The organism is Streptomyces silvisoli, from assembly GCF_029269905.1.
Classification (GTDB): Bacteria; Actinomycetota; Actinomycetes; order Streptomycetales; family Streptomycetaceae; genus Streptantibioticus_A; species Streptantibioticus_A silvisoli_A.
The window spans coordinates 1-115,343 of the sequence record NZ_JARJBC010000024.1; the positions used below are offsets into that span (position 1 = coordinate 1).

General features: G+C 70.4%; 68 protein-coding genes and 9 pseudogenes (1 of these 77 running past the window's edge). 28 read left to right on the forward strand and 49 right to left on the reverse strand.

All coding sequences use genetic code 11. The annotated features are described in order from the left end of the window. Positions 1-4,615: beta strand repeat-containing protein (locus tag P3G67_RS29210; protein WP_276096160.1), on the reverse strand; the 4,615-nt coding region annotated here is incomplete at its 3' end. Positions 4,616-5,411: 796 nt separating this feature from the next. Here P3G67_RS29210 and P3G67_RS29215 point away from each other — a divergent pair. The 4 genes and pseudogenes from P3G67_RS29215 to P3G67_RS29230 form a co-directional block, all read left to right on the forward strand. Next, on the forward strand, positions 5,412-7,151 hold the full coding sequence (locus P3G67_RS29215) for an Ig-like domain repeat protein (protein WP_276096161.1): 1,740 nt from the start codon (positions 5,412-5,414) through the stop codon (positions 7,149-7,151). 301 nt (positions 7,152-7,452) lie between these two features. Then, positions 7,453-7,587 (forward strand): annotated as a pseudogene (locus tag P3G67_RS29220) (integrase); the annotation flags it as partial. Between the two features lie 128 nt (positions 7,588-7,715). Then, positions 7,716-9,467 (forward strand): penicillin-binding transpeptidase domain-containing protein, encoded by a 1,752-nt coding sequence (locus P3G67_RS29225; protein WP_276096162.1) that lies wholly within the window; start codon positions 7,716-7,718, stop codon positions 9,465-9,467. 294 nt (positions 9,468-9,761) lie between these two features. Then, positions 9,762-10,247, forward strand: a pseudogene (locus tag P3G67_RS29230) (integrase); the annotation flags it as partial. A gap of 185 nt (positions 10,248-10,432) precedes the next feature. Here the strand turns inward: P3G67_RS29230 and P3G67_RS29235 are convergent. The 6 genes from P3G67_RS29235 to P3G67_RS29260 all read right to left on the reverse strand — a co-directional run bounded on the left by P3G67_RS29235 (position 10,433) and on the right by P3G67_RS29260 (position 16,199). Next, positions 10,433-11,674, reverse strand: a complete 1,242-nt coding sequence (locus tag P3G67_RS29235; RefSeq protein WP_276096163.1) for an ABC transporter permease — start codon at positions 11,672-11,674, stop codon at positions 10,433-10,435. Next, the gene (locus P3G67_RS29240; protein ID WP_276096164.1) at positions 11,671-12,375 is read right to left on the reverse strand and encodes an ABC transporter ATP-binding protein; all 705 of its coding nucleotides are present in this window, start codon (positions 12,373-12,375) and stop codon (positions 11,671-11,673) included. Before P3G67_RS29240 ends, P3G67_RS29235 begins: the two co-directional genes overlap by 4 nt. Beyond that, on the reverse strand, positions 12,372-13,583 hold the full coding sequence (locus P3G67_RS29245) for a peptidoglycan-binding protein (RefSeq protein WP_276096165.1): 1,212 nt from the start codon (positions 13,581-13,583) through the stop codon (positions 12,372-12,374). Before P3G67_RS29245 ends, P3G67_RS29240 begins: the two co-directional genes overlap by 4 nt. Beyond that, on the reverse strand, positions 13,580-14,149 hold the full coding sequence (locus P3G67_RS29250; RefSeq protein ID WP_276096166.1) for a hypothetical protein: 570 nt from the start codon (positions 14,147-14,149) through the stop codon (positions 13,580-13,582). The genes P3G67_RS29245 and P3G67_RS29250 overlap by 4 nt, the downstream gene beginning before the upstream one ends. Positions 14,150-14,490: 341 nt before the next feature. Next, complete coding sequence (locus P3G67_RS29255; RefSeq protein WP_276096167.1) at positions 14,491-15,510, reverse strand: sensor histidine kinase; 1,020 nt, start codon at positions 15,508-15,510, stop codon at positions 14,491-14,493. Between the two features lie 32 nt (positions 15,511-15,542). Continuing rightward, the gene (locus P3G67_RS29260; protein ID WP_276096168.1) at positions 15,543-16,199 is read right to left on the reverse strand and encodes a response regulator transcription factor; all 657 of its coding nucleotides are present in this window, start codon (positions 16,197-16,199) and stop codon (positions 15,543-15,545) included. A 661-nt stretch (positions 16,200-16,860) separates the two neighbouring features. Between P3G67_RS29260 and P3G67_RS29265 the strand changes: the two genes are divergently transcribed. Next, entirely contained in the window at positions 16,861-17,346 is a 486-nt protein-coding gene (locus tag P3G67_RS29265) for a helix-turn-helix domain-containing protein (protein WP_276096169.1), read from the forward strand. 73 nt (positions 17,347-17,419) lie between these two features. On the opposite strand, the gene P3G67_RS29270 is transcribed toward P3G67_RS29265, so the two are convergent. The 12 genes and pseudogenes from P3G67_RS29270 to P3G67_RS29325 all read right to left on the reverse strand — a co-directional run bounded on the left by P3G67_RS29270 (position 17,420) and on the right by P3G67_RS29325 (position 25,413). After that, positions 17,420-17,710 (reverse strand): putative quinol monooxygenase, encoded by a 291-nt coding sequence (locus tag P3G67_RS29270; RefSeq protein WP_276096170.1) that lies wholly within the window; start codon positions 17,708-17,710, stop codon positions 17,420-17,422. Positions 17,711-17,733: 23 nt separating this feature from the next. Further along, positions 17,734-18,105 carry a metal-sulfur cluster assembly factor gene (locus tag P3G67_RS36365; protein WP_449343262.1) on the reverse strand — a complete coding sequence of 124 codons (372 nt, stop codon included), beginning with the start codon at positions 18,103-18,105 and terminating at the stop codon, positions 17,734-17,736. Positions 18,106-18,177: 72 nt separating this feature from the next. Beyond that, positions 18,178-18,495 (reverse strand): annotated as a pseudogene (locus tag P3G67_RS36370) (uL22 family ribosomal protein); the annotation flags it as partial. Positions 18,496-18,516: 21 nt separating this feature from the next. Continuing rightward, positions 18,517-19,773 (reverse strand): NAD(P)/FAD-dependent oxidoreductase, encoded by a 1,257-nt coding sequence (locus P3G67_RS29285; RefSeq protein WP_276096171.1) that lies wholly within the window; start codon positions 19,771-19,773, stop codon positions 18,517-18,519. Further along, complete coding sequence (locus P3G67_RS29290; protein WP_276096173.1) at positions 19,770-20,096, reverse strand: Rieske 2Fe-2S domain-containing protein; 327 nt, start codon at positions 20,094-20,096, stop codon at positions 19,770-19,772. The genes P3G67_RS29285 and P3G67_RS29290 overlap by 4 nt, the downstream gene beginning before the upstream one ends. After that, on the reverse strand, positions 20,096-21,154 hold the full coding sequence (locus P3G67_RS29295; protein WP_276096174.1) for a hypothetical protein: 1,059 nt from the start codon (positions 21,152-21,154) through the stop codon (positions 20,096-20,098). The genes P3G67_RS29290 and P3G67_RS29295 overlap by 1 nt, the downstream gene beginning before the upstream one ends. After that, on the reverse strand, positions 21,151-21,465 hold the full coding sequence (locus P3G67_RS29300; RefSeq protein WP_276096175.1) for an MmoB/DmpM family protein: 315 nt from the start codon (positions 21,463-21,465) through the stop codon (positions 21,151-21,153). The genes P3G67_RS29295 and P3G67_RS29300 overlap by 4 nt, the downstream gene beginning before the upstream one ends. Then, positions 21,462-21,764, reverse strand: coding sequence for a toluene-4-monooxygenase system B family protein (locus P3G67_RS29305; protein WP_276096176.1), 303 nt, complete (start codon positions 21,762-21,764; stop codon positions 21,462-21,464). The genes P3G67_RS29300 and P3G67_RS29305 overlap by 4 nt, the downstream gene beginning before the upstream one ends. Then, positions 21,761-23,293 (reverse strand): toluene monooxygenase, encoded by a 1,533-nt coding sequence (locus P3G67_RS29310; RefSeq protein ID WP_276096177.1) that lies wholly within the window; start codon positions 23,291-23,293, stop codon positions 21,761-21,763. The genes P3G67_RS29305 and P3G67_RS29310 overlap by 4 nt, the downstream gene beginning before the upstream one ends. Positions 23,294-23,348: 55 nt before the next feature. Next, complete coding sequence (locus P3G67_RS29315) at positions 23,349-23,867, reverse strand: nuclear transport factor 2 family protein (protein WP_276096178.1); 519 nt, start codon at positions 23,865-23,867, stop codon at positions 23,349-23,351. After that, a complete protein-coding gene (locus P3G67_RS29320; protein WP_276096179.1) occupies positions 23,864-24,307 on the reverse strand; it encodes a nuclear transport factor 2 family protein in 444 nt (147 codons plus the stop codon). The genes P3G67_RS29315 and P3G67_RS29320 overlap by 4 nt, the downstream gene beginning before the upstream one ends. A gap of 89 nt (positions 24,308-24,396) precedes the next feature. Then, on the reverse strand, positions 24,397-25,413 hold the full coding sequence (locus tag P3G67_RS29325; protein WP_276096180.1) for a DJ-1/PfpI family protein: 1,017 nt from the start codon (positions 25,411-25,413) through the stop codon (positions 24,397-24,399). 249 nt (positions 25,414-25,662) lie between these two features. Here P3G67_RS29325 and P3G67_RS29330 point away from each other — a divergent pair, with 249 nt between their 5' ends. Continuing rightward, positions 25,663-26,394: a type 1 glutamine amidotransferase domain-containing protein gene (locus P3G67_RS29330; RefSeq protein ID WP_276096181.1), complete on the forward strand. Its 732-nt coding sequence runs from the start codon at positions 25,663-25,665 to the stop codon at positions 26,392-26,394. A gap of 84 nt (positions 26,395-26,478) precedes the next feature. Here the strand turns inward: P3G67_RS29330 and P3G67_RS29335 are convergent, their stop codons facing one another. The 3 genes from P3G67_RS29335 to P3G67_RS29345 form a co-directional block, all read right to left on the reverse strand. Further along, entirely contained in the window at positions 26,479-27,435 is a 957-nt protein-coding gene (locus P3G67_RS29335) for an AraC family transcriptional regulator (RefSeq protein ID WP_276096182.1), read from the reverse strand. A 1,153-nt stretch (positions 27,436-28,588) separates the two neighbouring features. After that, positions 28,589-30,421: an AMP-dependent synthetase/ligase gene (locus tag P3G67_RS29340; RefSeq protein ID WP_276096183.1), complete on the reverse strand. Its 1,833-nt coding sequence runs from the start codon at positions 30,419-30,421 to the stop codon at positions 28,589-28,591. A 514-nt stretch (positions 30,422-30,935) separates the two neighbouring features. Continuing rightward, a complete protein-coding gene (locus P3G67_RS29345) occupies positions 30,936-33,737 on the reverse strand; it encodes a SpoIIE family protein phosphatase (RefSeq protein WP_276096184.1) in 2,802 nt (933 codons plus the stop codon). 359 nt (positions 33,738-34,096) lie between these two features. Between P3G67_RS29345 and P3G67_RS29350 the strand changes: the two genes are divergently transcribed. Together P3G67_RS29350 and P3G67_RS29360 are read left to right on the forward strand one after the other, a co-directional pair. After that, complete coding sequence (locus P3G67_RS29350; RefSeq protein WP_276096185.1) at positions 34,097-34,690, forward strand: DUF4142 domain-containing protein; 594 nt, start codon at positions 34,097-34,099, stop codon at positions 34,688-34,690. 212 nt (positions 34,691-34,902) lie between these two features. Further along, positions 34,903-35,975: pseudogene (locus P3G67_RS29360) on the forward strand (IS630 family transposase). Here the strand turns inward: P3G67_RS29360 and P3G67_RS29365 are convergent. Together P3G67_RS29365 and P3G67_RS29370 are read right to left on the reverse strand one after the other, a co-directional pair. Further along, positions 35,972-36,370, reverse strand: a pseudogene (locus P3G67_RS29365) (hypothetical protein); the annotation flags it as partial. The pseudogenes P3G67_RS29360 and P3G67_RS29365 overlap by 4 nt on opposite strands. 247 nt (positions 36,371-36,617) lie before the next feature. Beyond that, positions 36,618-37,238, reverse strand: coding sequence for a TetR/AcrR family transcriptional regulator C-terminal domain-containing protein (locus P3G67_RS29370; RefSeq protein WP_276096186.1), 621 nt, complete (start codon positions 37,236-37,238; stop codon positions 36,618-36,620). A 117-nt stretch (positions 37,239-37,355) separates the two neighbouring features. Between P3G67_RS29370 and P3G67_RS29375 the strand changes: the two genes are divergently transcribed. Next, positions 37,356-38,828, forward strand: a complete 1,473-nt coding sequence (locus tag P3G67_RS29375; RefSeq protein ID WP_276096187.1) for an FAD-dependent monooxygenase — start codon at positions 37,356-37,358, stop codon at positions 38,826-38,828. 303 nt (positions 38,829-39,131) lie between these two features. Here the strand turns inward: P3G67_RS29375 and P3G67_RS29380 are convergent, their stop codons facing one another. The 4 genes and pseudogenes from P3G67_RS29380 to P3G67_RS29395 all read right to left on the reverse strand — a co-directional run bounded on the left by P3G67_RS29380 (position 39,132) and on the right by P3G67_RS29395 (position 41,952). Further along, on the reverse strand, positions 39,132-39,845 hold the full coding sequence (locus tag P3G67_RS29380; RefSeq protein WP_276096188.1) for a GntR family transcriptional regulator: 714 nt from the start codon (positions 39,843-39,845) through the stop codon (positions 39,132-39,134). Positions 39,846-40,076: 231 nt separating this feature from the next. Further along, a pseudogene (locus tag P3G67_RS36185) lies at positions 40,077-40,280 on the reverse strand (IS5/IS1182 family transposase); the annotation flags it as partial. Positions 40,281-40,291: 11 nt separating this feature from the next. Next, complete coding sequence (locus P3G67_RS29390; protein WP_276096189.1) at positions 40,292-41,125, reverse strand: alpha/beta fold hydrolase; 834 nt, start codon at positions 41,123-41,125, stop codon at positions 40,292-40,294. A 434-nt stretch (positions 41,126-41,559) separates the two neighbouring features. After that, positions 41,560-41,952 (reverse strand): nuclear transport factor 2 family protein, encoded by a 393-nt coding sequence (locus P3G67_RS29395; RefSeq protein ID WP_276096190.1) that lies wholly within the window; start codon positions 41,950-41,952, stop codon positions 41,560-41,562. 105 nt (positions 41,953-42,057) lie between these two features. Here P3G67_RS29395 and P3G67_RS29400 point away from each other — a divergent pair, with 105 nt between their 5' ends. Both P3G67_RS29400 and P3G67_RS29405 read left to right on the forward strand, forming a co-directional pair. Continuing rightward, positions 42,058-42,501 (forward strand): MarR family winged helix-turn-helix transcriptional regulator, encoded by a 444-nt coding sequence (locus P3G67_RS29400; protein WP_276096191.1) that lies wholly within the window; start codon positions 42,058-42,060, stop codon positions 42,499-42,501. A gap of 694 nt (positions 42,502-43,195) precedes the next feature. Further along, positions 43,196-43,564, forward strand: a complete 369-nt coding sequence (locus tag P3G67_RS29405; RefSeq protein WP_276096192.1) for a DUF5684 domain-containing protein — start codon at positions 43,196-43,198, stop codon at positions 43,562-43,564. A gap of 401 nt (positions 43,565-43,965) precedes the next feature. Here the strand turns inward: P3G67_RS29405 and P3G67_RS29410 are convergent, their stop codons facing one another. Next, the gene (locus P3G67_RS29410; protein ID WP_276096193.1) at positions 43,966-44,625 is read right to left on the reverse strand and encodes a response regulator transcription factor; all 660 of its coding nucleotides are present in this window, start codon (positions 44,623-44,625) and stop codon (positions 43,966-43,968) included. A gap of 17 nt (positions 44,626-44,642) precedes the next feature. After that, entirely contained in the window at positions 44,643-45,809 is a 1,167-nt protein-coding gene (locus P3G67_RS29415) for a sensor histidine kinase (protein ID WP_276096194.1), read from the reverse strand. 174 nt (positions 45,810-45,983) lie between these two features. On the opposite strand from P3G67_RS29415, the gene P3G67_RS29420 reads away from it, so the two are divergent. The 3 genes from P3G67_RS29420 to P3G67_RS29430 are packed head-to-tail and all read left to right on the forward strand — an operon-like array spanning position 45,984 to position 49,655. Beyond that, positions 45,984-46,355 (forward strand): MmpS family transport accessory protein, encoded by a 372-nt coding sequence (locus P3G67_RS29420; RefSeq protein ID WP_276096195.1) that lies wholly within the window; start codon positions 45,984-45,986, stop codon positions 46,353-46,355. A 4-nt stretch (positions 46,356-46,359) separates the two neighbouring features. Then, positions 46,360-47,127, forward strand: coding sequence for an ABC transporter ATP-binding protein (locus P3G67_RS29425; protein ID WP_276096196.1), 768 nt, complete (start codon positions 46,360-46,362; stop codon positions 47,125-47,127). A gap of 5 nt (positions 47,128-47,132) precedes the next feature. After that, the gene (locus P3G67_RS29430; protein WP_276096197.1) at positions 47,133-49,655 is read left to right on the forward strand and encodes an FtsX-like permease family protein; all 2,523 of its coding nucleotides are present in this window, start codon (positions 47,133-47,135) and stop codon (positions 49,653-49,655) included. A 40-nt stretch (positions 49,656-49,695) separates the two neighbouring features. Here P3G67_RS29430 and P3G67_RS29435 read toward each other — a convergent pair whose 3' ends face one another. Together P3G67_RS29435 and P3G67_RS29440 are read right to left on the reverse strand one after the other, a co-directional pair. After that, positions 49,696-49,956 (reverse strand): hypothetical protein, encoded by a 261-nt coding sequence (locus tag P3G67_RS29435; protein WP_276096198.1) that lies wholly within the window; start codon positions 49,954-49,956, stop codon positions 49,696-49,698. 58 nt (positions 49,957-50,014) lie between these two features. Then, positions 50,015-50,488 (reverse strand): hypothetical protein, encoded by a 474-nt coding sequence (locus P3G67_RS29440; RefSeq protein ID WP_276096199.1) that lies wholly within the window; start codon positions 50,486-50,488, stop codon positions 50,015-50,017. A 298-nt stretch (positions 50,489-50,786) separates the two neighbouring features. On the opposite strand from P3G67_RS29440, the gene P3G67_RS29445 reads away from it, so the two are divergent. Then, positions 50,787-51,044 (forward strand): hypothetical protein, encoded by a 258-nt coding sequence (locus P3G67_RS29445; RefSeq protein WP_276096200.1) that lies wholly within the window; start codon positions 50,787-50,789, stop codon positions 51,042-51,044. Between the two features lie 4 nt (positions 51,045-51,048). Here the strand turns inward: P3G67_RS29445 and P3G67_RS29450 are convergent, their stop codons facing one another. After that, entirely contained in the window at positions 51,049-51,216 is a 168-nt protein-coding gene (locus P3G67_RS29450) for a hypothetical protein (RefSeq protein ID WP_276096201.1), read from the reverse strand. 419 nt (positions 51,217-51,635) lie between these two features. Here P3G67_RS29450 and P3G67_RS29455 point away from each other — a divergent pair, with 419 nt between their 5' ends. Further along, a complete protein-coding gene (locus P3G67_RS29455) occupies positions 51,636-52,751 on the forward strand; it encodes a GNAT family N-acetyltransferase (protein ID WP_276096202.1) in 1,116 nt (371 codons plus the stop codon). Between the two features lie 18 nt (positions 52,752-52,769). Continuing rightward, complete coding sequence (locus P3G67_RS29460; protein WP_276096203.1) at positions 52,770-53,891, forward strand: GNAT family N-acetyltransferase; 1,122 nt, start codon at positions 52,770-52,772, stop codon at positions 53,889-53,891. 2 nt (positions 53,892-53,893) lie between these two features. Here the strand turns inward: P3G67_RS29460 and P3G67_RS29465 are convergent, their stop codons facing one another. Then, positions 53,894-54,031 carry a hypothetical protein gene (locus P3G67_RS29465; RefSeq protein WP_276096235.1) on the reverse strand — a complete coding sequence of 46 codons (138 nt, stop codon included), beginning with the start codon at positions 54,029-54,031 and terminating at the stop codon, positions 53,894-53,896. Positions 54,032-54,180: 149 nt separating this feature from the next. Next, positions 54,181-54,672: pseudogene (locus P3G67_RS29470) on the reverse strand (phytanoyl-CoA dioxygenase family protein); the annotation flags it as partial. A 72-nt stretch (positions 54,673-54,744) separates the two neighbouring features. Between P3G67_RS29470 and P3G67_RS29475 the strand changes: the two are divergent. The 5 genes from P3G67_RS29475 to P3G67_RS29490 all read left to right on the forward strand — a co-directional run bounded on the left by P3G67_RS29475 (position 54,745) and on the right by P3G67_RS29490 (position 58,234). Beyond that, positions 54,745-56,103, forward strand: a complete 1,359-nt coding sequence (locus P3G67_RS29475; protein ID WP_276096204.1) for an MFS transporter — start codon at positions 54,745-54,747, stop codon at positions 56,101-56,103. A 103-nt stretch (positions 56,104-56,206) separates the two neighbouring features. Beyond that, complete coding sequence (locus P3G67_RS36190; RefSeq protein WP_391858377.1) at positions 56,207-56,479, forward strand: hypothetical protein; 273 nt, start codon at positions 56,207-56,209, stop codon at positions 56,477-56,479. Further along, positions 56,476-56,676: a hypothetical protein gene (locus P3G67_RS36195; RefSeq protein ID WP_391858378.1), complete on the forward strand. Its 201-nt coding sequence runs from the start codon at positions 56,476-56,478 to the stop codon at positions 56,674-56,676. Before P3G67_RS36190 ends, P3G67_RS36195 begins: the two co-directional genes overlap by 4 nt. A 131-nt stretch (positions 56,677-56,807) precedes the next feature. Further along, positions 56,808-57,368 carry a SigE family RNA polymerase sigma factor gene (locus P3G67_RS29485; protein WP_276096205.1) on the forward strand — a complete coding sequence of 187 codons (561 nt, stop codon included), beginning with the start codon at positions 56,808-56,810 and terminating at the stop codon, positions 57,366-57,368. Further along, entirely contained in the window at positions 57,365-58,234 is an 870-nt protein-coding gene (locus P3G67_RS29490; protein WP_276096206.1) for a hypothetical protein, read from the forward strand. The genes P3G67_RS29485 and P3G67_RS29490 overlap by 4 nt, the downstream gene beginning before the upstream one ends. A gap of 27 nt (positions 58,235-58,261) precedes the next feature. Here the strand turns inward: P3G67_RS29490 and P3G67_RS29495 are convergent, their stop codons facing one another. Next, positions 58,262-60,220, reverse strand: a complete 1,959-nt coding sequence (locus P3G67_RS29495; RefSeq protein ID WP_276096207.1) for a transglycosylase domain-containing protein — start codon at positions 60,218-60,220, stop codon at positions 58,262-58,264. A gap of 429 nt (positions 60,221-60,649) precedes the next feature. Here P3G67_RS29495 and P3G67_RS36200 point away from each other — a divergent pair. Further along, positions 60,650-60,811 (forward strand): annotated as a pseudogene (locus tag P3G67_RS36200) (transposase); the annotation flags it as partial. Between the two features lie 282 nt (positions 60,812-61,093). On the opposite strand, the gene P3G67_RS29500 reads toward P3G67_RS36200, so the two are convergent. Together P3G67_RS29500 and P3G67_RS29505 are read right to left on the reverse strand one after the other, a co-directional pair. Next, positions 61,094-62,689 carry a solute symporter family protein gene (locus P3G67_RS29500; protein WP_276096208.1) on the reverse strand — a complete coding sequence of 532 codons (1,596 nt, stop codon included), beginning with the start codon at positions 62,687-62,689 and terminating at the stop codon, positions 61,094-61,096. Continuing rightward, complete coding sequence (locus P3G67_RS29505; protein WP_276096209.1) at positions 62,686-63,087, reverse strand: DUF485 domain-containing protein; 402 nt, start codon at positions 63,085-63,087, stop codon at positions 62,686-62,688. The genes P3G67_RS29500 and P3G67_RS29505 overlap by 4 nt, the downstream gene beginning before the upstream one ends. 630 nt (positions 63,088-63,717) lie before the next feature. Here P3G67_RS29505 and P3G67_RS29510 point away from each other — a divergent pair. The 5 genes from P3G67_RS29510 (at position 63,718) to P3G67_RS29525 (ending at position 69,273) form a co-directional block, all read left to right on the forward strand. Beyond that, positions 63,718-65,094: an L-lactate MFS transporter gene (locus P3G67_RS29510; RefSeq protein WP_276096210.1), complete on the forward strand. Its 1,377-nt coding sequence runs from the start codon at positions 63,718-63,720 to the stop codon at positions 65,092-65,094. Continuing rightward, positions 65,091-65,237 (forward strand): MFS transporter small subunit, encoded by a 147-nt coding sequence (locus tag P3G67_RS36375; RefSeq protein WP_449343261.1) that lies wholly within the window; start codon positions 65,091-65,093, stop codon positions 65,235-65,237. The genes P3G67_RS29510 and P3G67_RS36375 overlap by 4 nt, the downstream gene beginning before the upstream one ends. 78 nt (positions 65,238-65,315) lie before the next feature. Further along, the gene (locus tag P3G67_RS29515) at positions 65,316-68,177 is read left to right on the forward strand and encodes a sensor histidine kinase (RefSeq protein WP_276096211.1); all 2,862 of its coding nucleotides are present in this window, start codon (positions 65,316-65,318) and stop codon (positions 68,175-68,177) included. Positions 68,178-68,207: 30 nt separating this feature from the next. Beyond that, positions 68,208-68,642: a roadblock/LC7 domain-containing protein gene (locus tag P3G67_RS29520; protein WP_276096212.1), complete on the forward strand. Its 435-nt coding sequence runs from the start codon at positions 68,208-68,210 to the stop codon at positions 68,640-68,642. Between the two features lie 16 nt (positions 68,643-68,658). Beyond that, positions 68,659-69,273, forward strand: a complete 615-nt coding sequence (locus P3G67_RS29525) for a DUF742 domain-containing protein (protein ID WP_276096213.1) — start codon at positions 68,659-68,661, stop codon at positions 69,271-69,273. Positions 69,274-70,536: 1,263 nt separating this feature from the next. On the opposite strand, the gene P3G67_RS29530 is transcribed toward P3G67_RS29525, so the two are convergent. The 11 genes and pseudogenes from P3G67_RS29530 to P3G67_RS29575 all read right to left on the reverse strand — a co-directional run. Further along, positions 70,537-70,908 carry a DUF6086 family protein gene (locus P3G67_RS29530; RefSeq protein ID WP_276096214.1) on the reverse strand — a complete coding sequence of 124 codons (372 nt, stop codon included), beginning with the start codon at positions 70,906-70,908 and terminating at the stop codon, positions 70,537-70,539. Positions 70,909-70,918: 10 nt separating this feature from the next. Continuing rightward, positions 70,919-71,635 (reverse strand): hypothetical protein, encoded by a 717-nt coding sequence (locus P3G67_RS29535; protein WP_276096215.1) that lies wholly within the window; start codon positions 71,633-71,635, stop codon positions 70,919-70,921. A 71-nt stretch (positions 71,636-71,706) separates the two neighbouring features. Further along, on the reverse strand, positions 71,707-71,895 hold the full coding sequence (locus P3G67_RS29540) for a hypothetical protein (RefSeq protein ID WP_276096216.1): 189 nt from the start codon (positions 71,893-71,895) through the stop codon (positions 71,707-71,709). Positions 71,896-72,078: 183 nt separating this feature from the next. After that, positions 72,079-73,329 (reverse strand): MFS transporter, encoded by a 1,251-nt coding sequence (locus tag P3G67_RS29545; RefSeq protein ID WP_276096217.1) that lies wholly within the window; start codon positions 73,327-73,329, stop codon positions 72,079-72,081. A 46-nt stretch (positions 73,330-73,375) separates the two neighbouring features. Then, the gene (locus P3G67_RS29550) at positions 73,376-73,888 is read right to left on the reverse strand and encodes a GNAT family N-acetyltransferase (protein WP_276096218.1); all 513 of its coding nucleotides are present in this window, start codon (positions 73,886-73,888) and stop codon (positions 73,376-73,378) included. Positions 73,889-73,982: 94 nt separating this feature from the next. After that, positions 73,983-74,186, reverse strand: coding sequence for an MbtH family protein (locus P3G67_RS29555; RefSeq protein ID WP_276096219.1), 204 nt, complete (start codon positions 74,184-74,186; stop codon positions 73,983-73,985). A 188-nt stretch (positions 74,187-74,374) separates the two neighbouring features. Beyond that, complete coding sequence (locus tag P3G67_RS36205; protein WP_391858379.1) at positions 74,375-80,599, reverse strand: amino acid adenylation domain-containing protein; 6,225 nt, start codon at positions 80,597-80,599, stop codon at positions 74,375-74,377. Between the two features lie 9 nt (positions 80,600-80,608). Then, positions 80,609-94,360: pseudogene (locus P3G67_RS29560) on the reverse strand (amino acid adenylation domain-containing protein); the annotation flags it as partial. Between the two features lie 13 nt (positions 94,361-94,373). Further along, a complete protein-coding gene (locus P3G67_RS29565) occupies positions 94,374-113,027 on the reverse strand; it encodes a non-ribosomal peptide synthetase (RefSeq protein ID WP_276096221.1) in 18,654 nt (6,217 codons plus the stop codon). A 126-nt stretch (positions 113,028-113,153) separates the two neighbouring features. Further along, on the reverse strand, positions 113,154-114,506 hold the full coding sequence (locus P3G67_RS29570) for a serine hydrolase domain-containing protein (protein ID WP_276096222.1): 1,353 nt from the start codon (positions 114,504-114,506) through the stop codon (positions 113,154-113,156). Between the two features lie 97 nt (positions 114,507-114,603). Beyond that, a protein-coding gene (locus tag P3G67_RS29575) for a cytochrome P450 (protein ID WP_276096223.1) crosses the window boundary here: on the reverse strand, positions 114,604-115,343 show its 3' portion. The gene runs 472 nt beyond the window's last position; only the last 740 of its 1,212 coding nucleotides appear in the window; its start codon lies off the right edge, out of view — the gene reads right to left on this strand; the stop codon is at positions 114,604-114,606.

Below are 115,343 nucleotides of genomic sequence, written 5' to 3' on the forward strand. Positions count from 1 at the left end.
GCGAAGACGTCGTGAGCGTCGCCACACCACCGCTCAGCGTGCCCGTACCCAGAAGGGTCGCACCGTCGAAGAAGCTCACAGTCCCCGTCGGAGTGCCGGTCCCAGGGGCGACGACAGTGACGGTGGCGGTGAGCGCCTTCGCCTGCCCGAACACCGACGGGTCCGGCGACGAGCTCAACACCGTTGATGTAGCCGACCGGTTGACCGTCTGGGTGTCCACCGGAGACGTCGAGCCACTGAAGTTGGAGTCACCGCCGTACACGGCGGTCAGGGAATGCGATCCCACCGACAGCGAAGACGTCGTGAGCGTCGCCACACCACCGCTCAGCGTGCCCGTACCCACAAGGGTCGCACCGTCGAAGAAACCGACGCTCCCGGTAGGCGTGCCGCCGCCCGGTGCCACGGCGGTGACGGTGGCAGTCAGGGTTTTGGCCTGCCCGAACACCGACGGGTCCGGCGACGAGCTCAACACCGTTGATGTAGCTGCCTGGTTGACCGTCTGGGTGTCCACCGGAGACGTCGAACCGCTGAAGTTGGAGTCACCGCCGTACACGGCGGTCAGGGAATGCGATCCCACCGACAGCGAAGACGTCGTGAGCGTCGCCACACCACCGCTCAGCGTGCCCGTACCCACAAGGGTCGCACCGTCGAAGAAACCGACGCTCCCGGTAGGCGTGCCGCCGCCCGGTGCCACGGCGGTGACGGTGGCAGTCAGGGTTTTGGCCTGCCCGAACACCGACGGGTCCGGCGACGAGCTCAACACCGTTGATGTAGCTGCCTGGTTGACCGTCTGGGTGTCCACCGGAGACGTCGAACCGCTGAAGTTGGAGTCACCGCCGTACACGGCGGTCACGGAATGCGATCCCACCGACAGCGAAGACGTCGTGAGCGTCGCCACACCACCGCTCAGCGTGCCCGTACCCAGAAGGGTCGCACCGTCGAAGAAACCGACGCTCCCGGTAGGCGTGCCGCCGCCCGGTGCCACGACGGTGACGGTGGCAGTCAGCGTCTTCGGCTCACCGAAGACCGACGGATCCGGCGACGACGTCAACGCCGTTGTGGTTGCCGCTTGGGTGACCGTCTGGGTGTCCACCGGGGAGGTCGAGCCGGCGAAGTTGGAGTCACCGCCGTAGACAGCGGTCAGGGAGTGTGATCCGACGCCAAGGCCGGAGACGGTGAGTGTTGCGACGCCGCCGCTGAGGGTCCCCGTGCCGATCAGGGTGGCGCCGTCGAAGAAGCTGACGGTCCCCGTGGGGGTCCCGGCCCCTGGTGCCACGACGGTGACGGTGGCGGTCAGCGTCTTCGGCTCACCGAAGACCGACGGATCCGGCGACGACGTCATCGCCGTTGTAGTTGGCGCCTGGTTGACCGTCTGGGTGTCCACCGGAGACGTCGAGCCAGCGAAATCGGTGTCGCCACTGTAGACAGCGGTCAGTGCATGCGAGCCAGCACCGAGGCTGGAAACGGTGAGCGTCGCCACGCCGCCGACGAGCGCGCTGCTACCGAGGAGGGTGGCGCCGTCGAAGAAGCTGACGGTCCCCGTGGGAGTGCCTGCCCCTGGCGCCACCGCGGTGACGGTGGCGGTCAACGTCTTCGGCTCACCGAAGACTGATGGGTCAGGGGCGGATACCAACGCCGTTGATGTGGCTGCCTGGTTGACTGTCTGGGTGTCGACGGGCGAGGTGGAGCCGGTGAAATCGGCGTCGCCACTGTAGACAGCGCTCAGGGAGTGTGATCCCACCGACAACGAAGACGTGCTGAGCGTCGCCACACCACCGCTCAGCGTCCCCGTACCCACAAGGGTCGCGCCATCGAAGAAGTCGACGGCCCCGGTCGGTGTGCCAGCTCCAGGTGCGGTGGCGGTGACAGTGGCAGTGAGGGTCTTCGACTCGCCGAACACCGACGGATCCGGAGCAGACACCAACGCCGTCATGGTCGCCGCCTGGTTGACCGTCTGGGTATCGACGGACGAGGTGGAGCCAGCGAAGTTGACGTCGCCGCCATAGACAGCGGTCAGCGCATGCGATCCCACCGACAACGAAGACGTGCTGAGCGTCGCCACACCACCGCTCAGCGTCCCCGTACCCACAAGGGTCGCACCGTCGAAGAAGTCGACGGTCCCCGTGGGAGTCCCGGCCCCTGGTGCCACGACGGCGACGGTAGCGGTCAACGTCTTCGGCTCACCGAACACCGACGGATCCGGAGCAGACACCAACGCCGTTGTAGTTGCCGCCTGGTTGACCGTCTGGGCGTCCACCGGAGACGTCGAGCCAGCGAAATCGGCGTCGCCACTGTAGACAGCGGTCAGTGCATGCGAGCCAGCACCGAGGCTGGAAACGGTGAGCGTCGCCACGCCGCCGACGAGCGCGCTGCTACCGAGGAGGGTGGCGCCGTCGAAGAAGCTGACGCTTCCGGTAGGCGTGCCGCCGCCTGGTGCCACGACGGCGACGGTAGCGGTCAACGTCTTCGGCTCACCGAAGACTGATGGGTCAGGGGCGGATACCAACGCCGTTGATGTGGCTGCCCGGTTGACTGTCTGGGTATCGACGGGCGAGGTGGAGCCGGTGAAACCGGCGTCGCCACTGTAGACAGCGGTCAGTGCGTGCGATCCCACCGACAACGAAGACGTGCTGAGCGTCGCCACACCACCGCTCAGCGTCCCCGTACCCACAAGGGTCGCACCGTCGAAGAAGCTGACGGTCCCCGTGGGGGTCCCGGCCCCTGGTGCCACGACGGCGACGGTGGCGGTCAGCGTCTTCGGCTCACCGAAGACCGACGGATCCGGCGACGACGTCATCGCCGTTGTAGTTGCCGCCTGGTTGACCGTCTGGGCGTCCACCGGAGACGTCGAGCCAGCGAAATCGGTGCCGCCACTGTAGACAGCGGTCAGTGCATGCGAGCCAGCACCGAGGCTGGAAACGGTGAGCGTCGCCACGCCGCCGACGAGCGCGCTGCTACCGAGGAGGGTGGCGCCGTCGAAGAAGCTGACGGTCCCCGTGGGAGTGCCTGCCCCTGGCGCCACCGCGGTGACGGTGGCGGTCAACGTCTTCGGCTCACCGAAGACTGATGGGTCAGGGGCGGATACCAACGCCGTTGATGTGGCTGCCTGGTTGACTGTCTGGGTGTCGACGGGCGAGGTGGAGCCGGTGAAATCGGCGTCGCCACTGTAGACAGCGCTCAGGGAGTGTGATCCCACCGACAGCGAAGACGTGCTGAGCGTCGCCACACCACCGCTCAGCGTCCCCGTACCCACAAGGGTCGCGCCATCGAAGAAGTCGACGGCCCCGGTCGGTGTACCGGCTCCAGGTGCGGTGGCGGTGACAGTGGCAGTGAGGGTCTTCGACTCGCCGAACACCGACGGATCCGGAGCAGACACCAACGCCGTCATGGTCGCCGCCTGGTTGACCGTCTGGGTATCGACGGACGAGGTGGAGCCAGCGAAGTTGACGTCGCCGCCATAGACAGCGGTCAGCGCATGCGATCCCACCGACAACGAAGACGTGCTGAGCGTCGCCACACCACCGCTCAGCGACCCCGTACCCACAAGGGTCGCACCGTCGAAGAAGCTCACGCTTCCGGTGGGCGTGCCCACGGGAGACGTAACGGTGGCGGTGAGTGTTTTCGCTTGGCCGAACACCGAGGGATCGGGAACCGACGTCAGCGCCGTCGTGGTGGGGAAGGGAACGGTGTTGGTGACGGTCACGCTGTTGTCGGAGTTCTCCGTGATGTAGAGGGTCGAACCGTCGGGCGTGGTTGCCACCCCGAAGGGGCCGGGCCCAGCCGGGATCGCGAAGGTGACCGTGTTGGTGGCGGTGTCGATGACGCTGACCGTGTCGTCACCGTTGTTGGCCACGTAAGCGTGGGTCCCCGCCGTTGCCACACCGACGGGTGCGGCCCCGACGGTCACCGTGGCACTCACCGCATTTGTAAGGGTGTCGATGACGCTGACCGTGCCGTCACCGCCGTTGGCCACGTACGCGTTCGTCCCCGCGATCACCACACCGAGCGGTTCGGTCCCGACGGTCAGGGTGGCAGTCACCAAGTTGGTCAACGTGTTGATGACGCTCACTGTGCCGTCACCGGCATTGGTGACGTACGCGTGGGTCCCCGCGATCGCCACACCGAAGGGGACGGTTCCGACGGTCACGGTGGCAGTCACCAAGTTGGTCAACGTGTTGATGACGCTGACCGTGCCGTCACCGCCGTTGGCCACGTACACGTTCGTCCCCGCGACCGCCACACCGAGCGGGTCGGTCCCGACGGTCACGGTGGCAGCTACCGTGTTGGTCACGGTGTCGACGACGCTGACCGTGCCGTCCGTCGAGTTGGTCACGTACGCCCGGAGACTGTCGGGTGTGATGGCTACCCAGAAGGGGGCTGTACCGACAGGGACAGTAGCGGTGACGGCAAGGGTGCCCGTGTTGATGACGCTGACGGTGTTGCTGCCGTCGTTGACCACGTATGCCTGTAACCCGTCGGGCGTGATCGCTACTCCGGTCGGAGCGATGCCCACCGTCACGGTCGGGTCTGATGACACCTCGACACGCGCGCGGCGGTTCCCGCCCCGTAGCAGTCCGACCAGTTGCCGCCACCTCGGGTGAAATCCGTTGGCCATGATGCGTCCTTCGAGATCGTAGGTCTGACCGATCCGGATGGACTGCTGGGGACTGCGTGCATAGGGGGTTGCAGCCAGTGCGCCGCAGGCAAAGGTCACTTGCCGAAGTCCGTGAGCCCATCCACGCTTCCGCCGACGTTTCACCAAGTCGACGGGAACAGTCCCCCGAGAAGGATGGGCGACCCCCGGAGATGACTAACACAAGTAACCCACCACGATCAGAACTGGAATAGCCGATAGAATGCAACTTCACCCGAAGAGCCTATAAATGCAATAGTATTACCGTTGTTAGGGCCAGAGGTAGGGATACATCGCTCCCTGTGGCAGCTCATCGGATAGCCGTGGGCGCCCCTACCGCTGGGGATGAGGCAGAACATCCCGCCCCTACTCCGGGGTCGTTCCCACCGCAGGCGATCCCTTCCTCTGTGACGCAACGAGTTCTCCAGCATGCGGCCGTTGGGTCATCTGGGTGATGTTTACTCCTATGGGCTTTTCCTATCGCGCTCGTGGTGGGTTACTTGTGCTACTGAAGCCCGGTGGGTCGCCCATCCCCCTCGTGGCTGTGGCCGTCTGTCTGGCGACAGGCGACGGATAAGCGGATGGGCAGTCCCTGAAGCTGGCGCGTCGGCCCCCTGCTCGAGGCCCAGGCAGTTCGCCATGGCAGCCCCATCCAGATCAGACGGATATCTATCTCTGGGGGTGCATCATGTCCTTGGCACTTCAGTCGGTTTGGCGGCAGCGCGCTGCCCTGCACCGCGTTAGGAGCCTCCTCGCTGCGGGGCAGTCGGATCCGACCGTGGTGGTGGGCAACTTCCCCACCGGAGTGGCGATCACTCCGGACGGCCTGCACGCCTATGTGGCCAATGAGGGCAGCAACAACGTCAGCGTCATCGCCACGGCCACCAACACCGTCACAGCGACCGTACCCGTCGGAACGACTCCCTTCGGGGTGGCGATCACACCAGACGGCCTGCACGCTTACGTCACCAACAGCGGTGACAACACGGTCAGCGTCATCGCCACGGCCACCAACACCGTCACAGCGACCGTACCCGTCGGAACGACTCCCCTCGGGGTGGCGATCACACCAGACGGCCTGCACGCCTATGTGGCCAATGAGGGCAGCAACAACGTCAGCGTCATCGCCACGGCCACCAACACCGTCACAGCGACCGTACCCGTCGGAACGACTCCCCTCGGGGTGGCGATCACACCAGACGGCCTGCACGCCTATGTCACCAACAGCGGTGACAACACGGTCAGCGTCATCGCCACGGCCACCAACACCGTCACAGCGACCGTAGCGGTAGGGGCCACTCCCCTCGGTGCCGCGATCGCGGGGACCAACGCGTACGTGGCCAACAACGGCGACAACACCGTCAGCGTCATCTCCACGGCGACCAACACCGTGACGCACACCCCCGCCGTGGGAACGGCTCCCGTCGGGGTGGCCACCTCCCCGAACGGACTGCGCGCCTACGTGGCGAACAACACCGACAACACCGTCAGTGTCATCACCACCGCCACCAACACCGTGACGGGCACCATTCCGACCGGTCCTGGACCGTTCGAGTTGGCGGTCACTCCCGACAACTTGACCCTCTACGTCACCGACAACGCTGACAACAGCGTGACCGTGACCCCAGCCGTACCCGCTTCCACGGCGACCGTGCTGACCTCCCTGCCCGACCCGTCGGTCTTCGGCCAGGTGAAAACCCTGACCGCCACGGTCACCGCCTCATCCGGCATCCCAACCGGCACGGTCAGCTTCTTCGACGGCGCCACCCTCCTGAGCACCACTGCCCTCAACGCAAGCGGCGTAGCGACGTTGCCGGTCTCAACCCTCGCTTTCGGCTCGCACGCGCTGACCGCCACCTACAACGGAGGCGGTGGTTTCAGCGGCTCGACCTCGCTGGTGGACACCCAGACGGTCAACAAGGCGAGCACCACCACCACTCTCACGGCGGTGCCCAACCCCGCCGCGCCGGGCCAGGCGGTACTCATGACCGCGACGGTCACCGCGAACCCCCCGGGGGCGGGCATTCCGACCGGCACGGTCAGCTTCTTCGACGGCGCCACCCTCCTGGGCACCGGCCCCGTCAACGCAAGCGGCGTCGCGACGTTCACGACCACGGCTCTCAGCGCCGGTTCGCACACCCTCACCGCCACCTACAGCGGCAACAACAACTTCAACGGGTCCTCCGGCACCTACACCCTTCAGCTCCTCACGCTCATCCCGACCTCGCTGACCGCCACCCCCGCGATCGTCAGAATCATCCCGCCCCAGCCCTACGTGGGGATTCTGACCGCGACCCTCACCAACGCACTCACCGGACAACCCATTGCGGGGCAACCCATCACGTTCAGCACCGGCAACAATCAACTGGGCACCTCAACCACCGACGCCCGAGGAACCGCCATCTGGAACGCCCTCCTGCAGCTGCCGCTGATCGTCCTCAACGGCGGATACACCGCCACCTACCCGGGCACTCCCACCTTCCAACCCGCCACCGCCCACGCCGGAATCATCACCTGAGGAGCGAACCCCAGCACCATGGGGCACCATCCCCGCGCACCACAAGCCCCAGCCGTGATCAGGCCCCCTCCCGCCGCCTCACCTCACCGGCGAGGCGGCGACCGGTTGATGTGAACCGTCGTGCTCGAGCATGTCTGAAAGATCGCGTAAGTCCGTGATGTGACAGGCTGGCCGAGGCCCAGCTCTGGGGCCTTGGCCAGCCGGGACGGAAACCCAAAGGCGGCCCAGGTCTGATGCTCGTGTTCGGGCGCGGGCTTGCGTTCCAAGCCCCGGCGGAGCACGCGCTGACCTGTACACCTGAGCGTTCGATGCTGTCTTCGCCGCCGAGGGCATCGAGGTTGTCACCACGGGCATCCGCGTTCCCCGGATGAACTCGGTCATGGAACGTTGGGTGCAGACCCGCAGACATGAGCTCCTCGACCGCACCTTGATCTGGAAACCAGGCCCGCCTTTCTGGATCTGACGCTGCGTTTTTGTTCGACATCGGTGTCGTCGGGAACCATGTGCCGCTAGAGGGACGTCGTCGTCCCGGGTGCGAAGCCGTCTGCCCGAGGAGCTGGAAGCATGAGCGAGCACCGGCGCAAGCCGCCGCGGCCGATCGGTCGCGGCCGATCGGCATGGCGCGCAGCCATGGGAAGGAACGCGCGTTACACGACGAACGCGGGCATACCGCGAGGCGTCAAGGGCGCCCTCATAGGCGGGACCTGCGCAGCCGCGTTCGGCGCGGCCTGCTACGGCGGCTACGCCCTGCTGCAGGGCACGCCGAACGGCGGTTCCGCAGGCCACGACGCTCCCGCCCTGGCACAGGCGCGCACGTCGAAGACGATCGCCGCCTTGTCGGCCGGCGACGTGGCGAACACCGCGCACGACTTCCTCGCAGCGTGGTCGTCCGGCGACACAGCGAAGGCGGCCGGTCTCACGGACGACGCGTCGCAAGCCTCCAGCCAGCTCGCAGCGTTCCGCACCCAGCTGCACGCCACCTCGGTGACGTTCACCGGAAAGCCCGCGACCGGCACCAGCGTCCCGTTCTCCGCCGAGGCGCGCTTCGATCAAGGAGGCCGGTCATCGAGCTGGAGCTACGACTCCACGCTGACCGTCACGCGTGACACCGCGACCGGACGCCCAGTGGTCAAGTGGGCTCCCACCGTGGTGTATCCGAAGCTGAGCGCCGGGCAGACCCTGCAGACGGACCGCTCGGCCCCACCCCCGCCCCAGGTCGTCGACCGCAACGGGAGCGTGCTCACGGCCTCCCGATACCCCTCGCTCGGCTCCATACTGAGCCAGTTGCAGCAGGCCTACGACACCGCGACGGGCGGCACCCCGGGAACCGAGATCCGCGTCAGGCGCGCAGACGGTACGCCGGGCCAGGTCCTGCGCGTCCTGTCGCAGGGGGCGCCGGGCAAGCCCCTCACCACGACGATCGACGCCCACATCCAGGCCGCCGCCGAGAAGGCGATCACGACCAAGGGACCGGACGCCTCAACGGTGGTCATCCAGCCGAGCACCGGCGCGATCCTGGCCGTCGCCAATCAGCCAGCCGTCGGCTTCGACAAGGCGATGTCGGGCAACTACGCGCCAGGCTCGACCTTCAAGCTGATCACCGCGTCAACGGCGCTGGAGACCGGCAAGGTCGCCCCGGACAAGCCGCTACCCTGCCCGAAGTACCTGCAGTACGGCGGCCAGACCTTTCACAACGTGGACAACTTCTCCCGCCAGAACCCCACCATGGCATTGGACTTCGCCGACTCCTGCAACACGGCCTTCATCTCCACGGCGAACTTCCTGCCCGACGACGCCGTGGCCAACGAAGCGCGCGACGTCTTCGGGATCGGGATGAACTGGAACGTCGGCGTTCCCAGCAACGACGGCAGCGTCCCCGCCGCGACCGGCGCGATGAAAGCCATGTCATACATCGGACAGGGCAATGACGTGATGAGCCCGCTGACCATGGCCTCGGTGGTCTCGACCGTCAAGGCCGGTTCCTTCCATCAGCCCTACATCGTCCCGCAGTCACTCGACGGCCGCACGTTCGCACAGGCTTCCCGGTCGCTGCCCGCATCAGTGGCGGCCGACGTCCGCTCCATGATGCAGCTGACCGCGCGGTCCGGTACAGCGGCTCCGGCGATGACCCAACTCAGCGGCGACGTCGGCGCGAAGACCGGCACCGCCGAGGTCGACGGGCAGACCAAGCCCAACAGCTGGTTCATCGCGTACGACGGTGACATCGCCGCCGCCGCAACCGTCCCGAACAGCGGCGAGGGCTACCAGTACGCAGGCCCGATCGTCGCGGCCGTCCTGAAGGCAGCCTCCGGGTAAAAGCGGCCGGGTGGAGCCGGCTGCTTACCCGGGCGGCGACGCCTGGCGGAAGAAGTCTGCTCGATCCGCTCGTTGGCTTGGTCGCGCTTGCCGACCAACACCTTGGCGTAAAAGCGGTAGAGGACAGTCACTCTGCGCCCGGCGTGGCGGGCAGCCTCGACCGGGTCGACGGCCGAGGCGAGCCACCAGCGAGACGCCGGCGTTGCAGGTGCCGAGAAGTTCATCCGTGCAGGTCAGAAAGGAATCGTACCGTTCACCACCGGCTTTCGGCGTTGCCGGGCATGATGATCTATCGTGCTGCTCCGCTTGGCCTACGTGACGATGACGAACACCTTCGCCGCGCTGCGGCTACTGCCGACGAGCGACCGGGACAAGGACATCGAGATCCTGGCGCTGCGGCACCAACTCACCGTGCTGGAGCGCCAGTTCCACGGAACGCGCCCCCGCTTCACGCCCGCAGACCGGGCCTTCCTGGCCGCACTCCTCCACCCCCTCCCCCAGCAAACCCTGCGCAGAATGCGACTGCTGGTGAGACCGGACACCGTGCTGCGCTGGCACCGCAAGCTCCTCGGCCGCCGGCACGCCGAACGCTCACGCCCCAAGCGCATGGGGCAGCCGAGAACAGTCCGGTCCATCCGCCTCCTCGTACTCCTACTGGCGAAGGAGAACCCAACCTGGGGGTGTCGCCGCATCCGCGGCGAGCTAGCCGTACTCGGAATCAAGGTCGCGGCCTCGACCGTCCGGGAGATCCTGCACGCCGCAGGGATCGAGTCGGCGCCGCGCGTTGGGCGTGGCGGAGCCGCTCTTCCTGGGAGGCGAGATCTTCGTCGGCGGATCGTGCTTCCTGTTCGGCGTCGTCTGCTGGGCGTTCGGCTTCGGCGAGTCGTTGGCGTTCCTGCTGCCAATGCTGGCGTTCCTTGCGCTGGGCGGCTCGACGCCAGCATTTGTCCGTCGCTCTCGCGAGGCTACAGAGACCGGAGTGCCTCCGTCGGAGCGAGTCGTGAGGCCCGCAGTGCCGGGTAGAGGCCGGCCATCACGCCGACCGCCATGGCGACGGCCGGTCCGATGACCAGGATGGTCATCGGAATCACCTCGGGCCAGCTCTCCCAGGTGGCGTAGCCGAAGACTCCCAGGGCACCGAGCATCGCCCCGATGATCCCCCCCACCGCGCCCAGGACGGCGGCCTCGATGAGGAACTGGGTGGCGATCTGTCCTGTGCGTGCGCCGAGCGAGCGCCGTAGACCGATCTCGCCACGGCGCTCCATGACACCGACGACCATGGTGTTGGCGATTCCGACACCGCCCACGAGCAGGGCGACCGAGGCCAGGGCGATGACGAGGCTGTTGAGGCCGGAGACGGTTTCGTAGCGGGCCTTGAGCAGGTCGGAGGGACGGGAGACGGCGGCGTTCTGCGGTGCGGCCGGGTTCGCGGTGGCGCCCGCCACACTCTGCACGGCGGATACCTTGTCCGGGTCGGCGCGCAGGTAGACGGTGCTTGCTGTGCCGTTGGACTTGAGATCCTTGACGGCGTTGGTCCAACTCATCAGCACCGAACGGTCGATCTCGGGAGCGAGTTCGTTGGCGCGCAGGATACCTATGACGGCGTACCAGTGCTCGGCGATCCACACGCGAGTGCCCGGCGTGCTCAGGCCAAGGGCTTGCGCGGCGTCGTGGCCGAGGACCACGGTCGGCAGTTTCTCCGAGGAGGCGTCCAGCCAGCGTCCGGCTTGCACTTCGCCGCGCAGCGCCGACAACAGATTGCGCCGGGCGCCCACCACCTGCAGGCCGCCATCTCGGTCCTTGGGCATGTAGGGGGTCCGGTACACCTTGGCGTCGGTCATGGTGATCGCGGTGACCTGCTGGACGGGTCCGATACGGGAGAGCATCTTCTCTGCTTCTGGCGGCAGCGTCGTCCCCATGCCGTTGAGGTCCTTGCCGGGAGAGACGGTGAGCAGGTTGCTGCCGAGTTTGTCGAGCTGCGCCAGCAGGTGGGCCTTGCTGGAGGCCGACACGCCGGTGACGGCGACCAGGGCGGCGATGCCCAGGGCGATACCGAGGGCCGAGAGCATGGCGCGCAGGCGGCGGATGCGCGGTCCCAGCGTTCCCTGCCGGAGGACGTCGCCGGGCCGCAGCCGGGCGGGGCGTGGCAACAGTTCCACCGGCCCGGTCTGCGCGCCGCCGCAGGCGGGAGTGAGTGAAGAGGTCACAGCCACGGCCCTCGCTTGTCGAAGGCGATGCGTCCGTCGCGGATACCGATGCGGCGCGGGAAGGACTCGGCGAGTTCGGCGTCGTGGGTGATGACCACGACGGTCGTCCCCCGGGAGTTGAGTGTGCGCAGCAGTTCGACGACCTCCTCTCCGGAGTGGGTGTCGAGGGCACCGGTGGGTTCGTCCGCGAGCAGCAGCCGCGGTGAGCCGACGACGGCCCGGGCGATGGCCACGCGCTGCTGCTCGCCGCCGGAGAGCTGGTTCGGCTTGTGGTGGAGCCGGTGACCGAGGCCGACGGTTTTGAGCACATTGGTGGCACGACGCCGACGTTCGGCGGGTTCCACGCCCGAGTACAGCAGTCCGGTGGCAACGTTCTCCACCGCGCTGAGTCCGGGCATGAGGAAGAACTGCTGGAAGACGAAGCCGATGTCGCGGGCGCGCAGCACGGCCAGTTGTGCCTCGCTGAGCCGGTCCACCTGGTGGCCGGTGACGGCCAGGGTGCCGGAGCTGGGCCGGTCCAGGGTGCCGAGGAGCGCGAGCAGGGTGGACTTGCCGGAACCGGACGGGCCGACGACGGCGACGAGTTCGCCCTGGTCGATGGTGAGGTTGAGGCCGTGCAGGACGCGCGTCGGCGGGTCGCTGGGGAATTCGCGCACGACGTCGACCAGTTCCAGGACGGGGACGGCGGTTCCGGCGCTCACTCGGGGATCACCACCTTGGTGCCTTCCTTGAGGTCGCCCTTGGTGATCTCGGCTCGGGCGTCGGCGACGAGACCGATCGTCACGGGCACGAGCTTGTGCTGCCCGTCGGGCTGGACGACTTCGACGCCGTAGCCGCCTTCCGCGAGGGCCAGCAGCGCGGTGACCGGGACGGCGAGCACACGGTCGGCCGTGTGGTCGCTCACCGTCAGAGTGGCCGGCCCGAGGCCGCCCGCCTTCACGGTCTTCTGGTCCTGCAGCGAAACGGTCACCTCGGCCTGCTGTTTGGTGTCCCCGCCCTGCCCCTGTCCGCCGCCGTCCTGTTGTTGTTGGGGGGTGATGTCCACCGCGGTGACCTTGCCGCTCATCGTGTTGCCGTTGGGGAGCGCGACCTTGAGGCGGGTGCCTGGTGACAGGCGCGACAGTTGGTCGTAGGAGACCTTGGCGGTGGCCACCAGGTCGGTGCCGGTGACCTTGAGCAGGGCCGTGCCTGTCAGCGAAGACCCCACGACGCCCACCGCCTGTGACACCCGCAGGCGCGGCATGTCGAGCATGACGACCGAGCCGGGATCGACCTGGCCCGTCTGAGGGGCGCCCAGCTGCTTCTGCCACCGCTTCACGGCGGTCTCGGTGGCGTCCGTGAACGTGTCGTCGGCGGTCAGGCCCAGTCCGTCCGCGTAGCCGAGGTCGATCAGGTTCCGCTTCAGGTCACGGACGTCCTCGCCGCGCATTTCCTTACCAGAGGCGTTCTTCTTCAGCACGCGCCACAGCGGGCGGTCGCCCCGGAAGTACGGCACGCGGACCCCGTCGCGCTCCCACAGCCACTCTCCGGGGCGCACGACGTCCCCCACCTGCCGGATGGCGGTCAGGGTGCCGCCGACGCGACCCACGGCATCGGTCTCGTGCCCGTAGCCGATGGTGCCCTTCACGTCCATACCGGTCGACAGGGACGTACGCTCGACGACCGCGGTCGCCTCGGGCTTGGCGGGGCTTTCGCCCTTGCCTCCGTCCCGGCCGCCCAGCCAGCCCTGCTGCTGCGCGGCGAACACCATGGCGGTCACGGCGACGAGGGTCACCACTGCGCCGGTGACACGCCGGGCGCGGCGCCCCCGGCGCCGGCCGTCACGACGACGGCCGGCGGGAGGCGCGTCCTCGAACTCGTTGCTGTCGCCCGGTCGGTCCAGAGGACCGGCCTCGGGAGTCGCGCTCACTTGCCGTTCCCCCCGGGGTTGACCACGCCCATGCCACCGGACATGTACTCCTTGCACTTCTCGAGAACCTTGTTCCAGGTCTCGGGCGGAACGTCGGGCGTCTTCAACTGCGGAGCGCCGTTGACGACGGCCGGGTCGGCCATGTCGGGGATACCGTTCTTGCGGGCGCAGGCGGCGAACTTCCGGGCGTCCTGCACGGCCTTTTCATCGCGCTGGGCTTGCAGTTGCTGCATGCCGGGAACCTTCTTGTTGCACACCTGCATGGCCTTGTCGATGGCCTGCGCGTCGCTCTGCCCGCCAGAGCCCTCGCCGTTCGCGCTGGAGGCGCTGAGCCCCACACCGTTGTCGTCGACCTTCACCCCGGAGATGCCCTGGTCCCGCAGGCAGCTCGCGTACTTGCGGTAGGTCGTCTCCTTGTCGACCGGGGGCGCCGACGTGCCCTTCTTGTCGACGGAAGCCACGTCGTCCTTGCCGCCGCCTCCGTCCGAACCGCTGCCGCAGCCGGCGACCAGCAGGACACCGGACATGACCAGCACCAGGGATGACACCCGCGTTCGCACACGCATCGAAACCTCCGTACGAGAAGGGGGCGGGACGTCCGCCCCGAACACGACAAGAGGTACGGCAGGTGCGGTGTCGGCCCGGTAAGACCACGGCTCACCCATGACTCACCGGGCGGTCTCCCGGAGACCGCAGCCGTGGTGACGCTTTCTCACCTCACCCATGGCTCACCGACAGGTCCCTAGGGTGACGCCGAGGGTGGCAGTCGGGTCAGGGCCACCCGACCGGCACCCGTCGCTCGCCCGGCTCCTGCATCCCCGCGCGCGGGCGGCGGGCCGGACCCCGAGGTATGCGCACAGGTAACCAACACCTGCCGGCCCTGCGCTTCCAGCGACTCCGGTCGTAATCAGGCAGAGGTGAGCCGGTCGGGGAGGCGCACCCGGATCTCCAGGCCGCCGCCCTTCCGGCACCGTGCGTCGACCGACCCACGGTGGGCCTCCGCCACGGCCTTGACCACGGACAGGCCCAGTCCGCTGCCTCGTGGCCCGCCCGAGCGAGGTGTGCCCCGGCGGAACGGCATGAACAGATCCGCCGTCGTGGCCTGGTCAAGCACTGTGCCGGTGTTGGAGACGATGAGTTGGCTGCGCCCCTCGACACGATCGTGGCGGCTTGCGATGTGCAGTTCTCCGTGCGGCACGTTGTGGCGGACGGCGTTGGTGACGACATTGCTGACCAGCTGGGCGAGCAACGGGGCGTCGCCCTCCACGGGTGCGGGACCCAGTTCCGTGCGGACTTGGAGGGAGAGCGCTTGGATTTCCGGGCTGACGTCGGTCAGCGCGGCCGCAACGAGATGGCACAAGTCGGTGCGGGTGGGGTGCAGGGTGCCGCTCTCCCCCTTGGCCAGGGCCAGAAGGGATGCGATCAGCTCCTCGCTGCGGCTGGTCGCCGCCAGCGCCTGACGCAGGGCCGGTTGCAGGTGGGCCGGTACCCGGCCCTGCGCGAGCGGCACCTCCAGGGCGGTTCGCTGCAGGGTGAGCGGGGTGCGCAGCTCGTGGGACGCCTGTGCCGTGAACACCCGCTGTGCCGCGTACGCCTTTTCCAGCCGGTCGATCCAGCGGCCGGCGAGTCTGCGGCCCAGGAATGCCGCACAGGCGGTCATCAGCACCAGGGCGATCCCCGAGCGCAGCAGCAGGTCGCCGAGGACGGCGCTTTCAAACGTGTCGAAGTGCGTCGCGGGCACCGGGGCGGTGGCGGCCGGGGAGACGACAGTCGGGGCGGTGTCGACCGGGGGCTTCAGAATGGCGGCGCGTGAGCCGATGGCCTGGCGGACCGAGAGCCAGTTCAGTGTGAGCAGCACCCCGCCAGCCAGGAGCATGGCCCCGCTGTAGAGGAGGGTGAGCCGGTTGCGCAGGGACAGGTGCCGCAAGGTCGCAGCCGCCTTCCAGGTCCGGGCGGCCTTCACAGCCGGTATCCGAAGCGGGGCACGGTCTCGATCAGCGGAGGGTCGCCCAGCTTCTTGCGCAGCTGGTAGACCGCGACCTTGACCGCCGTGGTCTCGGGCGTCACGTACGGATCCCACACCTGCTCCAGCAGTTCTCGGGCGGTGACGATGCCGCCGTCCGCCGCGAGCAGCACCTCCAGGACGCTGAGTTCCTTGCGGGTGAGCCCCAGCGGTCGGCCGTCGCGCTCGGCGAGCCGCCGAGCCGTGTCCAGCCTGACTCCACGCCGTTCCAGCACCGTGGGCGGCCCCGGCGCGCCGCGTCGGCGGGCCAGCGCGTGAACGCGCGCCACCAGTTCCACGTAGGCGAAGGGTTTGGCGAGGTAGTCGTCGGCGCCCAGACTCAGGCCCTCCACGCGGTCGGAGATGGTGCCGGCCGCCGTGAGCATGAGGATGCGGGCGGGGTGACCCGAGGCGACCAGGGCACGGCACACGGCGTCGCCGCTGATGCCGGGCAGGTCCCGGTCCAGGACCACCACGTCGAAGTCGCTCGCGGCGGTCAGTTCAAGGGCGCGAGCGCCGTCATGGGCGACACGCACGTTCATGCCTTCGCCGCGCAGCCCGTCGGCGAGCATCTGAGCGAGTTCCACCTCGTCCTCGACAAGCAGTACGTCCATGACCGCCAGTATCCGTTCGCAGGGGTGAGCCTCAGGTGAGTCATGGTCTTACCGATCCGGCACCGGGACTGCCGTACCTCAGGCCAGGCCCGCGATGCTTCGCTGGTTCGGCCGGCGAGGGGGAGAGCGCAAGCCAGACGGCCTTGGTGCCTCCCCGGGCACGCGGAAACCCCACGCTCGCCCCGGCGAACCGCTGGTGGAGTGGTCCACCCACGACCGCTCCGCCGGGAACCTTGTGGGTGCCGAGAAGTCCATCCGCGCAGGTAAGAGGACGGATCGCGCGATCTCGCCACCGGCGGTCGGGGTCGCGGGGCATGATGACCGATTGCGCTGCTCCACTTGGCCTACCTGACGATGACGAACGCCTTCGCCGCGCTGAGTCTGCTGCCGAGAAGCGGTAGGAAGCGCATGGGACAGCCGCGAACCGTCCGGTCCATCCGGCTCCTCGTGCTCCGACTGGCGAAGGACACTCCGACCTGGGGACACCCCGGCGGCCGGGAAGACCTGGACGGTCTCCCCTGCCGACGCCACCGCACGGCATCTGCACGATCCTGCCCGACATGACCTCTACTACCTCACCCCCTGAAGGGTGTCTCTACTGCCGTACAGCGACTGACCAGCGGCTGTGTGTGCGGCCGTGCCCCGGGCATGATCCCGGTTCGTGGGTCTACGACTGCTGTACTTGATCTTCTGCCGACTGCTGGGCTGGCTGACACTGCTGGGGCGCTCCAGCGCCGCGCACAAGGCCGAGATCCTCACCCTGCGCCACGAGGTCTCCGTACTGCGCCGACAGGTCGAGCGACCGCGGATGTCATGGGCCGACCGCGCCATGCTCTCCGCTCTCGCGCGGCACCTTCCGGCCGCCCTGCGTCGGCACCGGATGGTCACCCCGGGCACGCTGCTGACCTGGCACCGGCACCTGGTGCGCTGGAAGTGGCGCCAGCCACCGGCCAGGCCCGGTCGCCCACCACTGTCCGAAGAGATCGTCGCGCTCATTCTGCGCCTGGCCGAGGAGAATCCGACCTGGGGGTACGTCAGGATCCAAGGTGAGCTGCGACGGCTCGGCCACCGACTCGCCGCTGCCACCGTCCGCCGGGTGCTACGCCGTTCCAGGCCGCCGCCCGCACTGCCGGCCAGCGCCAGGTAGCTGGACAGCGAGTTGACGTGCCGCCGAGCGCGCGGGCGCTGCGACGGCAGTGCGGGCGGCGGCAGGCCGGGCGTCAGGTGAGGGACTGGAAGGTGCGCACGCTCCGCTCGGCGAGGGACGGGATCGCCTCGCCCACCACGTACCTGCGGAACGCCTCCGTCGCCTTGTGGTCGTCGTAGCCCGTCGCATCGGTGTACTTCTCGACCAGCACGAACGTGTCCGGGTCGGTCTCGCTGACGAAGGCATCGAAGGAGATCATCTTCTCCTCCGTGCGGTTCAGCGGTGTGACCGTCTCCAGGATGGCGCGGATGTGGTCCGCCTGGCCGGGCTTCGCCTTCCAGGTGGCGATGACGACATGTGCCATGGCACTGCTCCTTGACAGGTTCTCTAGAAGTTGTTGAAACCGATGGCGCGGAGTTGGTCGCGGCCCTCGCTGGTGATGTCCGAGGGGCGCCAGGCAGGCTGCCACACCCATGCGACGCGGTGATCGTTGACGCCGTAGCCTGCGCCGTCGGCCAAGGCCGTGCGGATCTGGTCCTCCATCACCCCGGTCAGGGGGCAGGCGGGCGACGTCAGCGTCATGGTGATCACCGCCGTCCCCTGCTCGACGGCGATGTCCCGCACGAAACCCAGGTCGACGACGTTGACGCCCAGGTCCGGGTCGAGTACGTCGTACAGCGCGTCCCTCACCCGCTGCGAGCGCGCGTCGGGTACGGCCGCGGCGGGCTCGCTTCGCGCCGGGCTGTCGTGGGGACTGATGCCCGGGGGCTCTGCGGCCGCGCCCGCCGTGTGGGCTGACGCCCTCAACCCGGCGGGCTCCAGGCGGATTTCGATGTCCGAGGTCTCGCTGCTGATCCAGTCGGCCTTGCCGTGCGCCTTGCGCCGTACCCGGACGATGTCCTCGGCCCGGCGGGCGCAGCCGCCCGCCACCACGAGTTGGTCGGGCCGGATGCCGGCCACACCGGCCTTCGCCAGTGCGCGGTCGAGGATGCGCGCCACGGGCTCGCAGGTGCGGCCGGGGCCGTACCGCAGTCGCGCCACGGCCGCCGACGCGGGCAGCCCCGTCACCTTCCTCAGCGCGGCCAACGCGTCGGACTGGACCACCCGTGCCTGTTCCTCGCGGACCACAAGTTCCGTCAACGCCGTCATGCGAACACACCTCCGTCACACTTACGACCGCGCGCCGGTCGTTCTGACCGGCCGGGGGGCCAGCCGTTTCAGCGCCACCGACTCGTCGCGCAGTTGCTCCCGGGTGACCTGGTGCTCCTGGAAGACCAGGCGCCGGACGTCCAGGACGTCGCGCGGCCGGTCGAGGGAGACCACGCCGTTCACCCTGCCCTCGGACCAGGCGAACGCGGAGAAGCAATGGTCCTCCACCGATCCGCGCACCACCGGTTCGAACACCTCGGGCAGTCGCCCGGTGCTCTGCACGCTGTGCTCGTACTGGTCGGACCAGAACCAGAACGGCTCGGTGAGCTCCTCGTCCGCGCCGAGCATGTTCCGTGCCACCTGGACGCCCTGCCGGGTGGCGGTGTCGTGGTGTTCGACGCGGATGTGCTCTCCGTAGCGGGGGTGGTACTGCATGGCCACATCGCCGGCGGCGTAGACGCGGGGGCAGCAGGTGCGGCCCATGGCGTCGGTGACGATGCCGTTGTCCACCTCGATCCCGGCCGCGGCCGCCAGTTCCGTGTTGGGCTGCGCGCCGACGCCGACCACGATGACGTCGCACTCCACGCGGTGGCCCGCGGTGGAGGTGACGAGCAGCGTTCCGTTCGTGGTCCGGTCCACCTGCCGCACGCCCTCGCCGAGCCGCACGTCCACGCCGTGCGAGCGGTGGATGCCGATCAGCGCCATGCCGACCAGCGGGCCGAGGCTGCGGCGGAACGGGGTGGTGTCCGGCTCGAACACGGTGACCGTCTTCCCCAGCCCGACCGCGGTCGCGGCCACCTCGCAGCCGATGAAGCCCGCGCCGATGACCACGACGCGCTCGGCGGTGCGCAGGTCCGCACGGAGCGCTCTGGCGTCGTCGACGGTCCGCGGATAGTGGACACGCTCACCGGCCACCCCGGGCAGTCGCCTGGGCCGGACCCCGGTGGCGAGCAGCAGTCCGTCATACCGCAGCGTGGTCGTGCCGCCGCGGGCGGACACGCTGAGCTTCCGCGCGGCCGTGTCGATGGCGGTGGCCCGGGTGCCCAGCAGCAGTTCGACGTCCTGCTCCTGGTACCAGTCGGCCGGCTGCACGTACAGGCCGTCCTCGTCGGCCGCTCCGGCGAGGAACTCCTTGGACAGCGGCGGGCGTTCGTAGGGCTGGTGGGGCTCCTCCCCCACCAGCAGCACCTCTCCGTCGAACCCCGCCTCGCGCAGACCGCGGACGACGGCCGCTCCCGCGACGCCGCCGCCCACGATCACCTGCCGTTCCCGGCTCATCCCACGTCCACCATGATCGTCCCCGTCTCGGTGACCCGGCACGGGTAGGTCGTCAGCCGGCAGGTGCCGGGGTTCACGCCCTGCCCGGTGTCGGCGTCGAACTCCCACAGGTGCCGGCTGCAGGTGATGGTCTGCCCGTCGAAGTCCCCTTCGTCCAGGGCCCACGCCTGGTGCGGACACCGGTTTTGGTACGCGCGCACCTCGCCGTCGACGTTGACGAGCAGCACCTTCGTCCCCGCCACCTCGACGCCTTGCATGTCGCCTTCCCACAGGTCGTCGAGGCGCATGGCCTCCTGCCACTGCCCCGTGGCGGCGCCGCCCATCAGGCCTGCCTCCGTCCCGTTTCGGGGTTGCCGGCGGCGGAGCTCTCGAACAGCCGGTCGTGGAAGGACTCCCGGGCGGCGCGGGCCTCGGCGGCCACCCGTGCGGCGGTCCAACCGGTGGGCCCGAAGCGCTCCAGGAGCGAGCCCAGCGCCTGTGCGGCGTCGTCGGCGGCCGGTGTCCAGCGGTCGATCCAGCGCCGCAGCACGGCCTCGTTCTCCGGCCGCCGGCCCACCGCGAAGGCGACCAGGGCCGCGCTCCAGCGGGCCCGCCGGTCGGCGTCGTCCTGCAGGTACTTCGACAGCAGCCACGACTCCTCGTCGCCGGCCTCCCGCGACGCCTGGCCGAACTGCCGCAGCAGCACATCGTCGAGGGTCGGCGCCAGTATCAGGTCGAGCGCGGTGAACGACTCGGCCCAGTCGTAGGCGATCAGTGCCTTCTCCACGGCCCGGCGTGCGGGCTGCCACGCCTCGTCCTGCTCCCAGACCTGCCGTTCCCGCTCGCCGATCCCCGCGCCGGGTGCGGCCAGTTGCAGTTCGCGGGTGCGGTAGCCGGTCAGGGTGAGCCGGCGCAGCAGGTCGGCGGTGGAGAACGCCGCGGCGTTGGTGATGTACGAGCTGGGCGCCATGTAGCCGATGTATGCCTGGATCTGCTGGAAGCCGTGCACCAGGTAGCGCGACGGGGTGTACAGCGCGCCCAGCAGGGCGACCTGACCGGAGCTCAGCGCGCGGTCGGCGCCGGCCTTGGCGTACTCCTCCAGTACGCCGCCGGTCTTGGCCTCGGCCTCTGCCTGGAGGTTGACGTAGGCGCGGTAGGTCAGGGTGTCGGGGTCGCGGAACTGCTCCCAGTCGTCCACGGCGAGCGGTGACTTGTCGCGGTAGGTGAGGAACCACAGGTTCGGCGGGGAGGACGGGTTCTGCTCGAACGCCGCGTTGCGGTTCTGCCGGGTGGTCCAGTTCTGGCCGTGGGTGACGATCTCGTACTCGCTCGGCATCCTGCGGACGTCGCCGAAGGCGCTGAAGGTCCGCCGCGGACGCGGCTTCCTGGGTGTGGTGCTCACGCCGCTGCTCCTTCCGCCGCCGCCTTGCTCCTGGCGGTGATGTCCTCCCAGGTGATGGAGTCGCTGGTGGTGATGACGCGCCCGACGAAGGAGGACATCATCGTTTCCATCGAGCGGATCTCGAAGTCGGGGCCGAGGTAGCGGCGCAGGGTCTCCAGCGTGACCGTGACGCGCCGCGCGCCGCGTACCCGCACGTAGGCGCCGCGGTCGACGACCTCGATGTCCTGGTCCGGGTTGTCGTCCTCGATGGCCGCGATGACCTGGTCGACGTCGTCTCCCATTCGCAGGACCGGGCCTACCAGCCGGCTCATGCCGCCCCCTCTGGGATGTCGTACTCGACCCGGACGTGGTCGAGCGGTTGCATTCCGGCCTCGGTCACGGTGGTGCCCGGCGCGAGACGGCGGCCGTTGTGGAAGACGACCTTGGGGTACGGCAGTGCCCGCACCCGCTTGCCCTCGACGTGGTGCGCCACGGCCTCGGCCACCTCGGCGGCGGTGTTGTCCGAAGTGACTGCCACCAGGATCTGTACGAAGTCATCGGCGAAGACCGCGTTGAGCGGTACGACGGCCGGTGCGGGCCGGGCGGTGTCCGCGCCCGTCGCGTGGGTCATGATGCGCTCGTCTCCTTGCCGGTGAGGGCCAGGCCGGTGGCCGGGCGGCCGACGTAGTCCTTGGTCCACGCCTCGTAGTCGGGGTCGTCGCCCATGACGTCCGGGGTCATCCCCATGTAGGCGAGGATGCCGCCGACGTCCATGGGCTGGATCTGGCCGGCCAGGAACCGTTCGATCAGTGTCTGGTGGTTGACGTTGTCGCGGTCCTTCCACCAGATCTGCCGGCAGGCGTTGGTACAGAAGTGGTAGGTCCTGCCGTCGTACGTCAGCGACCAGTCCGGCACCCGCCACCGGCCCGACCGGGACTGGACCGCGTTGCAGCACGGCAGGTTGCACATGCTGCACAGCCAGGGCAGCGTCTCGGGGAGAGTGGCCTCCACGTTGTCGGCGTTGACGTTGTCGATCAGCGTGTCCCACTTGCCGCCGTAGACCGCCTCCCAGTTCGGGTACTTCTCGCGCAGCCACTCGCGCTCGTCCTTGGACACGCCGGCCTTCGGCCGCCACCACAGGGTGGGCCGCCAGAACCACAGTCCCATGTGCAGGCCGTGGTGCCAGGTGTCGAGTCCGCGCATGAACTCGTCCCAGAACCAGGGCTTCTTCAGGCCGTAGTCCTCGATGGTGTGGATGAACTGGTCAATGATCCACTCCTCCATGAACTCCCGGTAGGACTGCTTGCGGTGCTCCAGGGGCGTGTAGTAGTCCATGGCCGGGCCGGTCAGCGCGGCGAAGGCGCGAGCCGAGCCCCAGAAGTTGCGGTCGATGACCCACTGGGCCCGCACCGGGTCGTGCTCGACCAGGATCTCCATCGTGGGGCCGCCCTGCTGCGAGTGGCGGGCCTCGTCCGTCTGGATCGAGGAGATCATGTTGGCGAAGTTGACGTCGCCGGCCTCCAGCGCGTCCGCGGACAGCGCCACGAACTGGAGGTTGGTGAAGCCGGTTTCGAAGGTGAACGGCAGGCCGATGGCCAGGTCCACCACGTTCGGCGCGATCATCATGTTGTCGAAGAGGTTGCGCAGCGACACCGGCACCCAGTTGTTCTGGTGGAAGGTCTTCTGCGTCCAGTCGTACTGCGGGTCCTTCTTGATGAACTCGTGCCCGAAGAACGTGGTGATCTGCGAGTGCCGCAGTTCGTCCAGCGCGCCGAAGGTGGCCATGTTGCGCCACGAGCCGTTGAGACCGAACCGGGCCATCTTCAGCTCGCCCAGCACGGCCGCGTACTCGACCAGCGCCACCCCGCCGAAGTGCATCTTGGTCGACGAACGCCAGCCCTCGTCGAGTCGGTCGAAGTTCGAGGAGCGCTGCAACGCTGCCTTCACCGCGTAGGCGGCCGACTCCTTCTCCCGCTGGGTGGCCACGTATTCCGGGTAACTGACCTTGTAGTCCTCCTCCCAGGCGGCCCACGCCTCGCGGGGCACCATTCCGGTGCCGCTGTGCCACTCCGGGAACACCGCGTCGTCGTCGGCGTAGCTGTAGGTCCAGTCCACGTCGCGGACGAAGTGCTGCCATTCCTCACGCTTGAGCAGACTCATCGCTGCCTCCTGCCTCCCGTCCTTCAGTCCTTCAGTCCTTCAGTCCTTCGGCAGCTCAGTCGACCTCGAGGTGACCGAGCTGCCGGTTGATGCCGGCCGCGTCCCAGTAGGCGCGCACCGTGTCGATGAGTCCCTCCTCGTCGATGTGGAGGATGAACAGGTGCGGTTCGCTGAACGATCCGCCCCGGGGCTCGGCGAACCCCCACGCCGTCTGCTGGCAGCCGCCGATGTCGCAGGAGACGACCGCGTCGCCGTGGTCGTTGGAGTCGATGCTGTGGACCGTGTTGAACAGGTCGGGGAAGGAGTGGATCAGTCCCGCCCAGATGGTCTTGCCGACCGTCTTGACCTTGCCGTCGCCGCGCAGCACCCGCTGCTTGCCCCACACCTCGTACGGCACGTAGGAGAACTCGGCGGTGTCGGTGCACATGTCGGTCATGGCTTCGACGTCGTGCCTGCGGTACGCCTCGAAGAGCCGGGCGGCGGTCTCGGTGGCGACGGCCTTGCGTGTCGCCGCCGCGACGGGGGTCGCCGTGCCGTCCTGAGCCGTGGTCATGTCGTCCTGCGCGGTGGTCATGCCGCCCCTCCCACGATCGCGACCTCGTCCAGCCGCTTGACGGCAAGCCGGCGGTAGAGCTGGTTCTGGCACCAGTAGGCGTCGACTCCGGTGATCGCCGCGGTGTCCACCGTGAACCGCCAGGCCTGGTCCACGTCGATGTGCTTCTCCTGGTTGACGACACCGAGGTAGTCGGCTGCCTGGGTGCCCTCCAGCTTCAGCTCCACCACCACGACATCGCCGAGTTCGAGCAGGTTCCTCTCGGTCAGCCGCAGGTCGGGAAACGCGTTCACCGTCGAGGTGACCAGCGCGCGGATGTCATCGGCGCCGCCGTTCCTGACCCGCAGTGGGTGCAGGTTGGCCTCGGCGGACGGGCTGACCAGCGCCATCGCGGCGTCGGTGTCCCGTCGTCGGACGGCGGCCAGGAACGCCCTGACCGTCTCGGTAGGCGTTTCGTTCATGATCTGTGCTCCTTCGGACCCTTTGGCACGGTCACGGCGCCACGGCGCCGACGCCCGGCACGATCGCGGCCGCCACCTCGCGGCGGCCCTCACGCGGCGAGCGCCTTGAGCACCGCGTCGGCGGTGGCTTCGCTGGAGGCGGGGTTCTGCCCGGTGATGAGGTTGCGGTCCACCACGACGTGGGACACCCAGGCGCTCGGCGCGTCGTCGAAGACCGCGCCCGCGTTCTTCAGCGCGGTATCGAGGTACCAGGCCATGCCGAGCCGCCCGGCGACCGTCTGGTCCTCTTCCTCGTCGGTGAAGCACGTCATGCGGTAGCCGTCGAAGAGCCACTGCCCGTCCGCGCGTTCGGGCGCGGAGAGCAGCAGCGCCGGGCCGTGGCACAGCGAGGCGATCGGCGCCTGCTTGTGGTGCAGCACGCGCAGCAGCCGGGAGACGTCGGCGTTGTCGGCGAGGTCGACCATCGGGCCGTGGCCGCCGGGCGCGAACACGGCGTCGAAGCCCGCCAGTTCCTCGTCGCTCAGCGTGGAGAGCGCCACCGGATGCGTGAACCCCTCGATGCTGTCCAGCTTGCGGCGCCGCTCCGCGGACAGCGCCCGGGCCGCCGCGTCGAGCTCGTCGACGGCCTGCTGGATCTCCTGCCTGCTCAGGCCGCCGTCCAGCCCTTCGTCCACCATCACGTCCACCAGCCGGCGGTCCTGGCTCCAGGCGATCTTGGCCGCGCGGCTGACCAGCGCGTGGGCCTCGGAGGGCGCCGTCCCCCGGCTGGTCAGCCGCTCCACGATCCTGCGGGCGGCCACCAGCCCGAGCTCGGTGGTCTGGTGCAGGGTGATGCGGATGTCGTCCGGGTCGTGGTGGAAGGTGCGGGTGACGGAGGCGAAGAAGTCCTGGTCCTCCTCCGGGTAGTGGAAGAAGTGTTCGAGCCCGTACGGGTCGGCGGTCGGCGCCAGCCCGTCGGGCGTGACCACGACGACGTCGTGCCCCGCCGCGCAGAAGCGCTCGTAGGGCTTGAGTGCCTCCTCCGCGAAGTAGCCGGTGGGGTGCCGGGTGCCGTCGGCGAGGGCCAGTTCCTTCGCGCTGGACACGAGGTACGCGATGCGCGCCATGTCAACTCCAGGTGAACAGTTCGTTACCGGGACGCCTTGACGTTAGGGCCGGCCTTCCGGCGGTCGCATCGCAGATTCCTGCGGGACAACTGCGGATTCCGGTACCAGCCCCGCGGCGTCTGCGCATTCCGGTCGAGAAATAGCGGATTCCGGTGGAACCGGGTGGCGGCCGTGGACTTCGTGCCTAACGTTGTCGGCACATTTCAACGAACACCCATACGGAAGCGACCGACGGCAGAGAGGTTTGCGATGACACGCGTACTGTTCGCGGTGTCCGGATCGGACTACTGGACGCTGAAGGACGGCACCAAGCACCCGTGCGGTTTCTGGCCGGAGGAACTGGTGGTCCCACACGAGATCTTCCGCGACGCGGGTTTCGACATTGTCGCGGCCGCCCCGGGAGGGGTCCGTCCCACGGCTGACGAGGCCGGGTTCTCGGCGGCGGTCAACGGCGGTTCGGAGGAACCCGGCAAGCGGTTCCGCGCCTACCTGGAGGGGATCTCCGCGGAGCTCGACTCACCGGTCGACCTGGACGCGGCCGACGCCGCCGACTACGACGCCGTCTTCGTGCCGGGCGGCCACGGCCCGATGGAGGACCTCGCGCGGTCCGAGCCGTTCGGCGCGCTTGTCGCGGCCTTCACGGCGGCCGGCAAGCCGGTGGCGGCCGTCTGCCACGGCCCGGCCGCCTTCCTGCCGGCCCGTGCCGCCACCGGCGAGTGGCTCTTCGCGGGGCGCCGGGTGACGGGCTTCAGCAACGAGGAGGAAGCGGCGATGGGCTTCGCCGACCAGGCCCCGTGGCTGCTGGAGGACCGCCTCACGGACGGCGGCGGCGCGTACGAGCGCAGCGGCGCGGCGTTCGAGGGGCACGTGGTCTCCGACGGCAACCTGCACACCGGCCAGAACCCGGCGTCGTCGGCGCCGCTGGCCGAGCGGCTCGTGGCGCTGCTGTCCGCACCGGCCGCACCGCTCGGCGAAGGCTGACCGGCAGTGCATGGTGGACGGCGGCCGGCCCGCCGTCCACCCGATTGTGCGCGACTTTCCCACCGGCAGAGCGGGGACGCGGGGTCAGCCGCTGTTCCGCGAACCGAGTTCCCGGGAGATCCGCTGGAGATCACAGTAAGCGCGCGGTGTCGCCCCGAACCGGTCACGGAACTCGTTGATGAAATGCGATGTGCTGGCGTACCCGACGGCGCGGGACACCTTGGTGACACTCATCTGCCGATCGATCAGCAGATCGCGCGCCCGATTCAGCCTCATCTCCTTGACGAACTGGTAAGGGGATTTTCCGGTTACCTCACGGAAGAGGTGTGAGAAGGCGGACGGGCTCATGGCGACCTGCTCGGCCATGTCGCTCACGGTCAACGGCTCCGACATGTTCCGCTGCACATAGGAGATGACGTCGCTGACCGGGTTGCTCACCACTTCGGTGGCCGCTATCTCGATAAGCCGCTCGTACTGTTCGGCCTGCAGTACCCGGTACACCATCTCGCGCAGATACAGCGGCGCGAGCACCCTGCGGTCGGCGCCCGTGTGTGTGGCCTGCAGGAACCGGATCGTGGCCGACATCAGGGCGCAGTCGAGCGGCGAGACGAAGACGGGCTCCGGTGTGCCGTGCAGCTTCGGCTGGAAGGGGACCGCCCGCCGGTCGAGGATGTCGGAGGAGACGCGCCGCACCAGGGTGGGATCGATCTGCAGCACCAGCGAGAGGAACGGTTTGTCCTGCGTCGCCTCCAGGATCTCGGCGGTGAAGTGCTGGCTGCTGCTGAGGACGAGGTAGTTGAACGGGTCGTAGTAGTGCGGCCGGCCCGCCGACACGACACACTTGCGGCCCTGCGCGATCACGCACAGCGACAGTGACTTGACCTCCTCCCACTGAGGCGCTGTCGGTTGCGTATAGCGGTAGAGGGTCAGCCCCGGCCAGCCGCCGGGGTTGCCGCCGATGTGAGGAGTGCGCGAGCGGATCTCGGACACGAGGTCGCCGGAGGTCAGCGTCTCCTGGAGGGGCTGGGGTACGGCGGTCATCACGCGGCTCCCGTGGTGTGTCGGCCTTGGCGGCTGCCCGTCGGCGCGGTGTGCTCCTATGTGGGCCTCCCAAGGTGCTGCTGTACGCCGGTTCCACCGAGGAAGGGATGTCCGTCCTCGCGACGTGGTGCCAGATGGTACGGGTGGGCCCGGTAAGGGGGGACCCAAGATTCCGGTAAAGAAGTTGCGCACTTGCGTGCCGGGCTGGCCGCCGCAGGCTGCGGTGGCCGCCGAATCAGGCGGTGGCCATGGCCCGGGCCAGCACAGGAGTGTGCACGGTAGGTGGTGAGGCGTCGAGGGATTTGGTGTGGCTCGGTCTTCACATCTGCCGTGCCGAGGTCAGGTCCGCGGTCCGCTGAAGCGTCTCCCGCGTGAAAATCCGGACCTTGGGCCTGAAGGATGTCGTTACCGCCGTGCAGCGAATGACCGGCGACTTTCCGGGCAGCCGCCTCCCGGGCGTGATCGCTGGTGGTGGCCCTGCGGTCGTTCGGGTAGTCCACGTAGTCCTCGTCTGCTGGGACGGCCCTCTGTCGCGAAGAAGGCCGAGATCCTCGCCCTGCACCGCGAGGTCACCATCCTGCGCTGGCAGGTCGAGCGGCCGCGGATCTCGTGGACAGACCGCGCGGTGCTGTCCGCTCTCGCGCAGCATCTGCCGTCCGCCCTGCGGCAGCACCTGTGGTCACCCCAGGCACGCTGCCGGTCTGGCACCTGCGCCTGGCGCGCTGGAAGTGGCGTCAACCACCGGCCGGTCCCGGCCGACCACCAAACCTGATGGCACGTCAGATCCAAGGTGAGCTGCGGCGCGTAGCGCTTCAAAACTGCTTCACCGCTGCTGACCTGGGCGTTGTCCCCGCAGTCGGGCACGGTCCTTCGTCATGCTCGTACGGATGATCTACTTGATGACCGCGCGGACCTTTGCGTGGCTGGCCTGCTGTGCCGGTCTACCGCGACGAAGAACGCCGAGATACTCATCCTCCGGCACGAGGTCACGGTGCTGCGACGCCAGTTCACCGCGTCCCAGCTCACAGCCGGTGAAGCCATTTTTAAGCGCTACGGGAGATCCCCGGCGTTGTGGCACCATCCCGGGGCCCGCCGCTGCTAATGCCGATGGCGAAGTCCCGGCACAAAAAGCTGGAGGCGTCGAAGACAGCCGCTAGCCGGCGTAGAGCTGGTCGATTTCCGCCGCGTAGACCTTCACGATCGCGCTGCGGCGGAGCTTGAGGGAGGGGGTCAGCAGACCGTCCGCCACGCTGAACTCGTTCGGCAGGATCCTGAACGCTCTGATCGACTCCGCGCGGGACACCGCTGTGTTGGCTCTGGACACCGCCTGTTGTATCTCCGCGTGCAAGGCCTGGTTCGCCGACACCACTCCTCGGCCGTTTAACGCCGATCCGTCGACCATCCGCTGCCAGCGAGTCAACGCCGTGGGCTCCAGGGTGATCAACGCACCGACGTACGGCCGGTTGTCACCCACCACGACGCACTGGGAGATCAGCGGATGCTGACGCAACCGCTCCTCCAGCATCAGTGGGCACACGCTCTTGCCGCCGCTGGTGATGATGACGTCCTTCTTGCGGCCGGTGATGGTCAGATAGCCGTCGCCGTCGAGGTATCCGAGGTCTCCGGTGCGCAGCCAGCCGTCCCGCAGTGCCCCCTCGGTGGCCATCGGGTCACCCAGGTAGCCCGAGAACACCGTACTCCCGCGCACCCACACCTCGCCGTCGTGCGCGATGCGCACCGAGTTTCCCGGCATCGGGCGGCCCACCGTGCCGAACCGCACCCGGCCGAGCGGCTGGGCCGTGACCGCGCCCGTGGTCTCGGTGAGTCCGTAGCCGTCGTACACCGTGATACCCGCACCCGCGAAAAGCAGCCCCAGGGCCCTGCTGAACGGTGAACCACCGGTGACCGCGTACCGCACCCGCCCGCCGAAGACGGCCCGGAGCTTCTTGTACACCATGTGGTCGAAGACCGCGTGCGCCGCCTTGAGGCCCGGTGCCGGACCGCGTCCGGTACCCCAGACGAACTGCTCCATCGCTTCGGCGTAGCGCACGGCCACATCGAGGGCCTTGTCGAAGAGGTATCCCCGACCCGCCTCCTGCGCGGCGCCTCGTGCACATCGCAGGATCCGTTCGAAGACGTACGGCACGGCGAAGACGAACGACGGCCTGAAGGAGGCGAAGGCAGCCAGCAGCGCATCAGCCGTCAGACGCGGCTCATGACCCATCATGATGCCTCCGCGCAGGCAAGCGACCTGTACCACCAGCCCGTAGACGTGCGACAGCGGAAGGAAGGTGAGGATCGACGGCTCCTCGCCGGGCTCGGCGAGCAGTGAACTCCAGCCCGCGAGAAGGGTGTCGCACTGGGCTGCCAGATTGAGATGGGAGATCAGGCATCCCATGGGCCTGCCGGTGGTGCCCGAGGTGTAGGCGATGACTGCGGGGAACTGCGGCTCCACCGACCAGCGCAACTCGTCCACCAGGTCATCGGGCACACCGCGGCCCCGAGCCCACAGCTCCGGCACGCAGTTCCTGTCCATCTGCCAGATCCAGCGCAATGCCGGGAGCCTGTCGCACACGGCTCCGACGGTCATCGCGTGGTCCTCTCCCTCGACGACGACAGCCACCGCCTGCGTGTGTGAGAGCATCCAGCAGACCTGCTCCGCCGAGGACGTCGGGTAGATGGGGACCAGTTGGGCGCCGATCGACCAGAGCGCGTAGCTGAAGAGCGTCCACTCGTACCGCGTCCGCGCCATCAGGGCCACCCTGTCCCCGAAGCCGATGCCATCGGCCAACAGGCCCTTGGCCAGCGCCACGACCTCGTCACGAAAGGCGGTCGCGGTCACCGCGGTCCACTCGTCCGGTCGGGCAGGGCTTCGTTTGGCCAGCAGGACTCGACTCGGTTCACGGGCCGCCACCTCGTACAGCGAGTCGGCCAAGCCACCTGAACGCAACGGTGCCACGAGGAGAGGGAGACTGAACTCGCGCATGGTGCCCCCTTCTTGAGCCAGGGCTCGTCCCCCGTTGACGGTGAGGAGGGAGCGAAAACTACCGGCCAGATGGCTGGCTGCATAGGGCACCGGCCGATTTTGGCGATGGCCGACGCGAAGTCTCCGCACGACCTCCTACTGTTACCCACGGACACCGGGGCAATTCGCCAACTGGCTTGTTGAGCTGCGGAGTTGACAGGCAGTGTGCCCGCCATCCGCGTCGGCTCCCCGTGCCGGGAGGCGGTGGCGGCGGGTCTGCGTACGGACGTTGCTGCCGTACGCAGACATGCGGCACGCCCTACGGCCGACAGAACCGTGGTCGCGGGTGCGGGTGGCACAACCCCAGCGGCGAGTTCTTCCCGCTGCCGCGGTGGCTGCGGCGGCAGACCGCGGCGCTGCCGGGCGGGCTGGTCTGCACCGGCTCCACGAGGACCTGCTACTGCACTGCGGCGGGCTGGACCAGGACATCGCGGGCCCTGGCCGTCCGGCTGCGCGGACCGGCGGGCCGGTCGGGCTAGAGATCGGACTCGTCGAACTGCTCCAGGAGGGCATCGGCCAGGGAGCTGTCCGCAGCGGCGGTCGGCATCTCGCCGGTGAGGGGCTGCTCCGCCCAGATGACCTTGCCGGTCGGGGTGTACCGCGTGCCCCAGCGCTGCGCGAACTGCGCCACCAGGAAGAGTCCACGCCCGCCCTCGTCCGTGGTCGCAGCCCAGCGCAGCCGGGGCGAGGTGCTGCTGCCGTCCGACACCTCGCAGATCAGGCTGTGCTGCCGTAGCAGCCGCACCCGCACCGGCGGCGCGCCGTAGCGGATGGCGTTGGTGACCAGTTCGCTGAGGATCAGCTCGGTGGTGAAGCCGTGCTCCTCCAACTGCCACCGCCGCATGGTCTCGCCGCAGCGGGCTCGCGCCGAGGCCACCGCCGCCGGGTCCAAGGGCACGTCCCACTCGGCCACCCTGGACGGGTCGAGCGTCCGGGTGCGGGCGACCAGCAGGGCGGTGTCGTCGGTGGGGTGGGCGGGCACGAGGGCGCCGATCACGGCCTGGCACGTCTCGTCCGGGGCACGCCCGGCGGCCTGCTGAAGCGCCCGGCGTAGCCCGGCCAGGCCGACGTCGATGTCGCGGGTGCGGTCTTCGATCAGTCCGTCGGTGTAGAGGACCAGTTGCGAGCCCTCCGGCAGGCGCAGCTCGGCGGTCTCGAACGGGCCGCCGAGGCCGAGCGGGGGCGAGGCCGGCACATCGGGGAAGGCGACGCGGCCGTCCGGGTACGCAACGGCCGGTCCGGGGTGGCCGGCGCGGGCGAGCGTGCATGTGCCCGTCGCCAGGTCGTAGATCGCGTACAGGCAGGTGGCGCCGGTCATGCTGTGCGGCCTCTGGCCGTCCGGGCCGTGCCCCTCGCGGGCCTGGTCGGCGGTCTCTTCACTGTCCATGCGCTGGACGAGTTCGTCCAGGTGGCCGAGCACCTCGTCGACCGGGATGTCGAGTGCCGCGAAGTTGTGTACCGCGGTGCGCAGCTGACCCATCGTCACCGCCGCGTGCAGACCGTGTCCGACGACGTCGCCGACGACGAGGGCCACGCGGGCGCCGGGCAGCGGGATGAAGTCGAACCAGTCGCCGCCCACCCCGGATTCGGCGGGCAGGTAGCGCCATGCGACCTCGAGGGCGTCCTGTTCGGGCAGATCGCGCGGCAGCAGGCTGCGCTGCAGCGTTGCCACCATGGTGTGCTCGCGCGCGAAGCGGCGCGCGTTGTCGATGCACACGGCCGCTCGGGCGGCCAGCTCCTCGGCGAGGGAGGCGTCCTCCGGGTCGTACGGCTGCGTGTGGCCGGTCCGGTAGAAGGTCGCCACGCCGAGGACGACGCCTCGGGCCCGCAGTGGCACGGTCACCATCGAGTGCAGGCCGCGCTCCAGCGCCGGTCCGCTGCGCTGCGGATCCTGCTGCCGCCAGCCGGCCGCCTGCCGCAGGTCGGTCTCCAGCACGGCCCGGCCGCGGTCCAGCGCCCGTATCTGGGGGGTGTCGGCCGCGAAGGTGATCAGCTCACCCACCGGGTACAGCGGCAGCGCCTCCCGCTCGCCGCTGACCGCGGTGCGCCGCATCCTGCGGTGCGCCTGCTGCGCGGGTTCGTTCCCGCGCAGGGCGGCGTCGAGCAGGTCGACGGTGACGATGTCGGCGAACCGGGGCACGGCCACCTCGGCCAGCTCCTGCGCGGTGCGGGCCACATCCAGCGTCGTGCCGATGCGCGTGCCCGACTCGTACAGCAGGCTGAGCCGCTCCCGGGCCATCTTGGCCCGGCCGGTGACGGTCGCGAGCTCGGTGGTGTCGCGCAGGGTCACGGCACTGCCGCCCGGGCCGCCGAACGGGAAGGTCAGCCGCTTGTTGATGGCCAACAGGCGGTCCCGGGTCCGGCAGACCTCGTCGGTGACCGGCTTCGCGGAGGCCAGCAGGCCCGCCATGTCGTCGGCCAGCCCCAGCTCGCGCACGTTCCGCCCTTCGGCGTCAGCAGGCAGGGCCAGCAGGCGCCGCGCCTCGTCGTTGGCAAGGAGGAGGCGCCCGGCGGCATCGGTGATCAGGACGCCTTCGCGCACGGCGTGCAAGACGGCGTCGTGGTGCTCGTACATCCGCGTCATCTGCGCCGGGCCCAAGCCGTGCGTCTGCCGACGCAAGCGCCGGGCCGTCAGGGCCGTCCCTGCGGTGGCCAGGGCCAGGGCCGCGGCGCCAGCGCCGAGGACGATGGGCAGCTGCGGTTTCCACAGCCCGGCGACGTCGCTGACGGTGTCGCCGGCCGACACCAGGCCGACGACGGTGCCGCCGGGCGCGGTGACGGGAACGACCGCCTGGATGCCCGCTCCCGCCTTGCCGCCGGGCAGCGGCGGCCCGCCAGCCTGTTCGACGACGGTGTGCCCGTGCAGCGCGGGGACGATCGTCCCGACGAACGGCTTCCCGATCTGCCGCGGGTCGGGATAGGTGTAGCGGATGCCGTGGGTGTTCATCGCCACGATGAAGTCCACGCCGACCGCCTTGCGGGCGGCCTCGGCGCGCGGCTGCAGGGCGGCCGTGGGGTTCGGGCCGCGCAGCGCCTGGACGATGCCGGGGCCGTGGGCGAAGGTCTGGGCAACGGCGACCGCTTCCCCGCGGGCCTGCTGTGTGGCGTCGCGCTGGGCCTGGACGACAAGGTCCGCCGCAGCGGCCGCCACCAGCAGCACGACGATCACGATCTGCAGGACGAAGACCTGCCCGGCGGCGCTGCGCAGGTTGGGCAGGGACTCGCGGCGGCGGGACGGGGTCCGTCCGGTCTGGAACCGCCGCAAACACCCCTTCATGTCCTCATTCAAGCACCGGCCTCCACGCGGCACGCCACAGCTCGGCGGGCTGGACGCGCTGGTCCTCAGCGCCGACGGGACGGAGTGCCGGAGCGGCGTCGATGGCGGGCGACGAACGGCAGCGGAGGGCTCGGGGGGCGGCGAGGGTGCTCGGCACCTGGAGTCGGCTGTGCGGCGCACCGCGCAACGCCTCTGGGACGGCGTCTTTGAACCTCGGTCCGTGGCAGGCCGTATCAACAGAGCAGATTCTCGTCGCCTGGCTGTTGAGGTCGGCGCAAAGGAATTCTCGGGAAAGAGGGATCGGTGTGGAGTTACGAGCGGTTCGGATTGCGCTGAGTGTCGCCTGTGGATTCGCTGTCGTGTGGCTTGTGGCGGCGTGCGGTGCTGGTCCGTCCTCGCGGGCCGGTGCCCGGGCCGCCGCGCCGACGACCAACAAGGGGGTGTCGGGCACTGATCTGAGCCTGAGGTCGACCTCGTTCGGTCCGCTCAGCGCGGCGGACCAGAAGCTGCTCGCACTCGTGCGGGAGACCAGTCTGCGGGAGATCACCACGTCCCAGATGGCCCTGAAGAAGTCGTCCAACGAGGGCGTCAAGCAGGCTGCCCAGATGATCAGCAAGCAGCACGTTGAGCTTGAGCAGAGAGACCTCGACGTGGCCGGGAAGCTCGGCCTGCGGTTGCCGGACAAACCGAGCCCTGACATGCAGGTCGGGATCGATCGGATGCGGGGCGAGAACGGCACCGCTTTCGATGACGACTACGTGAACACGTTGCGCCAGGCGCACGGTGAGGCACTGATCCTGATCTCCAAGGTCCGGGCGGACTCGCAGAACTCGCTGGTCCGGTCCTTCGCAGACCTCGCTGATGGCTTCATCAAGATGCATATCCAGGCTCTGGAGAAGACCGGCGATGTCGACTACTCCAAGCTGCCGGTGCCCACTCCTGATGCTGCCTGAGTCCTCCGCTGCCGTTCGGTCGCCCGGCCATCGACGCCAAACCGAACGACAAACAGCATCACCACAGCGCTTCAGTGCTCGCCGCTGGTGGCTCCTCCACACGGCCCCGGAGGCCGGACGGAACGGGGAACAGTACCAACGTCAGCGTTCCGACGACCTTCCCGTCCGCACGGGCGACCAGGTTGCATCACAACTTTGCTCCCATGGCGCGTATGGGCCGGCCGATGGCGGAGTTGACGTTGACGGACGATGAGCGGACGACGCTGATGCGGTAGTCGCGGCGGGCGAAGTCCTCGCAGGCGCTGGCGCAACGCTGCCGCATCGTGCTCGGCTGCGCAGACGGCAGGACCAACCGGGCAATCGCCGAGGAGTTGGAGATCTGGCCGCAGACGGTGGGCAAGTGGCGTGGACGCTTCCTTGAACGCCGGATGGACGGGCTGATGGACGAGCCCCGGCCCGGTGCTCCACGGAAGATCACCGATGAGCAGATCGAGGAGGTGGTCGTCGCCACGCTGGAGCGGACCCCGAAGGACGCCACCCACTGGTCGAGAACCTCGATGGCCGCCCAGAGCGGTCTTTGGAAGTCCACGATCGGCCGGATCTGGAAGGCATTCGGCCTCAAACCCCATCAGGTGGACACCTTCAAGCTCAGCAACGACCCACAGTTCATCGACAAGGTCCGCGACGTGGTCGGCCTGTATCTGGACCCGCCGGAGCGTGCCCTGGTGTTGTGTGCCGACGAGAAAAGTCAGATCCAGGCGCTGGACCGCTCCGCACCGGTGCTGCCGATAATGCCGGGCATGCCCGAACGCCGTACCCATGACTACTTCCGCAACGGCGTGACCACCCTGTTCGCCGCACTGGACGTGGCCACCGGCGAAGTCATCGGCTCGATCCACCGCCGCCACCGCGCGACGGAGTTCAAGAAGTTCCTGACCAAGCTCGACAAGCACGTGCCTGCAGACCTGGACATCCACCTCATCTGCGACCCACAACACGGACACCGTGCGCAAGTGGCTGGATGCCCATCCCCGCTTCCACCTGCACTTCACCCCCACCTACTCATCGTGGTTGAACCAAGTGAAGCGATGGTTCGCACTGCTGACGGACAAGCAACCTCGGCGCGGGGTCTACAAATCCCTCCAGGCGCTCGAAAGAGACATCCGTAGTTGGATCCGAACCCGGAACGCCAACCCACGGCCCTTCGCCTGGGCCAAGACCGCTTGACGAGATCCTCGAACGACTCGCCGCATATCTTGAACGGATTCCCGGCGCAGGACACTAGGTGGATACCCCTTCGTGGGCCGACGCCCCTGGTCGACCGGGACTCGCTGTCGGCAAATGCCGAGCGGACGGGGCCGTCCGGAAGTAGTGGCCCTCTTCGAGGTCGTCGACGAGCCCGGGCCGGGTCGGCTGCCAGCCCATCAGTTCGCGGGTGAGCGCGCACGACGTCGGGACGTCGGCCGCGAGGAAGGCCCCGAGCCAACCGAATTGCCGGTCCGCGTTCTCGGGAGAGACGGAGACCACCGGCAGGTCGAGGTGACGGCCGATCACCTCGGCGACGGTACGGATCGGCAGGCCCTCCTCGGCGATGCCGTGCAGCACCGATCACGCCGGGGCCTTCTCCAGCGTCAGGCGGAACAGTTGCGCGGCATCACGCCGGTGTACGGCGCACCAGCGGCGAACGACACCTTCCCACTGTGCTCAGCGACTACGCCGAGCACTACAACACCGCCCGCGCCCACCGCAGCCTCAACTACGAGCCCCCGACGATCCGAACGTCATCGCCTTGCCCACCGCCGCAGTCCGGCGCCATCGAGTACCCGGCGGACTGCTCAACGAGTACCACGCCACAACCTCGATCAGACCGCCTCGCGGCCCGCAGGAAAGCCCCGGTTCAGCGGCTAAATCGGAGCTTTGACACCCTTCAACGGCTTTGGCTGGCTGGTCTCTCGGTTCGGGGAAGGCCGGCGATGATCAGGTCAAGGGCGAATTCGAAGCGTTGGTCGAAGTTGTCGGGGCCGACGTAGGGCAGGGCCGCGGTCAGGGCTGGATAGGTGCTGGCCGGGACTTGGTCCGGGAGGAGGGCCGGTGCGGTCTCTTGGGCGGCTTGCTGTTCCTGGGTGAGGCCCAGGGTCAGGTAGAAGATCGACCAGTGGGTCCACGCGGCCGTGCGCGGCGAGTGGCCCGCCGCCAGCAAGGTAGCGATCACGGTGTCGGCGTAGCGAAGCGTGCGGGGCTCGGCTGCGAAGACGCCCGCGACCATCCTGGCGGCGTCGCGGTGGGAGAGCAGTGCCGTGCGGCAGCGGCGGCTCAGTTCCTTGAGCCGGTCGGGGAACGCCTCGGGCAGCGGCTCCTCGAGACAGTGCGCGAGGAGTTCGTCGGAGGCCAGTTCGAGCAGGCGGCCCTTGCTGGAGGCGTGCCAGCGGACGGTGTTGTGCCGCACGCCGAGCCGGGCCGCGACGGCGCGCATGGTCACGCCGTCCAGCCCGTGCTCGTCGAGGACTGCCAGCGTGGCGGCGACGATCTCGTCCTGTGTCGTACCCATCCGACGCACCTCCCCGGTCGCTTCCGCACTCTGTCGTCCAACCCCTGTTGTCCAATGGACAATTCTAGGACATGCTCACTCTTGTCCAACGGACAAGAGTGAGAGGGAGTGGTTGTCATGTTCGACGTGCTCATCGCCGGGGCCGGCCCGGTGGGGCTCTGGCTGGCCGCGGAGCTGCGCCTACATGGGGTGGAGGTGGCCGTAGTGGAACGCCGCGCGGCACCGGACGGACGCTCGCGGGCGGTCGGCATGCAGGCCGGCACGCTGGACACCTTCGCCACCCGAGGACTCGCGGAGCGGTTCATCGAACGGGGCACCCCCGTGCCGACCGGCCACTTCGGCGCGGCGACCACCCGGCTGGACTTCTCCACAGTCGGAACGGTGCACCCGTACATGCTGGCGCTCGGTCAGTCCGTCACCGAACAGCTCCTGGAGGAGCACGCGGTTTCCGTGGGCGCCCGGGTGCTGCGCGGGGAGGAAGTCGTCTCGCTCACCCAGGGGCCGGACGCCGTCGAGGTGGTGATCCGGGCCAGCGGTACCCACCGGACCGTGGGAGCGCGCTGGGTAGTGGGCTGCGACGGCACTCGCAGCACGGTGCGCCAGGCGGCCGGCATCGACTTTCCCGGTCAGGACACCACGCTGACCGGGTGGCTCGCCGACGTCGAACTCGATGACCCGCCCACCGCGCCGCTCGCCGCCACTGGGCCGGCCGGTTCGTTCCTGGCGGCCCCGATCGGCGACGGCGTCCACCGGCTGGCAGGCCTTTCCACGGCCACCATGCACCACGGCACCGGCGAACCGCTGACCCTGGAAGAGGTACGCCAGCAGACCCGCGCACTACTGGGACGGGACCTGGGTATCCGCAACCCCCGGTGGCTGTCGCGCTACGGCAATGCCACCCGCCAGGCCGCACGGTACCGCGCCGGACGGGTGCTGCTGGCCGGGGACGCGGCGCACATGTTCTTCCCGGCCGGTGGCCAGGGCATGAACCTCGGTATCCAGGACGCCACCAACCTGGGCTGGAAGCTCGCCTCAACCCTCCAGGGCCGGGCGCCGGACGGACTGCTCGACAGCTACGACACGGAGCGTCGGCCGGCCGCCCGCGCCGTCATCGACAACACCCGCGCGCAGCTCGCCCTGTTCGCCGCGGCGAGCCCGGAGCAGATCGCGCTGCGCGAGGTGTGGTCCGCCGCGCTGGCCGAACCGGAGACCAACCGCCAGTGGGCCCGCCGGATCGCCGGCTTCGGCGACCCGCTACCCGCCGACACCGCACCCGGCGCGCATCCGCTGAACGGCACCCGCCTGACCGGCCTCGCCCTGGACACGGCACAGGCACCCACCGCCCACCCCTTGATGCACCACGGCCGGCCATTGCTGCTGGACCTCGGCGGGACGCGGACGCCGTGCCCCGCGAGTGACCTAGAACAGCGGGCAGCCACGGTCAACGCCGAAGTGGCGGACCCTATCTGGCGGGACGTCACCGCAGTCCTGATCCGGCCCGACGCCCGGATCGCCTGGGCCAGCACCGACACCGACCCGCAGCGCCGGGCGGCCGGCTGCCTCACCGCCCTGCGCACCCTGTGCCGCTGAGCGCGCTCGGTGAGCCCACACGCCCGGACCCGCTCGCTAGGCCCAATGCCGTAGCCGTTGAGTTACGGGGGCTGGACGGCGATGGCTTCGTGATGTGGTCGTGTGGGCTGGGGCCAGTGGCGGTGGTGACTGGCCTTCGCCTTGAACTTGGACATTTTCCGTTTGAGAACGCGGGGCTGACTGCGCAGGCGGCGGGGCGGTAGGAGGTTCTCGCGGAACTCGCTGATGAAGTGGTCCCAGGCGCGGGCCATCGGCGTACCCCGACGTCAACCCTCCTGGGCAAGAATCCGCTCTTCGCCAGTTTCAGGAGACCCGGATGCTGGCCTCGGCGATCGACGAGCTGGAAATGAGCGCGTCGATGATCTGGACCTGTGAGGCCCGCGTCCGGGCCTCCATGGCCCGCCGGGCCGCAGCGGGATCGCGCTCGCGGATGGCATCCAAAATCGCCTGCCGCTCACGCGCAGCCGACGCCGAGAAGGCGAGCGACTTCAAGGTGATCCGCAAGATGCGTTCGAGCTCGTCGAAGACTCGAGTGATCGACTGCGCCAGCATGTCATTCCCGCACCTGTTGGCGATGATCGTGTCGAACTCGAAGTTGGCGCGAAGGAAGGCGTTGACGCTCTCCGCATTCCCCAACTCGTAAGTGGTTTTGAGGAGTTCTTCCATCCGGGCAAGATCGTCATCAGGGCAGCCGAGCTTCGCCGCCAGGCCGGCGGCTTCGGTTTCCAGAAGCTGCCGGAAGGCGCAGAGCTCCCGCGCCCCCTTCAAGGTCACAGGCAGAATGCGGTAACCCGAGCGGGGCAGCGCCTGGACCAGTCCATCGCGCTGCAGTTGGGTCAGGGCTTCCCTCACCGGCATCGCGCCGACCCCTGCCAGGTGCGTCAGGTCCGTCTTGGTGACGTGGGCACCCGGTTCCAGCTCTAGTTCGATGATCCGCCGCTTGATCGCAAGGTACGCGCGTTCGGTGGCGTTCAGGCCGGAGTGGCTCGTGCTGAGGATGGCCGGCAAATACTTCACACCGCCATCCTACAGCCGCCTGTGATCTTACCTTATTTCTCTTGGATCTCAGATTTGTACCTGGGGATTGGTGCAGCCGCTGTTCGCTTACGGGGTGGCACAACGGAGGGCTGTCCGCCCCTAAAGATCTTCTCGTAACTCTGTAACTGCGCCGCTGCCGTAGGGGAGTTGCTGAGCTCCTGGCCCAGATCAGCCGGTGAAGGCGAGGTTGTGCATGTGGGCGACGCTGCTGCGGGCCCGCACCCGGCAGCGGGAGGCGTTGTGCTCCTCCTTCCGCTCCGGCAGCCGTTCCTGCCCGGCTCGGCGGCGGTGCGGGACGAGCAGTCCGGTGCCCTGGTAGCCGCCGTCGGCGATGACGGTTGCGTCCCCGCAGGCGGTCTTGATGCCAGAGTCGGCGAAGGCTGTGCGGTCGATATGGTTCCCGGGCAACGGTCCAGGACAAATGATCAGCCCGCCGTGACCGTCACTGCCTTCACGAAATCGTCCACGACCTGCGCAGCCCACTCCGGGTTCTCGAACGGCGGGTAGTGCCCGATGTCAGGCACCCTCAGCAGCTGTGCCACCGAGCCCATCTCTGCGACCGTGTCATCGACCAGCTCATCCTGTACGAGGAAGTCGTCGGTGCCCTGCACGATCAGGACCGGGCACCGCACATCGCCGAGCCGACCACGCAGGTCGTGGGAGGCCCACGCCTGGCCATCGAACTTCCCCGCCTGCTGGGAGGTACTGCGCTGCAGCCACCTCAGCTCGATTTCCTGCTCAGAAGTCAGTTTCTTGCTCGCCGAGGCCACCGCCGCATGCTCGAGGTGATCGGTCCAGCCGGCATCGGGCGCGACCGTCTGACCTGCCAGCAACGCAGCGGCCTCGGCCGACAGCGGTGTCCACGACGCTGCCTGCATCGAGATGACACCTCGATAGCACTCACCGTGGTGAGCGGCGAGATCCAGTGCCGTCAAGCCCCCCACAGAGGCGCCGAGCACGAAGGGCGACTCTCCGGTCAGAACCGTCTTCACGAATGCGTCCACGAACTCGGCATGGTCATGTATGGACGTCCCGGGCTTCCACTGCGCGGGGTAGGAACGGCAGTGCCCGGGAAGATCGGGCGCGATCGCACGATATCCGCGCTCGGCAAGCAGCGGCAGCAGATGCCTGTAGACCCGAGAGTCCGTGGCCCCCGGGTGAATCAACACGATCGGGTCGCCTTCCCCGGCCTCGTCGAAATAGGTGCGCGCGCCATTGACCGTGACATAGCGACCCGTGATCGGTTCGAAGATCGTCATAGCCCAACTCCTTGCTCGGTCAACGCAGGGAAGAAGTCCCATCATGACACGTTGATCGAACACTAAGATATCACGCACCATATCTGAGATATCAACGGCCCCAAGTGGGATACCACTTTGTTGGGTGTATGACTGGCCACCTCGCCCAGTGAATCCAGCAGGCCCCGGACCCTCAGGCGCGGCCTGCTGGATGCTGGCGGAGTTACTCAAAGACAGGCGGGGTCGGCGATGATGCGTCGGCAGGCACGGCCTCCCACTCGGATCAAAGAGCGTCGAGAACTCCGTGATCCTGGAAGCCCGTGCCTGCCTTGTCCCGGAACCTCGTCCGCCTGACGGTTCCTCAGGACCGCGACGTTAAGCGGCCACGCCGAGGACCCGGCCGCCAAACGTGCCAGACCCAAGCGGCGTTCGCCACCGAACGGTGAGCGGCGAGCTCAGCGGGCGCTGCCGATGTTGCGGTCCACTTCGGAGCCCTGGAGCATCAGCGTGGTCTCCTCTATGCGGCTGAAGCGGCCGTCGGATGCCAGGTCGGCGAACACGTAGACCTCCGTGAGCACGGTCGAGCCGTCCTTCTTCGTGATGTTGACCGTGTGGCGGTCGGCGTACTTGGTGCCGTCATAGAGCTCGTCGTGGACCTCGACAGAGCCTTCGGCGACGAGCGTGCGCAGGTGGGTGATGTGCTCGATGAAGCCGGCGCGGTCGGCCCACTGCCCGTCCGTGCGCTGCCGGTAGCCGGGGGTGAAGTGGCGGTCGGCGGCTTCTTCGACGGTGATGTCGGTGTTGAAGATCAGGTCGGTCATGGCGGCGGCGACGCCAGTGGGGTTCATGGGGATTTCCCTTCACGGTGAACACTTGAATGAAAGTGCGTGCGCTGCGCACGCTTCTTCGACTGTAGCACCGAATGCGTGCGCAGCGCACGCTACTGTGGGGTTATGGAGAACGAGGTAGGACACGAGATCGCCGACGCGCTGGGCATCCTGCTCAAACGCACCACCCGCGCCCAGCTGCACAAGAACCTGACCGAGGGCATGGGGGAGGCAGTGGACGAGCTGACCTACCCGGTCCTCAGCGCACTGGCCAGGACCGGCCCCCGCAGTGCCGCCGAGCTGGGCCCGGACGCCGGACTCGACCGCTCCGGCGTCACCCGCCGCGCATCCCGCCTGGAGGCCGCCGGACTCATCCGCCGCGAACCGGACCCCACCGACCGTCGCGCATCCCTGCTGGTCCTCACCGACAAGGGAGAACGCACCGTGGCCGAACTACGCGAGCGCCTGGCCACCCACATCGCCGCGAGCCTCAACTCCTGGCCCCCCGGGGACGCCCAGACCTTCGCCCGCCACCTCCGCCGCTTCATCACCGAAGGCCCCTTCGCATAGCCGCCTCACACCATCAGGCCGTCGCCGTCCAGTTGAGGCGCCCGGCTCGATTCCGGCGTCGCAGTCGGACTGTTCATATGAGGCCCCGTCAACTGAAGCGCACTGCTGCGCCAACGCAAGGGCTCCCCCGCCAGCGTGTCCGGTTGATCGCCCGAGCGGTTGGCCGGGTGCGGGGCTCCTATGGGGTTCGTCAAGGAATTGCGTCGGCGTGCGAGCCGCGGGGGCGGCAGGAACTGGCGGAGGCCGTGCTGGCTCGCCGAGCTGGCTCCGAGTGCCCCGAACTGCGGGTCTGGCCCGGCGAGGAACGCGCTGCGGCTGAACTGGGGCATTGCCCTGCCCTGCCGCTCCACCGCTTCCGCGATGTCCGGGCCCATCCGTCCTGCGAGCCCGGCGGCTTGGTGGGCTGCGAGGGCGCGCCGGTAGCCGGAAGCGTGCGGACCGCCGGGCCCTTGACTGCTGGTTGGCGTGGGCGATCAGCTTCGGCGCGGTGGTTCAGCGCAGTGTTGGGGATGATCCCGCGACGGTCCGATCAAGCGGGGAGCAACTGCACCAAATTTGCTGTGCCACAACCTCTTTCCGCAGGTCACTGGAGTTGTGATGAAGGGACCGGAAGGATGGAGAGACCAGGTCTCAGCGTGATCACGAAAGAGCCACACGTTCAGCGCTTCGAGAGCTCACGTGGGAAGCTCCTGAGATGACTAAGTCCGGCTTCGAACCTGTCCACATTGTGGTGCTTATCGTCGCTCTCGTCGTGGCGGTATTGGAGATCGCGGCGTTGTGGAGGGCGTTGGCGAAGGCCAGTCGGCCCGGCTGGGGCGCGATCATACCGATCTACAATTTGTACCTGTGGCTCAAGGTGGCAGGACGGCCGGGTTGGTGGCTGGCCTTGTACCTCGTCCCGGGAGTAAACGTCATCGTGCACCTCGTCGTATCGCTCGACATCGCCAGGTCGTTCGACAAGGGCACGATGTTCGGTGTCGGCCTGTGGCTGCTCCCGTGGATCGGCGTCCCGGTCCTGGGCTTCGGCGGCGCTCGGTACGTCGGCGCCAACCCCACCGCATAGCCCAGCCTGGACGCTTTTTCAGCGCTTTGACGAGCAACTATCTGAGCGTGCGCACTTATCTACAGCCACGCTCGCACGCGTCTGAAACCAGCGCGCTGCCACTGCCGTTCGGAACGGGGGCCATCGAGGCCCAACCGAACGGGGCCCGATGACAGTGCGCGTCGGATGGTGGCGGTGGCCACGCGGTGGCCGTGGCCGAGCCGTCGCAGTTCGTTTTGGATTCTGACGTAGCCCCAGCTTGGATTCCCTGTGGGGAGGCGCTGGATGAGTGCGGCGAGTTCGTCGGGCAACGGTGGTCGGCCGGGCTTGGTGGGTGGCTGACGCCAATTCAGTAGGCAGAGCTGCCTGACCAGAACGGATGCACTTTCCGACACCCGCAACAGCTGAGGGCCGCGGTGGTTTCAGCCGACGACGCCGTGTTCCCAGGCCCAGGCTGCGATCTCCACGCGGTTGCGGGCCGGTAGTTTGTCCTGGACCCGGCTGAGGTGGCTCTTGATGGTGCTGAGCGAGAGAGTCAGCCGTTCGGCGATCTCGTTGTTCGTGTGCCCGCGGGCGACCAGGCTCACGACCTTCAGTTCCTGGGGAGTGAGCCGTCGTGCGGCGGCGGCCCCGGTCTCGGCGCGTGACGGTCTGGTCAGGTGTTCCAGGAGCCGGACGGTGACGGACGGCGAGATGAGGGAGTCACCGTTGACAGCGGCATGCACCGCTTCGATCAGCAGCCGGGGGCCGGAGTTCTTGACCACGAAGCCGCTGGCACCGGCGCGGAGCGCGCCGTAGACGTACTCGTCCATGTCGAACGTCGTCACGATGACGATCTTCGTAGCGTCCGCCACGGTTCCCTGTGCCCGGCGCAGGCGCCTGGTTGCCTCCAGGCCGTCCAGTTTCGGCATGCGGATGTCCATCAGGCAGACGTCCGGCCGCAGTCGGTGAACTGCCTCGACCGCCTCGGCACCATCGGATGCCTCTCCGACCACGGAGATGTCGTCTTGCCCCTCCAGGATGAGGCGGAAGCCCATCCGCACCATCTCCTGGTCGTCGGCGATCACCACGGAGACGCTCACTACGGGTTCCCGCTCCCTCACTTCATGGGTATCGACGCAGCCAACTCCCAGCCGCCCTCGGGCATAGGGCCGCTGCTGAGCTCACCACCCAGCTCGGCCACCCGCTCCGACAGGCCGATCATGCCGAAGCCGCTGTGGCGAAACCACCCCCGGCCGCGTTGCTGGCCGATCGCGTTGTCACGTACGCGGACGACCAGTCGGTCTCCGTCGGTTCCCAGCTTGACATGCACGGTGGTCGCGGTGCGGGCGTGCTTGCGGATGTTGGTCAGGCCCTCCTGGACCAGTCGTTCCACCGACTTGGCGAGTTGCGGCGACCAGACGGCACCGTCCACGTCGTCGGCCACGTCCAGCCAGGCGTGCTGTCCGATGCCGGTGAACTGGTGGACGAGCTCCTCGATCCTCGTCATGGCGGGCGTGACGGGTGCCTCCGCCACGGCTCCGTCCGCTTCACGCAGAAGTCGGACCATGCGGCTCATCGCCACCAGTCCTTCCTGGCCGGTCTCCTCGATGTTGGCGAACAGCTCGCGTGCCGTGGCCGGATCACGTTCCGCGATGTGTTCACCGGCCTGGGCCTGCACGACCATCGCTGTGACGTAGTGGGCCACGTGATCGTGCAAGTCACGGGCGAGGTCCAGACGTTCTGCCTGGCGTACGTTCTCCGCGGCGATCCCGCGTCTGCCGTCCTCGGTTCGCAGGTAGCCACCCAGCAGCACGAAAGCCACCGGCAGCAGGGTGAACAGGCCGTCGATGTCTTTGAGTACCGGCAGATCCGACAGTGCTGGAGCGCGGCCCTCGATCCGTACCACTGCCACGAAGAGCGGGACCGCCGACAACACGAGCGGCGCAGGCCGCCCGTACCGGCAGGCGAGGCACAACAACACCAGGAGTCCAAGGAGTTCGGCCCACCCGGGGGTGCGTTGTAGCACGGTGCCCTCTACCAGGGACGTGGCCAGCAGCGAGACGGTCGCCACGACGACGGACAGGGCGCAGGCCGTCCATTGCCGGCCGAACCGGTACAGCCGCAGCTGCGCGGCGGCGGCGCCCAGAGCCATGACCCCGCTCGTGACGACCGCCAGGCCGACGTAGCTGAAGCTCACCACAGACGCGTCGAGCAGTACGAGCAGCGCGCACAGGCACAGCACGGCGACCGCCTCAGTGGAGGGAAGCGGGAGAGAGCGGGGCACGGTGAGAAGTTTAGGCGGCGGTTCGCCGACCCTCGCAGGAGTGGGGGCCGATACGTACTTTCGGCCGATGCCGCCGAAGCGAATACGGTCTTTCGACGGCATCGCGACCCGTCGGCCGCTCCGCAGAATGATGCGTGTGCAAGGCGAAAGACCTTCCCATCACCTGGAGTTGCCGTGAAATTCCCCACCTTCCGTACGTATGCCGCGTCCCTGCTGACGGCCGGTTCCCTGGCTGCGGCGGCCGTGTCACTCACCGGCTGCGGTGTGTTCGGCCACAGCTGGGACGTGAAGATGGAGGTGACGGGCCCCGGCAGCGCCGACGTCGGCTACAGCTTCTCCGGTGACAACAGCCCGAGGACGACGTTCGCTGGGAAGCTGCCCTGGAACAAGGCTCAGAACGTCGGCTTCGGCTTCAACAATCTGGCCGTCACGAGCGCGCAACCCGGCACCGTCTGCCGTATCTACGTCGACGGCAAGCTCAAGGACGAGCAGAAGAAGCCCGACGCCAAGGGCACCCTGTCGTGCTCCGTCCACCTGAAGGACTGATCCGATGACCTTGACAAGCGTGGCCGCTCGTACGGCGGTCCGCGCCACCAGCGTCGCCAAGGTGTACGGTGCGGACAGCCCCGGCACCACGGCAGCGGTCGGTGTCCAGGCGCTGCGCGGAGTCGACCTGGAGATCGGCGAAGGAAGCTTCCTGGCCGTCATGGGGCCTTCCGGATCCGGGAAGTCCACCCTGATGCACTGCCTTGCCGGCCTGGACCGTCCGTCCTCCGGCACGATCAGCCTGGAAGACATCGAGATCACCGCACTGTCCGAGCGGCAGCGCACGGACCTGCGTCGCGACCGCATCGGCTTCGTCTTCCAGCAATACCACCTGCTGCCAGAGCTGAACGCCTCCGAGAACATTCTGCTGCCGCTGGAGATAGCAGGCCGCCGCCCCGATCAGGGCTGGCTGGACACGCTCGTGAGCACCCTGCAGATCGGTGACCAACTCTCGCGTCGTCCTTCGGAGTTGTCGGGCGGACAACAGCAGCGAATCGGCATCGCTCGCGCGCTGGCGGCCCGTCCCGCAGTCGTCTTCGCGGACGAGCCGACCGGCAATCTGGACGCCAGGTCCGGCCGGGATGTACTGGAGTTCCTGCGCTACTCCACCCGCGAGTTCGGTCAGACGGTGGTGATGGTCACGCACGATCCGGTGGCCGCCTCCTATTCCGACCGTGTCGTGCTGCTGCTGGACGGTCGCATCAGCGGCAGGGTCGACGAGCCCACTCCCGAGTCCGTGCTCGACGCGCTCCAGAACCCGGGGAAGCGGTGAGGGCGTTGAGGGCATCGGGACTGACCAAGGCGGCGATACGGCAGATCGCGGCCAAGCCGTCACGGCTGCTGCTCACCGGCTGCACACTGATGGTCACGGCTTTCTTCCTGGCCGGTTCGATCGTCTTGACCGACACCATGAAGCGGCAACTGGCCGACGACCTCTCGACGGTCGCCGCGGGGACGGCCGTGGTGGTCGGCGCGGCAGGCGACCAGCCGCTCGACGACAAGCAGGTCGAGGAACTCGGGAAGGCAGCGGGGGTAGCCGGGGTCCAACCCGTGGCCATGGGCAGCGTGCTTGTGAAAGGCGCGGGCCGTGACCCCTACCCGTTGGTCGGCACGGCACTCACAGGTCCGCAGTCCGCCGTCCGCCCGTTGCGGGGCACCCTTCCTGACGGGCCAGGTGAAGTCGTGCTCACGCGGGCGCTGGCCGGCCTCCCCGGAATGGGAGTCGGCGGCCGGATCACACTCGTTGCCCAGGCTGGCCACGGCCCGGTTACGTCCCGGAGCGCTCCTGCCCGAACGGTGACTGTGACGGTCTCGGGTGTCGTCCAGGCCGCTTCGGCCATGGGAGCCGCCGTGCTCACCACGCCCGCCAACGCCCGTTCATGGCTGGGCACCGACGGCTGGCAACAGGCGCTGCTTCGCGTAACGGACCGCCCCGCCGCCGAGGTGGCGTCCACCGTACAAGGGGAGCTGGGCGCGGACTTCTCCGTAAGTACCGCGTCCGAACTGCGCGCGGAGGAGAGCGGATCCAAGTGGGTCACCAGCGTGTCCACCCTGCTCACGATCTTCGTCCTGGTGGCCCTGCTCGCCGGAACCTTCATCGTCTCCACGACGTATCGGGTGCTGCTCGTCCGGGACCAGACCCGGCTGGCCCTGCTGCGCTGCGTGGGCGCCAGGCCAGGGCAGGTGATGCGATCCGTGCTGCTGCAGGCCGCGGCTTCCGGTCTGATCGCCGGTGCCGTCGGGACGGTCACGGCGATCTGCTGCTCGTTCGCGATCACCGGAATCGGAGGTCTGCCCGGCCCCGAGATCTCGGCGCCGTCCCTGTCCGGATGTGTGCTCGTTTCCGTGCTGGCCGCCCTCGCCGCGGCGATGCCGGCAGCGAGAGCCGCGGCGCGCGTCGCACCGGTCGCCGCCCTGTCCGTGGCGCCCACCCGCCACGTAGCGGACCGCATCGGCCGGACGCGCGCTATGACTGGAGCGCTCTGCTTGGGCTGCGCGCTCCTGCTCATCGGCCTCGTCGGTCCCGGCGGCGCGGGCGGTGCCGCGGCGGGGGTCGGCTCGGTCGCCTCCGCGGTCGCTCTGTTCGGTTGCCTCCTCGCGCTCGGCCCTGCACTGCTGCGGCGCTCGACACGCGCCCTCCATCGGCCCGTGCGGGCGGTGGCGGGGCTGGACGGTGCTCTGGCGGTGCGCAACCTGGGCCGTGCCGCGCGCCGCACCGCGGCCTGTGCGACGGTCCTCACCCTGGGCATCACCATGGTCGCGACAGTGCTTGTAGCACTGGCTTCGGTAGAGCAGGGAATGGACCGGCGGCTGCGGGAGCGCGACCCGGTCGACGTCGTGCTCGACGCGTCGCCTACCGGCTCGTCGGCTCTGACCCCGGCTGTGGTGGACGCGGTGGCGGCACTGCCCGAGACCCGCGCGGTGGTGCCCGTCACCCGGGTGGACGGCGTTGCCGTCGGCGGCAAAGGCCGCGGCCAGGGGGCCGATATCCGAGGCCTCGATCCTGGCGCGATCCCGGCACTGTTCGCCGACAGCCGACCGGCCTCCCACGGCGGAGGCCTACGGCGTGGACAGGCAGCCATCTCCACGTCCCTGGCGGAGGCGCTCGGGGTCCATCCCGGCGACCGGATCTCGCTGCGGGTGTCCGGCGGCGGGAAGTCCAGCGCCGAAGTGAGCCTTATCCACCCGGACGACGCCTCCATGTTGGGCGATGTCGCCGTCCTGCCAGGGGACTTCGCCCAACTGGCGCCTCACGCCCCTGTACGGTCCGTGTACATCACCGCCGTCCACCAGAACAACCCGTCGTCCCTGCGGGCTCCGCTGGACAAAGCGCTGCCGCTGAACGCTTCGCTCCACCTCACCTACCAGGGCGAAGAACGGGCCGCCCTGCGACAGACCATCGATCAGCTGCGGATCATGGCACTGGGGCTGGTCGGCATCACCATGCTGGTGTCGCTCGTAGGTGTGGCGATCACCCTGACTCTGTCCTCGACGGAACGCGAGAGAGAGAACGGTGTCCTGCGAGCGGTGGGTATGCGCGGCTCACGCCTGCGCTCCGTGCTGGCCTGGGAAGCCGGACTGCTCGGCTTGTACGCAGCCGTTCCCGGCGTCACGCTGGGCTCGCTCTACGGTGCGATGATGCTCGGCGCACTGCCCGGTCTCAGCAACCTCACGATCCCGTACGGGCAGTTGGCGGTGACGTTGGTGGGCGCCCTAGCCCTCGTACTGGGTGCGTCCGTGATCCCGGTCCTGCGTTCAGCTGCGGTCTCACCCATGGTGGCTCTGCGGGCGGACTGTTGATCAAGATTAGCGTGCGCCCCGCACGCTTCTACTGCTACAGTCATTTCGCCGAGTTCGCACCCGACGGACGCTTCCACCGGGTCGAGGAGACGACCGTTTGCGTGGCGGAAAGCACCCCTTCGCGCTTCAACCGCAGCGGGCCTAATTCCAGCAGCACCCGGCGGGCGTCCGGGTAAAAGAATCCCTGAACGAGAAATACCGTGAGGGCGAATGCGGATACCTCGACGGCGACCGCGAAGACCAGTTTGCTCAATGGATCCAACCGACAGACCGGGGAGTCACCGACGGCATGCAGGGCCATTACCACGATGGTCACTTCCCGCCCGGCAGCAGTCGGCGGACGCCAACGCACCGTGCTGTCACACAAATAGGAAACGGTGCACGTGCCCACGGGCAAAGCCCGCCGGTACGGTCAGCGCCAGGACTACGGTGAGTGCCTTGCCCAAGGGGTCAGCGACCAGTCCTTGCAGGCTGGCGGCCTTCCGCGTGCTGTTCCCGTACGCCTGGCACGTCGCGATGAGCGCCGACCGCCCCACCGAACCACTGGCGTTGCCGAATACGAAGGCCGTGCTGGGGGCGGAGCCGACACCGCCGGCCACTCCGATGACGACCCTCGCGAGCACGGCTGTCGGGAGGCGTCGGAACCAGCCCAGGCGCGCCAGGGCGCCCGCGACGCCGGAGGCGATCGGCATCGCTCCCAACGTGTAGCCGCACAGGGCGAGAAGAGCGGCCGGACCGCCCACGCCGCCGCGCACCGAATCAGGTCTGGCGGCGATCAACCCCACGTAGGTAATAAGGACGACCCCGGAGCCGATTCCAATACGCCAGGGCACTAAGAGACGCCACGGGCTTAACAGACGCAGGCAACCTGCCAATTGAACTACCTCCCCGCATGATGGCCAGTCTCATAAGTTGTTCCTGCGGCTCATCATCCAGACCGCGTATCTCAATTGTCAACACTCGCCTCGCAGTTGTTGTTCGTCAAGTCCGATCACTGCTGCACCGGCATTGACAAGCTGTCGACATTGATGTTGAACTCAGCCCGGAATCCCCGGAATCCATCTGCACTTTGTCCGACTTGACACAAAACCCGCAACTTCTCCGAAAAATCTGGCGGAATGGAATAGTGCCATGGCCAACTACCTGTCGTTCGCAGAGGCTTATACAGCCGGCCTGCGTGACATAATCGGCACCGGTAGTGACGACGTCGGCACCCCGGCGTACTACCGCCGCGGTGCACACGAGTACTCGGACGACCAGCACACTCTCAGCGGCGCCTTCGGCCACCGGCTGCTGACCGCCAACGGCAACCAACTGGAAGAGGTGGTCGGCCGCATCGAGCGCGACCCCGCTCACCGGCGCGGGTTCGCCCTGGTGCTGGCGGCCTGAGCGCCTACCTGGTGTCGTCCAACGGTGCGGTCGTCAGCGAACTGGACAGCGGCAGGGTCCGGCGGATCCGGACGATGCGGTCCCGAACGTACTGGAAGTCGCGGACGCGGTCACCGGACCCAACGACGGAGACGGAGTGGCCACCTGGCTGGAGGAGATGTGCTTGTGCCACGCGTGAACTCCCTCGCGGACGCCGACCGGGTGTGGATCGTGGCGGTCCCGGCTGCGGCAAGTCGACGCTCGCCGGCTTTTCCGCCGCACCCTGCGGCGCTGGATACGCCGCGAGCGGCTCTGGGGCGGCGTCAGGGAAACGCTCTGGTCCGTCATCGGTCCGCGGTCCATCCTGTGGTACGCCCTGAAGCAGCGCGGTCCCCAACAGCAGGCCAACCAAAGGCTTTTCGACCAGCTCAAGGAGACCGGCGTCCTGCTCCTGCACGCACAAGGCAGCGATGTGCGGTCTCTGCTGAAATAGGTACTCGCGACGGTTCTCGTCCCGCACCAACCCGACCCCCTTCCTCTGGAGTTACACCCATGCGCGTCTCCCCGTACGGATCTGTGGACCTACTGCCGGCCGCGGAGTGGGACTCTTTGGTGACCGGCGGGACAATCTACTCAAGCAGCGGATTCCTGAAGGTTCGTGAGGAGGAACTGCCGCAAGGGGCTGCCGCCCGCTACCTGATCGCGCGCGACGCGCACGGAGCGCCGACCGCCGGCCTGGAGGCGTACTCCTTCCGTACTCCGCCCCATCTGCTGTACACACCCGCCGACTTGCTCGCCGGGCTGATCAGCGAGGAGCGCCACGCCCACCTCGCTGAGCGGCCACTGGCGATCGGCGCGGGCTGGTCCGAGTTCCGCGGGCACCTGCCGGGCCGGGACGGCGTGACGGCACAGGAGCGTATCGACGCGGTGCGCGCGCTCACCTCGCAGGCACTCGACTTCGCAGCGGACGCGGGAGCAGGCGTGCTCGCGTACTACTACCTGCCGAGGGAGGAGGCGCTGGAGGTCGCCGAGGCCCACGCCGGCGACGGAGCCGTTCTCCTCTACCACGACGTGGAGACCGTACTGCCCGTCGGCCGGTGGCAGGACCTGGACGAGTACCTGGCCTGGCTGCCCTACGGCCGGCGCCGCCGGGCCCGGTGCGAGATCCGGGACTTCGGCCGCAGCGGGCGGACCATCCGGGAGGTCTCGCTGCCCGACGTCGTCAAGGAGATCGCCCCGCTGAACAGCGCGCTGATGCGCAAGCACGGCCACGAGTACGGTGTGGAGCAGGCAACGGCCGTCTACGAACGCCAAGGACGGCATCTCGGCGAGTGCAGCACACTGCTCCTGGACGAGGACGCCGGGCGCCCCATCGGTTTCGCGCTGCGCTACCGGCAACGCGACATGCTGTACGGGCGCGTGGCCGGCTTCGACTACTCGGTGCCCAATGTGGCCGACTACTTCAACCTGGTCTTCTACCACCCCATCGCGTCGGGCATCGGCCAGACGGTCCGGGCGATCCACCTCGGGCTCGGCACCTTCCAGGCCAAGTTGGCACGTGGTGCCCAACCCAACCCCCTGTACAGCGTGTTCGTCGGAGTGGACGCGCCGCTGGAAGCCGACGCGGAAAAGGTCCGCGAACGCAACCGCACCGAGGCAACGGCGTTCGGCGACGAACACGGCCGTTTCGTGGTGGGCGGGCTGAACACCGATGACTGGCTGCTGTGAGCAAGGAGAAGAACGCACATGCCCGATGTGAAGCACCGCGAGTCGATCAGCGACATTGACTCACACGCCTGGGACGCACTGGTGCCCGGCAGTTGCTTCTACCAAAGCCACGCCTGGCTGCGCGGCCAGGAACGGCCCGACTTCGCCACCGCGGGCTACCTCACGGTCGAGGCCGACGGTGAACTCCTCGCCGCGACGCCCTACTACGACTTCCCCGCCCGGAACGCACCGCCCCTGCCGGACGTGGCCAAGGACCACACCGTTCTCAGGATCGGCACCCGCACCGGCTACCACAACGAGTTCCTGCTGTCGAAGGACCCCGGTACGGCACGGGAGGCGTTCGGCAGCCTGGTCGCCGGTGCCGCCGAGAAGGCCGCCGCGCTGGGCTGTGACGCGCTGCTCTTCGACTTCCTCACCACCGACAGCCTGCGGCTGCTCGCGAGCCGGTGCGAGGTGCGGGCGCAACTGCGAATCGCCGAGGCCGTGGTGCACAACGACGGCGGCACCTTCGCGTCCTATCGGCGCCTGCTCGGCCGGAGCGTGCGCAAAAGCTGCGTGTACGAGATACGGCGCTTCGCGAACTCCGGGCTGCGCCTGGAAACGGCCCCGCTCTCCGAGTGCGTCGACGAGCTCGCACGGCTGGTCGGACAGACCATGGACCGGCACAACGCCTCCCTCGACCCTGCGGAGATCCACGCCTACCTCACCGTCCAGGCGCGCTGCCTGGACGAACTGAGCACGGTGTTCCGCTGCCTGGACGAAGGGGGAACCCCGGTCGGAGGCAACCTGTGCTTCGCCTGGCGTGACACCTTCTACGCCCGGGTGGCGGGCTTCGACTACGCGCGGACACGAAGCGCCTTCGAGTACTTCAACGCCATGTACTACGAACCCCTGCACCACATGGAGCGCAGCGGCATGACCACGCTCCACCTCGGCACCTCCACCCTGCGGGCGAAGGTGCTCCGAGGGGCGTCGCTGCACCCGCTGTGGGCGGCGGTCGTACCGCTGCCGCTCACCACGGGCGCCGGACTGCGGCGCGACGCGGTGGCGGACCAGGCCTTCGCCGACACCGTGCGGGCGGAGGCCGGCGGCGGGATGTACGACCAGGAGTGGGACTTGACCACCGTCACCCCGCTGTGACGTCAGGCCCCGCCGCCGGACACGGGGACGGGCCACAGCACCGGACAGATCTCCGGGTCGGTGTAGTCCGGCAGACCGGCGGCGGTCCTGCGGACCAAGGAGGCGTGCTTGTACGGCGTCTGCCGGCCGGTTGACAGCATGGTCGCGGTACGAGTTCGTGCCGTCCTGGAGGTGGAACGAGATGGCACGGCGGGGCACGTCCGAGGTCCTCCGGGTCGCCGACCGGCCGATCGGCACCGTGCCGGTGCGACCACCGATGACTTCCGTTCACCATGGTGATGGTCCCCGACTCCTCGGTGCAGTCATGGAACGGGATGAAAGCGGTCAGCATTTGGCCCGAAGAACAAGTGGGCCAGAAATATTTGTCGAAGTGCCACGAGACAATGTTCGACGCCTCTTCGGCGATCGGCGGCTTGCAGATCAGGGCCGCCTGGAAAGTACGTATCACATCCGTCTGCGCCAAGCGGGCGGCAACGGCTCCGATGACGGGCTTCCGCAGAATTCCCGCAATGGTTTCGTCCTGATAGTGGATGTAGTCGTTGTTGCGCTGCACGTCGCCGTCCGCGGGCGTCCAGTCAGCCAGCCGGTCCGGACGCATGGGAAGCTGACGGCCACGCTGACCTGCATAGTAGCGCTCGCCAGCCTCGGTCAGAGCCTCCGTCTCGGCATCGCTGAGCAGCTTCTCCGACAAATACCAACCCCGCTCGGAATAGAGACGGACCTCCTCCTCGGAGGGGAGCAATTCAACTTCCTCGGCGGTAAGTCCAGGATAGTCAACCACGCCTCAGCTCCTATCACCCGAAAGCCTCCATCGCAATGACTCCGCGAACACGTTAGCGGAGATCGGTGCAGCATGCTAGCGTTCCTTTCGATCTTCTTGCCGAACACTCACACGGGGGCTTTAGTGGCGATATTCGACAGGGAAGTCCGTACCCTGCTCACGGAAAACAGAGCCTTTCGCGACATCTGGCTGGGTGAGGTTTCAGCGCACTTCGGCGGGCAGGTGACCAGTTTCCTCCTGCCGCTGATCGCGGTCACGTATCTCCATGTCGACGGAACAGGCGTGGGACTTGTCTCGGCGGCCCAGTTCGTTCCCATCGTGGTGCTCTCGCTGATCGCCGGGGTGATGGTCGACCGGTACCCGCCACGCCGCACGCTGGTCGCCGCCAGCGCCGCCCAGGGTGTGGCGCTGGCGTTGCTGGGCGTCTTCCAGGCTGTGAAGGGTCTGACCTTCGGGCAACTCGTCGTGGCCGCCGTGGTCATCGGTGTCGCCGCCGTCTTCTACGAGGTGGCCTACCAGTCAACACTCCCCAGGATCCTGCCGGTGGACTCCATCGCCGCGGCCAACGGTCTGCATCAGGCGACGTACTCGATCAGCACCCTCGCCGGTCCGTCCGCCGCCGGTTTCCTCATCGGCAGGCTGGGACTGTCACCGACGCTGACCGTCGCCGCCGCGTGCTCCGCCGGCGCCGCTGTCAGCGGCATGCTGCTCCGCGGCGTCAAGGCACCCGAGCAGCCTCGGCAGTCAGCCGTACGAGCGATCGGCTCCGGGCTCCGCTTCACCTGGTCTCTGCGCCCGATCCGGGACCTGTGCGTGCAAGCCGGTCTGTCGAACCTGCACGAGAAGGCTTTCCTCACCGTCTTCCTTGTGTTCGCGGTGCGCGCACTGGGTATGAGCGGCACCACCGTGGGCCTGATCACCGGCGTCGGCAGCGTGGGCGCCCTGATCGGCTCGCTCTGCGCCAACCGGCTGGCCAAGCGCTGGACCGTCGGCGGCACACTGGCGCTGGGGGCGGTCCTGGCCGCCGGCGGCCTACTGCTCATTCCAGTCGTCGCTCACTTCGGCGCCTACGTCGCCGTGCTCGCCTCGATCGCCATGGTGCTGAACGGCTTTGGTGTGGCCCTGTTCAATGTGTTCGCGGTGAGTCTGCGTCAGGCCATCCCGCCGGAGCACCAACTCGGCGCGGTGACCGCGAGCTACCGGCTGGTCGCGCTGGGCACGTTGCCGCTGGGCGCGTTCATCGGCGGTGCCCTTTCCGACGCGCTTTCGCCCGGCAATGCCCTCTGGCTCGTCGGGCTCTCCTACCTCGTCGTCTCGTTCTGGCTGACGTGGTCTCCGCTCCGGAGGGCCCGCACGCTGGAGGAGGCGGAGGAGCTCGGGCGCACCACCGGCGTCGAGGCACCTCCGGTCTGCCGGTCGCCCTCGGCCTGATCCGCACGACGGCTTGGTGCGGGCGCCTGAGGGGTCCTTACTGGCGCAGTGAGTCTGATCAGCGGGTTTGTGTATCCCCGTGTCCCGGGCGTGATCACTGATCGTGGGTCTGCGACTGCTGTACTTGACCTTCTGTCGGGTGTTGGACTGGTTGGCAGTGCTGGGGCGCTCCTCCGCCGCGCACAGCGCCGAGATCCTCGCCCTGCGCCATGAGGTCGCTGTACTGCGCCGCCAGGTCGGGCGGCCGCGGATCTCGTGGGCCGAGCGCGCGATCCTCGTCCGTGATCGGGACGGCAAGTACCCGCAGATCTTCGACGCTATCCTCGCCGACGCCGGATCCAGGCCGTGCTCAGCGGCGTCAGGATGCCGCGGATGAACGCGGTCATGGAGCGCTGGGTGGCAACCTGCCGGCGTGAGGTCCTCGACCCCACACTGATCTGGAACCAACGCCACCTCCTCAACGCGCTACGCGAGTTCGAGGACCACTACAACTCGCACCGGCACCACCGTCGCCGTCACTTCCACCGCACGGTGGGGCCGCGGCCGGACATCTACCGCCGCACGTTCCAGTAGCCACACGGCGGTTGACCGCGCACGCCGTGACACAGGTCACGGCGCCCGGTTACAACCGCCCGCCGCCCAGGTCGCGTTGAAGAGAGGTGCGGTGGCCGTCGTCCCCCCGCAGGCGGCCAGGGAGGAGCGGTGTGCGCCGAAGTGAGAGGGAAACCCGGTTCGAGGAGTTCGTGGTGGCGCGCTCCGCGGCGTTGCTTCGCATGTGCTACCTGCTTACGGACGACCGGGGCCTTGCCGAGGACCTGCTGCAGACCGCCTTGGCCAACTGCTTCCGGCACTGGGACCGTGCGATGTCCCAGGGGCGGGAGGAGGCGTACGTGCGGGCCGCGATCATCAACTCGCACATCAGCCGGATGCGTCGGCGCAGGGTGCACGAGATCCTCACGCTGCACCTGCCGGACACCGGCGGCGGGGAGGTGACCGCGGAGGTGGACGACCGCGACCTGCTCCGCCGGGCGCTGGCCGCTCTGGCACCGCGCACCCGGGCGGTGGTGGTGCTGCGGCACTACATGGGGCTGAGCGAACAGGAGGCCGCGAACGCGCTCGGTTGCTCGGTGGGGAACGTCAAGCGGTTGGCGAGCCGTGGTCTGAAGCAACTCCGCCTCGCCCTGGGCGTGCGGGAGACGGCGGCGCCGCAGGACCACCCCGTCATGGACCGGTCCCGGCAGCTCACCCAGGGGAGGGCACGATGACGGAACAATCCGATGGATTCGCCGAGGAGTTGCGGCACGGGCTGGTCGAGTTGGCCGCCGACGCCGGACCGCCCCCCGCGGACCTACCGGACCGGGTACGGGCCAGGGTGGCGGCGTCCCGGCGCCGCCGCACGGGGGTGGTGGTCGGCTGCGTCGCGGCATGTGCCGTCGGGACGCTGACGTTCGGGCTGCTGCGGGGCGGTTGGACGGCTTCCGGCCATGACGCGCAGCCCGCGGCACATGCGCCGTCGGCACGCCGTGAGTCCGGCGCGCCAGCGGATCCCTCCCCCGCCGAGTCACCGTCCGCGGTGCCCGGCGCGGCACTGCCCTCCGGGTTTTTGCCCGCCTCTCTGGTGAATCTGTGGGACGTGGCGTCCGGGACCGCCCACACCGATGTGCGAGTCCTCCACCAGGACATCCTGGGCCGCCGGTTGCTCATGCTCGTCCAGGGGCGCGAGTCGAGCGGCCTCACCCATGTGGCACTGCTCAGCAGCCCCCTGAACGGCGGCAACGGCCCTATGGATGCCGGGACGTACGTGCTCATGGACCACGCGTCCCCGGGCGGTCCTTCGGCGCCGGTGGCGGTGACCTTCGCCGTCAAGTCACCCAGCCCGCGCACCATCGTGGTGCTGCCCGACGGGTGCGCGGGGCAGTTGCGGGTCACCCAGGAGCCCGGGGGCGAACGTATCGGCGGGGGCCGGTACTTCGCCGGCGAGTTGGTGCTGGCCGCGCCGGTCGTGTCGGAGAAGCAGACGGTGGTGGTCGGTTGTCAGACGAGGTCCGGGAACTCCACCTCGGTGCTGAGGTTCACCGGCTCCGCGAACGCGTACCAGAGCGGCATGGTCAGTCTGTACACCGGCGACTGACCGTGCCACGCCTGTTGTACGGCGGGTTCACGACCGCAGCGCCGTCAGGAAGGCCGCCCTGGTCTGCGCGGGCAACCCGTCGCCCTTGACCGTCTGTTGGCCCGCTACACCGGCCAGCGAACGGGACCTGGGATCAGGTTTGAGATCCGGGCCGTCACGAAAGAGAGCGACCGCTGTGGCCAGTTGGTCACTGGCTCCCACGGACCAGGCTGAACCATCGGACAGGGACTCGCCGTTGACCCCGCAGTCCCTGGTACCGCCGAACACCCATGTGGCGGGTGCGTGATCGGGGTCCGCCAGGACCGTCGCCCTGCACAGCATGGCATCGGTTCGCTGGGCCGCGTCCTGGTCCAGGGCCCGCGTCGGACGGCTCTGCGCGCGGTACAGGGTCCTGCCGTGCGCGTCCGACACATCGGCGAGCAGATGCGGGGCGGTGCGCATGCCGTGAGCGGCCAACACGGCGTACGCACCGGCGATGTCCAGCACATGGGGGGAGACGTCGCCGGTGAGCAGTCCGTCGGTGCTCGACAGCCCCAGCGACTTGTCCGGTATCCCCAACCGGACCACCGCGGCCCGTATCGCCTGGACCTGTTTCTTGTGGTCGGCGGTGTCCAGCGCCGTGCTGTCCGGAGAGAACGTCCGGTCGTCCAGGTCCGCGGTGAGCGGCCCGTCGTCCGTGTCGAGGATCCCTGCCGCGACCAGGGGTTTGAAGATCCGCCCGGTCGGGACCGCCGACTGTGTGGCGTCGTTGAACTCCCGGTGGTTGAAGTCCCGTCCGCCGTAAAGGGCGATGATGGCGCCGTCCGAAGGACGTACCGCGGCGAAGCCCACGCGTACGTCGGCGTCCACGGCGCGGCCGGCGGAGAGCTGGGAGAGCACCTTGTCCCGCACCGCCTGAACGGCCTTCTGCTCCGCCGGGCGCTGCACAGTGGTGCGTACCCGCAGACCACCGGTGGCGATCTGCTGCTCCGATATGCCGTTCGCGTTCAACTCGCCGGTCGCCAGCGCCATCAGATAGGGCGCCTGGTCCCCCGAGGGATGCTGCTGTACGGGTTGGAGCCGCGGAAAGGCCAGCCGCCGCGCCTGGTCGGCGGAGAGCCAGCCGGAGGAGACCATCCCGTTGACGACGTACCTCCAGCGGTCCTTGATCACGGGTAGCACCTCGGGGCGGGCGACCGGGTCATAGGAGCTCGGCGCCTGGATGATCGCGCCCAGGTACGCCGCCTGGCTGGCGTCCAGGGCGTTCACGTCGCGGCCGAAGTACGCCTGGGCGGCGGCTTCGATGCCGTAGGCGCCGCGGCCGAAGTAGATGGAGTTCAGGTAGTCCTGCAGGATCTGGTCCTTGCTGCGCTCGTTGTCCAGCTTGATGGAGATGAACAGTTCGTCGAGCTTGCGGGCCATGGTCCTGGAACTGTTCAAGAACGCGTTCTTGACGTACTGCTGGGTGATGGTGGAGCCACCCTGCAAGGGCTTGCCCTGGACGTCGGCGACGAGCGCCCGGACGATGCCCTGCGGGGAGACCCCCGACTCCTGGTAGAAGTCCCGGTCCTCCGCGGCGAGTACGGCGTGCCGCACGGTCAACGGGACCTGGGACAGCGGCACATTGCGGCGACTGGTCACACCGATCGTGCCCATCACCGTTCCGTCGGCATAGGTCACCACGGTCGCCTGCCGGGTGACGTCCTGGTCGGGGTCCGGGATGGTCACGTTCGCGTACAGCACGGCGCAGGTCGCGGCCAGGAGCAACAGCGGGCCGAAGACGAGCACGGCGAGCTGTCGTGGTGACGGGATCCAGCGGCGCGGGCCGTGCTTGCCCGCCCGCGGGTAGTCGATCAGCCGCCGCCTGGTGACGGTGCGCCCTCGCCTCCGCCCCCGCTTCGGTGACTCGGGTGCCGGGTCGGCGGCGGAGGACTCCTGGGCTGGCGCGGTGGCCTGCGGACTGCGGCGTCCGTGAACGGACTGAACGGGCCGCGAATTGTGGGGCATACGTATGGCCGTTTCCGTTGTGCGGGCCCTGCGGACCCACTGCTGTCACCTCCTTGGAACGCGAGTTGTCGGTGTCTTGGGGACATCGATTCGGAAATTGACCGGAAGGTTTCGGTGGGTGGGCCGTCGGCTACACAGCGACTGCGGTCGCGGCGACTGATGCCCAAGCCCCCGCCGGACACCTGTGGGTGCCCGAAACTCGGCCACCACTGCTGACCTGGGATATGCGGTCAGGTCAGGCGGGGCGGGATCCTGACGCATGGCTCTGCGACTGATGTACCTGACCTTCCTGAAGGTCCTGGGGTGGATTGCGTTGCTGGCACGCTGCTGCGCTGGCATGCCGACTTGGTCAAGCGCCGCTGGACCTACAAGCGCCGAGGCCCTGGCCGTCCGCCGCCCCGGCCAAACGTGCGGGAGCTGGTTTTGCGCATGCCTGCCGAGAATCCGCATTGGGGATACCGCATCGTGGAACGCTACGCGGCCCGCTGGCAGATCGAGACCGCGTTCCATGATGCCCGCCAGACCCTCGGCGTCGGCGAGGCCCGCAACCGCACCCAACGCGCGGTGGAACGCACCGTTCCCTTCGGTCTACTCGCTTACACCGTGGTCCTCATCTGGTACGTGCTCACCGGGCACCAGCCCACCGACACCGAGCAACACCGGGCCAGGGCGCGCTGGTACACCACCAAGACACAACCCTCCTTCGAAGACATGACTGCCAAGCTCCGCCGCACGGTTATCGCCCACCGATTTCGCGGCCCACACCCCTACCAGGCACAACCCGAAGAAATCCAGGCCGTCCTCACCGCCCGGGCCACCGCCGGAACACAAGCATCAAGAACTGCGAAACACGAGGGCCAGAGCGAGTCGGAACTATCGCTTGGCACCGAGTCCGGTCAGTGCCCGCACTTCCATCTCTGCCTGCTTGTCGGGGTCTGCCGGTTGCTTGCTGAAGACGGTGCCCAGGTATCCGCAGACGAAGGAGAGGGGAATGGACACGATGCCGGGGTTGGTGAGGGGGAACCAGTGGAAGTCAACACCTGTCACGATCGACGTGGGCGTGCCCGAGATCGCCGGTGAGAAGATGATGAGCAGAAGGCAGGACGCCAGGCCGCCGTAGATGCTCCACAGTGTCCCGGTTGTGTTGAAGCGCTTCCAGTACAGGGTGTAGAGCATCGTCGACAAGTTGGCGGAAGCGGCGAGCGCCAAGGCCAGGGACACCAGAAAGGCGACGTTCTGGCCATTGGCGATGATGCCGCCGGCGATGGCCAGACAACCGACAGCGACCGCCGTGAGTCGGGCGACCCGCACCTCCGACCGCGGATCGGCCTTACCGTCTCGGATGACGTTCGCGTAAACGTCGTGCGCGAACGATGCGGAGGCGGCCAACGTCAGGCCGGCGACGACCGCGAGGATGGTCGCGAACGCCACCGCGCAGACGATTCCCAGCAGTACCGCACCGCCGATCTTGAAGGCGAGAAGCGGAGCCGCAGAGTTCTCTCCGCCCGGGGCATGCAGAATCGTGTTCGACCCGACCAGAGCGGTAGCACCGTACCCGACGACCAGGATCCCCAGGTAGAACAAGCACATCACCCAGGAGCACCACATCACGGAACTGCGCGCTTCCTTTGCGTCGGGCACCGTGTAGAAGCGCATCAGTACGTGCGGCAGGCTGGAGATACCAAGGACCAAAGACAGCGCGAGCGAGACGAAGTCGAGTTCGGTCACCGCGTTCTTGCCATACCAGTCGCCCGGGTCGAGCAACCCCTCGCCAGAGGGGCTGTTCTGCGCCGCATGCTCGAGGAGTTGCGAGAAGCTGAACCCGAACTTCCCGAGGAGGAAGACGCCGATAAAGGTCACGCAGAGCAGCAGGAGGGTCGCCTTGACGATCTGTACCCAGGTCGTACCCTTCATGCCGCCCACGAGGACGTAGAAGACCATGACGATGCCGACCCCCGTGATGATGAGGGCCTGTCCGCTCTTGCTCTCGACATGGAGCAGCAGGGCGATGAGGCCGCCGGCGCCGGCCATCTGGGCGAGCATGTAGAAGAACGTGATCACCAGGGTGGCGTTGGCTGCCGCCGCACGCACCGGGCGCTGCTTCATACGGAAGGCCATCACGTCGCCCACGGTGAACCGACCGGTGTTACGCAACTGCTCGCCGATGAGCAGGAGGGCGACCAGCCAGGCGACGACCCATCCGACGGAGTAGAGGAATCCGTCGTATCCGTGGACGGCGATCGCCCCGGAAATGCCGAGGAAAGAAGCCGCGGAAAGAAAGTCTCCGGATAGGGCTATGCCGTTCTGGACGCCGTTGAATGCGCTTCCGGCAGCGTAGTAGTCGGACGCGGTCGGACTGCTGCTGCTGGCCTTGTAGACGATGAACAGAGTGATGATGACGAAGGCGAGGAATACGCCGACGTTGATCGCCGGGTTGCCGGTCGCAGCGGCTGCGGTCTGCACTGTCATTCTTTTCCGGCTCCCGCCAGTTCGTGAATCATGTCCACCTGGGGATCTAGTTTCTTCCTGGCGAAGCGCCGGTACATCAAAACGATCACGATCGTTGTCGCGAACTGCAGCAGCCCCAAGACGGTTCCCATGTTGACTTCGCCGTCTACTTTGCGCTTCATGAACTCGTGGTCGTAGGCCGACAAGACGGCGAAAACCATGTACCAGCAGAAGAAGGCGGCGCTCACCGGGAAGACAAAAAGACGCAATCGCCTGCGGAGCTGAATAAATTCCGGACTCCGCTGAATCGCCGCCAGATCAGTCCCATCAATATGCGCGGGGCGGTCCTGGCTGTCGGTCGGCGGTACACGGCGATCGGCGCGCTCCCGCATGGCAACCCGTACGTCCGGAATCGGCACGGGAGACCGTGACTCTCTCGTCATGGGTCCTCTCCAATGGGATTTCAGGTAAAGGCATCGTTCCATCGGCGTTCGGCCGGCGGCAGGGGCATCGTTCCATCGGCTTGCGTGGGAGCCGGGAGACGCACCTTCTGGCGGGGACGCAAGTGTAGCGATGCGCAGGGTTGCGTCAACGACCTGCGACATCAAGGGCGTTGGCTCACCTGCGACGAGGGCGGCTGCCCGTGGCCATCACGCCTACCGCAACTCAGGGATTTCGCCCTTTTCATGGCACTCGACGTCATGGCGGATATTTCTCTGGATAGTTCTGATGGCTGGAACACTTCGAGCCATGGGTTACAGGGCGTGATGACACGTCAAGAGCACCTACTGACGGTGAATTTCGCGAAGACCCTAAGGAGACTTTGCAAAGATTCGTCACATGCTGGTGCTGTTGCCGATGGGCGGCAGCGCACCCGGCGAACGTGTGCCTACGGGCGCCGTTGCCAACTTCCAGACACAGGTAGGCTGTTGTTACCGTTGACGGGGTTGCCCTACACTCGCCACCCTCGCGGCACCGGACATATGCACGAAGATGTTGGGGGCGCGGAGTTCCGGAGTTGGTTCCCGAAATCGGAAGGTGGGTGGCCGATGAGCTTCCTCGAGCGCTCCCGCGTCGTCGCGGGGCCGGGATGGAATCGATGGCTGATTCCCCCGGCGGCTCTTGCGATTCACTTCTCAATCGGCCAGGTATACGCCTGGAGCATCTTCAAGATACCGTTGGAAAAATCGCTGCACATTTCGAGCACGGCCAGCGCGCTACCGTTCCAGATCGGAATTCTCGTACTGGGCCTCTCGGCCGCCTTCGGTGGCACTTTGGTCGAGAGCAAGGGGCCTCGCTGGGCCATGTTCGTGTCGCTCGTGACGTTCTCCTCGGGCTTCCTGATCTCCTCACTCGGCGTAGCCACACGTAATTACTGGCTGGTGGTCATCGGATACGGTGTCATCGGCGGGATCGGGCTCGGCATCGGCTACATCTCGCCGGTGTCCACTTTGATGAAGTGGTTCCCCGACCGTCCGGGCATGGCTACCGGTATTGCGATCATGGGCTTCGGCGGCGGCGCTCTGATCGCCTCTCCGTGGTCGACGAGCATGCTCTCCGCCTTCGGCGCTGATCCCCATGGGATCGCGACGGCATTCCTGGTGCACGGCCTGGTGTACGCCGTTTTCATGTCGCTCGGTGTGATGCTCGTGCGAGTACCACCGGCGAACTGGCGACCGGCAGGATGGGAGCCGGGCGACAGCGCCGGAAAGAAGCTCGTCACAACCGCGAATGTATCCGCGAGGAACGCCACGAAGACCTACCAGTTCTGGCTGCTGTGGATCGTGTTGTGCATGAACGTCACGGCCGGAATCGGGATCCTGGAGAAAGCGTCCCCGATGATCCAGGACTTCTTCCACAACACCGCCAGTCCGGTGAGCGCGACCGCCGCCGCCGGATTCGTCGCGCTACTTTCCCTGGCCAACATGACCGGTCGCTTCGTATGGTCCACGGTTTCCGATGCCATCGGCAGAAGGAACATCTACCGTCTCTACCTGGGCGGCGGCGCTCTCCTGTACTTGACCGTGCTGCTCGGCAAGAGCAGCAGCACCGCGCTGTTCGTCATCTCGACCATGGTGATCCTGTCGTTCTACGGCGGTGGATTCGCCACCGCACCGGCCTATCTGAAGGACTTGTTCGGCACCTACCAGGTCGGCGCCATCCACGGTCGTCTGCTCACCGCGTGGTCTGTTGCCGGAGTTGCCGGACCGGAAATCGTGGACGCCCTTGCGGATTCTGGAAAGAAGGCCGGGCACACGGGCCCCAGCCTTTACACATTCTCGATCTCCCTTATGATCGCGCTGCTCGTCGTCGGCTTCATCGCAAACGAACTGATACGCCCGGTCAATCCGAGATTCCACGAACCGGAGTCGGCGGTTCAGGGCGGAAGCGAACGCACTCCGGCAGAGAGGACGCTCAACTCGTGACTGATGTTAATGATGCCTCGTTGACTGGGACCGCCAAGGCTTCTCCCGTTTTGCTGGTCGTGGCCTGGATTTGGGTGAGCATCCCCTTCCTTTACGGTCTCTACGAGCTTGCGCTGACGGGTCGCAAACTGTTCTTGAAGTAGCGGCAGCCGCGTCGGCGAATTTCCAGGCACTGGGGCGCCACACAGAGGCGATGCACCCGCGGCCACTCGACGCAATTCTTGGGAAAGGTCCAGGAGAAACGGCATAGTGATATATCTCCGTGGGAAATCTGTTCCGGCATCGGAGTGCATCTCATGACCGCTGCCAGGCACGCGGCCTCGCGCGCACCTCGGTCATGGTGGTGGGACACCGTCGTGGAGTGGCGGAACTGGCGACTCCCCGTGAAGGTCGGTGCGGTACTCATAGTGCCTGCCCTGTTGGCCGTCGCGTTGGGCGTCGTGCAGATCCAACGCGAAGTCGGGCGGGCGAACTCGTACGCGCAAATGCAGCGGTTGGTCGACTTGCACGACGGGCTCATGCCATTGATCGGCGCCCTGCAGATGGAGCGGACCTTGTCGGTCGAGCGGCTGCACGGCGGTGTGCCCGTTGATCCGGCCATGCTCCAACAGCAGGCCCGGCGCGTCGACACCACCCGGACCGCCATCGCAACCACCCTGAAGCAGACACCCCTCCTTGATGGGGCTTCGGCGAATCGCTATCACGACGCCGCCGAACTCCTGGGCGGACTGCACAGCCTGCGTCAGCAGGTCACATCCGGACGCATCCCGGCGTCGACCGCGATGGGCGACTACAGCACGATCGTCAAGGGGCTCCTCGATCTGGACCAGGCACTGGTCAGCGAGTTCGGCGAACCCCAGTTGTCGGGACCCGCGACCGCGCTCTACGACCTTGCGGTAGCCCAGGAACAGATCCACCTGGAGCACGTCATCGTCCTGGAGTCCCGGGGCCGGGCGGACACGCCGAAAGCGGGGTTGAACAGGGCACTCCAGCAAGCCGATATCCGGTTGCAGGACAAGCTTGGCGACTTCCGGGCCGTGGCGACCACCGCGGAGCAGCTCGACTACCAGCGGACCGTGACCGGTGCGGCTGTCAGCCAACGTGCTCAAGTGATCGACGCACTGCTCTCCCAGGGACCGAGCGGCCAGCAACGCGCCACCGTGACCCCGCTCGTGATCCCGGCCGGAACCTGGAATCAGGACTCCGAGACAACAGGACGGCTCGTCGAGAAGGTGGAGGCGGACCTCGCCGACCGGCTTCGCACGACCTCCGCCGCGCTTCAGGACCAGACGAGCAACCGGGCCGGTGCCGAGTCCGTACTCCTGTTCGCCGCGCTGCTGGTCGCCGTCGCGGTCGGCTTCGTGATCGGCCGGAACCTGCTGCGCTCTCTCGCCGTCCTCAGGACAAGCGCACTCGACGTGGCTGATCGCCAGCTCCCCGAGGCGGTCGCCAGCCTGCGCGAGGGCCAGGCGTCGAGCGCCGCGATCGGTGCCGTGCCGGTGCACACGACGGAGGAGTTCGGCCAGCTCGCCAGGGCGTTCGACGCGGTCCACGGTCAAGCCGTCCACCTGGCGGCGGAGCAGGCCGCGCTGCGCAGCGATTTGAGGAACACCCTGGTCAACCTCTCCCGCCGCAGCCAGAGCCTGGTGGACCGGCTCTTGCGGTTGATGGAACAGCTGGAACGGAACGAAGAGGACCCGGACCAGCTGGCCAACTTGTTCAAGCTCGACCACCTGGCGACCCGCATGCGACGCAACAACGAGAACCTGATGGTTCTCTGCGGCAGCACGCTGGTCCGCCCCTCTGATCAGTTCGCGCCGCTGGACGATCTGCTGCGTGCCGCAGTCTCCGAGATCGAGCACTACCAGCGCGTGGTGGTGCGTCCCGCGCCGTCCGTCGGCGTCGCCGGGTACGCGGCCGGTGATCTGGCGCGGCTGATCGCCGAACTGCTCGACAACGCCACCGCGTTCTCTCCACCGCACACCCAGGTGACCCTCAATAGCTGGCAGGCCCCCGACGGCTCCGTACGGATCGACATCCGCGACCAGGGAATCGGGATGAGCAAGTCGGAACTCGCCAAGGCGAACCGCCGCGTGGCGGCAGGCGATTCCGCAGATGCCCCCCGATCCCGGCAGATGGGCCTGTTCGTCGTAGGCCGTCTGGCCAATCGGCACGGCATCGCCGTGAAGCTGGCGGAGGAGCAGGAAGCCAACGGCCTACGAGCCGGTGCTCGGGTACCGCCCGAGTTGGTACGCGCGCCCCAGCCTGTGCACGACGGCCAGGCAACCCCGCCGTCCCACTCCAGGCGACGAGGCGCGACCAGTCCGGACGGTGCGAGCACTGCCCGGCCATTCGTTGAACCTCACGCACCGGCGCTCACCTCACGGCGGCAACCCGCCACCGCTGCCCAACTCAGCCCTCCTTTCCCGGTCAACGGCAAGGAGCCGGAGAGGAGGGAGAGCAGGCAGGCGAAGGGACAGCCCGGCGAGAGCACGCCACCGGTGGACGACCCTGCCATGCAGGCTCCGAGGAACCCGGTGACGCCGGAGCGGCCCCACCCTGCTCAGTCGGCTCACCAGGAGCCGCCCCGCTCAGCCTGGTTCGCACCGGCCTCCTCCGGAGCGGTACCGGCAGGATTTTCCAGTGCGGAGGCGGGACACTCACAGGTACCGCCTGCGGCCGAAGTTGAGGCCACGTCCGGCGAGGGCAGGGCTCGCGCGAAGAAGGTACAGAGCGCGGACACCACCGAGCCCTCGGTACTCCGGGCAGCCGACGAGCGGCAGTCCGAGGACACCTCCCCTCCGGCGCCCGCCGCCCTACCGCGGCGCCTCGACGCAAGGCGGACGAAACCCGCCGCCGACGGACGTCCGGCCGGCGCCCAGCAGTCGGACGCCCAGGAGACCGGTCGACACACGCCGGCCGGGCTGCCCAAGCGGGTTCCCCGCGCACGCCCGGTACCGGACCGGGCCGACCCACGTGGCGGCGAAGAGAAGACGCCCACGAACCCGGACGCAGGCCACACCCACTCGTTCCTCAGCAGTTACCAGGCAGCCATCCGTCGGGCCCGCCCCGACGAGACATGACCGTGACCGACGATCGGGCAGGAAGAACCCATGACCCCACCCCAGACTCGGGAGGTGAGCCAGTTCGGATGGCTGGTCTCCGACTTCACCGAGCGCGTCCCCAATGTTGCCCACGCCGTGGTGATCTCGGCCGACGGATTGTTGCTCACCGCATCGAACCGGCTGCCGGACGATCACGCCGAGCAGCTCGCCACGGTCGCCGCAGGCGCCATCAGCCTCGTCCAGGGCGCTTCCCACTGTTTGGACAATGGTGACGTGCTACGCACCATCGTCCAGATGGAGCGCGGAAACATGCTGCTCATGACGATAAAGGACGGTTCGTCACTAGTGGCGCTGGCAGCTCCGGACTGCGAGATCGGTCAGGTCGCCTACGAGATGACCGTGCTCGTCGACCGGGTCGGTGAGATGCTGACGCCCGAACTACGCGCCGAGCTACGGGGATTGAAGCCAACCGTAGCCCGCTAGCCCGGATGAGGAGATCATGAGCACCGGTGGAGACCCCTCTGGCAGCGCTCCAAGGAGGGGCGAGGGGACTGCAGACGACCAGACGTTCGCCGATGTGCTCAACGCGTTCAGTTTCGACAACGCACGACGCAGGCGAAAGAAGTCCCGCCCCAGTGAGGCTCCGGATTCAGCAGCTGCCCGCGACAGGGAGGAAACACCGCCCCCGGCCCTCACGCACCCCGTCGCACCGGCCCTTCCGGAGGACGAACAGCAGCTTGACGCATGGGAGTTGGACCAGGACGACACGCAGGGCTCCGCCTCGATCGTCCGCGCCTACGCCTGGACGGGCGGCCGGACCAGAGGGAATTACAACTTCCAGATTGAGACACTGGTGACGACCACCGACCTGGGCCACCATTCAACGGCCGTCACGCGTGCGGACCAGCGCGCGGTGAGCGAGCTGTGCTGGGAGCCCCGGTCGGTGGCCGAGGTCGCCGCGCTGCTCTCGGTGCCTCTGGGGGTGGCAAAGGTACTCCTCAGCGACATGGCGGAACACGGACTCATCTCCGTCCACCAGACGGCGACCCCGGACGGCGCCTCCCCGGACAGCAAACTGCTCGAAAGAGTCCTGATCGGACTGCGGCGGCTCTAGGGAGATCCTCGGGACCCCGAGGCGCCTACGGCTCACCTGCCAGGCCCCGGGGGCCGCCCCGTCCCGCAGGGAGGTCTGGGCGTGGCTGGACCCGTCCCCAAGACACCTGAGACCGCCCCACCCTTTCGCCGGGCAAGGGCCGCACAGAGCCTCTGGCCCTGCCTTACGGATCTTGCAGCGTAGCTGCCTACCGGCTGCGCTTACAGTCGTCGGTGTCGGTCGGGCAAGCCGGCGGGCCGCGAAAGTCGCCTCAGGAGGTGGTTGTCGTCTGCTGCCCGGTTTCGCTGTTCGCGAGCCACTGCGACCAGGTGAGGTTGTAGTCCGCGTAGCCGTTGTCACCGGCTGCCTTGCCGCGCGGTGAGCCGGTGATGGTGATGGGGTCGCCCTGTTCGACGTCGGCGCACCTGCCGTACCCCGGCCGGGGACCTCACCACACCGTACCCACACCACGGGAGAGGCCCCACCACATGACCACCCACACCACCCCCACCGAACAACACACCACCGACACACCCACCGCACCCACGACCACAGCACTTACCGCCGCCCACGCCCCAGCCACTGGCACCCCAACCAGCCAACCCAACCCGACACCGACTCCCCCGCAAACGAGGAAGTCGCAACCTCAGCACCAGAGTCGCCCATCGCTCCCGTCGGGGTGGCAGGCAGCAAGACGCCTGCCGCAGACGGGGTGGGGTGGCGGGCTCAGCGTGATCTTCGTGCGGGCTGCGAGTCGCTGCCTGCCGCCGCTGGCTGCCTCGTCGGCTGCTGGGGCCGAACCCCCACCACCGCAGAGGGGCGGCCCATATCTCACGATGCTGCTCGACGAGGGCGACCAAGTGCGCAAGCTATAGCGAACCCGTGGCTCCCCCGCCGGGGAAACCCCATTGCCACACAACAGTGTTGGCGGATCTTAAAGGCCAACAGGGGCTCGACGGCCGGGGCGGTGTCTACGAAGCCGAGACAGCCCCCTCCCGGCCGAATCCCAGTCAGATGGCGTGTTGTTCCATCAGGTCGCCGTACCCGGCCAAAAATGACCCAAGGCCATTAACCGTTGCCAGCCCACTGAGGGGAAGCTGGGCGTGGGCTGCCTCGATCAACACACCATTTCCGTCCGGCAGGTTGTCATCACCTGCCCTTGGCCCTACGTCTCCTTGGTCCGCATACCGCACCAAGGAGACTGGCTCTTCGATCCCTGCGTTCGTGGTGTGGATCGCGATGCACGAGGGCCATCCAGAACAGCTACGGACGGCCCATGTACAGCTACTGCGGCCGTTTTCCGGTCATCGGCAGATCCATTTCACGGTATCTGGAGAAGTACTCTGCTTGCTCGGCGGTCTCTATCGTAATCTTCCCGCCGCAGCGTTCGAGCATGGCCAGCGAGATGGGGAGCACTCCGTCGAGGAGCATGTGCATGTAGGGGTGCGAACTGGAGGTGTACATGGCGAGCATCTGTTTCACCAGTGTACCGAAAACCACGGGATCAACGCTGTACAGGTCGTCGCCATTGGGCTCCAGGCCGGTGGGCAATTTCAAGGTGGACGCGACGGCGTTGATCATGCCGACGTAGAGATTCCCCACCTGGTTCGCGGGACCCCAGACGATCTCGTCGTCGATTTCGAAGGTGTAGCTCATGAGGGCCATCCTAGACGAATGTCGATGTTGGGATACTCGCTCCTGAGTTCCTGTATTTGCCGTTCCACTGCAGCGCGCAGGCCGGGTTCGCGGCGTTCACTGCCGGGTCAGTGAACACGATCCCTATGGGCGCGCTCTCGTAACCCGCGATGTACTGCCGCGCGTCAATATACTTCCTGAGCTTTTTCCCTACCTGTATCCCTACCCACTTGTCGATATTCCGAATGGGGTTTACTGCGGTTTTCTCTTCCCAGAGAACACCGTCCTTGACTAGATCGATATCGGTGATCGTATCGCTGAGATCCGTCGGGCGGTCAATCCTCGTACTCCAGTCCCCCTCATGAATGTGGTATTTCCCGTCTGTTCCTAGATATGCACGTTTCGGGTCTGGGAAGTGTATGTTGCTCTCTTGGGCGTCCTTGAGTAGCTGTTCGAGCTTGGCGAGTATTGGGCCTTCCAGCTTGGCGGCCTTGGCCGCTTCAAGAGCCTCGCTCACTCCGATGCCGGTGCGCAGAGCCTCCTGGAGGGAGCGCACCAGTCTGGTCGTGTCCAGGATTGTGCTTTGGGGGACGAACCAGCTGGCTGCCCATGCGCAGCCGCTGAGGTTGCCGTGGGAGCAGTCAACGAAGTCCTGTGTGAGGCTCTGCCACAGTGCTTTGGCGAGGGCTTGGTCGACGCCCTTGACGATGGCCCAGTTGCTGAGGTGTTTGGTGACCTTTTGGGCCATCGGTTGGGTGGTGGTGCTGCCGAGCCAGGTGGTTTGGCCAGTGGGACAGCCTGTGGTGGTGCCGTCCAGGTCTACGGCGCACAGGTAGTAGTTGATGGTTGCGGTGAAGTGCAGGGTGAAGGTGACTGTGCAACCAGGATGCCGGTGGTAACGGCCGTCAGGCCGGCGTCGGTCATCAGGGCGTCGAAGGCGGCGGTGAACTTGGAGTCGCGGTCGCGGATGAGGAACCTGGCCTTGCTGCTCGCGTCCTCGAGATCCATGAGGAGGTTGCGTCCGAGCTGCGTGATCCATTGCCCAGTTGGGTGTGCGGTGGCGCCCAGGATCCGGATGCGCCTCGTCGAGTATTCGATGACGGCGAAGGCGTATAGGCGCGCCCCGGTCCAACTATCTCATCGCTGGAGAGCGCCACCTCCGGCTCGTCGTCGACACGTACGCGACGGAGGTCATGGCCCGGCGGACATCGACCTGATTCCGCTGCTGAAGGTGGCTGTCACCGCGGCGACGACGACCAGCAGCGGGAAGACCAGCATCGCCATGGCGGTGGGGAAGCGCGTCAGGAGCAGGCCCGCCAGGCCGGGTGCGAGGGACGCCGCCGACGTGGCCGACAGGAGTACCACACTGACCACGCGCCCCTGGAGGCGGTCCGGGGTGATGGCCGACTGGTAGCCGAACAGGGCGGCGTTGGCGGTGGGGCCGAGGAAGACCGCCGCGGCCAGCGGCACCGCGGCGAACAGGCTGGTGGGGACCAGGGCGCTGACCGTCATCAGTGCGGCGGTGGCCCAGCAGAGCACCACGACAAGGGTCGGCAGGCGCAGCCAGCGCTGGATGACCGGGGCGGCGCAGGCGCCCAGGAAGCCGCCCAGGCCGAAGATCATGCTGACCAGGCCGACGAGGAACGAGGAGGCCCCCGAGCGTTGGAGGGAGACGATGATCGCGAAGAGCATGCCGGTGAAGGCCATGTTGAGCGGGGCGGCGATCGCCAGCAGGGCACGCAGGAACGGATTGCCGAGCACGAACCGCAGGCCCTCGACCCCGGCAGCCCCGCCTTTCTGGGGCACCTCGCTCCTCGGCTGTTGCATGGGGCGCCGGATGGACACGATGGCCGTCAGCGAAAGCAGAAAGCTCAGCGCGTCGCCCAGGAACGGCAGTGCCCTTCCCAGCCCGAACAGCAGGCCGCCCAACGGCGGTCCGGCAAGCGAACTCCCGTAGGACCGTGCCTCGTTGCGGGCGACGGCAATGGGCAGCTGGTCCGGACGGACCAGGTTACGTACCGCGGCATGCTCGGCGGTACTGAACAGGGTGTCGGCCGCGGCGCTGCCGACCACCACGACCAGGATCATCGCCACTCCGGCCCCGCCCGCCAGGACCGCGCAGCCGAGGAGGGTGTGAGCGGCGATCCGCAGCATGTCGCAGGCCACCATCAGCCAGCGCCGGTCGACGCGGTCGGCGAGGACGCCGGCCGGCAGTCGGCAGGCCGTGGCGACCAGCAGGCCGGCCGTGCCGACCAGGCCCGCCTGAGCCGGGGACCGGGTCAGCTGGAGCATGAGCAGCGGTATGGCCAAATTGGCCATGGCGCTGCCCACGTCGGAAAGACACTGACTGGCCCACAGCAGGTTGAAGGCACGGTTGCGCCACAGGCCCGGCCGTTCGTTCCCCGCTGTGACAGCGGCGTCCCCGGTGGTCTGCCCCATCATTCTCCTCCAGTGCGAACGGGGTTGGGGACTCCGCGGGCGCGGTGCGTCAGGGGGCGTCGGTGGTGGAGATCACCAGCAGCTTTGTCACCGAACCGTCGTCGCCGACGATGTCCCGCACGTGCCGGAAGCCGAGTCGGCGGCACATCCTGAGGCTGGCGGTGTTCTCGGAGCCGACCATGCCGTACGCCTCCTTCAACCCGAGGGCGTCGGCGGCGTGGCGCAGCAGGCCACGGATCACCTCGCTGCCCAGTCCCTGGCCCCAGTACTCCGGGGCGAGCGCGGCGACGAGTTCGTGGCCCTCCACGTTGCCGGTCTTCTTCAGCTCGGCGTGGCCGATGTACTCCTCCTGGCACCACACGCCCCAGACGTCGAACAGGTGGTTGGGATAGATCTCGGTGAGGATGGCGCGGAACAGGACGCGGATCTCCGGCGCGGGCACGTGGGCCTGTCCCATCCAGCGGCACACCTCCTCCTCGCGCAGCAGGGCCACGAAGGCGTCCTCGTCCTGCGGTCTGTACGGGATGAAACGCAGCCGTTCGGTTCTCAGTGCGGGCGTCAACGGAAGGCTCCTCGGCGGTGAGAGGGAAGGGACGGCACCCCGGACGCCGGGGGCGACAGCGCCGCCGCCGGCGTCCGGTTCGGGTGAGGCGGGGTCAGGCCCCGGCCTTCTCCATCCGCTCGCGCAGGCTGCGCGGACGCATGTCGGTCCAGACCTCGTCCACGTAGGCGGAGCACTCGGCTTCGGTGCCCTCCTTGCCGACGGGGTGCCAGCCCTCGGGCACCTCGACGTCGACCGGCCACAGCGAGTACTGCTCCTCGTCGTTGCGCAGAACCTGGTAGCGGGTGTCCTCGTCCATCTCTCTCTCCTGTCGTGAGTCCGGTTGGTTCCTCTCGCCTCCGGTCCGCTGGGGACGATCCGGCCGGGGCTGTCCGCCGTGCGGGGCACGGCGGGCGCACGGTGGTTCGCGCCGCGGGCACGGGGCCCGCGGCGGTCCCGAAACGAGTCGGCGGCGCACCGGTGGTACGGCTGCGGGGCGGTGGGTCGTCACCGGCCGGCCCGGGCGTGCCGGGCGATGTGGCGCAGCGCCTCGGCGAACTCCTCGGCCACGCGCCGTACGGTCGCCGTGTCGTGGACGGCGGGGCGGTGGTGCCAGGTGAAGGCGAGGCGGCCGTTCTGTACCGCGCCCACCACCTCCAGCAGGTGCGATCCGCTGTCCCGGGGGTCGTGGTCCTGGCCCAGGGGGCCGTGCTCGGCGCGTACCAGGCCGCCGCCGGTGGTCTCCGGGCGGGCGTCCCACTGGCCCAGGTAGTTGAACACCACCTGACCGTGGGCCGCGCCGCCGAGCCGTTGGCGGACCTCGGCGGCGCCGTAGGTACGCAAGGCGCCGAAGCCCAGTCCGTTCCCCGGCACCGCGCGCAACTGACGGCGCACCGACTTCACCAACGCCCGCCAGTCCCGCTCGGCTTTGAGGTACTCCGGCCGGTCCACCTGGAGGGCCACCGGGTGGATGGTGGTGAACCAGCCCACCGTGCGGGACAGGTCCACCCCGTCCAACAGGTCCTCGCGACCGTGTCCTTCGAGGTCCAGGCGGATCCGGTCGCTTCCCCGCCAGCGAGCCAGGGCGAGGGCCAGCGCGGCCAGCAGGACGTCGTTGACCCGGGTGCGATAGGCGCTCGGGGCGGCGCGCAGCAGCGCGGTGGTGTCCGCCTCGCCCAGTTCCACCGTGAGGGTGCGGGCCTCTCCCGCCTCCGGGCCGATCACGGGATCGGCCGGATCCGGCTCGGCGGTCAACGCCTGCTCCCAGTAGGGCAGTTCGTGATCCAGGCCGCCGTCGGCGACGTGGGCGGCCAGTTTCCGGGCCCAGTCGCGGAAGGGCGTGGTGCGTTCGCCCAGTCTGACCGGATCGCCGCTCAGGGCCTGCCGGTAGGCGGTTTCCAGGTCGTCGCGCAGGATGCGCCAGGAGACCGCGTCCACGACCAGGTGGTGGGCGACCAGGAGTAGGAAGGCGCGCCCACCGGTGTGGCCGGTGAACAGCCCTGCCCGCAGCAGTGGGCCGTGAGCGAGGTCGAAACTCGTGTGCAGTTCGTCGGCCGCCTTCTCCATGGCCGCGTCGGCCTCCGCGCGGGACAGCCCGGTCAGGTCGTTGCGGACGAGCACGCCGCCGCTGCCTCCGGGCGGCGGGTTGAACTGGTGCCAGCCGTCGGCGTCGTGGGTGAACCGCATGCGCAGGGCGTCGTGGTGCTCCAGCAGGGCGTCCAACGCCGCACCCAGGGCTGCCGGGTCGGGCGCGTCGTCGAGTTCCAGCAGCGCCGACTGGTTGAAGTGCTGGTGGTCGGCGCGCGGGGTGGTCAGGAACCACTCCTGGATGGGGGTGAGCGGCACCTCTCCGGTCACGGGACCGTCGGCGAAGCCCTGCGACGCGGTGCGCACGACGGTGGCCAGTTCCGCGACGGTCTGGTGGGTGAACAGGTCGCGGGTGGCCAGGTGCAGACCGTCCCTGCGCAGCCGCGAGACCACCTGCATGCTCAGGATGGAGTCGCCGCCGAGGTGGAAGAAGTTGTCGTGGGCGCCGACCTCCTCCAGGCCGAGGACGTCGGCCCAGATGCGCGCGATGCGGCGTTCGGTGTCGGTACGCGGCGCGGTGCGCGGCCCGCTGGCGAGGTGCGTGGGGTCGGGCGCGGGCAGGGCTCGCCGGTCGGTCTTGCCGTTGGGGGTGAGCGGCAGCCGGTCCAGCGGCACGAACACCGACGGCACCATGTGCGGCGGCAGTTGCCGCGCCAGGTGCTCGCGCAGTTGTGCGGGGGCGAGCCGGTCCTGTGTGGCTGCGGCGGGTACGACGTACGCCACCAGCCGCCCGGGGCCTGCCGCCGCCTCACCGCTCGGGCCGTCGGCGCGCACCACCACCACCGCGTCGCGCACCACGGGACTGCGGCGCAGCGCGCTCTCGATCTCGCCCGGCTCGACCCGGAAGCCGCGGAGTTTGACCTGGTCGTCGGCGCGTCCGACGAAGCGCAGTTGGCCGTCGGAGCCCCAGCTCACCAGGTCGCCCGTGCGGTACATCCGCTCTCCCGGCGCGCCGAACGGGTCGGCGACGAACCGCCGGGCGGTCAGGCCCGGACCGTTCAGGTAGCCGCGGGCGAGCCCGGGGCCCGCGACGTAGAGCTCGCCGGTCACCCCTGGCGGCACCGGTCGTAGGGCCGCGTCGAGGACGTGCACCCAGCCGGCGCCGGCCGGGCGGCCGATCGGCGGCGCGCCCGCCCCCGGTGACAGCGGGCCGGTCCAGGTGGCGACCACCGTGGCCTCGGTGGGCCCGTAGGAGTTGATCATCCGGCGGCCGGGGGCCCAGCGCTCCACCAGGTCGGCCGGGCACGCCTCGGCGCCGACGATCAGGGTGCGCAGGTGCGGCAGGGCGCCCGCTGTCCCGGCCGGTACGGTGGCCAGGGCCGCCGGGGGGATCAGCGCGTGGCTGATCCGCCGGTCGGCGAGTACCTGGGCCAACCGGTCCCCGACGAGCGGCCCCTCCTCCCCGGTGACCAGGGTCGCGCCGGTGAGCAGGGAGACGCACAGTTCCAGCACGGAGGCGTCGAAGCTGGGCGACGCGAACTGCAGCACCCGGTCGCCCGGTCCCGCCGTGTACTGCTCGGCGGCGGACGCGGCGAAGCTCGCCAGTCCTCGGTGCGTCACCAGCACGCCCTTCGGGGTTCCCGTGGACCCCGAGGTGTAGATGACGTAGGCGGGGTGGTCGGCAGTGAGGGCCGCGGGGCGGTCCGCGTCCGTGGGAGCGGTGTCCGGTCCGTGCGCGGCCCAGACCTGCCCGGGATCGTCCAGGACGAGGTGGGCGTCGGCGTCGCGCAGCATGAACTCCCGCCGCTGCTCGGGGTAGTTCGGGTCGACGGGAAGGAAGGCCCCGCCGGCCTTGGCGACGGCGAGCTGCGCCACCACCATCTCCGGGCCGCGGGGAAGGGCCAGCGCGACGACGGTCTCCGGGCCGGCGCCCCGCCGCAGGATCTGGTGCGCCAGCCGGTTGGCCGCCCGGTCGACCTGCGCGTACGTCAACTGGCGGGGGCCGTCCACCGCCGACGCGTCGGGTGTGCGCGCCGCCTGACGCTCGAACAGCTCCGCCAGCGTGGCCACCGGCACCGGCCGGAAGGTACCCCGCCCCTGTTCCAGCAGGGCCTTGAGATCCTCGTCGGAGGCGAGCGGCAGTGTGCCCAGGGGGCGGTCGGGGTCCTGCGCGACGGCGGCCAGCAGCGTGCCCAGCTGGTCGGCCATCCGCTCCGCGGTGGCCGGGTCGAACAGGTCGGTGTTGTAGGTGAGCAGGCCGTGCAGCGCGCCGGATTCGGCCTCGGCGAACTCCATGGCCAGGTCGAACGGGGCGTGACGCAGGTCCGATTCGATGTCGCAGACGTCGAGGCCCGGCAGGTCGAGGTGGGCGGCCGGGGTGTTCTGCAGGACCACCATGACCTGGAAGAGCGGGGTGCGACTGGTGTCGCGCACGGGCTGCACCTCGTCCACCACCCGCTCGAAGGGCAGGTCCTGGGCGGCGAAGGCGTCCAGGACCGTCTGCCGTACCTCGGCGAGGAACTCGGGGAAGTGCCGCCGCGGCTCCACCCGCGACCGCAGTACGAGCGTGTTGACGAAGAACCCGATCAGGTTCTGGGTCTCAGCCCGCTCACGGCCGGATGTGACGGTGCCCACCGCGATGTCCCGTCCGCCGGACAGCCGTGCCAGGTAGGTCTGGGCGGCGGCGACGAGCACGGTGAACAGGGTGGCTCCGTGGTCCCGGGCCACCTGGGCCAGGCGGCGGGCCGTCCGGGGCGGCAGGACCAGGCGGGTGGACGCGCCGTGACCGGTGCGCACCGCCGGGCGGGGCCGGTCCGTGGGCAGCTCCAGCGGCTCGGTGCCGGCCAGTTGCTCCTTCCAGTACGCCAGTTGCCTGTCCGATCCGGCGCCGACGGTGGCGCGCTGCCAGTGCGCGTAGTCGGCGTACTGCACCGGCAGGGGCGGCAACTGCCCGGTTTCGGCGCCCAGTTCGGCCCGGTAGAGGTGGGCCAGGTCGCCGGTGAGCACGGAGGTGGACCAGCCGTCGGTGACGATGTGGTGCAGGGTGAGGGTCAGCACGTGGTCGTCGTCGGCCAGTCGCACCACACCGGCGCGCAGCAGCGGGCCGCGACGCAGGTCGAACGGCTGGGCGCGCTCGGCCGCCAGCAGTCGCTCCAGCCGCTCGGCACGGTCCGCCGCGGGCAGCTCGGACAGGTCGTGCAGGGGCAACGGGACCTCCTGCGGAGGGTGGACGATCTGCACGCCATGGCCGTCCACGGTGTCGAAGGTGGTCCGCAGCGACTCGTGCCGGGCCACCAGGGCCCGCAGAGCCGCGGTGAGTGCACGGGTGTCGAGCTCGCCGCGCAGGCGCAGCGCGAGCGCGGTGACGTACTCGGCGCTGTCGGGCGCGAACTCCGCCAGGAACCACAGGCGTTGCTGGGCGTAGGACATGGGTGCCGTCGCGCCGCGCGGGACCGGGACCAGGGCGGGCCCGCTCGCGTCGCCCGTCCGGCCCTCGGCGAGCAGCGCGGCGAGCGCGGCCGGGGTGGGGTGGGTGAACACCGCCCGGGGCGACAGGTCGGTCCCGAAGGCCTCGGACAGGCGGGAGGCGAGGCGGATGCTGAGGATGGAGTCGCCGCCCAGCCGGAAGAAGTCGTCTTCCGCGCCGGGCGGCTCCACGCCCAGGACCTCGGCGAACACCTCCGCCGCGCGGCGTTCGGTCTCGGTGCGCGGTTCGACCCGCGCGGCCCGCGTTCGCGGCGCGGGGAGCGCCGTACGGTCCACCTTTCCGTTGCCGCTGAGCGGCAGGGCCGCAAGCGCGACGAACGCGGACGGGACGAGGTAGTCGGGCAGGGTGCGGCGGGCGAACGCCCGCAGTTGTTCGGTGTCCTGCCCGGCCGGGCCGACCACGTAGGCGACCAGGTGTCGCGCGCCGGGCCGGTCCTCACGGGCCACCACCGTCACGTCCGCCACGTCGGGGTGGGCCGCCAGCGCGGCCTCCACCTCGCCGGGCTCGACCCGGAAACCGCGGATCTTCACCTGGTCGTCCACCCGGCCGAGGAACTCGACCGTGCCGTCGGGACGGCGCCGGGCCAGGTCGCCGGTGCGGTACATGCGGCCGCCGGGCGGCCCGAAGGGGTCCGCCAGGAAACGGGCCGCGCTGTCCCCGGGGCGGCCCAGGTAGCCGCGCGCCACGCCTTCTCCGGCCACGAACAGTTCGCCCGCGCAGCCAGGCGGGACGGGCCGCATGCGGCTGTCGAGGACGTGGATCCGAACATCGTCCAGCGGGTGGCCGATGGGCACGGTGTCGGGCACCGCCGCCGCGTCCGTGAGGGGGTGGCAGGTGGCGAACGTCGTGGTCTCGGTCGGCCCGTAACCATCGACCACCGTAAGGCCCGGGCAGGCGGTCAGCACCCGCCGTACGGCCGCCGCGGGGACCACGTCACCGCCGGTCCACACCTGGCGCAGTCCCGCGAAGCAGTCGGGCGCGTCCTGGGCCAGCAGCCGGAACAGACCGGCTGTCAGCCACACCGCGGTCAACCCACCGTCGTGGGCCAGGCGACGCAGCAGCGCCGCGTCCACCGGCCGGTCGGGGGCCACGACCACGCACCCGCCGTTCAGCAGCGGTGCCCAGACCTCGAAGGTGGCCGCGTCGAACGCCACCGGCGAGTGGAGCAGCACGCGTGCGCACCCGCCGCCGGTGAAGCGGCTGTCGGTGGCCAGCGAGGCCACGTCGCGGTGGCGCACCGCCACGGCCTTCGGCACACCGGTGGAACCCGAGGTGAACATGACGTAGGCGAGCTGGTCAGGGTCAGCGGCCGGGCGGAGCGCTCCTTCGGCCCGGTCGGTGCGGGCGGCGGCGACCTGGTCGGCGGTGAGCCGGACCGCGGCGCCCGCCTGCGCGAGCAGGGCGACCCGCCGCTCCCGCGGGCCGCGGGTGTCTACGGGCAGGTAGGCGCCGCCCGCCTTGAGCACCGCGAGCTGCGCGACGACGAGTTCGGCGCAGCGGTCCATGAGCAGCGCCACCCGGTCCTCGGCCGCCAGGCCGCCGTCCAGCAGACGGGAGGCGACGCGGTCGGACCACTCGTCGAGCTGCCGGTAGGTCAGCCGCCGGTCGCCGTCGCACAGCGCGATCGCGTCCGGGGTGCGGCGGGCCTGCCCGGCGAACAGGTCCACCGGGCTGCGGGGCTCGACCCGGCGGGCGGTGGTGTTCCACCGGCCGACCACCTCCCGGTCCTCGGCGGTGATCAGCTCCAGGTCGTCCACCTCGCCGTCCGTGCCGTCGGCGAGGGCGGTGAGTACGGCGGCCAGGCGGGCTGCCGCCCGCTCCACCGTGGCGTGGTCGAACAAGGCGGCGTCGTAGGCGAGGTCGAAGCCCAGCCGGTCGGTCAGGTGGGCGCGCAGGCACAGCGGGAAGGTGGTGGCGTCGTCGGCCCGTACCTCTTCGACGCACACCCCCGTCTTCGCGGCGGCCGTCTCGTCGACGGGGTAGTTCTCGAACACCACCATGCTGTCGAACAGCGCCTCGCCCGCCGGGACGTCGCTGACCGCCTGGACACGCGGCAGCGAGAGGAAGTCGAAGCGCCGGGCGTCGCTCTGCCGCTCCTGCAGGGCGCGCAGCCAGGGCAGTACGCCCGTCGCGGGGACGCGGACCCGGGTCGGCACGGTGTTGATGAACATGCCGATCATCGCCTCCACCCCGGGCAGTTCGGCCGGGCGGCCGGAGACGGTGGTGCCGAACACCACGTCCCGGCGGCCGCTGTAGCGGGCCAGCAGCAGTGCCCAGGCGCCCTCGACCACGGTGTTGACCGTCAGACCGGCGCGGGCGGCGCTCTCTCGCAGCCGTGCCGAGGTGTCCGCGTCCAGCTCGTGGTGGACGGCCGCGGCGGAGTGGGCGCGGTGCGCCTCGGTCGGCGTGCGGTCGTACGGCAGCGCGGTGCGCGCGGTGAACCCGGCGAGGGTGTCGGCCCAGTACCGCTCGGCCGCGTCCTCGTCCTGGTCCCGCAGCCAGCGCAGGAAGTCCGCGAACGGGCGCCGTACGGGCGGGGCGGCGTCCGGGCCTCCGGTGAGCGCGGCGTAGCGCTCACACACCTCGGTGAGCAGGAGCGCGGTGCTCCAGCCGTCCAGGACGAGGTGGTGCGTGGACCACAGCAGCAGGACCTCGTCGCCGGGCAGCGCGGCGAGGGTGATCCGCGTGAGGGGCGCGCTGGTGAGTTCCATGCCCGCCGCGCGGTCCTCGGCGAGCAGCCGCTCGGTCTCGGCGGCGCGCTGGCCGACGGTCAGGTGGCGCCAGTCCAGGTGGGTGACGGGCAGCCGTACCCGGTGGTGGACCACTTGCACCGGATGCGGCAGGCCCTGCCAGTGGACGCTGGTGCGCAGCGCGGGGGTGCGATCGGCGACCTGCTGCCAGGCCGCCGCGAAGGCCCCCGGGTCCGCCACCCCTGACAGCCGCACCGCCGTGCGGTCGAAGTAGGCGCCCGCCGTGTCGACGAGTCCGTGGAAGAGCATGCCGGACTGCAGCGGCGTGAGCGGCAGCACGTCGGCGGTGTCCCGCCCGTCGCCCACCAGCCGGTCCAGCTGGTCCTGGGTGAGTCCGGCGAGCGGGAAGTCGGAAGGGGTGCGTCCGCCGGCGTCCGGGTCGGCGCAGTGCGCGACGATCTCGCGCAGCCCCGCGCACATCTCGTCGGCCAGGCGGCGCACCACGGACTCGTCGTAGACCGCGGTCGGGTAGGTCCAGCCGAATTGGAGCCGACCGTCCTGCACCACGCCGGTGATCTCCAGCAGGTAGGGACGGGCTTCGTCCGGGTCGGTGTCGCGCCCGGCGGGTGGCAGCGCGGCGTGGTAGAGCGTGTCGGCGCGGGCCGGGCTGGTGCCGGCGTCCCACTGGCCGTGGTAGTTGAAGCCCACCCGTGGAGCCGGTGCGTCGGCCAGCGGCCCCGCGGGCAGCAGGTGGCGCAGCGCGCCGTAGCTCAGGCCGTGTGCCGGGACCGCACGCAGCTGCTCCTTGACGGACCGCAGGGTGTCGCGCCAGTCGGCGTCGGGGGTGACGGTGAGCGCTAGGGGGAACTCCGCGGTGAACCACCCGACGGTCCGCGACAGGTCCATGTCGTCGAAGACGTCCTCGCGCCCGTGCCCCTCCATCCCGAGCAGCACCGTGTCGCGTCCGCACCAGCGGGCCAGGGTGCGGCCCAGGGCGCTGAGCAGCACGTCGTTGACCTGCGTGCGGTAGACGTCCGGGACGCGGCGCAGCAGGGCGTCGGTCTCCGCCGGGTCCAGCGTGGCGGTGACGGTGGCGGCGGTGCCGTGGGTGTTGGGCCCGGGCCTGCCGGCCGGCAGGTCGGCGGGGGCGTTGCGGGTACGCGTCCAGTGGTCCACGTCGGCGTCCAGGGCACCGGAGCGGGTGTGCCGCTCCAGCCGGGCCGCCCACTGGCCGTAGGCGGTGCCCACCGCGGGCAGGTCGGCGGGGCGTCCGGCCGCGGCGGCCCGGTGGGCGGTGTCGAGGTCGGCCAGCAGGATGCGCCAGGAGACCCCGTCCACCACCAGGTGGTGGACGGTGATGAGCAGTTGCGCGGGCCGGTCCGGTCCACGGTGGAAGAGCAGCACCCGCGCGACCCGGCCCTCGGTCGGGTCGAGGGACGCCTGGGCCTCCTGCGCCGCGCGCTGTACCCGCGCCTCCAGCGCGGGGGCGTCCAGGCTCGCCACATCGTGCCGGGTGAACACGTCCCCCGGAGCCTCGGGCAGGACCTCCTGGAGCCAGCCGGTGCCGGTGTGGCGGAACCGGGTGCGGAGGGCCGCGTGGTGGCGCACCAGGGCGTCGACCGCCTGCCGCAGGGCGTGCGGGTCCGTGCCCGGGGCCAGCTCCAGGCGCTGGGTCATGGTGAACCGCAGCCGCTCGCCGGGGCGGCGGCCGTCGAGGTACCAGCGCTGAATGGGGGTGAGCGGTGCGGTGGCGGGCGCGGTGGAGTCCGTCGGGGTCGGCGGCGGGGCCGCCTCGGCGACCCGCAGGGCCAGTTCGGCGACGGTCTGGTGGCGGAAGACGTCCTTGGTGGTCAGGGCGAGCCCGGCCTGGCGGGCCCGGGCCACGATCTGGATGCTGAGGATCGAGTCGCCGCCGAGGGTGAAGAAGTTGTCCCGCGCGCCCACCCGCTCGACGCCCAGGACCTCGGCCCAGATGGCGGCCAGGCGCTCCTCGGTGCCGGGCCGCGGCGGCACGTACGGCGTCTGGCTGTCGGGCCGGTGCGGCGGTGCCGGCAGCGCGCGCCGGTCGGTCTTGCCGCTGGTGGTGCGCGGTATCCGTGCCAGGGGGACGAAGGCGGCGGGAACCATGTGGTCGGGCAGCGTCCGCCGCAGCCGGATCCGCAGCTCGTCCGCACGCGGCAGGCGGTCCGACGCGGGCACCAGATAGGCGACGAGCATGGGGCGCCCGGCATGCTCACGGGCGATCACCACGGCCTCGGTGATGTCCGGGTGACCGAGCAGAGCGGCCTCCACCTCACCCGGTTCGATGCGAAAGCCCCGGATCTTGATCTGCTCGTCAACCCGTCCCAGGAACACCAGGGCGCCGCGGTTGTCCCAGCGGGCGCGGTCGCCGGTGCGGTACATCCGCTCCCCCGGCGCGCCGAACGGGTCGGCGAGGAAGCGGGACGCGGTCAGGCCGGGCCGGTTCAGGTAGCCGCGGGCCAGCTGGGCTCCGGCCAGGTACAGCTCGCCAGGCGTACCGGGCGGTACCGGGCGCAGCCCGCCGTCCAGGACGTAGGCGCGCAGGTTGCGGCCGGGCCGTCCGATGACCGGATGTCCGGGCCGCTCGGCGCAGCGGCCGTAGACGGCGTCGACCGTGCACTCGGTGGGTCCGTACATGTTGTACGCGGTGACGCCGAGGCCCTCGGCCGCGCACAGCTCCCGCCAGTCGGCGGGGCCGATCGCCTCGCCGCCCACCAGCAGCAGGCGCGGATGGTGCCGGCCCGGCGCGAGGAGTCCTTCGGCGGTCAGTTCGCGCAGGAAGGAGGGGGTGACGTTCACCAGGTCCAGGTGCCGCTCGGTGACCTGGGCGCAGAACGCCTTCGGGTCCAGGCGTACGTCCTCGTCGACCAGGTGTACCTCCTGGCCCAGGGCGAGCAGCAGCGGGCCTTCCCAGGAGGTGTCGAAGGAGAAGGACGCGCTGAGTGCGGCGCGCAGCCGGCGCCCGTCCGTGGTGTGCGGGGCGACGAGTCCCACCTGGTGGTCGTGGCATAGGTTGACCAGGTGCCGGTGTTCCACGGCGACGCCCTTGGGCCGCCCGGTGGAGCCGGAGGTGTAGACGATGTAGGCGGTGTTCTCCGGGCGCAGCGGCGCCATCCGGTCGGTGTCGGCCGGATCGTGGGCGGGCAGCCGTTCCCACGGCACCTCGCGCAGCGTCTCGGGCGTCACGACGGTGTGCGGCGCGGCGTCCGCGAGCAGGAAGGCGACGCGCTCCTCGGGCAGGTCGGGGTCCAGGCACAGCAGGGTGCCGCCCGCCTTGAGTACGGCGAACAGCGTCACGAGCAGGTCGCTGGTGCGCGGCAGGCGGACGGCGACCACGCGCTCCGGGCCGGTGCCGAGGTCGATGAGGTGGTGGGCCAGTCGGTTGGCGCGCTCGTTGAGCGCGCCGAAACCGAGGGTGGCGTCCCTGGCCACCAGCGCGGTGGCATGCGGCGAGCGGGCCGCCTGCGCCTCGAACAGGGCGGTGAACGTGGTGTCCGCCACCGGCAGCCGTTCCCCCTGCCACTCCCCCAGTACGCGACGCGACTGTTCGGGTGTCATCAGCGGCAGTGCGCCGACACTCCGCCCGGGGTCGTCGGCGGCGGCCTCCAGGAGCAACCGCAGCCGGGCGGCCAGGCGTTCGGCGGTTTCCGCGTCGAACAGGCCGCTGTCGTACTCCAGGTACCCGGTGACGCCGTCGTCGCCCTCCACGAAGTCGAAGGCGAGGTCGAAGGTGGCGTGGCGGACCGGCGGCGGCACCGGGGTGACCTCCAGGCCCGGCAGGCGGGGTGCCTCGGTGCCCAGGTTGTGCAGCGCCACCATGACCTGGAACAGCGGGGTGCGGCTGGTGTCCCGCTCGGGTTGGAGGGCGTCCACCAGCCGTTCGAAGGGCACTTCCTGGTGGGCGAACGCCGCCAGGACGGTGGCGCGCGCCTCGGCGAGCAGTTCGCGGAAGGACATGGCGGAACGCACCCGTGCGCGCAGCACCAGGGTGTTGACGAACATGCCGACCACATCGTGGAGTTCGGGGCGCTCACGGCCGGCGGTCACGGTGCCGACGGCGACGTCCTCCTGGCCCGCCCAACGCGCCAGAAGAACCTGACATGCCGCCAGGAGGACCATGTACAGGGTGGCGTCGGCGGCACGGCCCGCCTCGCGCAGCCGACCGGTCAGCGCCGCGGGCAGGGTGAAGGTGACGAGTGCCCCGTCGCGGGTGCGGACGGCGGGCCGGGGCCGGTCGGTGGGCAGTTCCAACGGGGTCAGGCCGTCCAGCGACACCCGCCAGTGGGCGAGGTCCTCCTCGGCGCGGTCGGTGCGGGCACGCTGCCACGCGGCGAAGTCGGTGTAGCGCACCGGCAGTTCGGGCAGCTCGGGGTCCCTGGCCTCGTGCGCCGCCGCGTACAGCTCACCGAGGTCCCGGCCCAGAACGCCGAGTGACCAGCCGTCGGTGACGATGTGGTGGAGGGCCAGGGCCAGTACGTGCTCGTCAGGCGCCAGGCGCGCCAGGCGGGCGCGCAGCAGCGGCCCGGCCGCCAGGTCGAAGGCGGTGGCCGCCTCGCGTTCGAGCAGCGCGTCGAGGGCCGCGGCGGTGTCCGCGGCAGCGGTGAGGTCGTCCATCGGCAGCTCGACAGGGTGCGGCGGGTGCACCACCTGCCGGGCGCGGCCGTCCTGCTCGGCGAAGGTGGTGCGCAGTGCCTCGTGCCGTTCGACCAGGCCGTCGAGGGCGATGCGCAGCGCCGCCTCGTCGAGCGGGCCGCGCAGCCGCAGCACGGACAGGGTCGTGTACTCGGTGCTTCCCGGCTCGAAGCGGTCGAGGAACCACAGGCGCTGCTGCGCGTACGTCAGCGGCGGCGGGGTGTCCGGGTCCGCGGCCGGGATGGGGGCGGCCGAAACGGTCCGCTCCGCGGGCGGGTCACCGAGGGCCGCGGCCAGTGCGGCGACCGTCGGGTGGGTGAACAGCAGCCGGGGTGAGACGTCCGCGCCGAACGCCGCGCGCAGCCGGGAGGTGACGCGTACGGCGAGGATCGAGTCACCGCCGAGGGCGAAGAAGTCGTCCGCGGCGCCCACCTCCGCGGCGTCCAGGACGTCCGCCCAGGCGGCGGCGACCAGGCGTTCGGCGCGGGTGCGCGGCGGGGTGCGGTCCGTCCGCACGGCGAAGCCGTCCGGTCCGGGCGCGGGCAGGGCGCGCCGGTCGAGCTTGCCGTTGGTGGTCAGCGGCAGCGCCGTCAGCGGCACATAGGCGGCGGGCACCATGTGCGCGGGCAGCACACGCTCCAGGTGGGCGCGCAGTTCGGCGGCGGGCGGCGGGGCGGCGGCGTCCTCGCCGCCGCCGGTACCGACCACGTGGGCGACCAGTCGCCGGGTGCCGGAGGCGTCCTCGTACACGCCCACCGCGGCGGCTGCGACGCCCGGGTGGGCGCGCAGGGCGGCCTCGATCTCGCCGGGCTCGATGCGGTAGCCGCGGATCTTCACCTGCTGGTCGGCACGGCCCAGGTACTCCAGCGTTCCGTCGGCCCGCCACCGGGCCCGGTCGCCGGTGCGGTACATCCGGCTGCCGGGCCGCCCGAACGGGTCCGCGACGAAGCGGGTCGCGGTCAGGCCGGGTCGGCCCAGATAGCCGCGGGCCAGGCCCTCGCCCGCCACGTACATCTCGCCGACGGCCCCGGGCGGTACGGGAGCCAGGGCGTCGTCGAGCACGTAGACCCGCAGGTCGGGGATGGCCGTCCCGATGGGGCTCGCGGCACCCGCGGCGGCCGTAGCACGGTCGAGGGGGGCACAGGTGACATGGACGGTGGTCTCGGTGATGCCGTACATGTTGACCAGGCGCGGGGCGGTGTCCGGGTGGCGCGCGTACCAGTCGGCCAGCCGCCCGACGTCCAGTGCCTCACCGCCGAAGATCACCGTGCGCAGGGCCAGGCGCGCGCTCACCTCGGGGTGTTCGGCGTCCGCCCGCACCAGCGGGTAGAAGGCGGACGGCGTCTGGTTGAGGACCGTGACCCGTTCCTCGGCCAGCAGGCGCAGGAAGTCCTCCGGAGAGCGTGCGACGTCCTCAGGGACGACGACGAGCCTGCCTCCGTGCAGCAGCGCGCCCCACAGCTCCCACACGGAGAAGTCGAAGGCGTAGGAGTGGAACAGCGTCCACACGTCCTTCTCGTCGAAGCCGAACCAGCGGCGGGTGCGGGTGAACAGCCGCACCACGTTGGCGTGCGGCACCACGACGCCCTTGGGACGGCCGGTGGAGCCGGAGGTGTAGATGGCGTAGGCCGGGCTTTCCGGCGTCGGGCGGCGGTCGGCCGGGCCGGTGGCCGGGCGCACCGCGAGGTCGGCCCGTACCGCCGCGTCGTCCAGGAGCAGAGCGGGCACGCCGGTGCCCTCGGCCGGTGCGGCGGAGTCGGCGGTGGTCACCAGCACCACCGGGGCGGCGTCCCGCAGCAGGTGGGCGACGCGTTCGGCGGGCAGCCGGGGGTCGATCGGCAGATAGGCGGCCCCCGTCCTCAGGGTGGCGAGGATCGCCACGACCAGGTCGGTGGAGCGGGGCAGCGCGAGGGCCACGTAGCGCTCGGGTCCGGCGCCGTACTCCGCCAGGCGGTGGGCGAGCCGGGCGGCTCGGTCCTTGAGTGCGGCGTAGTCGAGGCGGTCGCCGGCGCAGGAGACCGCGATCGCGTCGGGGACCCGGGCGGCCTGGGCCTCGAACAGGTCCACCAGGGTCTCGGCGGGTCGCCCCTCCTCCTCGCCGTTCCACTCCACGAGCATCCGGCGCCGTTCCTCGGCGGTGGTCCACGCCAGGGTGCGCAACGGCCGTTCGGAGTCGGCCGCGATCTCCGCGAGGAGCAGGCACAACCGGTCGAGGAGGGCCCTGACGGTGGCGCCGTCGAACAGCTCCGGGTCGTAGGCCAGGTCGAAGCCGAGCCGTTCACCCTGGTAGGCGCGGAGCACCAGGGGGTAGTTGGTGGCGTCCCGGGAGGTGACGTCCACCAGGCGCACCCCGGAAGTGGCCGCGCGTGCCTCGTCGAAGGGGTAGTTCTCGAAGGCGACCATGCTGTCGAACAGCGCGGTGCCGGACGGTACGTCGCTCAGGGAGGTCAGCTCGGCCAGGGAGACCGCCGCGAAGCGGCGTGCGTCGGCCTGGGCGTCCTGGAGGTCGCGGAGCCACGCGGCGGCCGTGCGGTGGGCGTCCACCCGCACCCGGGTGGGCAGGGTGTTGATGAACATGCCCACCATCGACTCCACGCCGGGCAGGTCGTCGGGCCGTCCGGAGACGGTGGTGCCGAAGACCACGTCCGACTCCCCGCTGTAGCGGGCGAGCAGCAGCGCCCAGGCGCCCTGCACCACGGTGCCCAGGGTGAGCCCGGCCTCCCGGGCGGTGCGCGCCAGGCGTTCGGACACGGAGTCGGACAGCCCGGCGGTGTGGACGCCCGCGGACCGGGCCAGGTGCACCCCGCGCGCCGGCCGGTCGACGGGCAGCGGGGTCGGGGTGGCGAAGCCGTCGAGGACCCCGCGCCAGTGCGCGCGTACCTCGTCGCCGTCCTGGTCCGCCAGCCAGCGCACATAGTCGCCGAACGGCCGGCGCACGGGCGGTCGTGCCTCGCCGCCGGCGATCAGCGCCGCGTACTCCTCACACACCTCGGTGAGCACCTGGGCGAGGCTCCAGCCGTCCAGGATCAGATGGTGGGAGGTCCACAGCAGGTGCACTCGCGCGTCGGGCAGCCGGACCACGGTGAGCCGCATCAGGGGCGCCGTGCCCAGGTCCAGGCCGCGCGCGAGGTCCTCGGAGCGCAGCCGGGCGAACCGCTCGGCGCGCTCGCCCTCGCTGTGTTCTCGCCAGTCCAGTAGGGTCACCGGCACGCGTACGTCCCGGTGGACGACCTGGAGCGGTACGGGAACGCCCTCCCACACCACCCGGGTCCGCAGCGCGGGCGTACGTTCGGCCACCCGCTGCCAGGCCAGGGCGAAGGCACGCGGGTCCGCCACCCCCTCCAGGAGCAGGGCCGCCTGGTCCACATAGACGTCCTCGGAGCCGCCGACCAGCCGGTGGAAGAGCATGCCCTCCTGCAGCGGGGTCAGCGGAAGGACGTCCTCCACATCCCGGCCGTCGCCGACGAGCCGGTCCACGCCGGCCTGGTCGAGCCGGGCCAGCGGGAAGTCGGAGGGGGTGCGGCCGCCCGCGTCCGGCCGGGCGCAGTGCTCGGTGATCGAGGTCAGCGCCCCGACCATGCCGTCCGCCAGCCCCTGGACGGTCTCGGCACGGTGCACCTGGTCGCTGTAGTGCCAGGTGATCTCCAGTTGGCCGTCGGCGACCACGGCCGAGACGTCCAGCAGGTGGTCCAGCGGTTCACCGGCCGCCATGTCCCGGCCGGGTACCTCGGCGGCGGGGGCGAAGTCGCGCCCGGCGGGCGCCTCCCACTGCCCGTGGTAGGTGAAGCACACCTGGGGCAGCGGTACGTCCCGCAGGGCCCGCGCGGCGGGGTCGGGTGAGCCCAGGCGGGCCAGTGCCTCGTAGCTCAGGCCCCGGCGCGGCACGGACCGCAGCCGCTCCTTGACCGCCTTCAGCGTGGCGCCCCAGTCCGGTGCGCCGGACGGCCCGGCCGGGGTGAGGGTGACGGGGTACTGGGTGGTGAACCACCCCACCGTCCGCGACACGTCGACCCCCTCGTCGGGCTCACCGCCGCCGAGGTCCTCCCGGCCGTGCCCCTCCAGGGCGACGGTCACCCGCTCGGCGCCCGCCCAGTCTGCGAGCACCCGGCCCAGCGCACTGAGCAGCACGTCGTTCACCTGGGTGCGGTAGACCGCGGGCACCCGGCGCAGCAGCGCTTGGGTGGTGGCGCGGTCCACCCGGGTGCGCACGGTGCGCACCGATCCGGCGAGGGGGGCTCCGGCGCGGTCGACGGGCAGCGGCGGGCGCGCGGTGGCGACCTCCCGCGTCCAGTACGGCAGGTCTTCGTCCAGGTCACCGTCCCGCACGCGCCGGGCGAGGTACGCGGCCCACTGGGTGAAGGGCGTGGTGGCCGGTTCCAGGTCGACCGGCTCGCCCGCGGCCACCTGCTGGTACGCCCGCTCCAGGTCGGTCAGCAGGATGCGCCAGGAGACGCTGTCCACCACCAGGTGATGGGCCGTCAGGAACAGCTGGGGGCGCTCGCCCTCCGGGGGCAGCAGCAGCGCCGCGCGCAGCACGACGCCGGCTGCGGGGTCCAGCGCCGCGCGGGCGGCGTCGGCGGCCTCGGCGCGGGCGGCCGGCAGGTCGGCGGCGGCGAGGGCGGACAGGTCGTGCCGGGCCAGCAGGCCATTGGCCGAGGTGGCGCCCGGTCGCTGCTCCCAGGTGTCCCCGGTGGGCGTGAACCGGGTGCGCAGCGCCGGATGACGGCCGGCCACCGCCGCCAAAGCCCTCTGCAGAGCCTGCTCGTCGAGGTCGTACGGCAGGTCGAGGAGCATCGACATGCTGAAGTGCCGCAGCGGGCCGTGGGTGGCGAAGAACCACTCCTGGACGGGGGTCAGCGGTGCGCGTCCCTCGTCGTGGGGGCGCCGGGGCGCGGTCGCCTCGGCGGTGCGGCGGGCCGCCGCGGCGGCCAGGTCGGCGACGGACTGGTGGCGGAAGACGTCCCGCGAGGTGAGGTGCAGACCGGCGGCGCGGGCCCGGGAGACGACCTGGATGCTGAGGATGGAGTCGCCGCCCAGCTCGAAGAAGTTGTCGTTGACACCGACCCTGGCGACGCCCAACACCTCCGACCAGATGCCGGCGAGTGTCTCCTCGGCGGGGGTGCGCGCGGCGAGGAACTCCCGTTCCCGCGGCGCGGCGTCGAGGTCGGGGGCGGGCAGGGCCCGGCGGTCCAGTTTGCCGCTGGTGGTCAACGGCAGGGCGTCGAGCGCGGTGAAGGAGGCCGGCACCATGTGGTCGGGCAGCACACGCCGGCAGGCCGCCCGAAGCTCGGAGGCGACGGGCCGCGCGGCGCCCGCGGCGGGCACCAGGTAGGCGGCGAGCCGCAGATGGCCGTGCGCGTCGGGCACCGCGACGACCGCCGCGGCGGCGATGCCGGGCAGGTCGAGCAGCGCCGCCTCGACCTCGCCCGGCTCGATGCGGTGGCCGCGCACCTTGACCTGGTCGTCGGCGCGGCCGAGGTAGTCCAGCCGCCCGTCCGCGGTCCAGCGGGCCAGGTCGCCGGTGCGGTACATACGGCCGCCGGGCGGTCCGTACGGGTCGGCGACGAACCGCGCCGCGGTCAGGCCGGGGCGGCCCGCGTAGCCGCGGGCCACCTGCTCGCCCGCCAGGTACAGTTCGCCGCCGACCCCCGGCGGCACGGGCTGGCGCCGGGCGTCGAGCACGTAGGCGCGCACGTTGGGCAGCGGCCGTCCCACCAGCGGGCGGCCGTCGCCCTCGATGCGGCAGGCCAGCGCGTCCACCGTGCACTCGGTGGGGCCGTAGAAGTTGTACGCGGCCACGTCCCGGTGCCGGGCGAGTTCACGCCACAGGCCGGGCCCCACGGCCTCCCCGCCGAGCATCAGCACCCTCGGGTGGTGGCGCGGGTCGGTGAGCAGTCCGGCGGGCAGCAACTGCCGCAGATAGGAAGGGGTCAGGTCGAGGAAGTCGATGCTGTGCTCGACGACGTACTCCACCAGGGCGGCCGGGTCCAGCCGGGTCGTCTCGTCGACCAGGTGCAGCGGGTGGCCGTCGGCCATCAGCAGCACACCCTCCACAGAGGTGTCGAAGGAGAACGACGCGGTCAGCGCCACCCTCAGCGGACCGCCGCCCGCCTCGGCGACGAAGCCCGCGCGGTGTGCGGCGAGCAGGTTCGTCAGACCGCGGTGCGGGACGGCGACACCCTTGGGACGGCCGGTGGAGCCGGAGGTGTAGATGACGTACGCGGTGTGGTGCGGATCGAGCGGAGCGAGCCGGTCGGCGTCGCACGGATCGGTGTCCGGGACGGTGCCGGGCACCGACCGCAAGACGGCCTCGTCGAGCAGCAGCGCGGGCCGCGCGTCGTCCAGCAGGAACCGGACGCGGTCCTCGGGCAGCGCCGGGTCGAGGGGCAGGTAGCCCGCGCCGGCCTTCCAGACGGCGAGGATCGCGACGAGCATGTCGGCGCCGCGCGGCAGCCTCAGCGCGACCAGCCGTTCCGGACCCGCGCCGAGGGCGATCAGGTGGTGCGCGAGCCGGTTGGCGCGGGCGTTGAGCCCCGCGTAGTCCAGGCGCTCGCCGCCGGCCACCAGCGCGGTGGCGTGCGGGGTGCGCGCCGCCTGCCGCGCGAAGAGTTCGGGGTACGTCGTGCCGGGCACCGGACGTGCGGTGTCGTTCCACTCCTCGGTCACCCGTCGTACGTCCCGCGCGGAGAGCAGGGGCAGCGCGCCCAGCGGCCGGTCCGGATGGGCGGCCACACCGGCCAGGGTGCGCAGCAGCTGGTCCGCCATCCGGCTCACGGTGGCCGCGTCCAACAGGTCGGTGCGGTACTCCAGCAGGCCGGTCAGCCCCTCGCCGTCCGGCACGAACTCCACGCTCAGGTCGAAGGTGGCCGCCTGCCGCGGCACGGTGACCGGGGTGGCCGCCAGTCCCTCCGGGGCGGGTGCCGCGGGGGGTTCCGGGTGCAGCAGGACCATCACGTCGAACAGCGGGTTGCGGCCCGCCTCCCGAGGTGCGCCGACGGCCTCCACCAACCGCTCGAACGGCGTGTCGCCGTGCGCGAAGGCGTCGTTGACGGTGTCGGCGGCAGCCGCCAGCAGGTCCCGGAAGGTACCGGTGGTCTCCACCGGTGTGCGCAGCACCACGGTGTTGGCGAAGAAGCCGACGGCTCGTTCCAGGTCGGTGCGGGAGCGGCCGGGGGTGAGGGAGCCGACGGTGATGTCGTCCTGCCCGGACCAGCGGGCCAGCAGTCCCTGGCAGGCGGCGACCAGGGCGGTGAACAAGGTGGTGTGCTGCTCGGCGGCGAGTCGGCGCAGCCGGGCGGTGGTGTCCGCCGGGACGGTGAAGGTGTGGACCGCGCCCGCTCCGGACTCCTCACCGCGACGCGGGCGGTCCAGGGGCAGCTCCGGCGGCACCGCCCCGGACAACTTCTCTGACCAGTAGGCCAGTTGCCGCTCCAGCGGCGGCCCCGACAACTGCTCGCGCTGCCACACCGCGAAGTCCGGGTACTGGGTCGCCACCGCCGCGAGCCGCGGCTGCGCGCCGCGGGCCAGGGCGTCGTAGGCGGTGCACAGCTCCTCCAGCGCGACGCCCATCGACCAGCCGTCGGTGACGATGTGATGGGCGGTCAGCAGCAGCACGTGTGAGGTGGGGTGCTCCCGTAGCAGGAGGGCGCGCAGCAGCGGGCCGGTGCGCAGGTCGAAGGGGCGCGAGTACTCCTGAAGCAGCGCCGTCTCCAGCGCGTCCGGCCCCTGCGGGCGTTCGTTCGGCGCGCCCAGGTCCCGGACCGGCAGCGGTACCGGTCCGGCCGGGTGCACTGTCTGCACCGGCCGCCCGTCGCTCTCGTCGAACGTGGTGCGCAGCGCCTCGTGGCGTTCCACCACCAGGTCGATGGCCCGGGAGAGGGCGGCGCGGTCCAGCGACCCGGTCAGCCTCAGCGCGACGGCGCTGTTGTAGCGGGCGTCGCCAGGGCGCAGCTGGTCCAGGAACCACAGCCGCTGCTGTGCGAAGGACAACGGCAGCGGCCGGGTTCGGTCCGCCCGCGGTATGCGCTGGCGGGCGGCGGCGCCCGGGGTGCCGACCCGTCCGGCGAGCCTGCGGCGCAGCTCCTCCTGAAGGTCCGCGGGCAGGGCCTCGGCGCGGTTTCGCTTCGAAGACGTCATGGTCGTCCGGTCCTCACCGTTCGTCGTGGTCGCCGTCGCCGCGCGCGGCGGCCTCAAGGTCACTGAGCACCCGCTCCTCCACCAGCTCCGCCAGAGCGGCGACGGTGCGGCAGACCAGCACGTCGCGGGGCGTGAGCGTGACGCCGAAGGCCTCGTTGGCCCGGGAGGCGATGTGCAGGGCGCGCAGGGAGTCGCCGCCCAGGGAGAAGAAGTCGTCCTCGGCGCCCACGGCCGTGCGCAGGGCCTCCTCCCACAAGGCGGCCAGCGCCTCCTCCGTGGGTGTGCGCGGGGCGACGTGGCCCGCCGGCTCGTCCTCGGGCGCTGCCGGGGCGGGCAGGGCGGCCCGGTCGGTCTTGCCGTTCTCGGTGAGCGGGAAACGGTCCATCACCACGAACGCCGCGGGGACCATGTGGCCGGGCAGGGTACGGGCGGCCAACGCCCGCAGCTCCATGGCGGCGGGCGGCTCGGCGCCCGGCTGGGCCAGCACGTGGGCCACCAGGCGCGGCAGCCCCGGCTCGTCCTCCCGTACGGTCACCACCGCGTCCAGCACGGCCGGGTGGCGCGCGAGGACGGCCTCGACCTCGCCCGCCTCGATCCGGTGGCCGCGCAACTTCAGCTGGTGGTCGGTGCGGGCCAGGTAGTGCAGTTCGCCGCGGGCGTCGCGCCTCACCAGGTCGCCGGTGCGGTACATGCGGGCGCCCGGCGGGCCGAACGGGTCGGCGGTGAAGCGCGTCGCGGTCAGGCCGGGGCGGCGCAGGTAGCCGCGCGCCAGGGCGGGGCCGCTCAGCCACAGCTCGCCCGGCACACCGTCGGCGACCGGCCGCAGGCGCGCGTCGAGGACGTAGGCGCCGGTGGCGGGCAGCGGGCGGCCGATGGGCGGAGCGGACCCGTCCGGTTCCAGGGGGGCGGACCAGGTGGCCACCACGGTGGCCTCGGTGGGCCCGTAGGAGTTGACCATGCGGTGGTGCGGGGCCCAGCGGGCGACCAGTTCGGCGCCGCACGCGTCGGCGCCGACCACGAGGGTCTTGAGGTCGGGAAGGGTGCCGGGGGTGTCCGGCGGCAGGGTGGCGAGCGCGGCCGGTGGCAGCAGGGTGTGGGTGATGCGCTCACGGCGCAGCACGTCGGCCAGTTCTGCGCCGAGCAGCGGGCCGGGCGGCGGTACCACCAGACAGGCGCCGTGCGGCAGCGACATGCACAGTTCCAGCACCGAGGCGTCGAAGCTGGGGGAAGCGAACGCCAGCACCCGGTCCTGGGGGGCCACGTGGTAGTGCTCGGCCTCGGCCGCGGCGAAGGGCGCCAGGCCGCGGTGGGTGACGACGACGCCCTTGGGGGTGCCGGTCGACCCCGAGGTGTAGATGACGTAGGCCGGGTCGTCGAGGTCCAGCGGCCGGACCCGGTCGGCGTCGGTGGGCTGCTTCTCGGACGCCGGCCCGTCCGGTGCCGTGAGCAGGGCCGCGACCTCGGCGGCGTCGAGGGCCACGGCGGGGGCGGCGTCACGCAGCATCGCCGCGACCCGCTCGGGTGGATAGCCGGGGTCCACGGGCAAGAACGCGGCGCCTGCCTTGGCGACCGCCAGCTGGGCGAGGACCATGTCGGCCGAGCGCGGCAGCAGCAGGGCGACGATGTCGCCGGGGCCCGCGCCTCGGGCGATGAGCCGGTGCGCCATGCGGTTCGCCCGCGTTTCCACTTCGGCGAACGACAGCAGCAGCCCCGGCGCGCTCAGCGCCGGTGCCGTCGGCAGGCGGTCCGCCGCGGCCTCGACCAGCGCGGGCAGGGTGGCCGGGGAGACCGGCGGGGTCATCGGACGTGCGGGGCCCCTGACCAGCCGCTCCCGTTCCTCGGGCGGCAGCGGGTCCACCGAGTCCAAGGTGGCGGTGTCCGGCGAGGCGGCCACGGCGTGCAGGGTGTGCAGCAGCTGGGCGGTCAGGGAGCGGGCGGTGGCCTGCTCGAAGTACCGGGGGTCGTAGCCCAGTTCGACACTCAGCCGGTCACCGGGTGAGATCACCACGGTGAGCGGGTAGTTGGTGGCCTCCCGTGCGTCCAGGTCCCGTACCCGTACGCCGTTGGCGTCGGCCGTCGCGTCGCCGACCGGGTAGTTCTCGAAGACCACAAGGCTGTCGAACATCGGTGTCCCGGCGGGCAGTTGGGTGACGTCGTGCAGGTCGGTCAGCGGCAGGTGGTCGAAGCGGCGGTCCTCCGCCCGTGCCTCCTGCACCTCACGCAGCCAGGCGCCGCACCGCGCGCCGCCGTCCACGGCGATCCGGGCGGGCAGGGTGGTGATGAACAGTCCGGTGATGGTGTCGGCGCCGGGCAGGTCAGCGGGGCGCCCGGAGACGGTGGTGCCGAAGCACACCTCCCGCTCGCCGCTCCAACGCGACAGCAGCAGCGCCCAGGCGCCCTGCACCAGGGTGTTCAGGGTGAGACGGTGGCGGCGCGCGAACTGCGTCAGCCGGGCCGTCTGCGCGGCGTCGAGTCGTCGCGACAACCAGGTGCCGGAGCGGGCCGCCGCGCCCTGGGCGGGTCTGCGGTCGTACGGAAGCGCCGTGGGCGCGGTCAGCCCGGCGAGGGCCCGCTTCCAGTGCTCCACGGCCCCGGCGGTGTCCCGGCCGGCGAGCCAGGCGGCGTAGTCGGCGAACGGCCGGCGCTCCGGCAGGCGCGGCTCGCCGCCCCGGGCGAGCGCGGCATGGCAGGCCAGGACGTCCGACAGCACGTGGAAGACGCTCCAGCCGTCCAGCAGCACATGGTGGAAGGTCCACACCACGCGCACCTCGTCCGGGCTCAGCCGGACCAGGGCCACGCGCAGCAGCGGCGCGCTGTCGAGGGCCAGGCCACGCGCCCGGTCGGCGGCGAGCAGCCGCTCCAGTTCCGTCTCCCGCTGCTGCGGCGTCAGGCCGCTCCAGTCGTGTTCGGTGAGCGGCAGGGTGGCGGTGCGGTGCACGGCCTGGAGCGGCACGGGAACGCCGTGCAGCAGCACGGCGGTGCGCAGTACGGGCGTGCGGTCGACCACGTGCTGCCAGGCGGCGGCCAGCAGGCCGGTGTCGCGCACCCCGTCCACCACGAACGTGATCTGCTCGACGTACAGCGGCTGCGCGGGCTCGTCCATGCCATGGACGACCATGCCGGTCTGCGTGGGGGTGAGCGGATAGACGTCCACCACCTCGCGGCCGGTGCCCACCAGACGGTCGACGGCCGCCTGGTCCAGCGGGGCCAGTGGGAAGTCCGACGGGGTGCGCCCGCCCGCGCCGGGCTCGGCGCAGTGCCGCACGATCTCCCGCAGCTCCCCGGTCATCTCGGCCGCCAGCCGGGCGACGGTCTCGCGCCGGTGCACCTCGCGCGAGTACGACCAGGTGAACTCCAGCCGCTTGTCGCGCACCTGACCCACGATGTCGATGAGATACGGCCGCTGCCCGGGCTCGTCCATGCCGCCCGCCAACGTGCCGTACGGCGTGTGCAGCAGGCCGCCGGTGGCCGGACTCCAGTCCTGCTGGCCCAGGTAGTTGAAGGCGATCCGCGGCAGCTCAGGCAGCCGCGCCTTGGCCGTGGGGTGCAGGTGGCGCAGGGCGCCGTACCCCACTCCGCCCCGCGGCACGGCGCGCAGGCCCTCCTTGACGGACTTCAAAGCGGCACCGGTGTCCCCCTGCGGGGGGACCGTGAGGGCGACGGGGAACATGGTGGTGAACCAGCCGACGGTGCGGGAAAGGTCGACATCGCCGAAGAGTTGTTCCTCCCGGCCGTGGCCCTCCAGGGCCACCGCCACCCGGTCCCGTCCCGTCCAGCGCGCCAGGACCCGGCCAAGGGCGCACAGCAGGACGTCGTTGACCCGGGTGCGGTAGACCTCCGGCACGTCCTGGAGCAGTCGGCGCGTGAGCTCCTCGTCCAGTCCGGCCGTCAGGGTCTCCTCGTGCTCGGCGGTGTTGCCTCCGGTGCGGTCGGTCGGCACGTCGGCGTCCCCGGTCAGGCCCTGCCAGTAGGCGAGTTCGTCATCGAAGCCGCCCGCCGCGGTGTGCCCGGCGAGCCGTGTGGCCCAGGCGCGGAAGGATGTCGTCTTCGGCCCGAGGTCCACCGCCTCCCCGGCCCGCAGGGCCCGGTAGGCGAGGTCCAGGTCCTCCAGGAGCACCCGCCAGGACACCGCGTCCACCACCAAGTGGTGGGCGGCCAGCAGCAGGACCGGGCGCCGGTCGCCAGCCGGGCGGCACAGGGCCGCCCTGAGCAGCGGTCCGGCGGCCAGGTCGAATCCGGAGGCCAGCCGGTCAGCCAGCTCGGCCAGTCGCCCGTCGAGGTCCTGAGCGCTTCCCTCGGGCAGCTCGTGCACGTCCAGGTGCGGTGCGCCGCCGGGCGCGGTGCACTCCTGGCGCCATCGGCCGTCGCCGACGGGTGTGAACCGCAGGCGCAGCGCGTCGTGCTGTTCCAGGACCTTGGCCAGCGCGGCCCGCAGCGAAGACTCGTCGGGGTCGGCGGCCAAGTGGAAGGAGACCGCCTGGGTGAAGGCCGCCGGATCGCCGGTGAGGGTGTCGAACAGCCAGTGCTGCACGGGGGTCAGTGGCGCCTCCCCCACGACGGGGCCCTGTTCCGCCGCGGCGACCGGGACCGGCAGGTCCTCGGCCGCGGCGGCCAGTTCGGCGACCGTCTGGTGCTGGAACAGGTGCCGGGGGGTGAGCGCGAGACCGGCTCTGCGGGCGGCGGAGACGATCTGGATGCCGAGGATCGAGTCGCCGCCGAGCGCGAAGTAGTTGTCCTGCGCCCCGACGTCCGGCACGCCCAGCACCTCGGACCATATCGCCGCCAGCGTCCTCTCGGTGTCGGTACGCGGCGGCAGGCCGCCGGCGGTGGCCGGGGCGGACCACACCGGTTCGGGCAGCGCTCGCCGGTCCAGTTTGCCGGTGGCGCCGAGCGGCAACCGCTCCAGCGGCACCACCAGCGAAGGGACCAGGTGGCCGGGCAGCGTGCGCGCCAGGAAGGAGCGCAGCGCGGCGGGCTCCAGCGCCGCGCGGCCCTCGGGCACGGCGTAGGCCACCAGCCGCCGGTGACCGCCGTCCTCCACCACCCGGGCCGCGGCCGCCGACACCTGCGGGTGCCGGGCCAGTGCGGCCTCCACCTCGCCCAGTTCGATGCGGAAGCCTCGCACCTTCACCTGGTCGTCGGCGCGGCCGAGGTAGACCAGGTCGCCCTCGGCGGTCCAGCGCACCAGATCCCCGGTGCGGTACATGCGGGCCCCCGGGACGCCGAAGGGGTCGGCGAGGAACCGGGAGGCGGTCAGACCGGGCCTGCCCAGGTAGCCGCGGGCCACTGCGGTCCCGGCGAGGTACAGCTCTCCCGGCGCCCCCGCCGGCACCGGGCGCAGCCGGTCGTCCAGGACATAGGCCCGGGCGCCGCCGATCGGCCTGCCGATCGGCGGGTCGCGGTCCGGGTCCGCCGGGTCGCAGGTCCAAGCGGTGGCGTAGACGGTGGCCTCGGTGGGGCCGTAGATGTTCATCACCCGGCACCCGGGGATGGCCGCGCGGACCTGGCGGACGGTCCGCGCGGGCAGCCCCTCGCCGGCCAGCACGACGGTGTCGGCGGTGGCGCGGACTGTGTCCTCCGCCAGCAGCCGACCGAGGGCGGAGGGCACCGCGCTGAGCAGACCGGCGCGCCACGGGCCGGGCCGCTCGGCCAGGGCCAGCAGGTCGGGTACGAGTTCCACGCACCCGCCGCTGAGCAGTGGAGAGAAGATCTCGAACACCGACACGTCGAAGTTGAGTGAGGTGGAGGCCACGACATGGCTCAGCCCCCGGCCCTGGAACTCGGCGGCGGCCCAGTCGGTCAGCGCCACCACCGACTGGTGGGCCACCACGACGCCCTTGGGGCGTCCCGTCGAGCCGGAGGTGTGGATGACATAGGCCGGGTGGGCGGGCAGCAGCGCCCGGTGCCGCTCGTCGTTCCGCAGGTCGGCGGCGGACGCCGCGGCCAGCCGCTCTGCGCACGCCGGGTCGTCCAGCACGATCCGCTCGAACGGCCCGTACGGCAACCGGCCGGCGGTTTGCGCGCTGGTCACCACCGCGTCGGGCCGGACGTCCTCGAAGAGGAAGGCGATGCGTTCGGCGGGGTAGGCCGGGTCCACCGGCAGGTAGGCGGCGCCGCTCTTGAGGATCGCCAGCAGCGCCACGACCAGGTCGGCGGTGCGGGGCAGGGCGACGGCGACGAACCGCTCGGGACCGGTGCCCGCCTCGACGAGAGTGCGGGCCAGCCGGTTGGCGCGCTCGTTGAGCTGCCGATAGGTCAGGCGCTCGGTGCCGACCCGCACGGCCGGGGCGTCGGGGGTACGCGCGGCCTGCTCCTGGAACACCTGCGGCAGCGTCCGGTGCGGCGCCCGGGTCACCGGGCCGCCGAACCGTTCGAGGAGGCGGCGGCCCCGCGCCGGGTCCACCAGGGGCAGGTCGGCCAGGCGGCGGTCCGGGTCGGTGGCGATCCGCGTCAGCAGCGTCCGCAGACTCGCGCCGAGGCCCTCGACCGTCTGCGAGTCGAAGGCCGCCGGGTCGTAGTCGAGCGCGATCGACAGGGTGTCACCGGGGGCGACCACCACGCTGAGCGGGTAGTTGGTCGGCTCCAGGTCGCGTTCCTGCTCCAGGGACAGCCCGTGCCGGGCGAGGGCGCCGCCGTCGAACGGGTAGTTCTCGAAGACCACGATGCTGTCGAAGAGGTTCGTGCCGCCCGGGACGTCGCTCCAGGTCTGCATCTGGGCCAACGAGACGAAGTCGTGGCGCCGCGACTCCGACTGGGCGGCCTGGAGTTCGCGCAGCCACTCCAGCACCTCGCGCCGCCCGTCGATCCGCGCCCGGGTCGGCAGGGTGTTGATGAACACGCCGACCATCGAGGTCACTCCCGGCAGTTCGGCCGGGCGTCCGGACACGGTCGTGCCGAACACCACGTCGTCACCGCCGCCGTAGCGGGACAGCAGCAGCGCCCAGGCGCCCTGGAGCACGGTGTTGACGGTCAGGCCGGCCCGCTGCGCCGTCTCCCGCAGCCGCGCCGAGAGCGCGGCGTCCAGCGTCACCCGTACCGACCCGGACGAGGAGGCGCGGTGTGCCTCGGCGGGACGCCGGTCGCAGGGCAACGGGGTGGGGACGGTGAACCCGGCCAGGGCTTCGCGCCAGTAGCGTTCCGCTCGCGCGGTGTCCTGCCGGGCCAGCCAGCGCAGGTAGTCGGCGAACGGCGCGCGGTCCGGCACGTCCGGGCGGCGAGCCTGGGTCAGGGCCGCGTACCGCTCGCACACCTCGTCGAACACCTGGGCGGCACTCCACCCGTCGAGCAGGACATGGTGGAACGTCCACACCATCCGCACCCGCTCCGGCGACAACCGGATCAGCGTGAGCCGCATCAGCGGAGCGGCGGCCAGGTCGATCCCGGCCCGCCGGTCCTCGGCGAGGAGTGCGGCGAGCTCCCGTTCGCACCGTTCGGCGGGCCAGCCGGACCAGTCGTGGTGGGCGACGGGCACGGTGGCCCGGTGCTGCACGACCTGGAGCGGTTCGGCCGTCTCCTGCCACACCAGCCGGGTGCGCAGCATCGGGTTGGCGTCCGCCGTGCGCTGCCACGCCTCGGCCAGGGCGTGCGGGTCGGTCACGCCGGACAGCGCTACCTGCACCTGGTTGACGTAGGTGCGTCCGTCGGGGTCCATGAGGCTGTGGAACAGCATGCCCGCCTGCATCGGCGTCACCGGGTACACGTCGGCGACCGCCCGGCCGTCCCCCACCACCCGGTCGACGGCCGCCTGGTCCAGCCGCGCCAGGGGGAAGTCGGACGGCGTGCGGCCACCGGCGTCCGCACGGGAGCAGTGGGCGACGATGTCCTCCAGCGCCCGCAGCATCCCCTCGGCGAGCCCGGCGACGGTCTCCTCGTGGTGCCGTCCGGTGCTGTAGTGCCAGCTGATCTCCAGCTGGTCGTCCTCGACGCGGGCCACCACGTCCAGCAGATGCGGGCGCGCCGACTCGGGTGCCTCCGCGCCGCCCAGGCCGCCGGGCACCGCGGACACCAGTCGCCCGCGGCCGGCGGACCACTGGAAGCGGCCCAGGTAGTTGAAGCTGATGCCGGGCATCGGCGCCTCGGTGAGCCGTTGGTCCCCGGCCAGGTGGCGCAGGGCCCCGTAGCCGATGCCGCGGTCCGGTACGGCCCGCAGCTGCTCCTTGACGGACTTCAGGGCGGCGCCCCAGTCCCCGTCGGGCACCTTGAGGGCGACCGGGAACAGGGTGGTGAACCAGCCGACCGTGCGGGACAGGTCGATGTCGTCGAACATCTGGTCCTCACGGCCGTGCCCCTCCAGGCCGACGGCGACAGTGCCGCGCCCGGTCCACGCGCCCACCACCCGGCCGAGGGCGGCCAGCAGCACGTCGTCGATGCGCGTGCGGTAGACGCCAGGCACCTTGCGCAGCAGGTCCTCGGTGCGCCGCTGGTCCAGACGGACCGTCACCGAACTCACGTCGGCCATGGTGTTGCCGCCGTCGCGGTCCACCGGAAGCGGTGCCGCGCACTGCCGGGCCACCGCCTCCCAGTGCGCGCGCTGGGCGGCGAACCCACCGTCCCGCGTGTGGGCGCGCAGCCGCCGCGCCCACTCCTGGACGGAGGTGGTGCGCTCGGGCAGGCGCACCGGCTCCCCGGCCCGTGCCTGCTGATAGGCGGTCTCCAGGTCCTCCAGCAGGATCCGCCAGGAGACGCCGTCGACCACCAGGTGGTGCGTGGCCAGCAGCAGGCGTGCGGGCCGGGTGCGGGTGGCCGTGAACAGCCGCGCGGTCACCAGCGGGCCGGCGTCGAGCTGGAACCCGCTGTGCGCCTCCTGCGCGACGCGCGCTTCGGTCTCCTCGGCCGCCGCCGCGTCCAGCCCGGTCAGGTCGCACACCGTCAGCAACTCCGGTGGGGTGGCGTCGGGGGCCGCGCAGTACTGGTGCCAGGACCCGTCCTCCCGCAGGACGAAACGGGAGCGCAGAGCGTCGTGGTGGGTCCACAGCGCCGCGAGCGCGCGGCGCAGCGCATCCGGATCGGGGTCGCCGGCCGTCTCCGCGACGACGGCCTGGTCGAAGAACTCCGGGCGCCGCGGCCCCGGGTCGAGGAACCAGTGCTGGATCGGGGTGAGCGAGACCTCCCCGGTCACCGGCGCGCTGCCGGCGACGGGCGCGCCGGTGCCGGTGGCCGCGGCCAGGGCGGCGACCGTGGGGTGCCGGAACAGGTCCCGGGGAGTCAGCGCCAGACCCGCGGTGCGGGCGCGGGAGACCACCTGGATGCTGAGGATGGAGTCGCCGCCCAGCATGAAGAAGTTGTCGTCCACGCCGACGCGGCCGACGCCGAGCAGCTCCGCCCAGATCCCCGCGAGGACGCGCTCGGCCTCGGTGCGGGGCGCACGGTAGCCGGTGTCGGTCGCCGCCGACGACCAGTCGGGGGCGGGCAGTCGGCGCCGGTCCACCTTGCCGTTGCCGGTCAGGGGCAGTTCCGCCACCGTCACGAACGCGGCAGGCAGCATGTAGTCGGGCAGGTCGGCCGACAGATGGGCGCGCAGGTCGGTCGCGGGTGGCAGCGCGCCTTCCCGGGCCGGGACGAGATGGGCGACGAGGCGTTTGCGTCCGCAGTGCTCGTACACCGACACGACCGCCTCGGCGACGGCCGGGTGGGCGGTGAGCCGGGCCTCGATCTCGGCCGGTTCGATGCGGAAGCCGCGGATCTTGACCTGGGCGTCGGCGCGCCCCACGAAGTGCAGTTCGCCCTGCGCGCTCCACCGGACGACGTCGCCGGTCCGGTACATGCGCCCGCCGGGCGGGCCGAACGGGTCGGCCACGTAGCGCGCGGCCGTGGCCCCCGGCTGGCCGACGTATCCGCGCGCCACTCCGGCACCCGCGATGTACAACTCACCGGTTACGCCCGGCGGCTGGGGCTGGAGCGCGTCGTCCAGGACGTAGACCCGGGTGTTGTCCAAGGGACGTCCGATGGGCAGCACCGCGGGCAGCGGATCGCCGGCGCGGAAGACGCGCCGGGTGGCGAAGGTGGTGGTCTCGGTGGGGCCGTAGCCGTCGACGACGGTGAGGCCGGGGCAGGCGTCCAGCACCCGGCGCACCACCGCACCGGGTACGGCCTCGCCTCCGGTCCACACCTCCCGGGCGCCGCACAGGCAGCCGGGATCCTCCTGAGCGAGCAGGCGGAACAGACCCGCCGTCAGCCACAGGCAGCGCACGCCCTGTTCGGCGATCGCGTGTCGCACCGTGGCGGCGTCGAGTTCGGACGGCGGGGCCAGCACGGCCGTGCCTCCTCGCAGCAGCGGGACCCACAGTTCGTAGGTGGCGGCGTCGAAGGCGTGCGGGGAGTGCACCAGGACCCGGTCGTGACCGGTGAAGGCGCGGTCGAGGGCGAGCGCGGCGACGTCCCGCTGGCGTACCGCGACCCCCTTGGGCGTGCCGGTGGAGCCGGAGGTGAACATCAGGTACTGGAGGTTGTCCGGGTGCACCGCGCGGACGGCCGCACATGGCGGCGTCGACGCGTCAGCGTCGCCGTCCACCCGCAGGATCCGGCCGCCGGGGAGCACGCCCTGCGCCGTCTCCTCCCAGGCGGCGTCGGTGAGCAGCAGATCGGCGCCCGCCTCGGCGCACATCAGCCGCAGCCGCTCCAGCGGCGCCCTGCCGTCCAGGGGTACGTACACCCCGCCGGTACGGGCGAGGGCGAGTTGGGCGACGACCAGCATGACGGAGCGGTCCATCAGCAGGCCCACGGGGCGTTCCGCCGCCACGCCGAGCGCCGCCAGCCGAGCGGCCAGCGCCTCGGCTCGGGCGTCCAGTTCGCGATAGGTCAGGCGCTCGTCCCCGGCCTCCAGGGCGACGGCCCCGGGCGTGCGCGACACCTGGGCGGCGAAGAGCCCGGCCACCGTGGCGTCGGGCGTGTCCGTGGCCGTGTCGTTCCACTCGCGCACCACCTGCTCCCGGCGGGCGGCCGTCAGCAGCGGCAGCCGAGCGGGCGACCGCCGCGCGTCGACGGCCATGGCGGCCAGCAGCACGGTGAGGTACTCGCCCATCCGGGCGACGGTCTCGGCGTCGAACAGCCGGGGGTCGTAGCCGAGGCGCAGGGCCAGCTGCGCGCCGGGGTAGGCGACGAGGCTCAGCGGGTAGTTGGTGGTCTCCACGCCGTCCAAGCCGCTCAGGCGCAGTCCGTGTGCGGCGGCGAGCGTGTCGTCGACCGGGTAGTTCTCGAAGACGACGATGCTGTCGAAGAGGGCGACCCGCTCGGGCAGGCCGGTGAACGTCCTTATCCGGGGAAGCGGCAGGTGGTCGAAGCGCCGGTCCTCACTCTGGTCCTGCTGAAGCCGCCGCAGCCAGGCCAGGAGGGTGCCGGTGCGCGGCACCGTGACCCGGGTGGGCAGGGTCGTGATGAACACACCGGTCATGGCCTCGGCGCCGGGCAGTTCGGGAGGCCGTCCGGAGACGGTGGTGCCGAAGACCACCTCGTCGCGGCCCGCCTGTCGGCTCAGCAGCAGCGCCCACGCCCCCTGGACCAGGGTGTTCAGGGTCAGCCCCGCGGTCCTGGCCAGCTCTTCCAGGGCGCGGGTGGTGTCCGCGGGGACGGTGACGCGGACCGCCTGGGTGGACTCCGCGCGGTGGCTCTCGCGCGGCTCGCGGTCGTACGGCAGCGCGGTGGGCTCGGTCAGGCCGCTCAGCCGGGCCTGCCAGTACCGGTCGGCCTCCGTGGCATCCCGCTCGCGCAGCCAGGCCACGTAGTCGCGGAACGGGCGCCGGTCGGGCAGGGCGTCCCGCTTCGGGGTGCCGTTGGGGTTGACGGACAGTGAGGCGTGGGAGGCGAAGACGTCGGACAGGACCTGGAACAGGCTCCAGCCGTCCAGGACCAGATGGTGGAACGACCACACCACCCGCACCCGGCCGTCGTCGAGCCGGGCGAGCACCAGGCGCTGGAGCGGGGCCTTCGACAGTTCGATGCCCTGGTCGCGGTCGTTCTGGAGCAGTTCGGGCAGTCGCCTGTCCCGTTCGGCCTCCGGCAGGTCGCGCCAGTCAAGACGGGTCACCGGCACGGGTGCGTGGCGCTGCACCACGAAAAGGGGTTCGGGCACGTCCTGCCACACGACACGCCCGCGCAGCACCGGTGTACGGTCCGTGACCCGCTGCCACGCCTCGGCCAGTGCGGCGGTGTCGGAGACGCCGTCCAGGACGAAGGTCAGCTGCTGGAAGTACACGCCGCGGTCGTCCGGGGCCAGGCCGTGGAAGAGCATTCCCGCCTGGGTGGGGGTGAGCGGGTGGATGTCCTCCACCGCCGCCGGGTCCTCCCCCACGATCCGGTCCACGGCCGCCTGGTCGAGCCGGGCCAGGGGGAAGTCGGACGGGGTGCGGCCGCCGGTGCCCGACCGTGCGGCGTAGCGGGCGAGGTCGGCCAGCGCGTCGGCGAACCGGTCGGCGAGCGCGGCGACGGTGCTGTCCTGGTGCACTCCTGCCGAGTGGAACCAGGTGAACTCCAGGACGTCGCCGTCCAGGCGCCCGACGACCTCCAGGGCGTGCGGACGTGCGGCCAGCGGGTCGGCGTCCAGTTCGAGCGGGCGGAACGGGCCCTGGTAGAGACCGTCCGGTCCGTCCGGCAGCGTGAACCGCCCCAGGTAGTTGAAGCTGATCTGCGGGGCCGACTCGGGCGGCAGTGCCCCGGCGGGCACCAGGTACCGCAGGGCGTCGTGGCCCAGGCCGTGCCGGGGCACCGCGCGCAACTGCTCCTTGACCCGCTTGAGGACGCCGTCCCAGTCAGCGTCCGGTGGGACGCAGAGGGCGACCGGGTGCCGGGTGGTGAACCAGCCGACGGTACGGCTGGTGTCGACGTCGGCGAACAACTCCTCGCGGCCGTGCCCCTCGACGTCCACCGCCACCCGGTCGTGACCCGTCCACGCGCACAGCACCCGCCCGAGGGCGCTCAACAGCACGTCGTTGACCTGGGTACGGTACGTCCGCGGCAGGGTCCGCAGCAGGACGGAGGTGTCCCGCGGGCTGAGGCGGACGGTCACCGAGCGGACGGAGGCATAGGAGTTGGCACCGGGCAGGTCCGTCGGCAGCGCCGTCAGGGCGCCCGCGACCGACTGCGACCAGTACTCCCGCTCGCCGTCGAAACCGCCCTCAGCGGCGTACTCGGTCAGGCGCTGGGCCCAGTGCCGCAGCGCCGAGGACTTCGCAGGCAGCGCGGCCGTCCCGTCGCGGCCGTCGCGACGGGCGCGGTAGGCCCGGTCCAGGTCCTCCAGCAGGACGCGCCATGACACCCCGTCAACGACGAGGTGGTGGACGGCCAGGTGCAGCAGCGGCGGGCGCTCCGGGCCCCGGTCGTGCAGGACGGCGCGCAGCAGCGGGCCGTGGCGCAGGTCGAAGGCGCCGAGGTGCGGTGTGTCGCCGTCCGGGCCGCTGTGGTGCAGCAGCCGCAGACGGGGCGCGCTGTCGTCGATGTGCCACCGGACGCCCTCGCCGCGGTCCTCGGTGAGGAACCGGGAGCGCAGCGCGTCGTGGTGGGCGAGCAGGTCGTTGAGTGCGTCCTCCAACGCGGCCGTGTCGACCCCCGCGGTCAGTTCGAGGGAGAGCGTCTGGGCGTACCGGCCGGCCTGTTCGCCGGCGCTGCCGAACAGCCAGCGCTGAATGGGTGTCAGCTGAGCCGGGCCGGTGGCCGCCGCCGCGGCCGGGGCGGCGGGGCGTCGGCTGTCCGCGGCGTCGGCGCACCGGGCCAGGGCGGCGACCGTCTGGTGCCGGTAGACGTCGCGGGAGGTCAACGCGAGTCCCGCCTGCCGGGCCTGGGCCACCACCTGGATGCTGAGGATCGAGTCCCCGCCCAGCGCGAAGAAGTTGTCGTCCGCCCCCACCCGCTCCACACGCAGGACCTCGGCCCAGATCGCGGCCAGCGTCCGCTCGGTGGGGGTGCGCGGGACGACATGGCGGGAGCCGCTCGCCGCGGGCCCGGGGTCGGGGAGTCGGCCGCGGTCCAGCTTGCCGTTGGGGTTCAGCGGCAGCGCGGACAGCACCACCACGGTGGAGGGCACCATGTAGTCGGGCAGGCTGCGGCCGAGCGTGCGGCGCACCGCCTCCGGTTCCACCCGGGCGCCCGGCGCCGGCACCACGTAGCCGACCAGACGGCGGTGGCCGTCGCTCTCGCGGGCGGTCGCGGCGGCCTCGGCGACGCCCTCGCAGCGCCGCAACGCCTCCTCCACCTCGCCCAGCTCGATGCGGAAGCCGCGTACCTTCACCTGCTGGTCGGTGCGGCCGAGGTACTCCAGCTCTCCGTCGGCGGTCCACCGGACCAGGTCGCCGGTGCGGTACATGCGGTCCCCTGGTACGCCGAACGGATCGGCGACGAACCGCGCCGCGGTCAGGCCCGGTCGGCGCAGATAGCCGCGGGCCAGGCCGCCGCCCCCCAGATACAGCTCTCCCGTGACCCCCGGGGGTTGCGGGCGCAGCAGCCGGTCCAGGACGTAGGCCCGGGTGCGGGCCACGGGCTTGCCGATCGGCGGCGCCTGCTCCGGCACGGTGTCGCCGGCGAACCATGCGGTGGCGTAGACGGTGGCCTCGGTCGGCCCGTAGATGTTGGCCACCTCGCAGGAGGGCATCACCTGCCGCAGGTCCCGGACGGTCTGGGCAGGCAGCGCCTCGCCGGCCAGCACGACCGTGTCCGGCTGGACGGCGGCGCCCTCGGTGAGCATCCGGGAGACCACCGACGGCACGCCGCTTACCAGCCCGGCCCGCTGCGGCTGCGGGGCGTCGGCGAGCGCCGGGAGGTCGGTGACCATTTCCACGGTCCCCCCGGCCAGCAAGGGGCAGAGCATCTCGAACACCGAGACGTCGAAGTTGAGCGAGGTGGACGCCACCACATGGGCCAGCCCGTCGGAGCCGAACCGCCGCGCCGCCCAGTCCGCCAGGGCGGCCACGCTGCGGTGGGTGACCACCACGCCCTTGGGGCGCCCGGTCGATCCGGAGGTGTAGATGACGTACGCGGGATGGTCGGGGTCCAGGGGCCGCAGGCGGTCGGAGTCGGTCGGATCCGCCTCGGCCGCCTCGGCCGCGGCGGTGGCCGGGAGACGGTCCTGCAGGGGCGTCCCGTCGTCGGCCGCGCAGTCCTCCAGGACCAGCGGTTCGCAGCCCTCCGGCAGTGCGCGCACGGTCTCACGGGCGGCGACCACCAGGGCGGGAGCGGCGTCGGCGAGCATGAAGCGGACCCGGTCGGCCGGATAGCCGGGGTCGATCGGGAGGTATCCCGCGCCGCACTTGAGCACCGCCCACAGCACCGGTATCAGATGCGCCGAACGCGGCAGGCAGAGCGCCACCAGGGTCTCGGGGCCCGCGCCGCGGGCGGTCAGCAGCCGGGCGAGCCGGTTGGCACGCCGGTTGACTTCCGCGTAGTCCAGCCGCACGGACCCGCAGATCACGGCGGTCCGGTCCGGGGTGCGGGCCGCCTGCGCCTCGAACAGTGTGGGCAACGTGGTGGCCGTGCCGCCCTGTTGGGCGCGGGCGGGCGGGTTCCAGGACTCCAGCAGGGTGCGCCGGTCCTCCTCCGACAGCAGCGGCAGCTCCGCCAGGGTCCGGTGCGGGCCGTCCGCCATGCCCTCCATGAGGCGGTGCAGATGCCGGCTCATCCGTGCCACGGTGCGGGCCTCGAACAGATCCGTGTTGTACTCGACGGTCAGTTCGCATCCACCGTCCGGGCGCGGCGTGAACTCCAGTACGAGGTCGAAGCGGGCCGCCGGGCGGGGCAGCGGGTGTTCGTCCATCCGCAACCCGCCGGGCCGCGCCGGGAGCGCCAAGGGAGCCTGCTGGACCACCAGCGCCTGCACCAGCGGGGTGCGGCTGGGGTCCCGGGGCGGGGCCAGTTCCTCGACCACCCGGTCGAACGGCACGCCGTCGTGGGCGAAGGCGTCCAGCACGGTCGCCCGCATGGCCTCCACGAACCGGTCGACCGTGGCGGTGTCGTCCACCTGGCCGCGCAGCACCACGGTGTTGGCGAAGAAGCCGGTCACCTCCTCCAGGTCCCGGCGGCTCCGCCCGTTGGTGATCGTGCCGAACGCCACGTCGCGCTGCCCTGAGTACCGGGAGAACAGCAGGGCCGCCGCGCCGGCGAAGAGGGTGAAGAGCGTCGTGCTCCGGCCCGCGGCCAGGTGCCGTAGCCGCGCGACCAGTTCCGCCGGGAGGTGGTGGCGGTGCGCCGCACCGGTGGTGGTGCGCACCGCGGGACGGGGGCGGTCCGTGGGCAGTTCGAGTTGCTGGATACCGGTCAGGTGCCGCTTCCAGTACGCCAGATCCTCCGCGTCACCGTCCGCGGACGGCCGCCGCCGCTCCCATACGGCGAAGTCGGGGTACTGGACGCTCGGCGCGGGCAGGGTGTCCGGCTCGCCGGTCGCCTCCGCGTGGTAGAGCGCGGCCAGTTCCCTGGTGAGGACACCGACCGACCAGCCGTCGGTGACGATGTGGTGCTGCGCGAGCAGCAGGAGATGGTCCTCGGGGGCGCAGCCGACGAGCAGCGCGCGGGTCAGCGGGCCCGTCGCCAGGTCGTGGGGGCGGCCCAGTTCCTCGGCCAGCAGGCGTTCGGCGGCCTCGGCGCGCCGTTGGGCGGGCAGCGCGCCGAGGTCGACGGTGCGCAACGGGATCGCGGCGTCCGGGCTGATCCGTTGCACGCCTTGGCCGTCTACGGTGGCGAAGGTGGTGCGCAGGGAGTCATGGCGGACCGCGAGCCGGTCCAGGGAGCGGCGCAGCGCGCCGACGTCCAGGGGCCCGCGCAGCCGCAGCGCCACGCCCGTGTTGTACTCGGTGCCGCCCGCGGTGAGGTCGTCGAGGAACCACAGCCGCCGCTGCGCGCTGGACAGCGGCAGCGGCTGGTCGCGCGGCGCGGGCGGGATCGGCTCCGGCGGCGCGGCAGCGGACGGGTCGTCGAGCAGCGGGGCCAGGACGGCGATCGTCCGGGCGGTGAAGACGTCACGGACCGAAAGCCGGACGCCCGTTTCGTCGCGGACGCGGGCCAGCAGGCGCGCGGCCAGTATCGAGTCGCCCCCCAGGTCGAAGAAGTCGTCCTGCGTACCGACGGGTTCGGCACCCAGCACGTCCGACCAGATGGCGGCCAGTGCCCGCTCGCTCGGGGTGCGCGGCGGGACATGGCCCACCGTGGGCGTGGGGCCGGGCGCGGGCAGAGCGCGGTGGTCGATCTTGAGCTGCGGGGTGAGCGGCAGTCGCTCCAGGACGACGACGGCGGAGGGCACCATGTGCGCCGGCAGGGCCGCGGCGATCGCGGCGCGCAACCGCGCGGGCTCGGGGGCGTCTTCCGGATCCGCGGGGGTGACGTAGCCGACCAGCCGTTGTCGGCCCGGCTCGTCCTCACGCACCACCACCACGGCTTCGCGCACCCCGGCGTGGCGCAGTAGCGCCGCCTCGATCTCGCCCGGTTCGATGCGGAAGCCACGTACCTTGACCTGGCGGTCCAGCCTGCCGAGGAACTCCAACTCGCCGTCGGCGTTCCAGCGCGCCCGGTCTCCGGTGCGGTAGAGGCGGGCGCCGGGCGGCCCGAAGGGACTGGCGACGAAGCGGGTGGCGGTCAGGCCCGGGCGGCCGAGATAGCCCCGGGCCACGCCGTCCCCGCCCACGTACAACTCCCCCTCGGCGCCCACCGGTACCGGCCGCATCGCCTCGTCGAGCACGTGCGCCTGCGTACCGGGCAGCGGGGTGCCGATGCTGGGGGCGCCGTCTCCGGCGACCAGCGGTCCGGTCCAGGTGGCCACGATGGTGGCCTCGGTCGGCCCGTACGAATTGATCATGCGGCGCCGACGTGCCCAGCGGTCGACCAGTGCGGCCGGGCAGGCTTCGGCCCCCACGATCAGCGTGCGCAGATGCGGCGCGCCACCGCGCCCGTCCGGGTCGGGGAGGGTGGCGAGGGCGGCGGGCGGGATGAGGGCATGGGTGATGCGGTACTCGTCCAGGACGCCGGCGAGTTCGTCGCCCAGCCACGGGCTGTCCGGCGGCACGACCAGCGTCGCGCCGCTCAGGACGGAGATGCACAGCTCCAGGACGGAGGCGTCGAAGCTGGGGGACGCGAACTGCAGCACACGGTCGCCGGGGCCCACGGCGTAACGCTCCGCGGCGGCCTGCGCGAAGCCGCCGATGCCCCGGTGAGTGACCGTCACGCCCTTGGGCGTCCCGGTGGAGCCCGAGGTGTAGATGACATAGGCCGCGTGGTCCGCCCGCACCGTCGCGCGCGGGCCCGCGGATCGTCGGCCGGTACCCATGAGGCGGCGGACGTCGGCCAGGTCGTCGAGTACCACGGCGGGTGCGGCGTCGGCCAGCATGAGGGCGCGGCGCTCGGCTGGATAGTCGGGGTCCACGGGCAGGAAGGCGGCACCCGCCCGGGCCACGGCCAGCTGTGCCGCGACCAGTTCCATGGAGCGCGGCAGCACGAGCGCCACCGTCCTGTCGGGTCCGGCCCCCCGCCGCACGAGGTCGTCGGCCAGGCGCTCGGCGCGCGCCGCAAGCTCCTCGTAGGACCAGGTGCGCTGGCCGTCGGTCACCGCGGGCGCCTGCGGCGTCCGGTCGGCCCACGCGGTGAACAGCTCACCGAGCGGCGGGTGCGGCGCCGGACGGGCCGAGGGGCTTCCCGGGGCGGCGGCGTGATCGGGCCGCGCCAGGGGGGACGTCGCCGGCGTGTCGTGGAGGTCCGTCATGGGGAGAAGTCCTTCGGGACGGGGACGATGCGATGCGCGCGGAGTCGTGCGGGCCGCGCCCGGCGGAGCGGTGCGCCGGGCGGGTCCGCGCGTGCGGAGCGGGTGTGCTGAGGGGTGGACCGCGCTTCAGGCGGCTGTGGCGCGGCGAGCGACGCGTCCGGAGATCTGCACGCGGTCGATGGCGCCGGTGGCCGGGTCTCGGTGGAAACGCCCGCCGGGCTCTGGCCGTCTGGTGGCCGGGTCCACCAGATCGCAGGTCAGGTCCGGATAGCAGACCAGGGGCAGCGGCCGGTCGCCGTCCACGGCCAGCACGGGGGAGCCGGCCGCGTCGAGAGTGATCCGGTACTCCGTACGGCCGTTGCGGTACGTGCCGGCGCACTCGGTGAGCACGACGGGTTGGCCGCGGTGCGCGGGGGCCGGAGCGGTCGGCACCCGTACACCGGTGATCCGGTGGAGGTCGTCAGCGAGGTCGCGCCACAGCGCGGTCGCGCCGCTGGAGTTGCCGGTGAAGGCGACCACCACTCCACTGTCCGGCTCCGCCCGCAGATGGCACGAGGTGCCCTGGGCGTTCCCGTCGTGGCCGCACCACCAGCGGCCGTCCCGCTGGAACAGCGCCAGGCCCAGCCCCCAGGCATCCGCCAGGGCGCCCGGTTCGGCGGCCGGTTCGGGACGGCGCATCATCGCGGCGACGGGGGCGGGCAGCACGTCTTCGGAGCGGCCCACCAGGGCCCTGCCCAGAGCCGCCAGGTCCAGGGCACTCGCCAGCAGGGCACCCGCTGGCGCCTCCACCGGGGCCAGGTTCTGCCGCGCCGTACGCGCTCGGCCGGACACCGTGTTGCGGGCGTGGCCGGCGGCGGTGGTGCGGTCGGGGGCAATGTCGCCGAGGAAGGCGGGCACGGTGCCCAGGGGATCCAGGAGCATCGCCCGGATCGCTTCCTGCCAGGTCATACCCGTCACCTCCGCCACCAGTCGTCCGGCGGCGACGTAGCCGGCGTTGGAGTAGGAGAAGTCCGCTCCCGGGCGGAACAGGGTGTCGCGGGGGGTGCAGACCTCCGCCAGGTAGCGGGAGACGGTGGTGCCGACCGCCGTGTCCGAGTCGGGGCCGGTCGGCAGGCCGCCGGTGTGGCTCAAGAGGTGGCGCACCGTCAGGTCAGGTAACGCCCGCAGCTCCGGAAGGAACAGGGCGGCCGGATCGTCCAGAGCGAGGTCGCCGTCGTCGACGAGAAGCAGCACGGCGGCGGCGGTGTAGGTCTTGGTGACCGATCCCAGCGGAACGGCGGTGTCCACGGTGAACGTGGTGCCGGCGGCGGCATCGGCCGTGCCAGTGCACACACTGAGGACGCGCGTCCCGGTATCCACGGCAAGTTGGGCTCCGGGGACCCGGTGGGCGAGCGCGAGGGTCTCCAGGCGCTCCTGTAAGGCCCGATGCGGGGAGAGCGGTCCCCGATCAATGACGGGAGCGGTGGTGGTGTAGGGCATGAGCAGGGGACTCCAGATGGCTGGGACTCATGAAAGCGGCCCGCGGGCCCGCCAGGGGAGCGGAGCGGGACCAGGCCGCACGACAACCTGGCGCGCACTACGGCCTGGTGACCTCCACAGGCAGATGGCGTACGCCGACGATGACGGAGGGGTTCTGGAAGGTGATGTCGTCGTGGGATGGCACGACGATCGAGCAGAAACGATTAAGCAGCAGGTTCAGAGCGATCCGCGCCTCCAGCCGGGCGAGCGGCGCGCCGAAGCAGAAGTGGATGCCGTGACCGAAGGTCAGATGGGGATTCGGACTTCGGGTCACGTCGAAGGCTTCGGGCGCGGTGAAGCGGGCTGGGTCGCGGTTGGCGGCACCCAGATGAACCATGAGAAGACTGTCGGGCGGGATCTCGTGACCACTGAGCACCACGGGCCGGGCGGTGCGGCGCCCCAGCTCGGGGAAGGGCGGCAGCCAGCGCAGCACCTCCTCCACGGCGTCCGGCACCTTCCCGGGATCGTCGCGCAGAACGCCGAGCGTGCCGGGGTGCCGGTCGAAGGTGACCAGGGCGTTTCCCAGCAGCGCCGTTGTGGTGATGTGCCCGGCGACCAGCAGCAGGGCGACGAACCCGACGATCTCCTGGTCCCTCAGGCGGACACCGTCCACCTCCGCGGTGAGGAGCTTGCTGGTGAGGTCGTCTCCGGGGTGCGCGCGGCGGTGGCGGATGTGGCCGAGAACGTAGTCGTTCATCTCGCGCACGGTCGGGGCGATGGCCTCCAGTGCCCGCTCCAGGTCGGCCATGTCGGGCGCCTCGCCCAGTTGGTCCCCACTGAACAGGGTGCTCGCCCACT

Bases quoted from the DNA above. Each gene is read 5' to 3' on its own strand.
- P3G67_RS29225 (WP_276096162.1), top strand. From the start codon at position 7,716: ATGAGCGAGCACCGGCGCAAGCCGCCGCGGCCGATCGGTCGCGGCCGA.
- P3G67_RS29250 (WP_276096166.1), bottom strand. From the start codon at position 14,149: ATGCGTGTGCGAACGCGGGTGTCATCCCTGGTGCTGGTCATGTCCGGT.
- P3G67_RS29260 (WP_276096168.1), bottom strand. From the start codon at position 16,199: ATGGACGTACTGCTTGTCGAGGACGAGGTGGAACTCGCTCAGATGCTC.
- P3G67_RS29270 (WP_276096170.1), bottom strand. From the start codon at position 17,710: ATGGCACATGTCGTCATCGCCACCTGGAAGGCGAAGCCCGGCCAGGCG.
- P3G67_RS29285 (WP_276096171.1), bottom strand. From the start codon at position 19,773: ATGAGCCGGGAACGGCAGGTGATCGTGGGCGGCGGCGTCGCGGGAGCG.
- P3G67_RS29290 (WP_276096173.1), bottom strand. From the start codon at position 20,096: ATGGGCGGCGCCGCCACGGGGCAGTGGCAGGAGGCCATGCGCCTCGAC.
- P3G67_RS29300 (WP_276096175.1), bottom strand. From the start codon at position 21,465: ATGAGCCGGCTGGTAGGCCCGGTCCTGCGAATGGGAGACGACGTCGAC.
- P3G67_RS29305 (WP_276096176.1), bottom strand. From the start codon at position 21,764: ATGACCCACGCGACGGGCGCGGACACCGCCCGGCCCGCACCGGCCGTC.
- P3G67_RS29310 (WP_276096177.1), bottom strand. From the start codon at position 23,293: ATGAGTCTGCTCAAGCGTGAGGAATGGCAGCACTTCGTCCGCGACGTG.
- P3G67_RS29315 (WP_276096178.1), bottom strand. From the start codon at position 23,867: ATGACCACCGCGCAGGACGACATGACCACGGCTCAGGACGGCACGGCG.
- P3G67_RS29320 (WP_276096179.1), bottom strand. From the start codon at position 24,307: ATGAACGAAACGCCTACCGAGACGGTCAGGGCGTTCCTGGCCGCCGTC.
- P3G67_RS29325 (WP_276096180.1), bottom strand. From the start codon at position 25,413: ATGGCGCGCATCGCGTACCTCGTGTCCAGCGCGAAGGAACTGGCCCTC.
- P3G67_RS29330 (WP_276096181.1), top strand. From the start codon at position 25,663: ATGACACGCGTACTGTTCGCGGTGTCCGGATCGGACTACTGGACGCTG.
- P3G67_RS29335 (WP_276096182.1), bottom strand. From the start codon at position 27,435: ATGACCGCCGTACCCCAGCCCCTCCAGGAGACGCTGACCTCCGGCGAC.
- P3G67_RS29340 (WP_276096183.1), bottom strand. From the start codon at position 30,421: ATGCGCGAGTTCAGTCTCCCTCTCCTCGTGGCACCGTTGCGTTCAGGT.
- P3G67_RS29345 (WP_276096184.1), bottom strand. From the start codon at position 33,737: ATGAAGGGGTGTTTGCGGCGGTTCCAGACCGGACGGACCCCGTCCCGC.
- P3G67_RS29370 (WP_276096186.1), bottom strand. From the start codon at position 37,238: ATGGGTACGACACAGGACGAGATCGTCGCCGCCACGCTGGCAGTCCTC.
- P3G67_RS29375 (WP_276096187.1), top strand. From the start codon at position 37,356: ATGTTCGACGTGCTCATCGCCGGGGCCGGCCCGGTGGGGCTCTGGCTG.
- P3G67_RS29390 (WP_276096189.1), bottom strand. From the start codon at position 41,125: ATGACGATCTTCGAACCGATCACGGGTCGCTATGTCACGGTCAATGGC.
- P3G67_RS29395 (WP_276096190.1), bottom strand. From the start codon at position 41,952: ATGAACCCCACTGGCGTCGCCGCCGCCATGACCGACCTGATCTTCAAC.
- P3G67_RS29400 (WP_276096191.1), top strand. From the start codon at position 42,058: ATGGAGAACGAGGTAGGACACGAGATCGCCGACGCGCTGGGCATCCTG.
- P3G67_RS29405 (WP_276096192.1), top strand. From the start codon at position 43,196: ATGACTAAGTCCGGCTTCGAACCTGTCCACATTGTGGTGCTTATCGTC.
- P3G67_RS29425 (WP_276096196.1), top strand. From the start codon at position 46,360: ATGACCTTGACAAGCGTGGCCGCTCGTACGGCGGTCCGCGCCACCAGC.
- P3G67_RS29435 (WP_276096198.1), bottom strand. From the start codon at position 49,956: ATGGCCCTGCATGCCGTCGGTGACTCCCCGGTCTGTCGGTTGGATCCA.
- P3G67_RS29445 (WP_276096200.1), top strand. From the start codon at position 50,787: ATGGCCAACTACCTGTCGTTCGCAGAGGCTTATACAGCCGGCCTGCGT.
- P3G67_RS29460 (WP_276096203.1), top strand. From the start codon at position 52,770: ATGCCCGATGTGAAGCACCGCGAGTCGATCAGCGACATTGACTCACAC.
- P3G67_RS29465 (WP_276096235.1), bottom strand. From the start codon at position 54,031: ATGCTGTCAACCGGCCGGCAGACGCCGTACAAGCACGCCTCCTTGGTC.
- P3G67_RS29475 (WP_276096204.1), top strand. From the start codon at position 54,745: ATGCTAGCGTTCCTTTCGATCTTCTTGCCGAACACTCACACGGGGGCT.
- P3G67_RS36195 (WP_391858378.1), top strand. From the start codon at position 56,476: ATGAACGCGGTCATGGAGCGCTGGGTGGCAACCTGCCGGCGTGAGGTC.
- P3G67_RS29490 (WP_276096206.1), top strand. From the start codon at position 57,365: ATGACGGAACAATCCGATGGATTCGCCGAGGAGTTGCGGCACGGGCTG.
- P3G67_RS29495 (WP_276096207.1), bottom strand. From the start codon at position 60,220: ATGCCCCACAATTCGCGGCCCGTTCAGTCCGTTCACGGACGCCGCAGT.
- P3G67_RS29500 (WP_276096208.1), bottom strand. From the start codon at position 62,689: ATGACAGTGCAGACCGCAGCCGCTGCGACCGGCAACCCGGCGATCAAC.
- P3G67_RS29510 (WP_276096210.1), top strand. From the start codon at position 63,718: ATGAGCTTCCTCGAGCGCTCCCGCGTCGTCGCGGGGCCGGGATGGAAT.
- P3G67_RS29520 (WP_276096212.1), top strand. From the start codon at position 68,208: ATGACCCCACCCCAGACTCGGGAGGTGAGCCAGTTCGGATGGCTGGTC.
- P3G67_RS29525 (WP_276096213.1), top strand. From the start codon at position 68,659: ATGAGCACCGGTGGAGACCCCTCTGGCAGCGCTCCAAGGAGGGGCGAG.
- P3G67_RS29530 (WP_276096214.1), bottom strand. From the start codon at position 70,908: ATGAGCTACACCTTCGAAATCGACGACGAGATCGTCTGGGGTCCCGCG.
- P3G67_RS29535 (WP_276096215.1), bottom strand. From the start codon at position 71,635: ATGGCCCAAAAGGTCACCAAACACCTCAGCAACTGGGCCATCGTCAAG.
- P3G67_RS29540 (WP_276096216.1), bottom strand. From the start codon at position 71,895: ATGGATCTCGAGGACGCGAGCAGCAAGGCCAGGTTCCTCATCCGCGAC.
- P3G67_RS29545 (WP_276096217.1), bottom strand. From the start codon at position 73,329: ATGATGGGGCAGACCACCGGGGACGCCGCTGTCACAGCGGGGAACGAA.
- P3G67_RS29555 (WP_276096219.1), bottom strand. From the start codon at position 74,186: ATGGACGAGGACACCCGCTACCAGGTTCTGCGCAACGACGAGGAGCAG.
- P3G67_RS29565 (WP_276096221.1), bottom strand. From the start codon at position 113,027: ATGACGGACCTCCACGACACGCCGGCGACGTCCCCCCTGGCGCGGCCC.
- P3G67_RS29570 (WP_276096222.1), bottom strand. From the start codon at position 114,506: ATGCCCTACACCACCACCGCTCCCGTCATTGATCGGGGACCGCTCTCC.